At 71.0% G+C, this 111,627-nt stretch carries 106 protein-coding genes and 4 pseudogenes (1 of these 110 only partly in view); 59 read left to right on the top strand and 51 right to left on the bottom strand.

Annotated features, from left to right (window positions below; all coding sequences use genetic code 11):
- On the top strand, positions 1–2,888 hold the 3' portion of the coding sequence (gene gcvP, locus ACZ56E_RS39175) for an aminomethyl-transferring glycine dehydrogenase (protein ID WP_471221773.1). Its footprint begins 1 nt before the window's first position; the window shows 2,888 of its 2,889 coding nt (coding positions 2–2,889); only part of the start codon is in view: it crosses the left edge, with 2 bases visible at positions 1–2; its stop codon occupies positions 2,886–2,888.
- A gap of 145 nt (positions 2,889–3,033) precedes the next feature.
- Here gcvP and ACZ56E_RS39170 read toward each other — a convergent pair whose 3' ends face one another.
- Both ACZ56E_RS39170 and ACZ56E_RS39165 read right to left on the bottom strand, forming a co-directional pair.
- Positions 3,034–3,240 carry a DUF5999 family protein gene (locus ACZ56E_RS39170; RefSeq protein ID WP_362995214.1) on the bottom strand — a complete coding sequence of 69 codons (207 nt, stop codon included), beginning with the start codon at positions 3,238–3,240 and terminating at the stop codon, positions 3,034–3,036.
- Positions 3,241–3,546: 306 nt separating this feature from the next.
- Positions 3,547–4,131: a hypothetical protein gene (locus ACZ56E_RS39165; protein ID WP_471221772.1), complete on the bottom strand. Its 585-nt coding sequence runs from the start codon at positions 4,129–4,131 to the stop codon at positions 3,547–3,549.
- A gap of 483 nt (positions 4,132–4,614) precedes the next feature.
- Here ACZ56E_RS39165 and ACZ56E_RS39160 point away from each other — a divergent pair, with 483 nt between their 5' ends.
- Positions 4,615–6,135: a glutamate-cysteine ligase family protein gene (locus ACZ56E_RS39160; protein ID WP_471221771.1), complete on the top strand. Its 1,521-nt coding sequence runs from the start codon at positions 4,615–4,617 to the stop codon at positions 6,133–6,135.
- 32 nt (positions 6,136–6,167) lie between these two features.
- On the opposite strand, the gene ACZ56E_RS39155 is transcribed toward ACZ56E_RS39160, so the two are convergent.
- Positions 6,168–7,943 carry a substrate-binding and VWA domain-containing protein gene (locus ACZ56E_RS39155; RefSeq protein WP_471221770.1) on the bottom strand — a complete coding sequence of 592 codons (1,776 nt, stop codon included), beginning with the start codon at positions 7,941–7,943 and terminating at the stop codon, positions 6,168–6,170.
- Positions 7,944–8,111: 168 nt separating this feature from the next.
- On the opposite strand from ACZ56E_RS39155, the gene ACZ56E_RS39150 reads away from it, so the two are divergent.
- Positions 8,112–8,915, top strand: coding sequence for a CPBP family intramembrane glutamic endopeptidase (locus tag ACZ56E_RS39150; RefSeq protein WP_471221769.1), 804 nt, complete (start codon positions 8,112–8,114; stop codon positions 8,913–8,915).
- Positions 8,916–8,945: 30 nt separating this feature from the next.
- On the opposite strand, the gene ACZ56E_RS39145 is transcribed toward ACZ56E_RS39150, so the two are convergent.
- Entirely contained in the window at positions 8,946–9,812 is an 867-nt protein-coding gene (locus ACZ56E_RS39145; RefSeq protein ID WP_471221768.1) for a PhzF family phenazine biosynthesis protein, read from the bottom strand.
- Between the two features lie 198 nt (positions 9,813–10,010).
- On the opposite strand from ACZ56E_RS39145, the gene ACZ56E_RS39140 reads away from it, so the two are divergent.
- Together ACZ56E_RS39140 and ACZ56E_RS39135 are read left to right on the top strand one after the other, a co-directional pair.
- On the top strand, positions 10,011–10,712 hold the full coding sequence (locus tag ACZ56E_RS39140; RefSeq protein ID WP_471221785.1) for a HEAT repeat domain-containing protein: 702 nt from the start codon (positions 10,011–10,013) through the stop codon (positions 10,710–10,712).
- A 26-nt stretch (positions 10,713–10,738) separates the two neighbouring features.
- Positions 10,739–11,830, top strand: coding sequence for a MerR family transcriptional regulator (locus ACZ56E_RS39135; RefSeq protein ID WP_471221767.1), 1,092 nt, complete (start codon positions 10,739–10,741; stop codon positions 11,828–11,830).
- A gap of 2 nt (positions 11,831–11,832) precedes the next feature.
- Here the strand turns inward: ACZ56E_RS39135 and ACZ56E_RS39130 are convergent, their stop codons facing one another.
- Positions 11,833–12,321, bottom strand: a complete 489-nt coding sequence (locus tag ACZ56E_RS39130) for a MarR family winged helix-turn-helix transcriptional regulator (protein ID WP_471221766.1) — start codon at positions 12,319–12,321, stop codon at positions 11,833–11,835.
- 64 nt (positions 12,322–12,385) lie between these two features.
- Between ACZ56E_RS39130 and ACZ56E_RS39125 the strand changes: the two genes are divergently transcribed.
- Positions 12,386–12,766 carry a tautomerase family protein gene (locus ACZ56E_RS39125; RefSeq protein WP_471221765.1) on the top strand — a complete coding sequence of 127 codons (381 nt, stop codon included), beginning with the start codon at positions 12,386–12,388 and terminating at the stop codon, positions 12,764–12,766.
- 631 nt (positions 12,767–13,397) lie between these two features.
- Here the strand turns inward: ACZ56E_RS39125 and ACZ56E_RS39120 are convergent.
- Together ACZ56E_RS39120 and ACZ56E_RS39115 are read right to left on the bottom strand one after the other, a co-directional pair.
- Positions 13,398–14,270: an RNA polymerase sigma-70 factor gene (locus tag ACZ56E_RS39120; RefSeq protein WP_471221764.1), complete on the bottom strand. Its 873-nt coding sequence runs from the start codon at positions 14,268–14,270 to the stop codon at positions 13,398–13,400.
- Positions 14,267–14,845: a carboxymuconolactone decarboxylase family protein gene (locus ACZ56E_RS39115; RefSeq protein WP_471221763.1), complete on the bottom strand. Its 579-nt coding sequence runs from the start codon at positions 14,843–14,845 to the stop codon at positions 14,267–14,269. The genes ACZ56E_RS39120 and ACZ56E_RS39115 overlap by 4 nt, the downstream gene beginning before the upstream one ends.
- Positions 14,846–15,189: 344 nt before the next feature.
- Between ACZ56E_RS39115 and ACZ56E_RS39110 the strand changes: the two genes are divergently transcribed.
- Positions 15,190–15,864, top strand: coding sequence for a PadR family transcriptional regulator (locus tag ACZ56E_RS39110; protein WP_468606004.1), 675 nt, complete (start codon positions 15,190–15,192; stop codon positions 15,862–15,864).
- Positions 15,865–15,964: 100 nt separating this feature from the next.
- Here ACZ56E_RS39110 and ACZ56E_RS39105 read toward each other — a convergent pair whose 3' ends face one another.
- The gene (locus tag ACZ56E_RS39105) at positions 15,965–16,393 is read right to left on the bottom strand and encodes a type II toxin-antitoxin system Rv0910 family toxin (RefSeq protein ID WP_471221762.1); all 429 of its coding nucleotides are present in this window, start codon (positions 16,391–16,393) and stop codon (positions 15,965–15,967) included.
- A 292-nt stretch (positions 16,394–16,685) separates the two neighbouring features.
- Between ACZ56E_RS39105 and ACZ56E_RS39100 the strand changes: the two genes are divergently transcribed.
- Complete coding sequence (locus ACZ56E_RS39100; protein ID WP_471221761.1) at positions 16,686–17,516, top strand: putative protein N(5)-glutamine methyltransferase; 831 nt, start codon at positions 16,686–16,688, stop codon at positions 17,514–17,516.
- 48 nt (positions 17,517–17,564) lie between these two features.
- Here the strand turns inward: ACZ56E_RS39100 and ACZ56E_RS39095 are convergent, their stop codons facing one another.
- A complete protein-coding gene (locus ACZ56E_RS39095) occupies positions 17,565–17,753 on the bottom strand; it encodes a hypothetical protein (RefSeq protein WP_468605998.1) in 189 nt (62 codons plus the stop codon).
- A 196-nt stretch (positions 17,754–17,949) separates the two neighbouring features.
- On the opposite strand from ACZ56E_RS39095, the gene ACZ56E_RS39090 reads away from it, so the two are divergent.
- From ACZ56E_RS39090 to ACZ56E_RS39080, 3 genes are all read left to right on the top strand, one after another.
- On the top strand, positions 17,950–18,540 hold the full coding sequence (locus ACZ56E_RS39090; protein ID WP_471221760.1) for a peptidase: 591 nt from the start codon (positions 17,950–17,952) through the stop codon (positions 18,538–18,540).
- 77 nt (positions 18,541–18,617) lie between these two features.
- Positions 18,618–19,655: an EamA family transporter gene (locus ACZ56E_RS39085; protein WP_471221759.1), complete on the top strand. Its 1,038-nt coding sequence runs from the start codon at positions 18,618–18,620 to the stop codon at positions 19,653–19,655.
- Between the two features lie 159 nt (positions 19,656–19,814).
- Positions 19,815–20,879, top strand: a complete 1,065-nt coding sequence (locus ACZ56E_RS39080) for a DMT family transporter (protein ID WP_471221758.1) — start codon at positions 19,815–19,817, stop codon at positions 20,877–20,879.
- Positions 20,880–21,079: 200 nt separating this feature from the next.
- Here ACZ56E_RS39080 and ACZ56E_RS39075 read toward each other — a convergent pair whose 3' ends face one another.
- A complete protein-coding gene (locus ACZ56E_RS39075) occupies positions 21,080–21,805 on the bottom strand; it encodes a pyridoxamine 5'-phosphate oxidase family protein (protein ID WP_471221757.1) in 726 nt (241 codons plus the stop codon).
- A gap of 86 nt (positions 21,806–21,891) precedes the next feature.
- Between ACZ56E_RS39075 and ACZ56E_RS39070 the strand changes: the two genes are divergently transcribed.
- Complete coding sequence (locus ACZ56E_RS39070) at positions 21,892–23,223, top strand: aminotransferase class I/II-fold pyridoxal phosphate-dependent enzyme (RefSeq protein WP_471221756.1); 1,332 nt, start codon at positions 21,892–21,894, stop codon at positions 23,221–23,223.
- Here ACZ56E_RS39070 and ACZ56E_RS39065 read toward each other — a convergent pair.
- A complete protein-coding gene (locus ACZ56E_RS39065; RefSeq protein ID WP_471221755.1) occupies positions 23,214–24,341 on the bottom strand; it encodes a DMT family transporter in 1,128 nt (375 codons plus the stop codon). The two genes, ACZ56E_RS39070 and ACZ56E_RS39065, sit on opposite strands and share 10 nt — an antisense overlap.
- Positions 24,342–24,379: 38 nt before the next feature.
- Here ACZ56E_RS39065 and ACZ56E_RS39060 point away from each other — a divergent pair, with 38 nt between their 5' ends.
- Positions 24,380–25,282, top strand: coding sequence for a LysR family transcriptional regulator (locus ACZ56E_RS39060; protein ID WP_471221754.1), 903 nt, complete (start codon positions 24,380–24,382; stop codon positions 25,280–25,282).
- 23 nt (positions 25,283–25,305) lie between these two features.
- On the opposite strand, the gene ACZ56E_RS39055 is transcribed toward ACZ56E_RS39060, so the two are convergent.
- A complete protein-coding gene (locus ACZ56E_RS39055) occupies positions 25,306–25,791 on the bottom strand; it encodes a pyridoxamine 5'-phosphate oxidase family protein (RefSeq protein WP_471221753.1) in 486 nt (161 codons plus the stop codon).
- Between the two features lie 206 nt (positions 25,792–25,997).
- On the opposite strand from ACZ56E_RS39055, the gene ACZ56E_RS39050 reads away from it, so the two are divergent.
- A complete protein-coding gene (locus tag ACZ56E_RS39050; RefSeq protein ID WP_471221752.1) occupies positions 25,998–26,642 on the top strand; it encodes a cysteine hydrolase family protein in 645 nt (214 codons plus the stop codon).
- Here the strand turns inward: ACZ56E_RS39050 and ACZ56E_RS39045 are convergent.
- Complete coding sequence (locus tag ACZ56E_RS39045; protein WP_471221751.1) at positions 26,639–27,127, bottom strand: Rieske (2Fe-2S) protein; 489 nt, start codon at positions 27,125–27,127, stop codon at positions 26,639–26,641. The two genes, ACZ56E_RS39050 and ACZ56E_RS39045, sit on opposite strands and share 4 nt — an antisense overlap.
- Positions 27,128–27,159: 32 nt before the next feature.
- Positions 27,160–29,295, bottom strand: coding sequence for a S9 family peptidase (locus tag ACZ56E_RS39040; protein ID WP_471221750.1), 2,136 nt, complete (start codon positions 29,293–29,295; stop codon positions 27,160–27,162).
- A 64-nt stretch (positions 29,296–29,359) separates the two neighbouring features.
- On the opposite strand from ACZ56E_RS39040, the gene ACZ56E_RS39035 reads away from it, so the two are divergent.
- The 6 genes from ACZ56E_RS39035 to ung all read left to right on the top strand — a co-directional run bounded on the left by ACZ56E_RS39035 (position 29,360) and on the right by ung (position 34,855).
- Positions 29,360–30,154 (top strand): HipA family kinase, encoded by a 795-nt coding sequence (locus tag ACZ56E_RS39035; RefSeq protein ID WP_471221749.1) that lies wholly within the window; start codon positions 29,360–29,362, stop codon positions 30,152–30,154.
- Positions 30,151–30,573 (top strand): DUF3037 domain-containing protein, encoded by a 423-nt coding sequence (locus tag ACZ56E_RS39030; protein ID WP_468605973.1) that lies wholly within the window; start codon positions 30,151–30,153, stop codon positions 30,571–30,573. Before ACZ56E_RS39035 ends, ACZ56E_RS39030 begins: the two co-directional genes overlap by 4 nt.
- Before the next feature lie 179 nt (positions 30,574–30,752).
- A complete protein-coding gene (gene fabG, locus ACZ56E_RS39025) occupies positions 30,753–31,514 on the top strand; it encodes a 3-oxoacyl-ACP reductase FabG (protein ID WP_398312033.1) in 762 nt (253 codons plus the stop codon).
- A gap of 24 nt (positions 31,515–31,538) precedes the next feature.
- Complete coding sequence (locus ACZ56E_RS39020; protein WP_359648644.1) at positions 31,539–32,294, top strand: SDR family oxidoreductase; 756 nt, start codon at positions 31,539–31,541, stop codon at positions 32,292–32,294.
- Positions 32,295–32,440: 146 nt separating this feature from the next.
- Complete coding sequence (locus tag ACZ56E_RS39015) at positions 32,441–34,060, top strand: ABC transporter substrate-binding protein (RefSeq protein WP_471221748.1); 1,620 nt, start codon at positions 32,441–32,443, stop codon at positions 34,058–34,060.
- A 111-nt stretch (positions 34,061–34,171) separates the two neighbouring features.
- Positions 34,172–34,855, top strand: a complete 684-nt coding sequence (gene ung, locus ACZ56E_RS39010) for a uracil-DNA glycosylase (RefSeq protein ID WP_471221747.1) — start codon at positions 34,172–34,174, stop codon at positions 34,853–34,855.
- Between the two features lie 2 nt (positions 34,856–34,857).
- Here the strand turns inward: ung and ACZ56E_RS39005 are convergent, their stop codons facing one another.
- Positions 34,858–35,292 carry a DUF3224 domain-containing protein gene (locus ACZ56E_RS39005; RefSeq protein WP_471221746.1) on the bottom strand — a complete coding sequence of 145 codons (435 nt, stop codon included), beginning with the start codon at positions 35,290–35,292 and terminating at the stop codon, positions 34,858–34,860.
- Between the two features lie 104 nt (positions 35,293–35,396).
- Between ACZ56E_RS39005 and ACZ56E_RS39000 the strand changes: the two genes are divergently transcribed.
- Positions 35,397–36,359, top strand: coding sequence for a helix-turn-helix transcriptional regulator (locus tag ACZ56E_RS39000; RefSeq protein ID WP_471221745.1), 963 nt, complete (start codon positions 35,397–35,399; stop codon positions 36,357–36,359).
- 71 nt (positions 36,360–36,430) lie between these two features.
- Positions 36,431–36,946 carry a hypothetical protein gene (locus ACZ56E_RS38995; RefSeq protein WP_468605963.1) on the top strand — a complete coding sequence of 172 codons (516 nt, stop codon included), beginning with the start codon at positions 36,431–36,433 and terminating at the stop codon, positions 36,944–36,946.
- A gap of 20 nt (positions 36,947–36,966) precedes the next feature.
- Here the strand turns inward: ACZ56E_RS38995 and ACZ56E_RS38990 are convergent, their stop codons facing one another.
- Positions 36,967–37,476 (bottom strand): hypothetical protein, encoded by a 510-nt coding sequence (locus ACZ56E_RS38990; protein WP_471221744.1) that lies wholly within the window; start codon positions 37,474–37,476, stop codon positions 36,967–36,969.
- 112 nt (positions 37,477–37,588) lie between these two features.
- Positions 37,589–38,182 carry a TetR/AcrR family transcriptional regulator gene (locus tag ACZ56E_RS38985; RefSeq protein ID WP_471221743.1) on the bottom strand — a complete coding sequence of 198 codons (594 nt, stop codon included), beginning with the start codon at positions 38,180–38,182 and terminating at the stop codon, positions 37,589–37,591.
- A gap of 77 nt (positions 38,183–38,259) precedes the next feature.
- Here ACZ56E_RS38985 and ACZ56E_RS38980 point away from each other — a divergent pair, with 77 nt between their 5' ends.
- Both ACZ56E_RS38980 and ACZ56E_RS38975 read left to right on the top strand, forming a co-directional pair.
- Positions 38,260–39,507 carry an FAD-dependent monooxygenase gene (locus tag ACZ56E_RS38980; RefSeq protein WP_471221741.1) on the top strand — a complete coding sequence of 416 codons (1,248 nt, stop codon included), beginning with the start codon at positions 38,260–38,262 and terminating at the stop codon, positions 39,505–39,507.
- A 42-nt stretch (positions 39,508–39,549) separates the two neighbouring features.
- Complete coding sequence (locus ACZ56E_RS38975; RefSeq protein ID WP_471221740.1) at positions 39,550–40,455, top strand: Gfo/Idh/MocA family protein; 906 nt, start codon at positions 39,550–39,552, stop codon at positions 40,453–40,455.
- Here the strand turns inward: ACZ56E_RS38975 and lnt are convergent.
- From lnt to ACZ56E_RS38945, 6 genes are all read right to left on the bottom strand, one after another.
- Positions 40,379–42,100: an apolipoprotein N-acyltransferase gene (lnt, locus tag ACZ56E_RS38970; protein ID WP_471221739.1), complete on the bottom strand. Its 1,722-nt coding sequence runs from the start codon at positions 42,098–42,100 to the stop codon at positions 40,379–40,381. The genes ACZ56E_RS38975 and lnt overlap by 77 nt on opposite strands.
- A gap of 123 nt (positions 42,101–42,223) precedes the next feature.
- Entirely contained in the window at positions 42,224–42,754 is a 531-nt protein-coding gene (locus ACZ56E_RS38965; RefSeq protein ID WP_471221738.1) for a nuclear transport factor 2 family protein, read from the bottom strand.
- 121 nt (positions 42,755–42,875) lie between these two features.
- Positions 42,876–43,055, bottom strand: a complete 180-nt coding sequence (locus ACZ56E_RS38960) for a hypothetical protein (protein ID WP_468605950.1) — start codon at positions 43,053–43,055, stop codon at positions 42,876–42,878.
- Positions 43,056–43,271: 216 nt separating this feature from the next.
- Complete coding sequence (locus tag ACZ56E_RS38955; RefSeq protein ID WP_468090524.1) at positions 43,272–43,502, bottom strand: chaplin; 231 nt, start codon at positions 43,500–43,502, stop codon at positions 43,272–43,274.
- A 181-nt stretch (positions 43,503–43,683) separates the two neighbouring features.
- Positions 43,684–44,862 (bottom strand): elongation factor Tu, encoded by a 1,179-nt coding sequence (tuf, locus tag ACZ56E_RS38950; RefSeq protein WP_471221737.1) that lies wholly within the window; start codon positions 44,860–44,862, stop codon positions 43,684–43,686.
- A 343-nt stretch (positions 44,863–45,205) separates the two neighbouring features.
- Positions 45,206–45,916, bottom strand: coding sequence for a DNA alkylation repair protein (locus ACZ56E_RS38945; RefSeq protein WP_471221736.1), 711 nt, complete (start codon positions 45,914–45,916; stop codon positions 45,206–45,208).
- Between the two features lie 49 nt (positions 45,917–45,965).
- Between ACZ56E_RS38945 and ACZ56E_RS38940 the strand changes: the two genes are divergently transcribed.
- Entirely contained in the window at positions 45,966–46,670 is a 705-nt protein-coding gene (locus ACZ56E_RS38940; protein ID WP_468605944.1) for a TVP38/TMEM64 family protein, read from the top strand.
- Between the two features lie 35 nt (positions 46,671–46,705).
- On the opposite strand, the gene ACZ56E_RS38935 is transcribed toward ACZ56E_RS38940, so the two are convergent.
- Complete coding sequence (locus tag ACZ56E_RS38935; protein WP_471221735.1) at positions 46,706–47,875, bottom strand: thiolase family protein; 1,170 nt, start codon at positions 47,873–47,875, stop codon at positions 46,706–46,708.
- Positions 47,876–48,001: 126 nt separating this feature from the next.
- Between ACZ56E_RS38935 and ACZ56E_RS38930 the strand changes: the two genes are divergently transcribed.
- The gene (locus tag ACZ56E_RS38930; protein WP_471221734.1) at positions 48,002–48,514 is read left to right on the top strand and encodes a winged helix-turn-helix transcriptional regulator; all 513 of its coding nucleotides are present in this window, start codon (positions 48,002–48,004) and stop codon (positions 48,512–48,514) included.
- Positions 48,515–48,640: 126 nt separating this feature from the next.
- Positions 48,641–49,513 carry an undecaprenyl-diphosphate phosphatase gene (locus ACZ56E_RS38925; protein ID WP_471221733.1) on the top strand — a complete coding sequence of 291 codons (873 nt, stop codon included), beginning with the start codon at positions 48,641–48,643 and terminating at the stop codon, positions 49,511–49,513.
- A gap of 332 nt (positions 49,514–49,845) precedes the next feature.
- On the opposite strand, the gene ACZ56E_RS38920 is transcribed toward ACZ56E_RS38925, so the two are convergent.
- Positions 49,846–50,118 carry a GNAT family N-acetyltransferase gene (locus ACZ56E_RS38920; RefSeq protein ID WP_471221732.1) on the bottom strand — a complete coding sequence of 91 codons (273 nt, stop codon included), beginning with the start codon at positions 50,116–50,118 and terminating at the stop codon, positions 49,846–49,848.
- 627 nt (positions 50,119–50,745) lie between these two features.
- Here ACZ56E_RS38920 and ACZ56E_RS38915 point away from each other — a divergent pair.
- Entirely contained in the window at positions 50,746–51,579 is an 834-nt protein-coding gene (locus tag ACZ56E_RS38915) for a hypothetical protein (protein ID WP_471221731.1), read from the top strand.
- Between the two features lie 294 nt (positions 51,580–51,873).
- Here ACZ56E_RS38915 and ACZ56E_RS38910 read toward each other — a convergent pair whose 3' ends face one another.
- The gene (locus tag ACZ56E_RS38910; protein ID WP_471221730.1) at positions 51,874–52,095 is read right to left on the bottom strand and encodes a hypothetical protein; all 222 of its coding nucleotides are present in this window, start codon (positions 52,093–52,095) and stop codon (positions 51,874–51,876) included.
- Positions 52,096–52,167: 72 nt separating this feature from the next.
- Here ACZ56E_RS38910 and ACZ56E_RS38905 point away from each other — a divergent pair.
- From ACZ56E_RS38905 to ACZ56E_RS38875, 7 genes and pseudogenes are all read left to right on the top strand, one after another.
- Positions 52,168–52,503, top strand: a pseudogene (locus ACZ56E_RS38905) (fasciclin domain-containing protein); the annotation flags it as partial.
- A gap of 225 nt (positions 52,504–52,728) precedes the next feature.
- On the top strand, positions 52,729–53,190 hold the full coding sequence (locus ACZ56E_RS38900; protein ID WP_471221729.1) for a hypothetical protein: 462 nt from the start codon (positions 52,729–52,731) through the stop codon (positions 53,188–53,190).
- 5 nt (positions 53,191–53,195) lie between these two features.
- Complete coding sequence (locus ACZ56E_RS38895; RefSeq protein WP_471221728.1) at positions 53,196–55,091, top strand: NHL repeat-containing protein; 1,896 nt, start codon at positions 53,196–53,198, stop codon at positions 55,089–55,091.
- 485 nt (positions 55,092–55,576) lie between these two features.
- Positions 55,577–55,756, top strand: coding sequence for a DUF6221 family protein (locus tag ACZ56E_RS38890; protein ID WP_471221727.1), 180 nt, complete (start codon positions 55,577–55,579; stop codon positions 55,754–55,756).
- Between the two features lie 391 nt (positions 55,757–56,147).
- Positions 56,148–57,032 (top strand): glycosyltransferase family 2 protein, encoded by an 885-nt coding sequence (locus ACZ56E_RS38885; RefSeq protein WP_471221726.1) that lies wholly within the window; start codon positions 56,148–56,150, stop codon positions 57,030–57,032.
- Between the two features lie 153 nt (positions 57,033–57,185).
- Complete coding sequence (locus ACZ56E_RS38880; RefSeq protein WP_468605902.1) at positions 57,186–57,758, top strand: hypothetical protein; 573 nt, start codon at positions 57,186–57,188, stop codon at positions 57,756–57,758.
- A 139-nt stretch (positions 57,759–57,897) separates the two neighbouring features.
- Complete coding sequence (locus ACZ56E_RS38875; RefSeq protein ID WP_471221784.1) at positions 57,898–58,743, top strand: spermidine synthase; 846 nt, start codon at positions 57,898–57,900, stop codon at positions 58,741–58,743.
- On the opposite strand, the gene ACZ56E_RS38870 is transcribed toward ACZ56E_RS38875, so the two are convergent.
- The 4 genes from ACZ56E_RS38870 to ACZ56E_RS38855 all read right to left on the bottom strand — a co-directional run bounded on the left by ACZ56E_RS38870 (position 58,705) and on the right by ACZ56E_RS38855 (position 63,396).
- The gene (locus tag ACZ56E_RS38870) at positions 58,705–60,021 is read right to left on the bottom strand and encodes an MFS transporter (RefSeq protein WP_471221725.1); all 1,317 of its coding nucleotides are present in this window, start codon (positions 60,019–60,021) and stop codon (positions 58,705–58,707) included. The genes ACZ56E_RS38875 and ACZ56E_RS38870 overlap by 39 nt on opposite strands.
- A gap of 91 nt (positions 60,022–60,112) precedes the next feature.
- On the bottom strand, positions 60,113–61,213 hold the full coding sequence (locus tag ACZ56E_RS38865) for a DUF8017 domain-containing protein (protein ID WP_471221724.1): 1,101 nt from the start codon (positions 61,211–61,213) through the stop codon (positions 60,113–60,115).
- Positions 61,214–61,323: 110 nt separating this feature from the next.
- On the bottom strand, positions 61,324–62,343 hold the full coding sequence (locus tag ACZ56E_RS38860) for a DUF8017 domain-containing protein (protein WP_471221723.1): 1,020 nt from the start codon (positions 62,341–62,343) through the stop codon (positions 61,324–61,326).
- 57 nt (positions 62,344–62,400) lie between these two features.
- Positions 62,401–63,396, bottom strand: a complete 996-nt coding sequence (locus ACZ56E_RS38855; RefSeq protein ID WP_471221722.1) for a DUF8017 domain-containing protein — start codon at positions 63,394–63,396, stop codon at positions 62,401–62,403.
- 82 nt (positions 63,397–63,478) lie between these two features.
- Here ACZ56E_RS38855 and ACZ56E_RS38850 point away from each other — a divergent pair, with 82 nt between their 5' ends.
- The 4 genes from ACZ56E_RS38850 to ACZ56E_RS38835 all read left to right on the top strand — a co-directional run bounded on the left by ACZ56E_RS38850 (position 63,479) and on the right by ACZ56E_RS38835 (position 69,235).
- On the top strand, positions 63,479–63,931 hold the full coding sequence (locus tag ACZ56E_RS38850; protein ID WP_468338195.1) for a DUF4442 domain-containing protein: 453 nt from the start codon (positions 63,479–63,481) through the stop codon (positions 63,929–63,931).
- A 291-nt stretch (positions 63,932–64,222) separates the two neighbouring features.
- Positions 64,223–66,718 (top strand): beta-glucosidase, encoded by a 2,496-nt coding sequence (locus ACZ56E_RS38845; protein WP_471221721.1) that lies wholly within the window; start codon positions 64,223–64,225, stop codon positions 66,716–66,718.
- Positions 66,719–66,750: 32 nt separating this feature from the next.
- Positions 66,751–68,406 (top strand): carboxylesterase/lipase family protein, encoded by a 1,656-nt coding sequence (locus ACZ56E_RS38840; RefSeq protein WP_471221720.1) that lies wholly within the window; start codon positions 66,751–66,753, stop codon positions 68,404–68,406.
- A gap of 97 nt (positions 68,407–68,503) precedes the next feature.
- Positions 68,504–69,235, top strand: a complete 732-nt coding sequence (locus tag ACZ56E_RS38835) for a DedA family protein (RefSeq protein WP_471221719.1) — start codon at positions 68,504–68,506, stop codon at positions 69,233–69,235.
- A gap of 1 nt (position 69,236) precedes the next feature.
- Here ACZ56E_RS38835 and ACZ56E_RS38830 read toward each other — a convergent pair whose 3' ends face one another.
- Positions 69,237–69,770, bottom strand: a complete 534-nt coding sequence (locus ACZ56E_RS38830) for a gamma carbonic anhydrase family protein (protein ID WP_471221718.1) — start codon at positions 69,768–69,770, stop codon at positions 69,237–69,239.
- A gap of 134 nt (positions 69,771–69,904) precedes the next feature.
- Between ACZ56E_RS38830 and ACZ56E_RS38825 the strand changes: the two genes are divergently transcribed.
- From ACZ56E_RS38825 to ACZ56E_RS38815, 3 genes are all read left to right on the top strand, one after another.
- A complete protein-coding gene (locus ACZ56E_RS38825) occupies positions 69,905–70,642 on the top strand; it encodes an acyltransferase (RefSeq protein ID WP_471221717.1) in 738 nt (245 codons plus the stop codon).
- 146 nt (positions 70,643–70,788) lie between these two features.
- On the top strand, positions 70,789–71,373 hold the full coding sequence (locus tag ACZ56E_RS38820) for a helix-turn-helix domain-containing protein (protein ID WP_471221716.1): 585 nt from the start codon (positions 70,789–70,791) through the stop codon (positions 71,371–71,373).
- 44 nt (positions 71,374–71,417) lie between these two features.
- Entirely contained in the window at positions 71,418–71,984 is a 567-nt protein-coding gene (locus ACZ56E_RS38815) for a YbaK/EbsC family protein (RefSeq protein WP_471221715.1), read from the top strand.
- A gap of 6 nt (positions 71,985–71,990) precedes the next feature.
- Here the strand turns inward: ACZ56E_RS38815 and ACZ56E_RS38810 are convergent, their stop codons facing one another.
- The gene (locus ACZ56E_RS38810; protein ID WP_471221714.1) at positions 71,991–73,163 is read right to left on the bottom strand and encodes an acyl-CoA dehydrogenase family protein; all 1,173 of its coding nucleotides are present in this window, start codon (positions 73,161–73,163) and stop codon (positions 71,991–71,993) included.
- Entirely contained in the window at positions 73,160–74,356 is a 1,197-nt protein-coding gene (locus tag ACZ56E_RS38805) for a CaiB/BaiF CoA transferase family protein (RefSeq protein ID WP_471221713.1), read from the bottom strand. The genes ACZ56E_RS38810 and ACZ56E_RS38805 overlap by 4 nt, the downstream gene beginning before the upstream one ends.
- A gap of 469 nt (positions 74,357–74,825) precedes the next feature.
- Between ACZ56E_RS38805 and ACZ56E_RS38800 the strand changes: the two genes are divergently transcribed.
- Positions 74,826–75,605: a GNAT family N-acetyltransferase gene (locus ACZ56E_RS38800; RefSeq protein WP_471221712.1), complete on the top strand. Its 780-nt coding sequence runs from the start codon at positions 74,826–74,828 to the stop codon at positions 75,603–75,605.
- Complete coding sequence (locus tag ACZ56E_RS38795) at positions 75,602–76,537, top strand: lysophospholipid acyltransferase family protein (protein ID WP_471221711.1); 936 nt, start codon at positions 75,602–75,604, stop codon at positions 76,535–76,537. Before ACZ56E_RS38800 ends, ACZ56E_RS38795 begins: the two co-directional genes overlap by 4 nt.
- Here ACZ56E_RS38795 and ACZ56E_RS38790 read toward each other — a convergent pair.
- Entirely contained in the window at positions 76,479–77,504 is a 1,026-nt protein-coding gene (locus ACZ56E_RS38790; RefSeq protein WP_471221710.1) for a LacI family DNA-binding transcriptional regulator, read from the bottom strand. The genes ACZ56E_RS38795 and ACZ56E_RS38790 overlap by 59 nt on opposite strands.
- Positions 77,505–77,810: 306 nt before the next feature.
- On the opposite strand from ACZ56E_RS38790, the gene ACZ56E_RS38785 reads away from it, so the two are divergent.
- The 7 genes and pseudogenes from ACZ56E_RS38785 (at position 77,811) to pulA (ending at position 88,085) form a co-directional block, all read left to right on the top strand.
- Positions 77,811–79,082 (top strand): extracellular solute-binding protein, encoded by a 1,272-nt coding sequence (locus tag ACZ56E_RS38785; RefSeq protein ID WP_471221709.1) that lies wholly within the window; start codon positions 77,811–77,813, stop codon positions 79,080–79,082.
- 41 nt (positions 79,083–79,123) lie between these two features.
- Entirely contained in the window at positions 79,124–80,134 is a 1,011-nt protein-coding gene (locus ACZ56E_RS38780) for a carbohydrate ABC transporter permease (protein ID WP_471221708.1), read from the top strand.
- A complete protein-coding gene (locus ACZ56E_RS38775) occupies positions 80,131–81,006 on the top strand; it encodes a sugar ABC transporter permease (RefSeq protein ID WP_471221707.1) in 876 nt (291 codons plus the stop codon). The genes ACZ56E_RS38780 and ACZ56E_RS38775 overlap by 4 nt, the downstream gene beginning before the upstream one ends.
- Positions 81,007–81,062: 56 nt before the next feature.
- Positions 81,063–82,712, top strand: a complete 1,650-nt coding sequence (locus ACZ56E_RS38770) for a glycoside hydrolase family 13 protein (protein WP_471221706.1) — start codon at positions 81,063–81,065, stop codon at positions 82,710–82,712.
- Complete coding sequence (locus ACZ56E_RS38765; protein WP_471221705.1) at positions 82,700–83,764, top strand: LacI family DNA-binding transcriptional regulator; 1,065 nt, start codon at positions 82,700–82,702, stop codon at positions 83,762–83,764. Before ACZ56E_RS38770 ends, ACZ56E_RS38765 begins: the two co-directional genes overlap by 13 nt.
- 97 nt (positions 83,765–83,861) lie before the next feature.
- Positions 83,862–85,259 (top strand): annotated as a pseudogene (locus ACZ56E_RS38760) (alpha-amylase); the annotation flags it as partial.
- Positions 85,260–85,355: 96 nt separating this feature from the next.
- Complete coding sequence (pulA, locus tag ACZ56E_RS38755; RefSeq protein ID WP_471221704.1) at positions 85,356–88,085, top strand: pullulanase-type alpha-1,6-glucosidase; 2,730 nt, start codon at positions 85,356–85,358, stop codon at positions 88,083–88,085.
- On the opposite strand, the gene ACZ56E_RS38750 is transcribed toward pulA, so the two are convergent.
- Complete coding sequence (locus ACZ56E_RS38750; RefSeq protein ID WP_471221783.1) at positions 88,072–89,085, bottom strand: chitinase; 1,014 nt, start codon at positions 89,083–89,085, stop codon at positions 88,072–88,074. The genes pulA and ACZ56E_RS38750 overlap by 14 nt on opposite strands.
- 189 nt (positions 89,086–89,274) lie before the next feature.
- Positions 89,275–89,730 (bottom strand): Lrp/AsnC family transcriptional regulator, encoded by a 456-nt coding sequence (locus ACZ56E_RS38745; RefSeq protein WP_468605855.1) that lies wholly within the window; start codon positions 89,728–89,730, stop codon positions 89,275–89,277.
- Between the two features lie 140 nt (positions 89,731–89,870).
- Between ACZ56E_RS38745 and ACZ56E_RS38740 the strand changes: the two genes are divergently transcribed.
- Together ACZ56E_RS38740 and aspA are read left to right on the top strand one after the other, a co-directional pair.
- Complete coding sequence (locus tag ACZ56E_RS38740) at positions 89,871–90,893, top strand: asparaginase (protein WP_471221703.1); 1,023 nt, start codon at positions 89,871–89,873, stop codon at positions 90,891–90,893.
- A gap of 46 nt (positions 90,894–90,939) precedes the next feature.
- The gene (gene aspA, locus ACZ56E_RS38735; protein WP_471221702.1) at positions 90,940–92,343 is read left to right on the top strand and encodes an aspartate ammonia-lyase; all 1,404 of its coding nucleotides are present in this window, start codon (positions 90,940–90,942) and stop codon (positions 92,341–92,343) included.
- 46 nt (positions 92,344–92,389) lie between these two features.
- Here the strand turns inward: aspA and ACZ56E_RS38730 are convergent, their stop codons facing one another.
- The 5 genes from ACZ56E_RS38730 to ACZ56E_RS38710 form a co-directional block, all read right to left on the bottom strand.
- Entirely contained in the window at positions 92,390–93,073 is a 684-nt protein-coding gene (locus tag ACZ56E_RS38730; RefSeq protein ID WP_471221701.1) for an HAD family hydrolase, read from the bottom strand.
- 26 nt (positions 93,074–93,099) lie between these two features.
- Positions 93,100–93,582 (bottom strand): Lrp/AsnC family transcriptional regulator, encoded by a 483-nt coding sequence (locus ACZ56E_RS38725; RefSeq protein ID WP_468605847.1) that lies wholly within the window; start codon positions 93,580–93,582, stop codon positions 93,100–93,102.
- 93 nt (positions 93,583–93,675) lie between these two features.
- Positions 93,676–94,971, bottom strand: coding sequence for a ricin-type beta-trefoil lectin domain protein (locus ACZ56E_RS38720; protein ID WP_471221700.1), 1,296 nt, complete (start codon positions 94,969–94,971; stop codon positions 93,676–93,678).
- A gap of 133 nt (positions 94,972–95,104) precedes the next feature.
- Entirely contained in the window at positions 95,105–96,625 is a 1,521-nt protein-coding gene (locus tag ACZ56E_RS38715) for an MFS transporter (RefSeq protein WP_471221699.1), read from the bottom strand.
- A gap of 139 nt (positions 96,626–96,764) precedes the next feature.
- On the bottom strand, positions 96,765–97,940 hold the full coding sequence (locus ACZ56E_RS38710) for an alpha-hydroxy-acid oxidizing protein (RefSeq protein WP_471221698.1): 1,176 nt from the start codon (positions 97,938–97,940) through the stop codon (positions 96,765–96,767).
- Positions 97,941–98,194: 254 nt separating this feature from the next.
- On the opposite strand from ACZ56E_RS38710, the gene ACZ56E_RS38705 reads away from it, so the two are divergent.
- Positions 98,195–98,611: an ATP-binding protein gene (locus tag ACZ56E_RS38705; protein ID WP_468605839.1), complete on the top strand. Its 417-nt coding sequence runs from the start codon at positions 98,195–98,197 to the stop codon at positions 98,609–98,611.
- Positions 98,612–98,666: 55 nt separating this feature from the next.
- Here the strand turns inward: ACZ56E_RS38705 and ACZ56E_RS38700 are convergent, their stop codons facing one another.
- Positions 98,667–99,044, bottom strand: coding sequence for a hypothetical protein (locus tag ACZ56E_RS38700; RefSeq protein WP_471221697.1), 378 nt, complete (start codon positions 99,042–99,044; stop codon positions 98,667–98,669).
- Positions 99,041–99,655, bottom strand: coding sequence for a TetR/AcrR family transcriptional regulator (locus ACZ56E_RS38695; protein ID WP_471221696.1), 615 nt, complete (start codon positions 99,653–99,655; stop codon positions 99,041–99,043). The genes ACZ56E_RS38700 and ACZ56E_RS38695 overlap by 4 nt, the downstream gene beginning before the upstream one ends.
- Before the next feature lie 150 nt (positions 99,656–99,805).
- Between ACZ56E_RS38695 and ACZ56E_RS38690 the strand changes: the two genes are divergently transcribed.
- Both ACZ56E_RS38690 and ACZ56E_RS38685 read left to right on the top strand, forming a co-directional pair.
- The gene (locus ACZ56E_RS38690; RefSeq protein WP_471221695.1) at positions 99,806–100,768 is read left to right on the top strand and encodes a zinc-dependent alcohol dehydrogenase family protein; all 963 of its coding nucleotides are present in this window, start codon (positions 99,806–99,808) and stop codon (positions 100,766–100,768) included.
- A 107-nt stretch (positions 100,769–100,875) separates the two neighbouring features.
- Positions 100,876–101,829 (top strand): annotated as a pseudogene (locus ACZ56E_RS38685) (GNAT family N-acetyltransferase).
- Between the two features lie 65 nt (positions 101,830–101,894).
- Here the strand turns inward: ACZ56E_RS38685 and ACZ56E_RS38680 are convergent.
- The 5 genes and pseudogenes from ACZ56E_RS38680 to ACZ56E_RS38660 form a co-directional block, all read right to left on the bottom strand.
- Entirely contained in the window at positions 101,895–102,368 is a 474-nt protein-coding gene (locus ACZ56E_RS38680; RefSeq protein WP_471221694.1) for a hypothetical protein, read from the bottom strand.
- On the bottom strand, positions 102,365–102,622 hold the full coding sequence (locus ACZ56E_RS38675; protein WP_471221782.1) for a hypothetical protein: 258 nt from the start codon (positions 102,620–102,622) through the stop codon (positions 102,365–102,367). The genes ACZ56E_RS38680 and ACZ56E_RS38675 overlap by 4 nt, the downstream gene beginning before the upstream one ends.
- On the bottom strand, positions 102,553–102,963 hold the full coding sequence (locus ACZ56E_RS38670) for an FG-GAP repeat protein (RefSeq protein WP_471221693.1): 411 nt from the start codon (positions 102,961–102,963) through the stop codon (positions 102,553–102,555). Before ACZ56E_RS38670 ends, ACZ56E_RS38675 begins: the two co-directional genes overlap by 70 nt.
- 44 nt (positions 102,964–103,007) lie before the next feature.
- A pseudogene (locus ACZ56E_RS38665) lies at positions 103,008–103,700 on the bottom strand (dioxygenase family protein); the annotation flags it as partial.
- Positions 103,701–103,754: 54 nt separating this feature from the next.
- Positions 103,755–104,729: an AraC family transcriptional regulator gene (locus ACZ56E_RS38660; RefSeq protein ID WP_471221692.1), complete on the bottom strand. Its 975-nt coding sequence runs from the start codon at positions 104,727–104,729 to the stop codon at positions 103,755–103,757.
- 190 nt (positions 104,730–104,919) lie between these two features.
- On the opposite strand from ACZ56E_RS38660, the gene ACZ56E_RS38655 reads away from it, so the two are divergent.
- The 3 genes from ACZ56E_RS38655 to ACZ56E_RS38645 are packed head-to-tail and all read left to right on the top strand — an operon-like array spanning position 104,920 to position 107,441.
- A complete protein-coding gene (locus ACZ56E_RS38655; RefSeq protein WP_471221691.1) occupies positions 104,920–105,540 on the top strand; it encodes an acyl-CoA-like ligand-binding transcription factor in 621 nt (206 codons plus the stop codon).
- A gap of 14 nt (positions 105,541–105,554) precedes the next feature.
- Positions 105,555–106,346 (top strand): SDR family NAD(P)-dependent oxidoreductase, encoded by a 792-nt coding sequence (locus ACZ56E_RS38650; protein WP_471221690.1) that lies wholly within the window; start codon positions 105,555–105,557, stop codon positions 106,344–106,346.
- A 54-nt stretch (positions 106,347–106,400) separates the two neighbouring features.
- Positions 106,401–107,441 carry an NAD(P)-dependent alcohol dehydrogenase gene (locus ACZ56E_RS38645; protein ID WP_471221781.1) on the top strand — a complete coding sequence of 347 codons (1,041 nt, stop codon included), beginning with the start codon at positions 106,401–106,403 and terminating at the stop codon, positions 107,439–107,441.
- Between the two features lie 45 nt (positions 107,442–107,486).
- On the opposite strand, the gene glgB is transcribed toward ACZ56E_RS38645, so the two are convergent.
- From glgB to ACZ56E_RS38630, 3 genes are all read right to left on the bottom strand, one after another.
- The gene (glgB, locus tag ACZ56E_RS38640; protein ID WP_471221780.1) at positions 107,487–109,676 is read right to left on the bottom strand and encodes a 1,4-alpha-glucan branching enzyme; all 2,190 of its coding nucleotides are present in this window, start codon (positions 109,674–109,676) and stop codon (positions 107,487–107,489) included.
- A 189-nt stretch (positions 109,677–109,865) separates the two neighbouring features.
- Positions 109,866–111,209 (bottom strand): maltokinase N-terminal cap-like domain-containing protein, encoded by a 1,344-nt coding sequence (locus ACZ56E_RS38635; protein WP_471221689.1) that lies wholly within the window; start codon positions 111,207–111,209, stop codon positions 109,866–109,868.
- 13 nt (positions 111,210–111,222) lie between these two features.
- Positions 111,223–111,627 (bottom strand): alpha-glucosidase C-terminal domain-containing protein (locus ACZ56E_RS38630; protein ID WP_471221688.1); only part of this gene is annotated, 405 nt, incomplete at its 5' end.

Genomic DNA, 111,627 nt, shown 5'->3' with positions numbered 1-111,627 from the left:
TGACTGCCACCCATCGCACCCCGCTCTCGGAGCTTGAGCAGGGCATCCCCTTCGAGCAGCGGCACATAGGGCCCGATGCGGAAGCGCGGGCGAAGATGCTCGCCCAGGTCGGGTACGGCTCGCTCGACGAGCTGACGGCCGCCGCGGTGCCGGATGTGATCAAGAACGCCGAAGCGCTGGACCTGCCCGGCGCGCGCTCCGAGGCCGAGGTGCTGGCCGAGCTGCGCTCCCTCGCCGACCGGAACCAGGTCCTCGACTCCATGATCGGGCTCGGGTACTACGGCACCTTCACCCCGCCGGTCATCCTGCGGAACGTGATGGAGAACCCGGCCTGGTACACGGCCTACACGCCGTACCAGCCGGAGATCTCGCAGGGCCGCCTCGAGGCGCTGCTCAACTTCCAGACCATGGTCGCCGAGCTGACCGGCCTGCCCACCTCCGGGGCCTCGCTGCTCGACGAGGGCACCGCCGCCGCCGAGGCCATGGCCCTCTCGCGTCGTATGGGCAAGGTCAAGGACGGCGTGTTCGTCGTCGACGCCGACGCCCTGCCGCAGACCATCGCCGTCATCCAGACCCGCGCCGAGCCCACCGGTGTCGAGGTCGTCGTCGCCGACCTGAGCGAGGGCCTGCCCGCCGAGGTCGCCGAGCGCGGCGTCGTCGGCGTACTCGTCCAGTACCCGGGCGCCTCGGGTGCCGTCCGTGACATCAAGCCGCTCATCGACCAGGCGCACGAGCTCGGTGCCGTCGTCACCGTCGCCGCCGACCTGCTCGCCCTGACGCTGCTCACCTCGCCCGGCGAGCTGGGCGCCGACATCGCCGTCGGCACGACGCAGCGCTTCGGTGTGCCGATGGGCTTCGGCGGGCCGCACGCCGGTTACATGGCGGTCCGCGAGAAGTTCGCGCGCAGCCTGCCCGGGCGGCTCGTCGGCGTCTCCGTCGACGCCGACGGCAACAAGGCCTACCGGCTCGCGCTGCAGACCCGTGAGCAGCACATCCGCCGCGAGAAGGCCACCAGCAACATCTGTACCGCTCAGGTGCTGCTCGCCGTCATGGCCGGAATGTACGCCGTCTACCACGGGCCCGACGGCCTGAAGGCGATCGCGCGGCGCACCCACCGCTACGCGACGCTGCTCGCCGCCGGTCTCGCCGAGGGCGGTTACGACGTCGTCCACGGCGCCTACTTCGACACGCTCACGGTGCGCGCACCCGGCAAGGCCGAGCAGCTGGTGGCCACCGCCCGCGAGGGTGGCGTCAACATCCACCTCGTCGACGCCGACCACGTCTCCCTGTCCTGCGACGAGACGACCACGCGCCGGCAGCTCAGCGCGGTCTGGGGCGCCTTCGGCGTCGACGCCGACGTCGAGGCGCTCGACGCCGCCGTCGCGGACACGCTGCCCGAGGGCCTGCTGCGCGGCGACGACTACCTGACGCACCCGGTCTTCCACCAGTACCGCTCCGAGACGTCGATGCTGCGCTACCTGCGCAGGCTCGCCGACCGGGACTACGCGCTCGACCGCGGCATGATCCCGCTGGGCTCCTGCACCATGAAGCTCAACGCGACCACCGAGATGGAGCCCGTCACCTGGCCCGAGTTCGGCCAGCTGCACCCCTTCGCGCCCGCCCAGCAGGCCCAGGGTTACCTCACGCTCATCCGTGAGCTGGAGGAGCGGCTCGCCGAGGTGACCGGGTACGACAAGGTCTCCCTGCAGCCCAACGCCGGATCGCAGGGCGAGCTCGCCGGGCTGCTCGCGGTCCGCGGCTACCACCGGGCCAACGGCGACGAGCAGCGCACCGTCTGCCTCATCCCGTCCTCCGCCCACGGCACGAACGCCGCGAGCGCCGTCATGGCCGGCATGAAGGTCGTCGTCGTGAAGACCGCCGACGACGGCGAGGTCGACATAGCGGACCTGCGCGCCAAGATCGAGAAGCACCGCGACGAGCTGGCCGTCCTGATGATCACGTACCCCTCGACGCACGGCGTCTTCGAGGAGCACGTGGCCGACATCTGCGCCGAGGTGCACGAGGCCGGCGGTCAGGTGTACGTCGACGGGGCCAACCTCAACGCCCTGGTGGGTCTCGCCAAGCCGGGCCACTTCGGCGGCGACGTCTCGCACCTGAACCTGCACAAGACCTTCTGCATCCCGCACGGCGGCGGCGGTCCCGGTGTGGGGCCGGTCGGCGTGCGCGAGCACCTCGCGCCGTACCTGCCGAACCACCCGCTGCAGCCCGCGGCCGGTCCCGAGACCGGCGTCGGTCCGATCTCCGCGGCGCCGTGGGGCTCCGCCGGAATCCTGCCGATCTCCTGGTCGTACGTACGTCTCATGGGCGGCGAAGGCCTCAAGCGCGCCACGCAGGTCGCGGTGCTCTCCGCCAACTACATCGCCAAGCGCCTCGAGCCGCACTACCCGGTGCTCTACACCGGGCCGGCCGGCCTGGTCGCGCACGAGTGCATCGTGGATCTGCGGCCGCTCAGCAAGGCGACCGGTGTCAGCGTCGACGACATCGCGAAGCGGCTCATCGACTACGGCTTCCATGCGCCCACCATGTCGTTCCCGGTCGCGGGAACCCTGATGATCGAGCCGACGGAGAGCGAGGACCTGGCGGAGATCGACCGGTTCTGCGAGGCGATGATCGCCATCCGCCGGGAGATCGAGAAGGTCGGCTCGGGCGAGTGGACCGCCGACGACAACCCCCTGCGGAACGCCCCGCACACCGCCGCCGCGCTCGGCGGCGAGTGGGAGCACGGCTACAGCCGTGAGGAGGCCGTCTTCCCGGCCGGTGTCGTCGCGGCGGACAAGTACTGGCCGCCGGTGCGCCGTATCGACCAGGCGTACGGCGACCGGAACCTGGTCTGCTCCTGCCCGCCGCTGGATGCGTACGAGGACTGATGTCCGCGCCCGTGGTGGAGCGGGCATGCGGTGGGGCCGGTTCGGAGACTTCTCTCCGGGCCGGCCCCTCGTCTGTTCGGTGGTGCGGTGGTGCGCTGCTGCGGACGTGCGGTGTGGTGCGGTCGCGCGGATGTGCCGTCGGTGCTCAGGCGGCTGTCATGACCTGGTCGGTGCCCAGCGGTCGGTGCGGGGCGATGATCTGGCCGTCCGGCAGCAGCTCACCGGTGTCCTCGAAGAGCAGGACGCCGTTGCACAGCAGGCTCCAGCCCTGCTCCGGGTGGCTCGCCATGAGGAGCGCGGCTTCCCGGTCGGCGGAGTCGGCTGTCGGGCACGCGGGTTGGTGCTGGCACATGGAAGGGTTCTTTCGCTGCGATGAGATGGCTGTGACGTCGGTCCTGTGGCTCGATGCGGTATTCATAACCGCCCCCCGTTTGTAGTCGGTCCGATCCCAGTGTTGCCCTCCGGGCGTCAATCCGCAGGGATTTTGCCGCAGCGGCTCCTACTGCTTAATGACGTATCACCCGGCCGGACGGTTCAGCCCAACTTCCCCGTCTCTTCGGGTGGTTCGGGGTGGCCTGACCGGGCTAGTCCACCTGGGTGGGCAGCGCTGTGCCCCGCGACCGGGGGCGGCGGGGCACAGGATGCGGAAGAGGCGCTGTCAGGCGGGTGAGCTCAGCAGCGGTGCCGGTGTCAGACGGTGGTTGAGCATCGGCAGCAGCTCGGCGACGCGGTGCGGGCGGTGGGCCGCGATGCCGGGCGGGGCGGGCGCCAGCGGCACCAGCAGGTCGGTGGCGGCGAGGGGACCCTCGGCGCCGTCGTCCGTGCAGTCCCGGTGCAGCCAGAGCGTGAGCATATAGAGCTCGGGCACGGAGAGCAGCCGCGGCTGGCAGGGCATCGGCATGGCCTCGGCGTGCCGCAGGGCCCGTTCGGTGGAGGCGATGTACGGCCCTTCGAAGAAGTGTGAGAACGCCCAGCCGTCCGGAGTGAGCATCGTGTCGGCCGCGGCGACGGCGCGCTCGCCGCAGCGGATGAGGAAGCGCCAGCCGGCGAGTCGGGTGGGCGAGGTGCCCTCGGGTGTGATGTGGTCCAACACATGGACCGGCAGCGGGAGTTCGGGGCTCGCCGGTCCCTGTGCGGTACGCAGGGACGGCGTGCGGGCCTCGCGTACGGCTGTGGGGGAACCGAGTGCCGCGAGGACGCTGCGCAGGGCGGGCGCTGGAGCCGGGGGGACATGCAGCGGCATGGTGGGTCGCCTCTCTCGTTCGACAGGCACAGTGGAGCGGGGGCAGGTGCGTGACGGCGCTGTCAGCTCTGGGTCAGAGGGGCGGGGGCCAGTGCCGCGAGCGCCAACTCTCTGCCTAGATTGCGCAGTTTATACGAGACGTGTTCGAGCAGTGTTTCATCTAGGCGCTCCGCATATTACGGGCAAGGCCTTAATGAGCCGTTCTTGTGAGGCCTTTCTCCCGATTTCGCAGGGGGGTCGGACCTCGCGACCTCGGATTTCTCCGTGAACGCGGTCGGCCGATTTCTGCCGGTGCTTTTGACCAGGCGCATCGGAAGGGAATCTTCACCGTGCCGCATGCCTGGTGAATGTGCCGGACCCCAGCTGTGTCGAGCGTACCGGCCGGTGGCCCCGTCCGGGGCGTTATCGATCACATTGCCTGGGCATCATCCCTCGTACACAGCGGCCGGACCCTTGGCTGCCCGATCGAGGAGGGACGCTTCGATGGGGGAGAAGGTCGTGGCGGGTACGTTCGACCTGGCCGATCGGAACCACTTCCGAGGCAAGCTGCGCGAGTGCCTGGCGGGGCTGGAGCGTTTGTTGGAAGAACAGCGATTCGATCGGCCCAAGAATCTGATGGGCATGGAGATCGAGCTGAATCTCGCCGGGCCCGACGGGCTGCCGAGGATGTTGAATGCGCAGGTTCTCGAGCGCATCGCGAGCCGGGATTTCCAGACGGAACTGGGAATGTTCAATCTGGAAGTGAACATTGCCCCGCACCGGCTCGGCGGACGCGTTCTCGACCGGCTCGCCGAAGAGCTGCGCACCGGCCTCAACTACGCCCACAGGAAAGCGAACGAGCTCGACGCCGGCATTGTCATGATCGGTATTCTGCCGACGCTGAACCGCGCCGACCTGGTCTCCGGGAACCTTTCGGACGTCGACCGCTACGCCCTTCTGAACGATCAGATCGTGGCGGCGCGCGGTGAGCACTTCACCCTCGACATCCAGGGTGTGGAGCGGCTGACCTGCACCTCCACGTCGATCGCGCCCGAAGCGGCGTGCACGTCCGTGCAGTTGCACCTACAGGTCACGCCCGGCCGGTTCGCCGATGTGTGGAACGCGGCGCAGGCGATCGCCGCGGCCCAGGTCGCCGTGGGCGCCAACGCGCCTTTCCTGTTCGGCCGTGAGCTGTGGCGCGAGTCCCGGCCGCCGCTCTTCCTGCAGTCCACCGACACGCGGTCGCCCGAGCTGCAGGTCCAAGGCGTGCGGCCGCGCACCTGGTTCGGGGAGCGGTGGATCACCGAACCGCTGGAGCTCTTCGAGGAGAATCTGCGGTACTTCCCCGCGCTGCTGCCCCTGATGGAGGAGGAGGACCCGCTGGGCGTCCTCGACGCGGGCGGTGTGCCGCGCCTCGGGGAACTCGTCCTGCACAACGGCACGGTGTACCGCTGGAACCGCCCGGTCTACGGCATCGCCGACGGCGTCCCGCACCTGCGCGTGGAGAACCGGGTGCTGCCCGCGGGCCCCACCATCACCGACGTCATCGCCAACGCCGCCTTCTACTACGGGCTCGTGCGGGCGCTTGCCGAGGAGGCGCGGCCCGTGTGGTCCCGGCTGCCCTTCGAGGCCGCGGCCCACAACTTCGACATCGCGTGCCGCCATGGCATCGACGCCACGTTGCAGTGGCCGCGGCGCGGCAGGCTCGGGGGGCTCGTGGAGGTGGAGGCCGTCCGGCTCGTACGCGACGAGTTGCTGCCGCTCGCGGCCGCCGGGCTCGACGCGTGGGGCGTGGAGGCCGCCGACCGGGATCTGTACCTCGGGGTGATCGAGGAGCGGTGCCGGCTGCGGGTCAATGGCGCGTCGTGGCAGGCGGCGACGTATCACGAGGCTCTGGAGAGCGGGCTGGCCAGGGAGGAGGCGCTGGCCGCGACCACCCAGCGGTACTGCCGGCTGATGCATGAGGGGGAGCCGGTGCACACGTGGCCGGTGGGGCTTCGGGAACCGGCGGTACCGCTGAGCTGACCGGGCCGCCGAGCCGGGAGAGTTTCGGCGTCTCAGCGCCGGTTGCTGCCCGCCTCCATGATGGCCTTGAGGATGACCGCGTGGATCTGCGTCGGGTCGTCCACCTGGTGGCCGGAGCCGCCGGTCGCCGCGGCGATCTGCTGGACCTCGTCCTTGTCCGCGTCCGGGCCGACGGCGATGGCGATGATCGGCACCGGCCGCGCGGGATCGGCGAGGTCCTCGAGGCGGGCGACGAGGGAGCCGCGCGAGATGCTGCCCGGGTCCTGGTTGGCGCCGTCCGTCAGGATCACGAGGGCGTTGAACTTGCCGCGCGCGTACGTCGACCGGGCTTCCTTGTAGGCGGCGAGCGTCGTGTCGTACAGACCGGTGGCACCGCCCGGCACGGGCTGCAGACCGGTGAAGGCTGCGGCCAGCCTGTCGCGGTGGGTCATGCTGTCCTTGCGGTCGCCCAGGCGCCGGGTCGGCTGCAGTTCGCGGTAGTCACGGCTGCCGTCGAGGCGGGTCGCGAACTCCCACAGGCCGATCTCGTCCTCGTCGGTGAAGCCCGCCAGGGCCCGCAGGAGCGCCGCCTTGGTGACCTCCATGCGGGACTGGCCGCGGCCGGGGACGAGCTGCCGCATGGACTCCGATGCGTCGACGACCGTGCTGAGGCGGGCGCTCTGCACGGTGATCGTCCACATGCCCAGGGTCTCCTGGAGCTGCTTGTCCGAGGGCGGATCCGTGGCCTCGCCCGCGTAGGGCTGCGGGGTGCGGCCGCCGGCGGCGGCGACCAGCTTGTCCGACGGCCGGCCGGGGTCGGTCCTGAAACCGTGCTCGGTCAGGATCCGGCGGCCGTCGTCGTCACTGAACATCGTCATGAAGCGCAGGGCGGCACGGCTCGTGTCGGTGGACATCCGATCGTCCTCGACCAGCGTGTACGGGTAGTCGAGCCGGGGCGAACCGTCCTCGGGGTAGAACAGTTCGAGGCTGTTCTCCTCGCCCGCCGATGCGTTGTGCGTGTACGCGGCCTGCTCGGAGAGGATCAGCGCCTGATTGCGGCGCGGGTTGCCCTGTTCGGATCCGGAACCGTCGCGGGCCAGGGTGTCCAGCAGTCGGCCGTCGCTGTCGGTCGTGCGGGTCGACAGGGCTTTCGCCAGGGCGGCGGCCCGGGTGTCGCCTTCCTCGCCGCCGTGCTTCTTCGCGGAGGCGCCCAGCTTGGCGAGGGCGAGCAGGCCGGTCGCGCTGCGTGCGGGGTCGGCGGCGCCCAGGCGCAGCTTGTCGCCCTTCATGGCGGCCGCCGTCAACTGCTGCCAGTCGTACGTCTTCTCGGGCCAGCCGAGCGATGCGGCGGCGGACGGAATCATGCCGATGCCGACGGGCGAGGAGGCTATGTTGCCCGCGGGCGCGATCTTGGTCTGTTTGGCGCCGAGACCGACGCGCTGCACCCACACGTCGGAGTCCGGCACCCATACGTCGTACTCCGGAGCGCCCTTGCCCGCGCGGAGTTCGGCCGCGACTTCGTACGAGTCGCGTGCGGTGACCCGTACGTCGATGCAGTGCCCGTCCGAGGTGATCTCCTTCTCGCGGGCGAGGTCGGCCGTCTCACGCAGGGCGGGGGTCACATCGGGTGCGGCCACGACATCGAGGCGTACCGCGTCGTCGCCGCAGGTGCCGCCGAAGGAGAGCAGCCCACCGCTGACCGCAGCCGCCGCGCCGCCCGCGACCACGAGGACGAGCGCCGTGGCGATGGCGACCGCGCGGCCGCGCGCACGCGGCCGGGGGTCGGCCGACGCCGTCCCGCGCTCATCGGGCAAGCTGTGACGTCCCATGGCGGTGGTGCCTCCTCCTTGAACGATGTGACAAGGAAAGAGGGGGCTGTACGCCCACAACCGGCGTTCGTCCCCCTCGGCCTGTCGCGCACGGTCTTCGTAACTTCTTTCGAGACCCTAGCGGGACGAAGAGGGGCATGAGGCGGGATTACTCAACTGGAGGCGGAAGTGCAAGCGGAGCCGGGGCCGATGGCCGGTTCTATTCCGGCGGACGGACCTTCGCGGCGGGTCCTGCGGGACGAGACGCTGCTCGTCCTGGCCGTCTCGCTCGGGGCCAGCGGTGTGTCCGCGCTGATCAGCTTTGTGGGCTCGGTCACCAGACCGGGTGGCCTCAAGGACCAGGCGGCCACGATGAACGCGTCGGCGGCGCCGGGCCGGCCGTGGCTTGATCTCGCGTGGCAACTGTTCGGCATCACGACCGCGTTGGTGCCGGTCGCGCTGGTCGCGCACTTCCTGCTGCGGGAGAGGGCGGCGCTGCGGACGATCGGTTTCGACCGGACGAGGCCGTGGCCGGCCCTGGGGCGCGGCGCCGCGATCGCCGCGGTGATCGGCAGCACGGGGATCGCCTTCTACCTCGCGGCCCGCGGGCTCGGCTTCAACCTCACCGTCGTCCCCGAGGCGTTGCCGGACGTGTGGTGGAAGTACCCCGTCCTCGTCCTGTCCGCGGTGCAGAACGCGGTCCTCGAGGAAGTCATCGTCGTCGGCTACCTGCTGCGCAGGCTCGGCCAGTTGGGGTGGACGCCGATGGCCGCGCTGGTGGGCAGTTCGGTGCTGCGGGGCTCGTACCACCTGTACCAGGGCATCGGCGGCTTCGTCGGGAACCTCGTGATGGGTGTGGTCTTCGTGCTGCTCTACCGCAGGTGGGGCCGGGTCGGGCCGCTGGTCGTGGCCCACTCGCTGCTCGACATCGGCGCGTTCGTCGGTTACGCGCTGCTGGCGGGGAAGGTGGGGTGGCTGCCTACGCCCTCGTAGGCAGCACCTGGTGTTGGCGCAGGGGTGGCCTCAGGCGAAGAGGTCGCCCTCGATGACCGTGACCGCGTGGCCGGTCAGGAGGGTGCGCTCTCCGCGGAGCCGGATGCGGACCAGGCCGGTGCGGGCCGAGGCCTGCAGCCCGGTCAGTTCGGTGCGGCCGAGCCGCTCGGACCAGAAGGGGGCGAGGGCGGTGTGGGCGCTGCCCGTCACCGGGTCCTCGTCGATGCCGACGCGCGGGAAGAAACCGCGGGAGACGAAGTCGTACTCCCCGGAGGGGTCCTCGGCACGGGCGGTGGCGATGATGCCGCGTTCGGAGTGGCGGACGAGGGCCTTGTGGTCGGGGGTGAGGGACCTGACCGTCTTCTCGTCGGCGAGCTCGACCAGCAGGTCGCCGATGTTCCGGCCCGTGTCGTACACGGCGAGCGGCTCGGCGCCCAGGGCCTCGGTGATGCCGTCGGGGAGCTCGGTCGCGGTGAGCGGGGCGGTCGGGAAGTCGAGGGTGAGCGAGCCGTCCTCGTGCGCGGTCGAGGTGAGGACGCCGCTGCGGGTGGCGAAGCGGACGGTGCCGGAGGCGGCACCTGTGGTGTGCAGGACGTGGGCCGTGGCCAAAGTGGCATGGCCGCAGAGGTCGACTTCGGTGGCGGGTGTGAACCAGCGGAGCGCCCAGTCGGCGTCGCCGCCCGCGGGCAGCGGGTGGGCGAAGGCGGTCTCGGCGTGGTTGACCTCCCTGGCCACGTGCTGGAGCCAGGTGTCGTCGGGGAAGGTGCCGGGGGAGCCATCGAGGAGCAGGACACCGGCCGGGTTGCCGGCGAAGGGTCGGTCGGTGAAGGCGTCGACGATGCGGATGCGGTGGGGGGTGCGGGAGTGGGAGCGGGTCGCGGTGTCTGGAGTAGGCATGGGCATCACGGTAGAGGGCTGCGGAGCGTCGTCGGTAAGGCCAATTGGGGGTGGGTGGCCTGGCTTTGGGGGCTGATTGGCATGTGGGTGGGATGGGGTGGTCGATCTGGCGGTGAGTTGATCGGTCTGGTGGGTTCGCTTTGACCTTGTCACGGTGACAAGGTCTTCACTGCTGCCCAGGAGGTGGTCCCCATGACCATGTCGGAAGAGGGCACGAAGCCCAAAGAGGGCACGAAGCCCAAAGAGGCTAGGGACACGGCGCGAGCTGTCCGGGGCCTGGAGAACGGCAGCCCGTCGGTGCGGCTGCAGGCGGCGCTGGCGGTCGGCACGGCTCCGGACCCCCGGTTCGTCGAGCGGCTCGTCGAGCGGTGCGCGATCGAGCCCGAGTTCTACGTACGGGAAATGCTCACGTGGGCGCTCACCCGCCATCCAGCGGAGCTGACGGTTCCCCGGCTCGTCGCCGAACTCCGTACGGAGGGCGCGCAGGCACGAAGTCAGGCGCTGCACACGCTGTCCAAGATCGCGGACCGGCGGGCCTGGCCGGCGATCGCCCCGGCGCTGCTGGCCGACGTCGACGACGAGGTGGCGCGGAGCGCCTGGCGGGCGGCGGTCGTGCTCGTACCCGAGGGAGAAGAAGAGGAGTTGGCCGGCGTGCTGGCGACGCAGCTCGGGCGCGGCGGGCGCGAGACGCAGTTGAGCCTCAGTCGGGCGCTGATTGCTCTTGGCGAGGTGATCGTGCCGACTCTGCGCGCCACGGCGACGGATGCCGACCCTCGCGTACGGGAGCACGCGATCGCCACGGAGCGGTTGCTGCGCGACCCGGAGGCCGGATTCGAGTTCGCGATCGAGGAGGCCAAACGCGTCATGGCGCTCGGCACAGGTGGTCAGGAGGAGTCTTAGGCCGTGTTGAGAGGAGTTTTCAGACCGTGTTGATCGGTGATGTGGCACGACGGTCCGGGGTGAGCGCCCGCATGCTCAGGCACTACGACTCGCTCGGTCTGGTGCGGCCGACGGGCCGCACCGGCGGCGGCTATCGGGAGTACTCCGAGGACGACATCCGCCGGATCTTCCACATCGAGAGCCTGCGGTCGCTGGGGCTGTCGCTGCGTGAGGTCGGGCGTGCGCTCGACGACCCCGGCTTCGCGCCCGCGGAGCTCGTCGACGACCTCGTACGCCAGACGAGGGAACGCATCGCGAGTGAGATGGAGCTGCTCACGCGGCTCCGGCGGATCGGTGCCGCGGAGCCCGCGGGCTGGGAGGACGTACTCCAGATCGTCGCTCTGCTCCAGGGGCTGGGGTCGAAGAGCGCGGGGGCGCGGCAGCGCGCGGCCCTGTCCTCGGTCGAGGAGGCGCCGGTGCCGGTGGAAGCGCTGGTCGAGGCGGTGCTGAACGAGGCGGAACCGAATGTCGCGGGGGCCCTGCGGTGGGCTTTGGCGCAGTCGGGTGGGGGTGCGGGAGAGGGGGACGGCGAGGGAGGGGGCGATGGTGCGGGTGGCGGCGCGTTGGCGCTGCTGGCGGAGGGGCTCGACTCGCCGGACGCCGCGGTGCGCAAGCGCGCTGTCCAGGCCATCGCCGCGCTGGGGGACGGCGAGGCGGCGGTCGCACTGCTGCGGGACGCCCTCGCCCATCGCGACCTGGTGGTCCGCGGGTACGCGGCGCTGGCGCTCGGGGCGCGCGGAGAGGCCGACGCGATTCCGACGCTCATCGACCTGATTGTCGGCGAAACACAGGTTGGTGGGGAGGCGAGTGACGTCGGTGGGGTGAGTGACGTCGACGCGGCCGACGCGCTGAGCGTTCTGGCCGGAGATCCCGCACTGGCGGACCGGATCGCCACCGGGCTCGTCGACCGCGTGATCCACGGCGCCACGGAACCCGCCGCACGTCGGCGGCTGACGCAGGCGCTCGCGGACATCCCGGGCGCCACGACGTCGCGTGCTCTCGGAGACCTGTCACACGACGAGGACCGTGCCGTCGCGCTCACCGCCACGTACCTCCTGACGCTGCGGGCGGCACGGTGAGGCTAACGCAGCTGCGCGTCCCGATGCTGGTCGCCCGCCTGCTCCAAGGCGGCCTCGTAGGCGTGCAGGGCGTTGATGACTGTGGCGCGTTCCGCGGGGTCGAGACCGCGCATGACGCGTTCCCAGGCAGAGGCGCTGCCAGAGAGCCATTCGCCGATCGGTGCGGCGTAGGCGGGGGCGATGGCGATGATGCGGCGGCGGCGGTCGGTGGGATCGGCAGTGCGTTGCAGGACGCCTGGCCTGGACAGCTCGCTGACCATGAGGCTGACGGTCGTCGGGGCCACCTCCAGCCGAGCGGCCAGCTCGTTGACGCTGGTGGGGCCGTCGTACTCCAGGTGGGCCAGCAGTGCGAGATGGCGCGGTGCCAGGTCGAGGCCCTGGAGTGCCGGAGGTATGGGCAGGCGCTTGGCACGGCCCACGAGCCGTGGCATGAGCAACAGCAGGGTGCGGACGGCCTCGTTGACGGCTGGACCGTCCGATTCCGTGGACATCAGCGACCTCTTCCAGATACCTTTAAAACCAAAGGCTTTGTACTCAAAGGGAACGGGGTCGACTATGCCGCATCTGACCGTCCACCTTCCAGAGAACAGGCTGACCGGGAACGAGCCCATGCTCGTCGCCGCACTGACCGACGCTGTCGTCGACGTCTATGGCGAATGGGCCCGCGACCTCGTGAGCGTCCGTCTGGCCGGAATTCCCGCAGGCCGCTTCGCGCAGGGTGGCAAGGCCGTGGACACGAATGCCTCGGTGATGTTGGGCGTCCGCGCCGGCGTATTCGACCGCCCCGACGCCGCTCAGATCACCGCCCGCCTCGGCGCCGGGCTCACCGACGCGATCACCCGCGTCGTCGGCGAAGACCTCCGCGCCGGCACCATGGTCGAACTCGTGGCGTCACCGCCAGAACGTACCTTCGTCGGCGGCACCCTCGCCGTGTGACGCCCCATCTGGGCCGCCTCACGTCTTTCGGCCCTCACGTCTTTCGGCTCGATCCGATCGTCCGCACGAACAGACCTGCGGCAACGCGGAGAGAAGGACCCCGGTGGGATGCAGATCGCCCAGGCGGTCGCCGATCTCCTGGCCCGCGCCAGCCAAGGCCCCGATGGCGAGAGCGCCGACCGGGCGGCGCGGCCGTCCCGTCGTGAGCGAAGGGTCGCTGCCCGCCCCCGTGCTGCCGCCGAGAGCCCCAGACAGCGACCGCCTGCTCCCGCGGCGACACCAGTCTCCTCTGACGGCCCGCCGGCCTCGGCACCGCGGAGCCGAGCCAGATCATTCAAGACGGGACACGTGCTTCCGGCTCACGTGATCTGAGCCGACTCGGCTGGCGTCTCGGATGATCTGGTCCGTCAGGACTCGTGCGTCCGGTCTGACCTGGCCCGGCGGGGTCTCACGCATCTCAGGCGGCAGGGCCTTTCGAGGGTCAGGGAACATCTATGTCGGATCGTGGGCCCATCCCGCCTCCGCCCTGGATCCTCGGTCCTGGCCGCCGTCGGGTTCGGCCCGGTTTGTGGCGGTGAGTGTTCCGGGCGGTTTCGCCCGGAACACTCACCACGCCAGAGCGGTAGTTGGCTTACCTGGTGAGTTCAACCGGTTCGTCCAGTCTCGTCAGCTTCCGCGGGTTTCTCACCAAGTAGACCCGGGTGATCTGCCCGTTCTCCACCACGAGACTCACCGCCGTGGCCAGCTCGCCGTCGATCTCGATCCGGCCCGCAGGTGCCCCGTTGAGCCACACGGCCGTCGTCGCGAGCGGGGTCGCTTCCGCCCGGTTCGTGCGCGCGAGCACCTTCGCCACGAGCTCGACCCCGTGGACCGGAGCAAGAGCGGCGGCCGCAAGCCCGCCACCATCGGCGATCAGGACCACGTCCGGCGCCATGACCTCCACAAGCTCCTGCAACTGCCCGGTACGCAACGCGAGCAGGAACCGCTCCACCACGGCCTGTTGCTCCGACCGGCTCACCCGCACCCGCGGCTGGCGGGCCGCCACATGCTCGCGCGCTCGCCGCGCGATCTGCCGCACCGCGGCCGCGGACTTCCCGATGGCCTCGGCGATCTCGCCGTACGGCAGCTCGAAGACCTCGCGGAGCACGAACACCGCCCGCTCGGTGGGCCCGAGCGTTTCCAGGACGGTCAGCATCGCGATCGAGACGCTCTCCGCGAGCTCTACGTCCTCGGCGACATCTGGGGTGGTCAGCAGCGGGTCCGGCAGCCACTCGCCGACATAGTCCTCGCGGCTGCGCGCCAACGTCCGCAGCCGGTTGAGCGCCTGCCGCGTGACGGTCCTGACGAGGTACGCCCGCGCGTCGCTCACCCGCGACGGGTCGACGCCGGCCCACCGCAGCCAGGACTCCTGCAGCACGTCCTCCGCGTCGGCCGCGGAACCGAGCATCTCGTAGGCGACCGTGAACAGCAGGCTGCGATGGGTGACGAACGGGTCCTCGGTCATGATGCCGACGCTACGCCGGACGTCTGAGGACGCCCGGCCAGCGGGATCTCGCAGGCATCGGAGTAGCCCTGCGAGGTGATCCCATGCGCCGTGTTGCACCTGGCAGCCAGGTTGGCGAAGCCGATGAACACGGTGAGTTCGACCAGCGCCGCCGGGCCGAGCCTGCCGAGCAGACTCCCCGACAGCTCATCGGTGACGGTCGTCGGCGTGTTCGTCATGGCCTCGGCGTACTCCATCACCTCCCGCTCCAACGGCGTGAACACCTCCGACTCCCGCCAGCGCGGCACCTGGCTCGCCTTGGCCAGGTCCAGGTTCTGGTTCAGCGCCGCGAAGTAGTTGATGTCGAGGCACCAGCTGCAGCCCACCTGTGCCGCGACGGCCATGTGCGCGAACGTCTTGAGGCTCGCGTCGGCCGCGTCCCAGGTGGCCACCTTGGCTGCGAACTCCTGGTTGTCCTCGGCGAGCTTGGGGTTGTTCCACAGCACCTCGTTGGGCTCGGGCACGGAACCGAGTTGCTTGATCAGGTTTTCGCGGAGCCCGGCGGGGAGCTCGGCCTTCGGGATGCGTAGCGCCATGGTGTTCTCCTTGGACGTTTGCCTGTTTGGCATGAAGACACCGCTGTGCCCGCGAATGTGACAGCCACCATCGCCACTGCGCATGGATCGCCGGCGCGTCCGGGGCAGTGGCCGCCTCGCCCCTGGACGCGGCAAACCCGACGGCGGAGCCGGACCAGATCAACGGAGACGGGCCAGCGAATCAGTGCAGCTTGCTTGAGATCACATCAACCTTCACTGCGACAGGTCACCAGCCGCAGGTTCACATAGGGGTTGCCGAGCGATCGCTTCCGATATATCGTTGAGGCATCGCGACAGGTTCGCGATTGATCAACAAGCAATCGATGCAGCAAGGAGTGATCACCATGCGTTCCCATGGTTTTGAACACGAGCACGGCCGCGGTCATGGACACGGCCGCCACGGCGGGCCCGAGGGTCGTCAGGGCTTCGGTCGCGGTGGATTCGGCGGGTTCGGGGGGCCCGGGGAGTTCGAAGGGCGGCGCGGCGCGTTCGGTCCGTTCGGTCCCGGATTCGGCGGGCCCGGTGGGCCCGGCGGCCCCTGGGGCGGTGGCCGGGGCGGCCGTGGTGGCCCGCGGGGCAGGGCGCGGCGTGGCGACGTACGCGCGTCGATCCTGGCCCTCCTGAAGGACCGCCCCATGCACGGCTACGAGATGATCCAGGAGATCGCCGAGCGCAGCGGCGGGGCGTGGAAGCCCAGCCCCGGTTCGGTCTACCCGACCCTGCAGCTGCTGGAGGACGAGGGTCTGATCAGCAGTGCGAGCGAGGGCGGTAAGAAGCTCTTCTCGCTCACCGACGACGGCCGCGAGGCCGCCGCGGAGGGTCCCGAGGCGCCTTGGGAAGAGGCCGGGCGCGGGGTCGACTGGGAGACGCTGAACGAGGTCCGGCAGGCCGGGTTCGGTCTGATGGAGGCGTTCGGCCAGGTCTGGAAGACCGGCAGCAAGGAGCAGCGCGACAAGGCGCTCACGGTCATCAACGACGCCCGCAAGAAGATGTATCTGATCCTCGCCGATGAGGACTGAGGTGGTCGGGGCCGATGGCTCCTCCCATCACAGATGAGGCGCCCCGCGCGGATGGTGTGGGGCGCCTCGTTCATTCCACGGGCGCGGGTGCGCGTTGGCCTCAGGTCACGAGGCCGGCCAGCTTGCGCAGGGACTCGTTGAGCGCGGCAGTCGCCGAGTCCTTCAGCTTTCCCGCCATCAGGGACACGGCGGCACCGGTGAACTCCCCTTCGATGCGGACCACCGTCGCGGGTCCGTCCGGCGAGAGGGAGTAGCGGGTGCGTACGTTGACGCCCATCGGGCCCTTGCCCGCGATGGCCAGGACGCGGGCGGTCTCCAGCTCTTCGACGGTCCAGTCGACCTCGGCGGGGAAGCCCATCAGCTTCATGTTCTCCACGAAGGTGCTGCCCACCTCCAGGGTGGTGGGACCGCCCTGCGGGAAGCTCGTGTGCGTGGTGTTCCATTCGCCGTACGAGGAGAAGTCGGTGAGCCGGGCCCAGACCTTTTCGGCGGGCGCCTCCATCCTTGTTTCCGCGCTGACTTCGGCCATGCGGCCACCTCTTCCCGTGGGGCGCTGCGACGGCCGCAGCTGCGGTGTCGCGGAACGTAGCCGGAGGGTCTGGAACATTCAATACTGATGAACTGTCAGACTGCCGGGTGTGGCCCGTCGGGGGAGTGGGGTACTGTTCCCCTGCCCTGTGACAGACGCAGGCAGCGCGCTTTGGAGGTGAGACCCATTACCGCAGTGACAGGTCGGGTGCTCCCCCTTCGCGACCGCGCGGTTCACCCGGCATAGGTGACCCGAGGGAGCCCCATCGGGATCCCGAAAGGTTTTCAGCAGTATGTCGATTTCAGCTTTCTCCGCATCGCACCGTTCCTCCGTGGACTGCTCCTCCGCACACCGTTCCTCCGTTGTCGATGCCCTGCGCGCCGCGGGGTGCGTCTTCGCCGAGGACGAGGCGGAGTTGATTCTCTCCACTGCGCGCACCCCGGCCGAGGTGACCGACATGGTCGAGCGTCGTGCGGGCGGTCTGCCTCTCGAACACGTGGTGGGCTGGGCCGAGTTCCGCGGTCTGCGCGTCGCCGTGGACCCGGGGGTCTTCGTGCCGCGCCGCCGTACCGAGTTCCTCGTCGGACAGGCCGCCGCGCTCGCCGGGCGCGAAGCCGTCGTCGTCGATCTGTGCTGCGGCTCGGGGGCGCTCGGCGCCGCGCTCGCCGCGGGCCTCGACCGGGTGGAACTGCACGCCGCCGACATCGACCCGGCCGCGGTCCGCTGCGCCCGCCGCAATGTCGCGGCAGCCGGAGGCGAGGTCTACGAAGGCGACCTCTACGACCCGCTGCCCGGCGCGCTCCGCGGCCGCGTCGGCATCCTGCTCGCCAACGTCCCTTACGTGCCCACCGAAGAGGTCGGTCTGCTGCCCGCCGAGGCCCGCGTCCACGAGGCGCGGGTGGCGCTCGACGGCGGCGCGGACGGGCTCGACGTGCTGCGCCGGGTGACCGAGGCGGCGCCCGCTTGGCTGGCGCCCGGCGGGCACCTGCTCTTCGAGACGAGCGAGGGTCAGGTGGCCGCCGCTGTCGACGCCGTCGAGCGGGCCGGTCTCGTGGCTCGCGTGGTCAGCGACGAGACGATGTACGCCACGGTCGTCATCGGGACCCGCGCGGCGGGGCGCTGAGGCCGGCGGACGCGTGTCCGGGTGCAGCGGTACGGAGACGTCACCGGCTCAGCCCACCAGTCGTATCTCCGCCGCGTCGAAAAGATCCGAGGCCCTCGGGTACGGGCTCTCGTCGTGGCAGTGCCAGGCCTCCCAGAACAGGTCGGCGGGCAGCGCATCGTCGGGTGCGTACACCCGATAGACGTACTGCCTGCCGTCGACAGCAGGCAGGGCGACCATCCAGCTCCTGCTCTCCATGATTGTTGGACGTGTGAAGCCTCGCCATGGTTGCGCGCTCCGCACGGAGCAAAGCGGCGCGCGCGCCGCCGCGCGGGTCGGGCCGATCTCATCCGTAAGGAGGACAACCGTCGCATGCGTGCCCACCCTGTGTCGGACGCCAAGATGCTTCCCGCCGCCGATGCATATGCCCCTGGGGGTTGATGTGGTGGGAGATGTGCAAAGCCGTACCCCGCCGGGCGCCGAGCCCGGCCCGACCCGAGCAGAACTCGACTCCGGACTCAGCGCGGAACTGGCGTCGGTGGTGGCCGGCGCGCGCCGACGCGCCGTCCGTGACGGGGATCGGCAGATAGACACCGCGCACCTGCTGCACTCCCTCCTGGAGACCGACCCCGAGGTGCGCTCCGTCTTCGAGAGCGGCGCGCAGGCCGTGCGGGTGCTCGGCTATCTCGTGCAGCGCAGCATCGGCTACGGCCTCCAGTGGCAGGGCACCGTCGAGGACTCCGGTGCCGTGCCCGTGGTGACGCAGGGGAAGGAGACCGGCTGGTCGCCGGCCGCCACCAGCGCGATGGACACGGCGCTGGAACGTGCCGCGCTGCGCGGGGAGGAACGGGCCCTCGGCGTCGACCTGCTCGCGGGGCTCGTCGCCGACCCGGACTGCCGGGCCGTCGAGGTCCTCGGACGAGCGCACGTCGACGTCCCGGTACTGCTGCGGCGTATCGAGGCGGGATGCAGGCAGTACGCGTCCGGCGGCCAGGGGTATGGCGCGGGCCATGGGTACTCCGGAGGCCGGGCCTCTGATCGCTGACGGCACAAGCGGCATGGCGTCCGCCGATTGAGACAGGGGTCTAAAGGGATGACGCTCCTGACGTCGGCTGCCATGATGTGCCGGTGCGAGCGTCTGACGGTATTCAAGAGGAAGGCCATGGCTCCCGAGGAAGCCATGCAAAGAGTGGCGGCAGGGGCCTCGGGCTGAGTCTCGCCCTGATCTCCGCGGTCGCCTTCGGTGGCTCCGGCGTCGCGGCGAAACCGCTGATCGAAGCGGGGCTCGACCCGCTGCACGTGGTGTGGCTGCGGGTGGCGGGCGCCGCCCTCGTGATGCTGCCCGTCGCCTGGCGCCACCGCGGACTGGTGCGGAGCAGGCCCGCGCTGCTCGCCGGGTTCGGTCTCCTCGCCGTCGCGGGCGTCCAGGCCTGCTACTTCGCCGCGCTCTCCCGCATTCCCGTGGGGGTCGCGCTGCTGATCGAGTACCTCGCGCCGGCGCTCGTGCTCGGCTGGGTGCGCTTCGTGCAGCGGCGCCCGGTGACGCGGGCCGCCGCGCTCGGTGTGGTGCTCGCCGTCGGCGGGCTCGCCTGCGTCGTCGAGGTGTGGGCGGGGCTGAGCTTCGACGCCGTCGGCCTCCTGCTCGCGCTCGGCGCCGCCTGCTGCCAGGTCGGCTACTTCGTCCTGTCCGACCAGGGCAGCGACGCGGGCGACGACGCCCCGGACCCGCTCGGCGTCATCGCGTACGGCCTGCTCGTCGGCACCGCGGTGCTGACCGTCGTCGCGCGGCCGTGGGGCATGGACTGGTCGGTGCTCGCGGGCGACGCGGACCTGGACGGCTCGGCCGTGCCGGCCTGGGCGCTGCTCGCCTGGATCGTGCTCATCGCGACGGTCGTCGCCTACGTCACCGGCGTCCTGTCCGTGCGCAGGCTCTCGCCCCAGGTGGCGGGCGTCGTGGCCTGCCTCGAAGCGGTCATCGCGACCGCCCTGGCCTGGGTCGTCCTGGGTGAGCACCTCTCGGCGCCGCAGGTCGTCGGTGGCGCGATCGTGCTCGTGGGCGCGTTCATCGCCCAGTCCTCCGCACCGGCCGAGACCGCCGTCGTACCAGGGGAGATCCCGGCATCCGAAACGGAGTTGTCGCACAGCGGGAGCCGGTCCTAAGGTGCTGATCATGTATTCACGCGCACTCGTTCTTCCGCCCCCCGCCGCTTAACGCGGGGCACTGACGGAACACGCCCGAGCCAGTGGCCGGGCGGAACGGTGCTGCCCGCAGACGGAGTCAGTCATCCCTCTCTGCTGCGGAGAACTCACGTGTCGAACATGTCGAGCACGTCCAGCGCGCCCGTACTCTCGGACGCCGCTGTCCCCACTGTCCCCTCCACCGTCCGGCGCCTGTCCGTCGGACGAGGCCTCTTCTATCTGATCATCGCCGGAACGGCGTGGGGCACCGCGGGTGCCGCCGCCGCGCTGGTCTTCGATGCCAGTGACATGGGCCCGGTCAGCCTTTCCTTCTGGCGGTGCGTGGGCGGCTTCGTGCTGCTGTTCGCCGCGCGTCTGCTGCGGCCGCGCCGCGCCAGGGTGTGCGAGACGGCCGCCGAGCCACTGAGCCGTCGGGCGCCCCGGGCGCCCCGGGCGCACCGAGTGCGTCGTCTGCGCAGGATCGTCGTGACGGGCGTGGCCCTCGCGGTGTTCCAGACCGCCTACTTCGCCTCCGTCGAGGCGACCGGCCTAGCGGTCGGCACCGTCGTCACCATGGGGTCGGGGCCCGTCCTCATCGCGCTCGGCGCACGGCTGACCCTGAACGAGCGGCTCGGACGCGGCGGTGTCGTGGCCGTCGTGGGTGCCCTCGGGGGCCTCGCCGTGCTGGTCCTCGGCGGTGACGGCGGCGGTGGCGCGACCGTGCGGCCCTCGGGGGTCGTCTGGGGGCTCGTCTCCGCGGCCGCGTACGCCGCCATGACGCTCCTCACGCGCTGGTGGGGCAGGGACGGCGGCGCCGACTCGGCCGACACCACGGTGTGGGCGTTCGCCGTCGTCTCGATCTGTCTGCTGCCGCTCGCCGCGGTCGAGGGCCTTGTGCCGCACACCGCCGACCCCGTGCGCGTGGGCCTGTGCCTTCTGTACATCGCCGCCGTGCCGACAGCCGTCGCCTACGCGCTGTACTTCGCGGGGGCGGCCGTCGTACGATCCGCCACCGTCTCCGTGATCATGCTGCTCGAACCGGTGGGCGCCGCGATCATCGCCGTCGCACTCCTCGGCGAGGCGCTGACGGTGGCGACCGTGCTGGGCACGGCGCTGATGCTGGCCGCGGTGACGGGCCTAGCGGTCACGGAGGCGCGGGGCGTGGTGGCGGGGCGGCGCGAAGTGGCGCCGGTGGCGCCGGTGTAGGGGGGTGGGGTGGGCGCCTTGCGGTGAGACCTGGTTCCGTGAGGCGCCCACCCCGGCCCCTCGTGCCGAGTTCGCCCCTCGTGCCTAGCCCGTCCGTCCGGCCTGATCCGGTCTCGCACCGGATCAGGCCACGCGGCGACGGCGGCGTAGAAGCCGGTCGGGCCGCCGTGCTCCGGCGGCGGCCCAGGGGTGGAGCAGCATCACAGCTTCGCCAGGTAATCCGGGACCTCGATGCCCGGTGCGAGGTCGTCGGCGGGGATCAGGGCGTCGTGGCCCTTGCGGAGCGGGACCACGCCGCTCCAGTACGGGAGGTCCATGTCCTCCGGCTCGTCGTTCGGGCCGCCGGTGCGCGCCTTCGCCGACACCTCGTTCAGGTCGAGGCGGAGCACGGCGGTCGCCGCGAGCTCCTTGGCGTTGGCGGGGCGGGAGTCGGCCGCCCGGCCCGGCACGACGTGGTCGACGAGCGCGTCCAGCGCGAGCCGCTTCTCCTCCGGGTCCGTGACCTGGTGGGCCGTGCCGTGGACCACGACGGAGCGGTAGTTGATCGAGTGGTGGAAGGCCGAGCGGGCCAGCACCAGGCCGTCGACGTGGGTGACCGTCAGACACACCGGCAGGCCCGGGTCCTGCTCGTCCTGTCGGTCCTGCTCCGTGGCGGACGCGCTCGCCATGCGCAGCGGCCGGGACCCGGTCGAGCCGTGCACGTACAGGCGGTCGCCCACCCTTCCGTAGAGCGTCGGGAGCACGACGGGGGCGCCGTCGCGGACGAATCCGAGATGGCAGACGTAGGCCTCGTCGAGTATCGCGTGCACCGACTCGTGGTCGTACGAAGCGCGCTCCCGTGAGCGGGTGGGGATCGTGCGGTCGGTCGGTGTGTAGGCGGCGCCGCCCGGCGAAGGGGTGTCGGTGGTGCTCGGCTTCGTCTGCATGGTTCTCCCTGCTCTGTTGCGCTGTGCGGTGCTGATGCTGTGTTCGCGACTTGCCATAGCTATTGCACTAGTGCATAATCTGCTTTGTGCTAGGAGAGTATCGGATCGAAGGTCGGCGCGCAGCTGAGATCGCGGCCAGCGTGGAGCGCGCCGTGGGTGACGGCGGCCTCGAACCGGGGCAACTGCTGCCACCCATGCGGGAGTTGGCGACCCGCCTCGGGGTGAATCCCAATACCGTCGCGGCCGCCTATCGCACGCTGCGCGAACGGGGCGTCATCGAGACGGCGGGGCGGCGCGGGAGTCGTGTCCGTTCGAAGCCCGCCACCACCGCACGCGAACTGCTGCGCGTGGACGCGCCGCCAGGGGTGCGCAACGTCTCCATGGGCAACCCCGACCCGAGGCTGCTGCCCGACCTGTCCGAGGCGTTCACGGCGGCCGCCGCACAGAGCGACGAGCAACCCGTCCTCTACGGAGAGGGTGCGGTGGACCCGGAACTCGAACGGCACGCGCGCGTGGCCTTCGACGCCGACGGCGTGCCCCATGGCCCGCTCGCCGTCACCTCCGGATCGCTCGACGCCATCGAGCGCGTGCTCGCCGCCCACCTCAAGCCCGGCGACGGGGTCGCCGTGGAGGACCCGGGCTGGGGGAGCTCGCTGGATCTCGTCTCCGCCCTCGGGCTGCGCGCGGTCCCGGTGGGCGTGGACGACGAGGGTCCGCTGCCCGCCGACATGGAACGGGCGCTGGCGTCCGGCGCGCGGGCGGCCATCGTGACGGACCGTGCGCAGAATCCCACGGGTGCCGCTGTCACCGCCCCACGCGCGCGTGCCCTGCGGGACGTGTTCGCCGCGCACCAGGACGTGCTGCTCATCGAGGACGACCACGGCCACGGCATCGTCGACCTGCCGCTGCACCCGCTGGCCGGGGCGACCCGCAGCTGGGCCCTCACTCGCTCCACCGCGAAGGCGTACGGGCCCGATCTGCGGCTCGCCGTGCTCACCGGCGACCCCGTGACCGTGGACCGGGTGCAGGGGCGCCAGCGGCTCGGTCCCGGCTGGGTGAGCCGGCTGCTGCAGCGCGCCGTGGCCCAGCTCTGGGCCGAGGGCGCGGTCGACCCGCGTACGGTGGCGGCGTCCTACGATCGGCGTCGGGAGGCGCTCATCGCGGCGCTCGCCGAGCGGGGCGTGGCCGCGTACGGGCGCAGCGGCATGAACGCGTGGGTGCCGGTGCCCGACGAGACCGGGGCGGTCGCGCGGCTGCTGCACGCGGGGTGGGCCGTGGCTCCGGGGGCGCGGTTCCGGCTGAACACGCCGCCGGCGGTGCGGATCACCGTGGCGGCGCTCGACGACGAGGACATCGTGGCGGTGGCGGACGCCGTCGCCGCCGCCACCGGGCCCGCTCCCGCGCGGCGTTACGACTGACGGGGCGGACGCACTTCGGCGGCCGCCTTCGTGCCCGGCCGGGACCGCGTGCCTGGCCTGGGCCGCGGGCGCGGCCTGGATCGCGGGCGCGGCCGGGACTGGGTGAGCGCGGCGCCCGCCAGGACGATCACCGCGCCGACCGGCGTCGACCAGCTCAGGGACTCGCCGAGCACGGCGACACCGGCGGCGGTCGCGATGACCGGGATGAAGTACGTGACCATCTGGGCGGTCGTCGGGCCGACCTCGGCGACCAGCGCGTACTGCAGCAGGAACGCGACGCCGGTGCCGAGGGCGCCGAGTGCCACGACGGCGAGCAGCGGTACGACGGGGAAGTGGGTCGGCAGCGAGGTGAACAGGGGCGTCACGATGGCCAGTTCGCCCGTCGCGACGAGCAGCTGGGCGCCGGAGAGGGAGAGGTTCGAGTGCCCGGACCCGGCCAGCGTGCGACGTACGTAGATCCAGCCGATCGGGTAACTGAGCGAGGCGAGCAGCGCCATCACGGTGCCGCCGAGGTCGAGTCCGCTGAAGCCCTGCCACGCGCCGAGCACGGTGAGCACACCGAAGAAGCCGATGCCGAGGCCCGCGACCCGGCGCCGGGTCGGCCTGTCCTCGGAGAGCGCGACCAGCGAGAGGGCCATGCCCCACAGCGGTGACGTCGCGTTGCAGGTGCCCGCGAGGGTCGACGGGATCGTCAGCTCCGCGTACGCGAAGAGGGAGAACGGCAGGGCGTTGAGCAGGAAGGCCGCCACCGTCAGGTGCAGCCAGGTCCGCGCCCCGCGCGGCAGTCGCTCCCGCTTCACCACGAGCACGGCGGCGACCACGGCCGTGCCGAATGCCAGCCTCCCCAGGGTCACTTGGAACGGGGCGTACCCGTCCGTGCCCACCTTGATCAGGAGAAAGCTGAAGCCCCAGATGAGCGAGAGGACGCCGAAGCGGATGCGCCAGTCGAGGGTGGCGCGCGCCGGTGTGACGGGAGTGACTGCTGGGGCGGAGGGGACGGCGACTGTTGGGGTGGAGGCGATAGTGACTGCCGGGGTGGAGGCGGCGGTGGCTGACCGGGGCGGCGGGGGCGCGGTGCTCATGCGTCTCACGATGGACTCGACAATCTCGTAGCACAAGCGAGATTTCGTGCGCTGTATCGCGTAGCATCGCTTACATGTTGAACCTGGAGCGGCTGCGTACGCTCGATGCCCTCGCCCGGCACGGCTCCGTCAGCGGAGCGGCCGCGGGTCTGCACGTCACGACGTCGGCGGTCTCGCAGCAGATGACGAAGCTGGAGCGCGAGGTGGGCCAGCAGCTCCTCGCCAAGAACGGCAGGGGTGTGCGCCTGACCGACGCGGGGCGGCTGCTCGCCGAGCACGCCGCGCGGATCCTCTCGCAGGTCGAGCTCGCCCAGGCCGACCTGGAGGAACAGCGCGGCAAGGCCGTCGGTGAGCTGCGGATCTCCGCGTTCCCCACGGCCATGCGCGGCCTGCTGCCCGCCACCCTGTCCGCGCTCCGCACCGACCACCCCGGCCTGCGGGTGGCCTGCCAGGAGATGGAGCCGACGCCGGCTGTCGCGGCCGTGGTGCGCGGCGACATCGACATGGCGGTCGTCCTCGACTGGTACAACAAACCGTTGCCCGTCCCGGACGGCCTGGTCAAGGTGCCCCTTCTCGACGACCCGGCCGACATCGCGATGCCCGCGGCGCATCCCCTGGCGGACCGCACCGAAGTGGACCTGGAGGAGTTCGCGGACGACGAGTGGATCACCTGGGCGGAGGGCGAGTTCTGCCATGAATGGCTGATGTTCACGCTGCGCGGCAAGGGCGTCGAGCCGCGCATCGCGCACCGCGCCGAGGAGCACCACACGCAGCTTGCGCTGGTCGCCGCTGGTCTGGGGGTGTGCGTGGCCCCGCAGTTGGGCCGCGACCCGATGCCGACGGGGGTGCGCGCGGTCCCGGTGCGGCAGCGGGTGCGGCGGCATGTGTACGTGGTGTGGCGGGCGGACGCGGACCGCCGCCCGTCGATCAGAGCGGCGGCGGAGGCGCTGAGGGCGGCGGGGGCCGGGCTTCGGTAGGGGGACTGGGTAGCTTCCTTGGGTTAGTGGGTTCCTGACCGGCCGGCTGGGGCCAGCTTGCGGAAGTCCCACGAAGCCACGGCATCCGGTGTCAGACGTGCCCAGGCGTGGCGGCCGTCGTGCGGCATCTCGGACATGCCGAAGATCTTCTGCGCGAACAGCCGCTCCGGAGCGACGAGTTCAGGGCGCGGATCACCCTTGCGCGGGCACTCGCCGACGAAGTCCACCGTGCCCGACAGCTCCACACCGCGCAGCTCGCCGTACTCCTCCCCGGCGTCGACCACCACGGCGATCCGCGGATCCTTGCGCAGGTCGGCCCAGCGCTTGCTGCGGGTGATCGAGTACAGCCACAGCGATGTGCCGTCCCAGGCGAACCAGAGCGGGCTGGCGTGCGGGGCACCGTCCTGGGACACGGTCGCCACCCGGCACGTGCGCTCCGTGGCGAGGAACGCGTCGAGTTCGTCCGGCGTCATCATGATCCTGCGGCCCCGGCGCTGCGTGGCGGCCATGTGTCCTCCAGCTCAAGGTGTTCGAAGGCGGTCGACGGCCTTCGGAGAGGTACGGCGAGTGCCTGACAGTTGCCTGATTGTGCGTCAGGAAAGAATGGGGGCTCTTCCTTCGTGACGCAATGGCCGTTAGCCTCGCGCGGATTCCGGGCCCAGGAGGCAGGCACCCGGCCGGCCGGCGCCCCGGACGTCCGCGACAAGGGGAAGCCATGCCGTCGTACGAACAGCTGAGGGAACTCCTCGACCCCGCCACCACGGCCCTGCTGACCGTCGAGTGCCAGCAGGGCGTCGTCGGTACGGAGAGCGCCCTGCCCGAACTGGCCGCGGAGGCACGGAAGTCGGGCGCCCTCGCCAACGTCGCCCGGCTGGTGTCCGCGGCGCACCAGAGCGGGGTGCAGGTCCTGCACGCGGTCGCCGAACGGCGGCCCGACGGGCGCGGGGCCAGCCACAACGCCCGGCTGTTCCGGGCCGCCGAACGGCTGCCCGTACAACAGCTCTCGGGCACCGCCGCCGTACGGATCGCGCCGCCGATCGAAGTGGCCGACGAGGACTTCGTCGTACGACGCCTGCACGGCCTGTCACCCATCGCGGGCACCGACGTGGACCCTCTCCTGCGCAACCTCGGCTGCCGCACCCTGCTGGTCACCGGCGTCTCGGCCAATGTGGCGATACCGAACGCCGTGTTCGACGCCGTGAACCTCGGCTACACCGCCGTCGTACCCGCCGACGCCATCGCCGGAGTCCCCTCCGACTACACACCCGCCCTGGTCCGCCACACCCTCGCGCTCGTCGCCACCGTCACCACCACGCAGGACGTGCTCGGCGCCTGGAAGCGGCCCGGCCGCGCCGGCTAGACCAGCTTGATCGAGCCGCCCGCCACGGTGATCTCGGCCGCCGGCAGGGGCTTGGGCGCGGGACCGCCCCGTACGCTGCCGTCCGCGATGTCGAACTTGCTGCCGTGGCAAGGGCAGTTGACGGTGCCGCCCTCGACGCTCGTCACCGGGCACTGCTTGTGGGTGCAGCGGTTGGAGAACGCCTTGAACTCGCCCTTGGTCGGCTGGGTGACCACGATCTGCTCGTCCTTGAAGATCTTGCCGCCGCCCACGGGGATGTCCGACGTCTTGGCCAGCACGGCTCCGCCCGCGCCCGCGCCCGCGTCCGCGTCCGTGTCCGCACCACCGTCGTCACCGCCCTCGGAGGAGCTCTTGTCGTCACCGGACCCGCAGGCGGTGAGGGCGGCGGCGAGGCCCGCGGCGCCGATGGTGGCCATGACCGTGCGGCGGCAGGGAGCGGAGACGGTCTCTTCGGAAGCCGTCGTGCCCGGAAGTGAAGTCGTCATGTCCGGTGATACGGAGCCATGGCCCCCCGTGTTCAAGCGCTCAAGGATTTCCCCAGGAAATCGAGTTCGAGCCGCAGCAGGTTCGCCGTCACCTCGTCCTGGGAGACCAGGTGGCCCGCGCCGGGCAGCGGCAGCACGGTGTGCGGGCGGCCTGCGGCCAGCAGCGCCGCGGAGAAGCGCAGCATGTGCACGGGGAGGACGTTGTCGTCCGCGAGCCCGTGCACCAGCATCAGCGGCCGCTCCAGACGATGCGCGTGCGCGACAAGCGAACAGCGTTCGTACTGGTCGGGCTGGACGTCTGGATGGCCGAGATAGCGCTCCTTCCAGTGCGTGTCGTACAGCCGCAGGTCCGTCGGCGCGGCACCCGCCACCGCCGCGTGGAAGACATCGGGCCGGTGCAGCACGGCGCCCGCCGCGAGATAGCCGCCGAAGGACCAGCCGCGGATGCCCACACGCTCCAGGTCGAGGTCGGGGAACCGCTCGGCGGCGGCGTGCAGCGCGTCCACCTGGTCGTCCAGCACCGGCGTCAGCTGGTCGCCGTGCACGGCCTTCTCCCACGCGTCGCCGCGGCCGGGTGTGCCACGCCCGTCCGTGATCAGCACCGCGTACCCCTGCTCGGCGAACCACTGCGCCACGATCGTCCACCACGCGCGCGCGTGGACCACGAGTTGGATTCCTGGACCCGCGTAAGGGCAGAGCAGGACGGGCAGCTTCGCGGCACCCGGCTCGTGCCAGGAGGGCAGGTACAGCGCGCTCCGCAGCTCCCGCTTTCCGAGGGTGAGATGGCGGGGCCGGGGGACCACCACCGGCTCCTCGGCGAACACCGCGATCCGCCCGACCGGAACGCCCCCGCGCAGCACGGTCACCGTCTGCCCATCGGGAGTCCTGCTGTCGAGGACCACGGTGTCGCCGCCGACGGCCGCGGTGTGCACTCCGGGCCCCTCGCTGATCTGTCGCAGGGTGCCGGTACGGCGCTCGGGGTCGGGCTCGTCGTCCTGGTGGTCGAACGACCAGACGTGCACCTCCGTGGGCTCGAACGAGGCGGTGAACCACACCCGGTCGCCCACGCCGCCCAGTACCTCGCGCACCTGGAGGCCGCGCGGCGTCCTGGTGTTGCCGACCCGCAGGCCTCGCGTGCCGCCGCGCACGTTCCAGTGCGCCACGACCCGCCCGCTCGCCAGACGCAGCGGTACGCCCGGCATCAACTCCAGCCAGGCGGGGTCGGGTCGGTGCCCGACCATCTTCGCACCGCCGGTCGCGGGGTCCACCTCCAGCACGTACAGGGAACGCTGGTCGCGGGTCTGCAGGGTGATCAGCGGACCCTCGGCGTCCCAGCACACCGTGGGGACGTACTCGAAGGCGCCGTCCGTCCACTCTCCGTAGGGGTGGTACTCCGAGACGCGTTCCGGGGTGCGCACCGCGACGCGTGTCCCGTCCATGCGCAGGATGTGCAGCGACGTCTCGGCGTTGGCGGTCCCTGCCGCCGGATAGCGGACCGCGCGAGGCGGCAGGTCGGGCCGTGCCGGATCGGACAGCCACCAGCGTCGCACCCGTGAGGCGTCCACGCGCGCGACGATCAGCGCGTCACTCTCCGGAGACCACCAGAAACCGCGCTGCCTGCCCATCGACTCGGCGGCGACGTGATCGGCGAGACCGTACGTGACGTCGTCGCCCTCGGGCTCCGCGAGCGCCCGGTCACCCGTGCCGTCGACGCCGACGACGCGCAGGGCGCCTCCGGAGACGTACGCGATGACACTCCCGTCGGGCGACGGGCGCGGGTCGACCACCGGGCCCGCCGTGCGGATCCGGCGCGGTGCGCCACCGTCCGTCTCCACCACCCAGAGGGCGCCGCCCAACGCGACAGCGGCCACGCGCGCGTGGTGGTCGGTCGCGAAAGCCACCACTCCTTGTGATGCTTCCCGCGCCCGCTCCCTGCGGATCCGTTCCGCCTCCGGCACCGGTCCCGCCTCGCCCAACGCCGACGGATCGACCAGCAAGCGCTCGGCCCCGTCCTCGTACACCCACAGCCTGCCCACCGGATCGTCGCCGGCGGTGGACCGCACGAACAGCACCCGCTCACCGTCCGGCGAGACCGTGAAGCCGCGTGGCACGCCCAGCGAGAAGCGGCGCGTGCGCGCGAACTGCCGAGGAAGATCAAGGGAGTCCATGCCGGGCACTGTAGACAGCGGGCCACGTGATCGAACAGCGTCGGACCGGCAGTAACCTGGGGCAATGCTCAGCGAAGTCACCGCGGTCCGCTATGTCACGCCCCTACGGGAGGGTGGCTCGCTGCCCGGGGTCGTCGAGGCCGACGACCACGGCACCTACGGAACGTACGTCATCAAGTTCACCGGCGCGGGACAGGGGCGCAAAACGCTCGTCGCCGAGGTGATCTGCGGTGAACTCGCCCGCAGGCTCGGGCTGCGGATGCCGCGGCTCGTCGGCATCCGGCTCGACCCGGTCCTCGGCCTCGGCGAACCCGACGAGCGGGTGCAGGAGCTGCTCAAGGCCAGCGGTGGACTCAACCTCGGCATGGAGTTCCTGTCGCGCGCCCTCGGCTTCGACCCGCTCGCCCACGACGTGGACCCGGCGGAGGCGGGCCGCGTCGTCTGGTTCGACGCCCTGATCAACAACGTGGACCGCTCCTGGCGCAATCCGAACCTGCTCCTGTGGCACGGCGACCTGTGGCTCATCGACCACGGGGCCAGCATGATCTGGCACCACAACTGGCGCACCGCGCAGACCGCCGCCGCCAAGCCGTACGACGCCTCGGACCATGTCCTCGCCCCCTACGGACCCGACGTCGCGGCGGCCGCCGCCGAGCTCGCCCCCCTCGTCACCGAGGAACTGCTCACCGACGTCGTGGCCGAGGTACCCGAGGAGTGGCTGGCGGACGAGCCGGGCTTCGACAGCGCCGACGACGTCCGGCGGGCCTATGTGGCCGCTCTGCTGCCGCGTGCCGCGACCATCCACGAGCGGATCACCCTGCCGGTGACCGAGCCGAAGCAGAAGGGCGCCACCAAGTGACCGAGCAGAACGCGCCCGCACGGGACGGGCGGACCGCGCCCGCACGGGACGTCTTCGAGTACGCGCTGGTGCGCGTCGTGCCGCGTGTGGAGCGCGGCGAGCAGTTCAACGCGGGCGTCCTGGTCTACTGCCGCGCCAAGTCCTTCGTCGCCGCCCGCACCCATCTGGACGAGGCCAAGCTGCTCGCCCTGGACCCGGCGGCGGACGTGGCCGGCATCCGGGCCTCGCTCGGCGCCGTCGAGCGGATCTGCCGGGGCGGCGCGGCCGCGGGGCAGGCCGAGAGCGACGACGCGGGACGGCGTTTCCGCTGGCTGATCGCGCCCCGCTCCACGGTGGTCCAGCCGGGCCCCGTGCACACCGGCCTGACGGCGGATCCCGAGGCCGAGGTGAACCGTCTCCTCGACCTGTTGGTGAGGTAAAGCGGCATGGCTCTCCTGGTTGCCGTTGACACCCGGTGCCAGGGCTTCTAGCGTCTCGTCCAGCTGAAGGTACTAAGCGGTCGCTCACCATCGGGGCGTACCGTGGAGCCGCATCCCGTAGAGCCACACCTGTAGAGCCACATCCGTAGAGCCGCATCCCAAGGGCGAGGAGAACCAGCATGTCCACCACTGAGCAGCGCGTCGCTGTCGTGACCGGTGCAGCGCGAGGCATCGGCGCGGCGACCGCCGTACGTCTTGCCGCCGAGGGCCGCGCCGTGGCCGTCATCGACCTCGACGAGGCCGCCTGCAAGGACACCGTCGCGCAGATCACCGCGGCCGGTGGCAGGGCGATCGCCGTCGGCTGCGACGTGTCCGACGAGGCGCAGGTCGAGGCCGCAGTCGCCCGCATCGCCGAGGAGCTCGGCGGGCCGACGATCCTCGTCAACAACGCCGGTGTGCTCCGCGACAACCTCCTCTTCAAGATGAGCGCGAGCGACTGGGACACGGTCATGAACGTGCACCTGCGCGGCGCCTTCCTGATGTCGAAGGCCTGCCAGAAGCACATGGTGGACGCGGGCTTCGGCCGTATCGTCAACCTCTCCTCGTCCTCCGCGCTCGGCAACCGCGGACAGGTCAACTACGCCGCCGCCAAGGCCGGTCTGCAGGGCTTCACCAAGACCCTCGCCAAGGAGCTCGGCAAGTTCGGCGTCACCGCCAACTCCGTCGCCCCCGGCTTCATCGTCACCGAGATGACGAAGGCCACCGCGGACCGCGTCGGCATGGGCTTCGAGGAGTTCCAGGCCGCGGCCGCCACCCAGATCCCGGTCCAGCGCGTCGGCCGCCCCGAGGACATCGCCAACGCCATCGCCTTCTTCACGGGTGACGCCGCGGGCTTCGTCTCCGGACAGGTCATGTACGTCGCCGGCGGCCCGCTCAACTGACCCGGAAGCTGGAAGGCAGGGATCATGGCTGTGCAGGACAGCGGGAAGGCCGCGCTCATCACGGGCGCGAGCCGCGGCATCGGATACGGCATCGCCGAGGCGCTGGTCGCCCGCGGCGACCGGGTCTGCATCACCGGGCGCAACGAGGACGCCCTCAAGGAAGCCGTCGAGAAGCTCGGCTCCGACCGGGTCATCGGCGTCGCGGGCAAGGCCCACGACGAGGCGCACCAGGCGGTCGCCGTCGAGCGCACGATGGAGGCGTTCGGCCGCGTCGACTTCCTGATCAACAACGCGGGCACCAACCCGGTCTTCGGGCCGATGGCCGACCTCGATCTGAACGTGGCGCGCAAGGTGTTCGAGACCAACGTCATCTCGGCGCTCGGCTTCGCCCAGCGCACGTGGAAGGCCTGGCAGAGCGAGAACGGGGGCGCGATCGTGAACATCGCCTCCGTCGCCGGGGTCTCCGCCTCGCCGTTCATCGGCGCGTACGGGATGAGCAAGGCCGCCATGGTCAACCTCACCCTGCAGCTGGCGCACGAGTTCGCGCCGATGGTGCGCGTGAACTCCATCGCGCCCGCGGTCGTCAAGACCAAGTTCGCCCAGGCGCTGTACGAGGGCCGCGAGGCGGAGGCGGCCGCCTCCTACCCGCTCGGCCGGCTCGGCGTGCCGGAGGACATCGGGGGCGCGGCCGCGTTCCTCACGTCCGCCCAGTCCGACTGGATCACGGGCCAGACACTCGTGGTCGATGGCGGCATCTTCCTCAATGCGGGCGTCGGCTGACGAAGGCCGCACACCCGTCGAGTGCGCCGTCTACACCGCTTTCAGTGACATACGCGCGCATCAAGTGCCCTGTCGGCGCCGAGACTTGGCCCGGCGGGGCACTGCGATATTGTCTCCCGATTCCATGGCATGGCCGATCGAGGAGCGTGCGCGTGTTCAGTGAAGTCCCCCCTGCCAAGCGGACCCGGGGTCTGCGCCCGGCGGCGGCGATCGCGTCCATATCCCTGCTCGCCGGCTGTGGGGTGTTCTCGTCCGAGGGGTCGGACGAAGAGGAGCAGATCACCGTCGGCACGATGAGCGCGCCGACCACCTTGGATCCGGCGAAGGCCTGGGACAGCTCGTGGGAGCTCTACAGGAACGTCTTTCAGACGCTGCTCAGCTTCCCCTCGGGGGCCACCGAGCCCGAGCCGGACGCCGCGGAGTCCTGTGGGTTCAGCGACGCCTCCAACACGGTCTTCACCTGTGAGCTGCGGGAGGGCCTGCGGTTCTCCGACGGCGACGAGCTGGACGCGGCGGCCGTGAAGTACTCCTTCGACCGCATGCTGACCCTCGACGCCAAGAAGGTGGTGAAGGGCGGTCCCGCCGGTCTCCTCGGCTCGCTCGCCAAGATCGAGACGAAGGGCGACCGGACCATCGTCTTCCGCCTCAAGAAGGCGGACGCCACCTTCCCGTTCGTGCTCGCGACACCGGCCATGTCGATCGTCGACCCCGCCGAGTACCCGGCGGACAAGCTCCGGGAGGGCAACGAGGTCACCGGCTCCGGGCCGTACACCCTGGAGGCGTACACACCGAACGACAAGGCCGAGCTGGTCAAGAACGACCACTACAAGGGCGCCGCCGACGTCAAGAACGACGCCGTGACCATCCGCTACTTCAAGAAGTCGTCGGCCATGGTCGACGCCCTCAAGAACAAGCAGATCGACGTCACCTTCCGAGGTCTGGCCTCCGAGGACATCGTCGCCATGCAGGGCAGGGGCAGACGCGAACAGGACATCGAGCTCGTCGAGGGCTCGGGCACCGAGATCCGCTACCTGGTCTTCAACACCAAGGACCCGTGGGCGCGGAAGCTCCCGGTCCGGCAGGCCTTCGCGCAGCTCGTCGACCGCGGGGCCATCGCCCACAAGATCTACAAGGACACCGTCGAACCGCTGTACTCCATGGTCCCCAGGGGCCTCACGGGCCACGCCACCGGGTTCTTCGACGACTACGGAAACCCCAGCGCGGCCAAGGCCAGGAAGATCCTCACCGACGCCGGCATCCACCAGCCGGTGCCGCTCACCCTCTGGTACACCACCGACCGGTACGGCTCGGCGACCGAGCCGGAGTTCGCCGAGCTCAAGCGGCAGCTGGAGGCCTCGGGCCTGTTCAAGATCACACTGAAGAGCCGTCCCTGGACCGAGTTCCAGGAGGGGTACAGCAAGGGCGAGTACCCGGTCTTCGGGCGCGGCTGGTTCCCCGACTTCCCCGACGCGGACAACTTCATCGCGCCGTTCGTCGGCTCCAAGAACGTGCTCAACACGCCCTACCCGTCGAAGGAGATCACCGACGAGGTGCTGCCGCGCCAGCGCAGGGAGGCCGACCGCGGCGCGGTGATCGACGAGTTCGAGCGGGCCCAGGAGATCCTCGTCGACGACGTCAGGCTGCTGCCGCTGTGGCAGGGCAAGCAGTACATCATGGCGAGCGAGGAGATCGCGGGCGGCGAGCGCGCACTGGACCCCTCGGCGATCATGATGATGTGGGAGCTGCAGCGCAAGACCAGCTGGTAGCGGGGGCGGGGCGCGGGGGTACGGGGGCGTCGGTCGACCGGGGCGGTCGATTGTCAGTGCTCGCCGGTAGGTTCTGTGGTGAGAAGTGACCGCACACCGGAGGTTGTTGACGTGACCGACATCGCCATGCTGCCCGCGTCCTGGCGCGGAGTCCTCGGCGAGGAGCTCCAGAAGCCCTACTTCAAAGAGCTCACCGAGTTCGTCGAGCAGGAGCGGGCGAAGGGCCCCGTCTACCCTCCGCGCGAGGAGGTCTTCGCCGCCCTGGACGCGACGCCGTTCGACCAGGTCAAGGTCCTGGTGCTGGGCCAGGACCCGTATCACGGCGAGGGGCAGGGGCACGGCCTGTGCTTCTCCGTGCGCCCCGGTGTGAAGACCCCGCCCTCCCTGCGGAACATCTACAAGGAGATGAAGGAGGAGCTCGGCCACCCCGTGCCCGACAACGGCTATCTGATGCCCTGGGCCCAGCAGGGCGTCCTCCTGCTGAACGCGGTCCTGACGGTCCGCGCCGGTGAGGCCAATTCCCACAAGGGCAAGGGCTGGGAGAAGTTCACGGACGCGGTGATCCGGGCGGTGGCCGAGCGCCCCGACCCCGCCGTCTTCGTCCTGTGGGGGAACTACGCGCAGAAGAAGCTCCCGCTCATCGACGAGGAGCGGCACGCCGTGGTGAAGGGTGCGCACCCCTCGCCGCTCTCCGCGAAGAGGTTCTTCGGCTCGCACCCCTTCACGCAGATCAACGAAGCGGTCGCCGCGCAGGGCCACGAGCCGATCGACTGGCGGATCCCGGACATGGGGTGACGTCAGCCCGCTAGGGCAGGGACGTCATAGGCGAGGGAGTACGGGGTGGTGGACTGCCCGCTCCGTGCGGTGAACGAGCCGGTTCCGGTGAGCCCGGCGAGGTCCCCGGTGCCCGAGCCGGGCAGCACGGTGATGGAACACTCGATGGTTCCGTCGGCACCGAAGGAACCGCGCTGCTCGATCACGAAGGAGCCCGTGCGGCCGTCGAGCGTCCCGTCCACGAACTCGTAACCGACGAAGGCACCGACCGTCTCGCTCGTGTACGCGATGGTGTACTCGCAGGAGGTGCCCGTCGCCTCGACGGCGCCGGTGTAGTCGTTGGCGACGGTGGCGTGCGCGATGCGTGCGCCACCGTCCGCGCCGGCGACGGGACGCTCGTCCCAGCCGGCGAAGGTGAAGGTGCCGGTGGCCGTGCCGGTGGTGTGCTGCGTGGTCATGGTTCTCCTCGACGGTAGGGCCCCACCTGCATGGGGGCGCCGTGCGAAGGACACTGCCAGCCGTACCTGACACCTTCTGTCAGGTACTGAGGCAGAATGATCGCGTGCGCGCCGACCGGCTCCTGGCCCTTCTCCTGCTGCTCCAGAACCGTGGACGCATGACCGCGCCGGAGCTCGCGGAAGAGCTGGAGGTCTCGGTCAGGACCGTCTACCGGGACGCGGAGGCACTCGCCGCCTCCGGAGTGCCCGTCTACGCGGAGCGAGGCCCCGCAGGCGGCTTCCGGCTCCTCGACGGCTACCGCACCCGGCTGACGGGGCTCACCGACGACGAGGCCGATTCGCTGGCCCTCGCCGGGATGCCGGGGGCCGCCGCCGAGCTCGGCCTGGGCGCCGAACTGGCCACAGCGCAGCTGAAATTGGCGGCAGCACTGCCCTCCGGCCTTGGGGAGCGGTCGCGGCGCATCCAGGAGCGCTTCCACCTCGACGCGGCCGCCTGGTTCCGTACGGCGGAGCCGGCCCCGCTGCTCGCCGTGGTCGCCGACGCGGTGTGGCGGCAGCGGGTGCTGCGGGCCCATTACCGGCGCTGGGGAGGCGAAGTCCGGCGTGTGCTCCACCCTTTGGGACTGGTCCTCAAGGCGGGCAACTGGTACCTGGCCGCGGCGGCCGACGGCGATGTGCGGACGTACAGGGTGTCGCGGTTCCTGGCGGCGACGGTGACGGGGGAGCCCTGCGAGCGCCCGGACGACTTCGACCTCGCGGCGTACTGGGAGGCGTCGTCGCGCGGCCTCGAAGCGCGGGTGCTGCGGGGCACGGCGCGGCTGAGGGTCTCCCCGGCGGGGCGACGGCTGCTGCCCGCCATGTTCGGGAGCGCGGGGGAGCGGGCCGTGGAGGGCGCGGGCGAGGCGGACGCCGACGGCTGGGCCGAGGTCGACCTCGACGTGGAGGAACTGCCGGTGGCGGTCGGTGACATCCTCCGGCTCGGCCTGGACGCGGAGGTGCTCGGCCCGCCCGAGCTCCGCGCCGAGGTGGCGAGGAGCGTCACCGGGCTGGCCCAGCGGTACGCGTGAGCACCCCGCGTCCGAACGTGCCTGACCGCGATTGTCAGTGGTGGCCGCTAGCGTCGTGAGGGATGGGGGCGATGGCAGGCACGACCACGGAGGATCCGTTGACGGAGCAGCAGGAGCACACGGCGGAAGACGCGATGATGACGCGGATCGGGCAGGCGGTCATGCTGCATCACGGCGGCGACCGCGAGGAGGCACAGGACCGCTTCCTCGGCCTCTGGGGGGAGATCGGCGAGACCGGCGACGCGCTGCACCGCTGCACCCTCGCGCACTACATGGCGGACACGCAGGCCGACCCTTCGGACGAACTGGCGTGGGACCTCCGGGCGTTGTCGGCGGCGCACGAGCTCACCGACGAGCGGCTGAGCGAACACCACCAGTCGCTGGCGGTGCGCGGTTTCTACCCCTCCCTGCACCTGAACCTCGCCGCGGACTACGTGAAGCTGGGCCGCCCGGAAGCGGCCCGCAGCCATCTGCGCAGGGCGCGCGGTGCGGTGGGCGCGCTGGAGGACGACGGCTACGGCAGAGGCATCAAGGAGGCCATCGCCCGACTGGAGGGGGAGGTGGGGGAGGGGAGCGAGGAGGAGTAAGGGGGTGCAGGGGCGCGGACTCAACGGCCATACGTACCGCGGCAGATGATGGCTTGAGGGCTGTGCGGATCCCAGTTGCCGTACGCCTCGCCGAGTGCGCAGACGTCCGTGCCCGGCGCGACGGGAGCCGTGGTCGGGGCGGGGCGGCGGGCTCCCGCGTCGGGCCGAGCGGGGGCAGGCTTGCGTACTGGCGCTGCGGGCGTGGACGGGGGCGCCGGTGCCGGGCGGTCGTGGCTGTGCGGCGGTCCGGGAGGCTCGGTCCCGGCTTCGGCCTGCCAGGAGGAGGCCTGCCGGGGAGAGGGGCGCCGGGGCGGGCCCATGCGCTCCAGCGCCTCCCGGGCCGGGGCCTGCACGAGGTGGGGCCGGTTCTTCCCGTCGGTGCGGGGCGCGGGCGGCGGGCCGGTGACCGCGGAGGGGGCGGCCCCCTCGGGCTGCTCGACGCTCATGCAGCCGGAGACGGCGGCCGAGACGGCGACGGAGACAAGGAGCGCGGCGGCGGTGGCGGCGGTGGTGGTCGTCGGTCGAGGCACCCGCACAACCATGGTGCGCCCGGCGCACGTTGGGAGTGAAATCCGTGAGGTTGCCCCGCACGGGTGAAGGAGTGACGGGGGTGACCCGCCGCTCCACGTCACCCGTCACCCGTCACCCGTCCAGCATCCCCCGCAACAGTTCCCCCACGCTGCTCCGCAGCTCCTCCTGGGTCGGTGTCGCGGCATGGTGTGAACCCGCCACGCACGAGAACATCAGGCCGTCGCACCACGCCACCAGGGAGAGGGTGTGGCGTTCGGGGTCGGTGGAGCCCGCGGCGTGGAGCAGGGACTTCAGGGGCTCTCTGAACTGGGCACCCGTGGCGTCGTAGTAGGCGCGCAGCTCCGGCCTGCGGGTGGCTTCGAGGGCCAATTCATAGCGGGATACGAGGAGTTGGCGCTGGTCGCCGGTCAGGTACCGGTGCAGGGCCAGGGCCAGGCCCGCGGCCAGGTGTTCGCGGCCGGCCGCCGGGTCCGGGAGCCCGGTGGGGGTCAGCACCTCCGCCTCGCGTTCGGCCTGCCGCCGTACCGCCGCCTCCAGGAGGGCGAGCCGGGTGCGCGCGTGGTTGGACGTGGAGCCCTGGGGCAGCCCCGCCGCCTCGTCGACGGCCCGGTGGGTGAGGCCGCGCATGCCGCGTTCGGCGAGCAGGGCGAGGGCGGTGTCGGCGATGAGTTCGGTGCGGGAGGCCCCCGCGCTGCGTACGGACATGACGGAAACACTACCTCGCTCACTACAGGTGTAGTACGGTCATCCCCTCGTTCACTACAGTTGTAGTTGGAGGCGCCATGAAGCAGCAGCCCAGCGCGGTCGTCATCGGTGGCGGCATCGGCGGACTCGGCGCGGCCATCGGTCTGCACGAGTCCGGGTGGAGCGTCACCGTCCTCGAACGCGCCGCTTCCCTGGAGCCCGTCGGCTCCGGCATCGGCCTCGCCCCCAACGGCCAGCGCGCCCTGGACGTCCTGGGCCTCGGCGACCGGGTCCGCGCCCTCGCCGCCTGGCAGGGCGACGGCGGTATGCGCGCCCGGAGCGGCCGCTGGCTGGTGCGCACGAGCGCGGCCGAGGCGGAGGCGGCGTACGGCGGCAGCCTGGTCATGCTGCACCGCGCCACCCTCGTCGACCTCCTGGTGTCGGCACTGCCAGCGAAAGCGCTGCGCACCGGCACGCGCGCCCGCCTTACGGACCCCGGCGCCGCCGACCGCCGCGCCCTCGTCACCACCGACGAGGGGGAGGCCATCGAGGCGGATCTCGTCGTAGGAGCCGACGGCATCGACTCCGCCGTGCGCACGGCCCTCTTCCCCGCCCACCCCCGGCCCGTGTACGCGGGCTTCACCGCTTGGCGGTTCGTCATACCCGCGCCCGACGAGCCCTTCACGCCGCACGAGACCTGGGGTCGCGGCGGCGTATGGGGCACCCATCCGCTGCGGGACGGCCGGGTGTACGCGTACGCCACCGCCCGGCTGCCCGAAGGGGGCAGGGCGCCCGACAGCGAGAAGGCCGAGCTGGAGCGCCGCTTCGCCGACTGGCACGACCCGATCCCCGGCCTGATCGCCGCCGCCAGGAACGAGGACATCCTGCGCAACGACGTACGACACCTGACGACGCCGCTCCCCGCGTACCACCGCGGCCGCGTCGCCCTCGTCGGCGACGCCGCGCACGCGATGACGCCGAGCCTCGGTCAGGGCGGCAACCAGGCCATCGAGGACGCCGTCGTCCTCACGCACCACATGGCGCCGGGCGGCGACCTCGCCGCCGGCCTCGCCGGCTACAGCGCGGCCCGGGTCCCCCGCACCACGGAGATCGTCCGGCGTGCCGCACGGGCCGCCCGTGTCACGCACCTCCACAGCGCCCCACTCATTGCCATGCGCAATACCGCCATCTCGGCGGCGACGCGGCTCGGCCCGAACTTCATTCTGCGCGGCTTCTCCTCCATCGCCGACTGGTGTCCCCCGCAGGCCCCGTATGCTGCGGGAACGGCGACCGCGGCCCCCGGGCGGAGCACGGAGGCGACGGTTCGCGAGCCAGCACAGCGGTAGACCAGGCCAGTGTCAGTGGTGGTGGTCGGTAGGGAGACAGTGGTGAAGATCGGCTGCATCGGACTCGGCGACATCGCGCAAAAGGCGTATCTGCCGGTCCTCACCACCCAGCCCGGGGTCGAACTGCACCTGCAGACGCGTACGCCCGCGACCCTCGCCCGGGTCGCCGACGTCCACCACATCCCGGAATCCCGCCGCCACACCGATCTGGACGCCCTGCTCGCCCAGGATCTCGACGCCGCCTTCGTGCACGCGCCGACCGCCGTACACCCGGAGATCGTCACGCGCCTCGTCGAAGCGGGCGTGCCGACCTACGTCGACAAGCCCATCGCGTACGAACTCGCCGACTCCGAACGCCTCGTGCGCCTCGCCGAGGAGCGCGGGGTGAGCCTCGCCGTCGGCTTCAACCGCCGTTACGCGCCCGGTTACGCGCAGTGCGTCGAGCACCCGCGCGAGGTGATCCTGCTGCAGAAGAACCGGGTGGGCCTGCCCGAGGACCCGCGCACGCTCGTGCTCGACGACTTCATCCACGTCGTGGACACCCTGCGCTTCCTGGCGCCGGGGCCGGTCGACGACGTCACGGTGCGTTCCCGCGTCGAGGACGGGCTCATGCACCACGTGGTGGTGCAGCTGGCCGGCGACGGGTTCGTCGCGATCGGCATGATGAACCGGCTCAGCGGCTCCTCCGAGGAGATCCTCGAGGTCTCCGGGCAGGACACCAAGCGGCAGGTGATCAACCTCGCCGAGATCGTCGACCACAAGGGCCAGCCCAGTGTGCGGCGGCGCGGCGACTGGGTGCCGGTGGCCCGCCAGCGCGGCATCGAACAGGTGGTGCTCGCCTTCCTCGACGCCGTGCGCGCCGGCAAGGTGCTCAGCGCCCGGGACGCACTGGCGACTCATGAACTGTGCGAGCGCGTGGTCCGTGCCGCTCTGGAGCAGGCCTCCTGACAGCGCGCAGCCCCGCGGCCGCGGCCAGCGCCGCGAGCACGACGAGCGCGGCGTGCACGGGCCAGTCGCCCCACTTCACGTAGGCCGTTTCGCCCTTGCCCAGCGGTACGTCGTACACCGCCGCGGCGCTCGCCGACGTGCCGAGCGGGCTGCCGACGCGTGAGCCGTCCGGGGCGTGGACCGCGGAGACCCCGGTGAGTGTGGCGTGCACCATCGGGCGGCCGGTCTCGGCGGCCCGCACCGCCGCGAGCGACGCGTGCTGGCTGGGCGCCCAACTCGACTGGAACGACGACGTGGCGGACTGGGCCAGCAATAGCTGCGCGCCGTCACGGGTGAGCCGACGGCTCATGTCGGGGAACGCCGACTCGAAGCAGACGAGAGGACCGACGCGCAGGTCGCGTCCGCCGGTGCCGGCACCGGCGCTACCTCCCGTGTTCATCACCACCTGCCGGTCGCCGCGCCTGCGGTCCTCCCCCGCGGCCTTGCCGACGGACGTCGCCCAGCCGAGCAGCGACCGCGCCGGGATGTACTCGCCGAAGGGCACGAGCCGCATCTTGTCGTAGCGGTCGCCGGTCGGCCCGTCCGGGCCCACCAGGACGGAACTCTTGAATATGCCGGGGCGGTCGGAGCGGCGCGCGTCGACGTTCACCATGATGTCCGCGCCGACCTCGCGGGAGAGCGCGGTGATCCGGCGCGCGACGTCCGGCCGGTCGGCCAGGTCGTAGCCGACGCTGCTCTCGCCCCAGACGACGAGGTCCAGATCCCGGCCCACCAGCGTCCGGGTCAGCGCCTCCTCGCGGGCCAGGCGCTTGTCGGCGCTGGCGATACCGTCTTCTATGATGCCCGGCTGCACGACCGCGACGCGGACGTGCCCGGCGGGCTCGGGCCGGGGCGCCCAGGCCCAGACGGCGGAAGTGGCGGTGGCGACGGCGAGAAGTCCGGCGAAGGCGGGGACGACGGGCGTGGCCGGGGTGGCGGACATCGACGCAGGTGAAGCCGACGAAACGGGAGCTGAGGTGTAGGAAGCGTACGAAGCCGACCTGCGCGTCATCGCGGCGACGGCCAAGAGCGCCACCCCCGTGTTCAGAGCCACGACGAACGCACTGATCAGCCACACTCCGCCCACCGAGGCGAGCCGTAGCGCGGGCGTCACCTGCCACTGGCTGGAGCCGAGCAGACCCCACGGTCCGCCCAAGCCCTCCCAGGACCGGACCAGTTCGACCATCAGCCAGCCTGAGGGCAGCACGACGAGTGCGGCCGCGGCACGTCCGGACGTCGGTATTCCGCCGAGGTACCGGCGCACCAGCCAGCCCCAGGGGGCCCACAGCAGGCCGAGCAGCGCGGCGATGACCACCGTGAAGACGTGCAGGCTCGGCAGCAGCCAGTGGTGCACGGCGACCATGAAGCCGAGGCCGCCGAGCCAGCCGTCGAGCGCGGCCCGGCGGGCGGTCGGGGCCGACCTGGCCAGCAGCATCCAGGGCACGAGCGCGACGTACGCGAACCACCACAGCGACGGTGCGGGGAACGCCAGCGCGGGCAGCGCCCCGGCCGTGACGGCGAGGCCGCCGCGCCACCAGCGCGACGCGAGCGTCCGCACGACACGCGGCCTGAGCCGCTCCCACCGGCCGTCGCCGAACTGGTCCATGCAGTGCCTCCCTCGCCCCCGACGCCGGTCGTACTCACGTACCCATCAGTGTGCGCGTCAAAGACGATCTAGGACAGTGGGCCGGAGGGCGGGAGGAAAATCCGGACGGATCTTGAGCGAAGGTCACATGTCGGAGGCCGCCGTCCGCCGCTCCGACTGCTCCGACTGCTCCCGTGAGTCGCTCACCTGGCGCCATTTCTCCGTGACGACCACTTGGCGCAACCGCCATCCACTGGGCGTACGCAGGAACGCGAAGCCGTAACGGCCGCCGCAGACGAAGTCCGGGGCGGTCGACGGCTCGGAGCGCGATGCCGAGTCGGCGCGCTCCGCGAACCGCATGGGATTCACATAGTCGGCCTGTACGTGGACGGTGTCGCCGATGTCCTGGTCCAGCGTGCCGAACTCCAGCTTGCGGTTGGTGATCAGATGCTGGCGCATGGGGAACATCCGCATCGTCTCCGCCAGCCATGCGGCGATCTCGTCGGCTCCTCCTTCGATGCCGCCCGCGGAGCGGTAGTCGGCGCGCCCGCCCGGGGCGAACAGCTGTCGGTAGGCGTCCCAGTCGCCGTCGTCGACGGCCACCGCGTACTCGGTGATGAGGGCATCGACGGCCAACCGGTCGATCACGGCGGCGAGTTCCACGCGCTGCGTCATCGGCTCAGTGTTGGGCACAGGAGGTGTCGCGCCAAGGGGGCGTGCTGCTCGATGTGGGCGGAGTGCTGGTCCGGGCCTGCCTGCCCGCGGCGGCGGCGACCGCGCGGGCGGCCGGCTTCGCCTACGCGGCCTTCACCATCTCCTCGCGGACCGCGGCGGCCCACTCCGTCACCAACTGCTCGTACTCCCGGCGCTGTTCGGCGGAGAGCCGACCGCCGGCGCGCCGCCACAGGCCGCGTATCCGCTCGTTCAGCTCGGCAGAAGACCGCGCGGAACCATGGGTTGGAGGGGTTAAGGGCATGGCGCCAGCCTAAGGGATGACTACGCCATTCGGAACTGTCAGCTACCACACACCTCCACCGCGTGATCACCTCCACGCGTGATCGCCGCCGCACGCGTACGTGCAGACGGCGAGGGAGGCGCTCGACGCGAGCGAGCGCAGCACCGACAGGGAGAGTCGGTGCCGCGCTCGGTCGGACCGCGGTGTCGCGAGGGAACCTTGGTCAGGTGCGTCGGGTCAGTCGTTGACGCACTTGTTGCCGAAGGTCGGGTTGAGCAGGCCGATGATGTCGACGGTGTTGCCGCACGCGTTCACCGGGATGTGCACGGGCACCTGGATGGCGTTGCCGGAGATGACGCCGGGGGAGCTGGTGGCAGCGCCCTGGGCGCCGGCGTCGGCGGTCGCCATACCGGCGGCGCCCATCACGAGGGCGCCGGTGCCCAGCACCACACTCATCGTCTTCTTCATGGTGGTTCTCCTTGATGATTCGTTCAGCTTGCGGGCGCCTGGCCGTGTCGCGCGGCCGGAGCAGCACTCTGTGTGGCACCCGCGAGATCAACGCCGCATCCCACTCATGGACACGCCCGGGCACGCTGATTCAGCCGATGAGCCGCACTGAGCAGCTCTGAACCGCACAGGGCGGCTCCGCTCACGCGACTTCGGTGACCGTCCCCGCGCCGACCGTGCGGCCGCCCTCGCGGATCGCGAAGCCGAGGCCGGTCTCCAGCGGTACGTCGCGGCCCAGCTCGACCGTCATCGTGACCGTGTCGCCGGGGCGGGCCACGGCGGCCTCGCCGAGGTCGACGTCGCCGACCACGTCCGCGGTGCGGATGTAGAACTGCGGCCGGTACCCCGTGGCGATCGGCGTCGTACGGCCGCCTTCGCGCGCCGACAGGACGTACACCTGTGCGGTGAAACGGCGCCGGGGCGTGACGCTGCCGGGCGCCGCGACCACATGGCCGCGTCGTACGGCGTCACGTGGCAGACCGCGCAGCAGCAGCGCCACGTTGTCACCCGCCTGCGCCTCCTCCATCGGCTTGCCGAAGGTCTCCAGGCCGGTGACGACGGTCTCCGTGTCCGCGCCGAGGACCTCCACGCGGTCGCCGAGGCGGACGGTGCCGCGCTCCACGGCGCCGGTGACGACGGTGCCGCGCCCGGTGATGGTCAGCACGTTCTCGACGGAGAGCAGGAACGGCGCGTCGAGATAGCGCTCGGGCATCGGAACGTACGTGTCCACGGCGTCCAGCAGCGCCTCGATCGAGGACGTCCACCGCGGGTCGCCCTCCAGCGCCCTGAGCCCCGAGACCCGTACGACGGGGACCGAGTCCCCTCCGTATCCGTGCGCGGAGAGCAGGTCGCGGACCTCGAGCTCCACGAGGTCGGTGAGCTCCTCGTCCCCGGCGTCGGCTTTGTTGAGGGCGACGACGATGTGGTCGACGCCGACCTGCCGGGCGAGCAGCACGTGCTCGGCGGTCTGCGGCATGATCCCGTCGAGCGCCGACACGACGAGGATCGCCCCGTCCAGCTGCGCCGCGCCGGTGACCATGTTCTTGATGTAGTCCGCGTGGCCCGGCATGTCCACGTGCGCGTAGTGCCTGGTGTCGGTCTCGTACTCGACGTGCGCGATGTTGATGGTGATGCCGCGCTGCGCCTCCTCCGGCGCGCGGTCGATGCGGTCGAAGGAGACGTACTGCGTACTGCTGCCGTCACCGCGCTCGCTCAGGACCTTGGTGATGGCGGCGGTCAGCGTGGTCTTGCCGTGGTCGACGTGGCCCATGGTGCCGATGTTCAGGTGCGGCTTCGTGCGGACGTAGGCGGTCTTGGACATGGTGGTTCCTTCTCCGGAACTCGAAGCTGTTGTCCCGGTCCTGCGGCGTGCGTGGGTGCGGGCGCGCGGACGGGACGGGGACCCCGGGGGCCGGACCGACCCTCCCCCTGTGGGGTCCGCCGGGGTGTCCGGGGAGGGTCAGCTTCGGGTGCCGTCGAAGGCGTAAGGAGCTTCGCATGCGGCGGGTGCGAGGACGGCAGCCTTCGCAGCGCCCGCGACTGCGGGCGTTGCTGCGAGGAAGGCGTACCGGAACATGTGACTGATCCTCACCGAAGGAGACGCGCACGTCGAATGGTTTTCGCAGGCACGTGAACGGCACGCCGGGGAAGACGAGTTGCCTCAGTCAGAGGTTTTTCAGCGCCTCCCGCACCGACAGCGGCGCCAGCCTCCACCGCTCCCGCTCCACGAAGGCGCGTACGGCCTCCGGGTCGGTCTTGGCGTACTCCCGGAGGCACCAGCCGATGGCCTTGCGGAGGAAGAAGTCGGGATGCCCGGACTGGCGTACGCAGTAGGCGAAGAGGCGTTCCGTGTCGGTGGCCGACTTGTACCGGAGCTGGTGGAGGAGGGCGGTGCGGGCCACCCACAGGTCCTCGTCCTCGATCCACTCGTCCATGGCCGTCCGCAGCTCCGGGTCGGCCGAGACCAGCCCGCCGACGATGTGCGCGGCGAGCAGGTCGACCGTGTCCCACCAGGAGCGCGTCGTGATGAGATGCCGGGCGACGGGCAGGAAGCCGGAGGAGCAGCGCTTCACGTGGCGGCGAAGGTAGTCGACGGCGAAGTAGGCGTACTCGCGCTCGGGCAGCTCCCAGCAGCGCAGCGCGATCGCCGTGCAATCCGTCTCATCCGGGCGCGGGGTGCCGGCGAGGACGGCGCGGGACAGGTCGCGGCGCACCGGTGAGGCAAGGCCGAGGAAGGGAGCGATGTCCTTCATGTACGCCCTCATCTGCGCGGCCCGCTCCGGATCGGCCGCTGCCCGGTAGGTCGTGACGAGCCGTTCGAGGACCGTGTCGGCCAGCTCGCTCCGCGGAGCCGTTCCCGGGACTGTGACGCTCATGAGACGCACCATACGGCGATCAGACACATGCGCCGGTTACTCTTCCGGGATGTCCGAGACCATCACCGCCCGCCCGCAGGGCCTCGCCGTGCGCTGCGCCAGAGTGCTGCTCTCGCCGTGGTCGCGGCTGTCCCTGCTGGTGGCGCTGCTGGCCGCGGCGGCCACGTGCGTGCTCGTCTTCGAGCCGCAGCGGCTCCTCTCCGACGGCTGGCCCGCGCAACTGGGCGGCGCCACGGCGGTGGCCCTGTTCGCCGTGGCGTACGGGGCGTGCACCGCCGCGTTCGTGCCGCGGCCGCTGCTCAATCTGGCGGCGGGCGCGCTCTTCGGCTCACAGGCGGGGCTCGGCGCGGCGATCGCCGGCACGGTCTTCGGCGCCGGGATCGCCTTCGGGCTCGGCCGGATGCTGGGCCAGGACGCGCTGCGGCCACTGCTGCGCGGCCGCTGGCTGCAGGCGGCCGACGGCCAGCTCAGCCGGCACGGGTTCCGGTCGATGCTGGCCGTGCGGCTGTTCCCCGGCGTGCCGTTCGCCGCGGCCAACTACTGCGCCGCGGTGTCCCGCATGGGCTGGCTGCCGTTCCTGGTCGCCACGGGCCTGGGGTCGATCCCCAACACGGCGGCGTACGTCATCGCGGGCGCCCGCGCGTCGACGCCGACGTCGCCCGTCTTCCTGATCGCGATGGGGTTCATCGCGGTGACGGGTCTGGGCGGCGCGGCGGTGGCGTGGTTCAAGCGCCACCACTTCCGCGACCGCTGAGAGCCGCGGAGCAAAAGGCCAGGTGGCGGGGCTTCTTACAGCGCTTCCAGGACGGTCGCGTTGGCGAGTCCGCCCGCCTCGCACATCGTCTGCAGGGCGTAGCGCGCGCCGCGTGCGCGCATCGCGTGGACGAGCGTGGTCATCAGCCGGGTGCCGCTGGCCCCGAGCGGGTGGCCGAGGGCGATGGCGCCGCCGTGCACGTTGACCTTCCCGGGGTCGGCGCCGGTCTCCTGCAGCCAGGCGAGGACGACGCTCGCGAAGGCCTCGTTGACTTCGAAGAGGTCGATGTCGTCGAGGGTCAGCGAGGCCTTGCGCAGCACCTTCTCGGTGGCGGGCAGGATGCCGGTGAGCATGAGGAGCGGGTCGGAACCGGTGACGGCGAAGCTGTGCAGCCTGGCGAGCGGGCGCAGGCCGAGCCGGGCGGCGTTCTCGCTGGTGGTGATGAGGACGGCGGACGCGCCGTCGTTGACGGGGCTGGCGTTGCCCGCCGTGACGGACCAGTCGATCTGCGGGAAGCGCTCGCCGAAGTGCGGGTCGTAGTAGGCGGGCTTGAGGCCGGCGAGGACTTCGGGGGTGGTGGTGGGGCGTACGGACTCGTCGCGCGTGAGGCCCGCGATCGGCGCGGTCTCGGCGTCGAACAGACCGTTGTCCCAGGCGCGCGCGGCCCGCTGGTGCGAGGTCGTCGCGAACTCGTCCATCCGCTCGCGCGTGATGGACCACTTGGCGGCGATGAGTTCGGCGCTGATGCCCTGCGGGACCAGGCCTTCCGGATAGCGCTCGGCGATGCCGGGCCCGAACGGGTCGGCCCCCTCGGGCACGTTCGACCACATGGGCACGCGGCTCATCGACTCCACACCGCAGGCGACGGCCATGTCGTACGCGCCCGATATGACGCCCTGAGCCGCGAAGTGCACGGCCTGCTGGGAGGAGCCGCACTGCCGGTCGACGGTGGTCGCGGGCACGGACTCGGGGAAGCCGGCCGACAGGACGGCGTAGCGGGTCGTGTTCATGGCCTGCTCGGCGACCTGGTCGACGGTGCCGCCGATCACGTCGTCGACGAGGGCCGGGTCGATTCCGGTGCGCTCGACGAGGGTGCGCAGGGTGTGGGCGAGGAGTTCGACGGGGTGGACGCCGGCGAGGGCGCCCCGGGGCTTGCCCTTGCCGACGGGGGTGCGTACGGCTTCGACGATGACGGCGTCACGCATGGTCCGGACCTCTTTCGACTGCCGGTGAACCACCGGCGGATACCAGTGAGTAGGAAATCCAAACTCACCATAGACCGGTGAGTTGGAAAAGCAAACCCTCTACTTGCCGCCCCCTAGACTGCCCGCATGAAGGATCCGCGCCCCTGCTCCATCGCCGACGCTCTCGCCCTGGTCGGCGAGAAGTACTCCCTGCTGGTGCTCCGCGAGGTGTGCCTCGGCAACGAGCGCTTCGACCAGCTGGTACGCAACATCGGCGCGCCCCGCGACGTCCTCGCGACGCGCCTGCGCCGCCTCGTCGAAGCGGGCGTCCTGGAGAAGGTGACCTACAGCGAACGCCCGCAGCGCTTCCTCTATCGGCCGACGGCCGCCGGTCTCGAACTGGAGCCCGTCCTGATGACCCTGATGGCCTGGGGCGACCGTCACCTGCGCGGGGGCCGCGGGCGCCCGATGGTCCTCGAACACTCCTGCGGCCACGAACTCGTCCCGGTGGTGACGTGCTCGGCCTGCGGCGAGCCGGTCCGCCACGACGACCTCACCGCGCATCCGCAGGCCCCGGGGTGGACGACGACGGGCCCGACGGCGAGCCCGACGGCGAGCCCGCAGGCACCGTCCCCGGTCGGCCCTCCCACCGTCCCGTAACCCAGGACCGCTACGCTGCCCCCCAACGAGGGACGTGATCACCCCTCCCCTTTCAGCTACGCCCCGCTATGACCGCTTCGACCGCATCCGCGGCCTGATGATCAGTACTTGGACGGCGCAGTTTTCATGTCTTGGCTTGAATCCTTCATCCTCGGGCTCGTCCAGGGACTGACCGAGTTCCTCCCGATCTCCTCCAGCGCGCATCTGCGGCTGACGGCGGCGTTCGCCGGCTGGCACGACCCGGGCGCCGCGTTCACGGCGATCACGCAGATCGGCACCGAGACCGCCGTGCTGATCTATTTCCGCAAGGACATCGCGCGCATCGTGTCGGCGTGGTTCGGCTCGCTCTTCGGCAAGGTGCCGCGCTCGGACCACGACGCGCAGATGGGCTGGCTGGTCATCGTCGGCTCGATCCCGATCGGTGTCCTCGGCGTGACGTTCAAGGACCAGATCGAGGGCCCGTTCCGCGATCTGCGGCTGATCGCCACCACGCTGATCGTGATGGGCATCGTCCTCGGCATCGCCGACCGTCTGGCGGCCCGCGACGAGACGGGCGGCAAGCACCGGGCCGTACGCGAGCGCAAGAGCCTCAAGGAACTCGGCGTCAGGGACGGTCTCATCTTCGGCGTCTGCCAGGCGATGGCCCTGATCCCCGGTGTCTCACGCTCGGGCGCCACCATCAGTGGCGGCCTCCTCATGGGCTACACCCGCGAGGCGGCGGCCCGCTACTCCTTCCTCCTCGCCATCCCCGCAGTCCTCGCCTCCGGCGCCTTCGAACTGAAGGACGCGGGGGAGGGCCATGTCTCCTGGGGCCCGACGATCTTCGCCACGATCATCGCCTTCGTGGTCGGTTACGCGGTCATCGCGTGGTTCATGAAATTCATCACCACGAAGAGCTTCATGCCGTTCGTCTACTACCGGATCGTGCTGGGCATCGTGCTGGTCGTGCTGGTCAGCATGGGCGTGCTGAGCCCGCACGCGGGGGAATCGGCGGGGTGAAACCGGGCCGCACAGGGAGCGCTAACTGGCATTTCCTAGCGCCTGATTGCAGCACCACGCCATGATCATCTCCCACTCATCTCCCACTGGGGAGCCGGGATGAGCCCCTCTAGGACGTGTGCGTCCGCAAAGTAGGGGATGATGCGAAAGGGCCCGCACAGCTGTGCGGGCCCTTTCGCGCAGAGGGTGGAGCGGGTCAGCTGGGGCTCATGTCCGGTCTAGGCCGCGCCCCTCTCCACGAGGAAGTGCAGCCGCTCGTCCACGGTGTCCCAGGCATCGTCGGTGAGGTCGCCCGGCTGTAGGGCCTGTTCCGGAAGTGGACCTGTAGCTGACTACCGACCCGCGCGGGCGCCCGAGGGCGCCGCCCGGTGCGCCTCGTAGATGCCCACATGGTGACGACGGTGCTGGGCGGAGACGGCGAGGATCGTGACCTCACCTTTCTTGCGGGCCGGGTTGACGCTCCACGCCACGTAGCCCGCGATGGCGTCTTCCGCTGCGGCGACGGAGACGTGCGTGTGCCGTTCGGGGGCGTGTAGTTTGGCGACCTGTTTGCGGAAATCGTCGCGCCAGTTGCCGTGCTGAACAGCGAAGACGGTCTCGCCCATCAAGGGGCGGAAGTGAATGCACGGATGAGCACGGAAGTGTGCCCCTCAGGCTGAGGGCTTGATACCCGGGCGGAACACGGACGTCGTTCGGCCTGCTCCCTGCCACAGAATTGGCGGTGAGACGGGCACCTCAGCGAGGTGTACACCGGGCGTCAAAACACTCCATGGCCCGCCTCGTAGCGCCTGGCGTGTACTCCCTCGATCACAGCCACTCATTGATCATCTTCACGAGTCTCGGCAGGCCGGGTGACCTCACGCTTCCCGTCCGGCGGGACGAGATGCATCCTGTGCGATGCGAGCTTCGCGGTCCGCCAACGTGGCGGGAATCAGGGGCCGTCGAGCCGCACTTTGCACCTACCGACCCTGCAGAACAGCCGCCGAAAATGAGCACCCGTCCACTGCACCCAGCGACATCGACTGCTACCGACTGGCATCGAAAGGCGAAACAGGCGCCGTCAGGACGGCTAGCACAACCCCAGACAGCGCGACGTCTCCGCCGAGGGCGACGAGCAGAAGCGGACGCTGGCGCGTGCGCCGGGAACATGCCTCCGGTGACCGGTGCGCGCGCTTGTCGACATCTCGATCAAGCCGCACCCTGGCCACGTCAGTCGACGACCAGGGGGGCCTATGGCGATCTTCGGTAACGACAATGCGGAACTGCTACGGCGGATGATGGACCAGCTTGGACGCATCGGCACCGACCTCGCCGTACTCAAACAGCAGGTCAGTGACCAGCAACTCGCCATCGATCAGATCCGGCAGGACACCACCGCCGCCCTCAATACCGGCCTCACCGAGAACCGGGCCGTCATCCGCGACGGGCTGGACCGCGCCCGTGACACGATCGGCGACCCGCTCACCCGCATTAGCACTGAACTCGTCGCCATCCGCGGAGGCATCAGCGGCCTCGACAGCCAGCTGAAGGCGCGCACGGAACAAGCGCCGCCAGCCGCTGCCGCGGCTGCACCGCCACCACCGCCGCCGTTGCCGGAGCCCGTGCACCGGGCCGACGACGAACGCGTAGTCCACTTCACCGAGCCCACCGACTACGACAGCCACCAGCCGAGCGACGCCATCCTGACAGCCGCAGCCGGCGTAGCCCACGCCACCCTCGAAGCCCACCGAGACACCTGGGCATTCCTCGTCCAAGTCGCCGGAAACGCCGAGCACTTCCACATCCCCGGCGCCGTCAAAGACGACGACGGATTCGTAGAAGTCCGCCTCTCCGGACCGAGCCTCGTCGCCGCCATCACCAGCCTCGCCCACACCACCCGCGACACCCACAGCCCCGTCACCCGCGCCATCGCCGACCACATCCAAAGCAAGATCACCAGGGCAGTGCAAGAAATCATCGACAGGCCCCGCAACAACGGCGACGGAACACCCGTCCGCATCACCATCGACGACCAAGCCCAGGCCGACAACCGGGATGATGGAGAGCAGCCGGGAACCGGCAGATAGACAGCGCGACGCCCCCCGGCCAGAACGGGCGGGGGCGACGGGGGGAAGGGGCTAGCTGGCGTCAGCCAACGGCTCACCGCCGGCTGCAGAGGCAGCCGCTTAGCGAGAGGAATCCCCTGACTCGCATGCTGGTAAGCCCTCCAAACCCGCCAAGCCGGCAACATGGAAGACGTCTGGACGATCATCGCAGCAGCATCCGGAGTACTCGGGAACATCACAGCCATCGCCGTATCTATGGCCAGCACCCGGTGACCGGACCTGATCTGGCCCGCTCGTGAGTGCCAGGATGGGCCCTCATTCGTCTCCCGGCAGGTGGTAGTAGACGGTCCCCGACCACCAAGGGCCGTGCTCGGTCGCCTCTGACGAGATCACCACGTCTTGAATCTCAACAGGACCCAACGCGTCGATGGAGTCGGCCAGCCGTCGCAAGAGGGCCGGAACGCTATCGCAGCCCGAGCCAACGGGATTGGCCTGCGAGAAATGGCGCACAGTCCAATGCTCCGGGGTATCAATCATGGGCTGATCATAGAACCTGCCGTCGTCAGCAGTTCTTTCGAGAATCCGCCTCATCCAGAGGAAGAACTGATCATGACCACTCGGAGCATGAGCCGCACTGCCGCGGTCTCAGCCGCGGCGATAGCACTGCCCGTGTCCCTTGGGCTCCTCGCGCCGGCCGCCCACGCGGACGACCACGAGACCTTCGGAAGCGCCTGTTCGTCGGTGCCCGAAGAAGGGGCAGGCGGCCTCGACGGCATGGCCCAGGACCCGGTGGCCACGGCTGCGTCCAAGACTCCGGAACTCTCCACGCTGGTGACCGCTGTCAAGAAGGCAGGTCTGGTCGACACGCTCAACAACGCCAAGGACATCACCGTCTTCGCCCCGTCCAATGACGCCTTCAAGAAGAGCAGCAAGTTCACCACCGACGGTTTGGACGAGTCCTGAACGCCGTGTGATCACCACATCGGCACGCTCGCCGACGCGCCGCGAAGATGGCCTGATACGACAATTCCGCGGGGTCCATGCGCGGAAAAGCCCACGCACATTTGTGCCCCATTCAATCAACAGTTCGATGTCCTGAATTGGCCCCTCTTCGCGGCCCATGGCAGATCAGTCGTATGGACCGATCAGCGGAGGGGTAGGCAGCCGCCCATGACCTTCAAGAACATCTTTGACAGCGGCGGAAGCGAAGCCAAATCCGCCGAGGAAGCCGCCCGAAAGGCCAGGGAGAACATTCCTGGCGCCTGGCCCGAAAGGGAAGGGGTCGACCCGGAGCTTTACGACGGAATTCCCGAGGTCCCGCGCGACCCGAAGCTCGTGCGCGAGACCTCGCCCGAAGCGCTCGACATCATGGGCAATTTCATCGCCCCGCTCTTTAAGAACACCCAGACGGCAGCCACCAAACAGCAGGCAGCCAGCGAAAGCACCGAATCGACTACCACCATGGCCTCTGCGACCAAGGACGAGGCATTCAAGAAGGCGGGAGTGGTGATCAAGGAAGAGGACCAGCCGAAGATCAGCGAAAAAGACCGCCCGCAGATCAGCGACAAACAGCTGGACCAGTCGAGGAAAGACAACCGCGCCTCGGCCAACGACATCCCGAGGGAAGGCTGAGGAGTATGGGCGGCCCCGCCAAGAACAACGTAAGCACCACCTACCTCGGTGAGCGGTCCATTCGCCACCCGCTGACCGGGCGAAATCTGAAGGAACTGGAAATCGCCGAGAAGGCCCCCGCCATCCTGGAGCGGGACAAGGCCAAGCTGAAGAGGAAGGCCGAGCGGAAGGCGCCGGACGGGACCGACCGGGAGATCTTCCCCACCGGGTTCTCCCTGAACAAGGGGCGATTCGGCGATTTCCCCGCCACGGAGGCCACCGCACACCAGCTCGGCTGGCAGGCCTATATGACGGTGGGCGTTCCCCTCATCGATGAGCGGGGCGACATCACGCAGCCTCCTCCCGACGTGATCTCCAAGCAGACGTTCGTCAACCGGACCGACCCCGTCGAGACCAGTTGGTCGCACACGGTCGAATTCTCGGTCTCGAACACGATCAGCTGGTCTCTTCAGGGGCAGGTACAGCTCACCTTCGGGGCGAAGACCACCGCTTCTTTACAGCAGCAGCTACAGAAGAGCATGGCTCTGAACCAGTCCCAGAAGACCACCCTGAAGAACAGCAAGGACAATCAGGGCGTCGATACGGAATCCCAGTCCCAGTCGACGAGCACGACGACGGCCACGAGCACCGCCACCGGAACCGGCGAACTGTCCGCACAATTGATGCTCGGGATCACCGCCTCCGTCAGTGGTTCGGTGACCACCGGCTTCAAGACCTCGTCCACGCTGAGCGGCAAAATCAGCAGCCGGGTGGACGTCCTCGCCACGCAGCGGCGCCAGGTGCGGAGGTTCGACTACGAATTCCCCATCTCCTTCGGCGGATGGGTCGCCCTCTACTACCCCGAGCCGGTGGAGGTGAAGGAGACCCGGCCGAAAGGTCCGCAGGCCGCCGAACCGAAATACTCCAAGGTGATCGCCTGGAAACTCGGCGAGACCGGCGGATCGGATTCCTTCGACCTGACCGATGAAGGAAAGCCCTTCTCCCAGAAGGGAGAGGCCGAGGTCGTCTCCACGCTCGCTGGGGTGCACGAGATCTTCGAGCTGGAAAAGCTCGAATTCGACCTGGAGCGCCACCCTCTCCACAAGAAGGGCGAAGTGCGGGAGATCCCCAAGAAGGCTCCCGTCGAGCTGGCCACCGGCATGGGGACGGCCGACGGCATCGCCCTGGACCTCCCGAACCAGAAGGCGTACGTCACCGAGCGGTACAACGGCGGCAAGCTGCACAAGGTGGATCTCGCGGGCGGCACACCGGAGTTGGTCGCGGGCGGTCTGGGCCAGGTCAACGACGTGGCACTCGACCTGTCGGGCAACAAGGCCTATGTCACCGACTACAGCGGCAAGCGCCTGATCACGGTGAACCTCGCCGACCCCTCCGCCCCACCCGTCAAGGTCGCCGAAGGCATGTACGCGTACGGCGTCGCGCTGGACCTGCCGAACAACAAGGCCTACGTCACCGACGTCGAGAGCGGCAAGCTGATCGAGTACGGCCTGCACAGCCAGCCGGCGGAGCAGCAGCGCACCTGGACCGTGCCGAGGGCCGCCGGAGTGGCGCTGCACGCGGGCAAGGCGTACGTCGGCCAGTACGAGCTGGGCGGGCTTTACGAGATCGACCTGGCGGCGAAGGACGCCACCCCGCGCTCCGTGGCCTCCAGCCTCGGGAGCAGTGTCCGCGTGGCCCCGGACGGCACGGCCAACGCGTACGTCTCCAACCCGGGTGGCGACAAGCTGCGCGAGGTCGTCATCGCCGACGGCGAGGCCAAGGGCCGCCAGCGCGTGGCCGCCGAGGGCATCGGCTCGGTCTGCGGCATCGCCCTCGACAGGGACAACGCCCTGATCTACGCCACCACTCGGGAGGGCAAGCTCTGGCGCCTCCCCGACGTGCTGCCCGACGCCTCGGCGTAGGCCCGAAGCTCATCACGTCGCACGACCCGAGCGGTTGCTCCACGGAAGGGGAGGCGGGCCTAGCCCCGCCTCCCCTTCCGGCGCCTTCGCGACAGACTTGCCCCGCTTCGGCGCACCGACGACGCCATCCCCGTACGCCGAGTTGGCCGACGCGCCGTCGGACCCCGCCCCCTTACCGGCCGCCCCCGGCCGCCGCTCCCTGGCAGGGCGCCGGGCTCCCTCGCGCCCCACCCGTAAAGCGCCGTGAACGGCCGAACCCGCCCTGTTCGAAAGGGTCCAGGCCGACTGTCGGCTGCCACCCGGCGTACCGAAGATGGCGACGCCGAACGACATCAGCGCCACCGGAGGGGACCCGCATGAGCGCGACGTTGACTCTGGCAAGTTCGAGAAGTGCGTGGGTCCCGGCGTGAGCTATCTCGGAGAGAAGGGTGAACTCTACGGAGCCTGGCCGAGCGGTAAAACCTGCTGATCCGCGGCGCTTGCCCGTGACGGGCAAACGGCAGGTGCTCGCCATGGCGCAGGCGCGCATCGAGGAGGCTGCGTCTTCCGACTACCTGGTGAATGGCCCGGCGAGGGCGGCACTCGTGGTGATGGGGCCGGTACTGAAGAGTCTCGCGGCCGTGTACGCCGACCGGCCCGGCTATCGCGAGGAGTGGCGGGCGTAGCCGGACGCGGCGGAGACCTCGTCTCGATTCAGGGGGCTCTGCTCGGACACTCGGCCCGCTGCCGCGCCTCTCAGTGGGCATAGGGAGGTGTACTGACCCATCGACCCGAGAGGACTGCGATGAACCTTCAGTTTCTGGCTGTCCCCGGCGGAGGTCCTGACTGGCCGGTCTGGGGGCAGGTCCTCTTCGTGGCGGTCTGGTTGGTCCTTGCTGTCCTTATCGTCGGCGGTCTGGTCCGGCGCCGGCGTCGGCAGCGCTGAGGGGAGCGTCGATCGGTTCGTACGAACCCCTCGTGCTGAGGGTCGAGTTGAGCTCGCGATGAATCACGAGTTCGCGGGCGCCGAACGGTTAGGCTCGTTTTCTCCGTCGTCGTCGAGAGAGAGTCCTTGCTGTGGAGCTGCCGCGCCTTGGGGTCGTGATCGTGACCATGGGGAATCGGCCGCGTGAGGTCGACGAGTTGCTGCTGTCCGTGGCCAAGCAGGATGTGGCGCCCGCTCGCATCGTGATCGTGGGCAACGGTTCGCCGCTGCCGGACTTCCCGGGGCTGCCCGGTGAGGTGACTGTCGTTGAGAACGAGGAGAATCTGGGCTGTCCCGGCGGCCGTAACACCGGCATCGCCAGGCTCCGGGAGTTCGGTGACATCGACGTCGTGATTGAGCTGGATGACGACGGCCTGCTCGTGCAGGACGACGTCTTCCGTCGGATCCGGGATCTTTTCGCCGCCGACTCCCGTCTGGGCATCGTCGGTTTTCGGATTGTCGACGAGCACGGCGGGACCGCTCGTCGGCACATTCCGCGGCTGCGCGCGAAGGATCCGATGCGGCGTGGCCTGGTGACCGCGTTCCTCGGCGGTGCCCACGCCCTCGCGATGCCGATGCTGGACCGGGTCGGTGACTGGCCGGCGGAGTTCTTCTTCACCCATGAGGAGACCGACCTCGCCTGGCGGGCCCTCGATGACGGATGGAAGATCCTCTACGAACCGGAGCTGCTGCTCCAGCACCCCAGGACTTCCCCCGCCCGGCACGCGGTCTACTACCGGATGACCGCCCGCAACCGGGTGTGGCTCGCCAAGCGGCATCTGCCTGTTCTCCTCGGGCCGGTGTACCTCGCGGTGTGGCTCCTGCTCACACTTGGCCGGGCCCGCTCGGCGAGCGGCCTTAAGGCGTGGGCCGGCGGGTTCGCCGAAGGCGTGCGTACGCCGTGCGGGCGGCGTCGGCCGATGCGGTGGCGGACCGTGGTCCGGATGACGCGGCTCGGTCGGCCGCCTGTGATCTGAGGTTGTGCGCGGCGGGGGTGGCCGGGGCGTCTGGAAGCGGAAGGGGGAAGGCGGAAGGGGGAAGGCGGAAGGGGGAATCTTTGGCATCCGCTTCGCACGGCGGTCCATACTTCGAGATGGTGAAGCTCCGCACCGCCACGAGAAGAGGCATCCATGTGGACGACGGAACAGTTCGGCACCGCCCACGAGGGTTATGTCGGCGCCGTGCTCGACGACGGCACTGAGCCCGAAACCGCATACCTGGACCCCGGCAGCAGCGCCAACTTTCACGAAACGCGCGAGTGGTGGGCGTACAACGGGAGCCTCAACCGTCCGCTGGCCGCGCGCGGGCGTGCCGCGTGCTCCTGTGGGTGGCGAGGAGAAGACGAGTACGCCATCGACTGGGACGCCGTCGATGTTTTCACCGAGACGTTCCCCGCAACCGGGCCGTTCGACGGCTGGTGCCAGCACATCGACGACGTCGAGGCCCGCACCGTCCCGCTGCCCACCGGGCTGGTCGCGCTCCTGGACCAGCTCGACTCGCAGCTCACGAATCTCGCGGAAGACGCACCGCTCGCGGCGCTCAAGAGCGTGGCCGTACTGGAGTGCATGGTCAAGAGGGTCGCCGGCAGCGCCGCCATGAACGCGGAGGCTGACGCGCACACGGGCGAGGAGCTCGGGCGGGCGCTCGGAGTGTCGCGTTCGGACGCCGAGTCACGCCTCCTGCGGTATCTGCTCACGCGGTAGTGGTTCACGGTGTGCTGGTGTGCTGGTGTGTCGTGTGACGCTTCTCAGGGTCCGGCACACCCACGCAGCCAGGCACAATGGGTGGGTGGACGCGGATGAGTTCGAGGGTGGGGCCGGGGAGGGGATCTCCGGTGAGGGTGTGGATGAGGCGGTGCCGGTGATTCGGGAGGTTGATCACGGGACCGCCAAGCTCATGCCCGACATCGACCGCCCGCGGGCCTGGCTGCTCACGGTCGACGGGGCGCCGCAGTCGTACGTCGACCTGGACGAGCCCACGCACCTGGAGTTCGAGTACGCGCGCCGGCTCGCCCATGTCCTCGACACCGCGGCCGAGCCGGGCATCCCCCTCGACGTCACCCACCTCGGCGGCGGCGCCCTCACCCTGCCCCGCTATCTCGCCGCCACCCGCCCCGGCTCCCGGCAGCACGTGGTCGAGGCCGACCAGGGGCTGTTGCGGCTCGTCGAGGAGCGGCTGCCGTTGGGGGCGACGACAGGGGTTCACGTGCACGGCGCGGACGCCAGGGAGTGGCTCGACACAGCGCCGGACGGCAGCGCCGACATCCTCGTCGCCGACGTCTTCGGCGGCTCACGCGTCCCCGCCCACCTCACCACGGTCGCGTACGCTCGGACCGCCGCCAGGGTGCTCCGCCCGGACGGGCACTACACCGCGAACCTCGCCGACGGGGCGCCCTTCGCGTTCCTCCGCTCCCAACTGGCCACCTTCGCCGAGGTGTTCGCGGAGCTCGCGCTGATCGCGGAGCCGTCCGTGCTGCGCGGGCGCCGCTTCGGGAACGCGGTGCTGATCGCCGCGCACCGGCCCATCGACAGCGCCGCGCTGGCCCGCCGTACCGCGTCCGACGTCTTTCCCGCCAGAGTCGAGCACGGCGACGCGCTGCGCCGCTTCATCGGGGACGCGCGGCCGGTGCGCGACGAGGACGCGGTCCCGTCACCCGAGCCGCCCGACGGCGCCTTCTCCATCGGCTGACGGATCGGCGGCCCCGCGCGACACGGGCTTCGCGGAGGCGACCACTTCCGTCGTACGCCGTGAAAGGTTCCGTACGTCGGGGACGAAAAGGACGGCCGCTGTCACCACGACCACCAGCGCCGCACAGCCCCACAGCGAAGCGGACCGGCCGAAAACGGACTCCGCGGGGCCGGCGAGCGCCGTGGCCAGCGGCACCATCGCGATCGAGCCGAACCAGTCGTAGGCGGCGACGCGCGACAGCTTCTCCTCCGGGATCTCCTGGTGCATCGCGGTCATCCAGGAGACGCCGAACACCTCGATCGCCACACCGCTGACGAACATCACCGCGGCCAGACCCGCCACCGGCAGCGGCACCGCGAGGGCCGCCGAAGGGGCGGCCAGCGGGAAGACGCAGAGGGTGCCCGCGAACAGCAGCCGCCGGGGCTTCCACCGCGTCATCAGGAACGCCCCGCCGACCGTGCCCGCCCCGAACGCGCCGAGCGCCAGACCCCACGGCCCCGCGCCGCCCAGCTCGTCCCGCGCCACCAGCGGCCCGAACACCGACTCGGCGGCCCCGACCACCGCCACCACCACCGAGAACTGCGCCACGATCGCCCACAGCCAGGGCCGGCCCGTGAACTCCCGCCAGCCGTCCCGCAGATCGGCGACGAGCCCCTCGCCGGGTGCGCGTTCCGGGATGTGGCTGACGTCGAGGAACGACCGCAGCGCCCCCGCGACCGCGAACGCTGCGGCGTCCACGGCCAGCACCCAGCCCGGGCCGATCGCCGCGACCATCAGGCCGCCGAGCGCGGCCCCGCCGAGCCCCGCGCCCTGCATCGCCATGCGGTACATCGCGAAGGCCTTGCCGGCCTGCTCGCCGCTGACCGACGACATCAGCATGCCTTCGGCCGCGGGTCCGAAGAAGGCCTGGCCGACGCCGCCGAGCCCGGTGAGCAGCATCATCTGCCACAGCTGTGGTTCGCCCGCGAGGACGAGGACGGCGAAGGCCGCCTGGGACACGCAGTTGAGGGTGTTGGCCGCGACCATGACGTGGTGCCGCGGCAGCCGGTCGGCGACCGCCCCGCCGATGAGCAGGAACAGGACGAGCGGGAGGGTCCGCGCGGCGGCCACGAGCCCGACGTCCCCGCCGTCGCCGCCCGCGTCGAGAACCGCGAACGCCGCCGCGATCAACGCCCCGTGGCTTCCGAGGTTCGTCACGATCGCGGCGGCGGTCAGCAGTGTGTAGTTGCGGCCCGCCCAGGAGGGGCGGGAGCGTCTGGCGGGGGCGGGATTCGTCACCCCGGGACTGTCCCCGGCGAGTCGCCGACTTGGCAAACCGTTTTGTCGGTTCGTCGAGGTTTCTGGTTCCCGGCCTCCCAGGCCCCGTGGCTCAGGACTCTTCGGGCGTCGCCTCGCTCCACCGGACGGTGCTGAGGATCTTCTTCACCGTGGCGTCGGGCACCTCGTCCTTGACGCCCTTGGCGCCGTAAAGAGTCCAGGCCACGTACTCGCCGGACTCGTTCTTGAAGCCGAACGTGGTGGCCTTGCCCTCCGAGTCGCACTTGGCCGAGGTGGCGGCCCCGGACGTCGTGGACGTGGCGACGCTGCCCTTGATGCCGGACTTGGTGGTGAAGTCCTCGATCTCACCGATCTTGATCTTCTTCTTGTCGGCCTTGGTCTGCTCGGTGTAGCCGCCGAAGACCCACCAGGCCGAGTCGTTGCGCGCGATGTCCTCGGTGTCCTTCGCGCCGTTCTGGCCCTTCGTGCCGACCGCGGCGAGCGAGGTGTCGTCGGGCTCGCCGTCCTTGTCGTCGTCGGACGTGCACCACTTGTCCTTGAGGACCGCGGGCGCGGACATGCCGATGATCGTCTTCGTGCCCTCGTCCTTGCGGTCGTCGAAGCCGATGAAGGTGTCCGGCGTCTTGATCTCCCAGTCGGGCGGCACGTCGAACGCGGTGCCCCACTTGGGGTTCACGACGACCTGCCAGCCGTCGATCATCGGCTTGTTGTCGTCGCCCTCGCCGCGCGCGTTCCCGTCGTCGCTGGCCGTCGGGCTCGGCTTCTTCGACACGGACTTCGACGGCTTCGCCGGACCCGCCTCGTCGCTCTTCTCGTCGTCACCGCCGAAGACGAGGAAACCGGTGACACCGGCCGCCACCACCACGGCGAGCGCGGCGACGATGGCGGTGACCTTCGTCTTGTTGCCGCCGCCACCGCCCTGCCCGCCGGCGCCCTGGACGCCGCCCAGCTGCTGCGGCGGTACGGGCGGCGGTGTCGGGGCCGCCCAGTGTGACTGCTCGGGCTGCGAGTATCCGCCCGAGTGCGGTTGCTGGCCGCCGCCCAGCGGCTGCTGGTAGCCGCCCGCAGGCTGCTGCTGGTATCCCGGCTGCTGATACGGATTCGGCTGCTGGTACCCCGGCTGCTGATACGGGTTCTGATTCTGGTCCTGCGGGTTCTGCTCGCCCCCGGGCGGCTGCTTTTCTGGCCACATGGCCAGTAACCATAGAGGTGCCGGGGGCGCGGTGCCATGCGCGCCCCCTGCGGTGCGGGTGCAGGGTCGCCGGGGGAGGGGAGAAGCTGTGGAGAAAGCGGAGGAAAGCCTCAGGATTCCGTCGGTTCCCCGTGGGTGCGCACCGTGCTGAGGATCTTCATGACGGTGTCCTCCGGTATCTCGTCCTTCACGCCCGTGGCTCCGTAGAGGCTCCACGCGACGTAGTCGCCGGCGGAGTTCTTGAAGCCGAAGGTGATCGCCTTGCCGTCCGTGGCGCACTTGCCCTTCTGGGGCGTGTCGGTCGACTTGGCGCGGGCGATGCTGCCCTTGATGCCGGACTTCGTGGTGTACGGCTGGGCCTTCTCGTCGGAGGTGAAGCTCTTCTTGTCCGGCTGGGTGTAGCCGGCGTACACCCACCAGCCCACCTGGTTGACCGCGACCTGGTCGGTGTTCTTCGCGCCCCTGGCGCCCTTGGTGCCGACGGCGGCGAGCTCGTGGTCCTCGCTCCTGCCGTCCTTGTCGTCGTCGGTGACACACCACTTGGACCGGAGGTACGCGGGCGCCGACATGGTCATCAGCGGCTTGCCGGTCTTCACGTCCTCGAAGGCGATCGCCGAGCCGGGGTTCTGCACCTCCCACTCGGGCGGCACGTCGAAGGCGGTGCCCCACCGGGGGTTCACCACGACGTGCCAGCCCTTGATGGTCGGCTTCAGGCCGCTGTCCGTACCGCGCTCGCTGTCGCCGTCCTCGCCGTCGTCCACGGCGGGGGCCGGCTTCTGGGACGCGGTCTGTGCGGGGGCGTCGGCCTCGGTGTCCTTGTCGTCCCCGCCGTCGAGCACCAGGAATCCGGTCACACCGGCGGCCACGACGACGGCGGCCGCCATCACGATCGCGACGATCTTGACCTTGTCGCGCCCGCCCGCGGGCTGCGTGAGCTGCGCGGGTTGCGGGAGCTGCGCGGGTTGCGGGAGCTGTGTGGGCTGCGCGGGCTGCTGGTAGGGGTTCGGCGCCTGGTATCCCGGCTGCTGATACGGGTTGGGCTGCTGGTATCCCGGCTGTTGGTACGGGTTCTGCCCCTGGTCATGTCCTTGGTTCTGCTCGCCCCCGGGCGGCTGCTGTCCTGGCCACATGGCCGGACACGATACGGGGCGCCGCCGAGCAAGATCACATCCGCCCCTGACCTGCGTTCAGTCCTGGACGGGTTCGTACAGGCGCACCGTCGCGAGGACCTTCTTCACGGTCGCGTCCGGCAGCTCGTCCTCGACGCCCTTCGCGCCGTGGAAGGACCAGGACGCGAACCTCCCCTCAGGAGTCTTGAAGGCGAACACCGTGGCCTTGCCGTCCGAGTCGCATTTGTCCTGCTTCTCGACTCCGGACGAACTCGCGCTCACCAGGCTGCCCTTGAGGCCGGACTTGGTGGTGTACGGCTCGGTGGGCCCCGTCGTGACCTTCTTCCTGTCCGGCTGCGTGTACACGCCGTAGACCCAGTTGGTCGCGTCGTGCCGTGCGGCCTGCTCGGCGCTCTTCACTCCGTGCCCGCCACGCGTGCCCGCGGCCCCCAGCGGCGCGTAGTCCTTCGTGCCGTCCTTGTCGTCGTCGCTCGCGCACCACTTCTCCTTGAAGTAGGCGGGGGCCGCGTACGCGGCGAGGAACGGTGCCGAGTCGTCCTCGGCGTCCTTGTCCTCCACGACTCCGCCGGCCCAGTCACGTGAGTCCAGGGACCACTCGGCGGGCACGTCGAAGGCGATGCCGAGCTTGGGGTTGACGACGACCTTCCAGCCGGGGACGGCCGGCTCGGGCATGCCGTCCCCGGTGCGGGGGTTCGAGTCGTCGGAGGCGGCCGGGTCCGGCGAGGCGCTGGACTTCACCGGGTCGGGCTTCGCGGAGTCGTCCTTGTCGCCGCCGAGGAGCAGGGCGCCGGCCACGCCCGCGGCGACCACGACGGCGCCGGCCGCGACGAGGGCGATCACCTTGGTCCGGTTGCCGCCGCCGTTTCCGCCGCTGTTACCGCTGCCGGGCATGGTCGGAGCGTTCCACGGAGCCTGCTGCGGAGCCTGCTGCCCGTACGGGTTGGGCTGCTGGTACCCCGGCTGCCGGTACGGGTTCTGCCCCTGGTGTCCCTGGTTCTGCCCTTGGTTCTGCTGGTTCTGCTCGCCCCCGGGCGGCTGCTGTCCTGGCCACATGGGCGTCAACGATAGGTGACGGTGATCTACGCGGAGGCAGGTCCTGGTCAAGGATCGCTACTCGTGGGTAACATCGCGTGCCATGAGCGCAGAACAGATGTCGATCGGCGAGATGCTCGCCGCCACGGTTCCGATGGCCCGGACCCTGAACCTCGAATTCCGGGAGACCGCGCCGGACAAGGCCGTGGTGGCCCTGCCCGACCAGAGCGAGTACCACAACCACGTCGGCGGCCCGCACGCCGGCGCCATGTTCACGCTGGGCGAGTCCGCGAGCGGGGCCATCGTCCTCGCCGCGTTCGGCGCGGAGCTCTCGCGCGCCGTGCCGCTCGCCGTCAGCGCCGAGATCGCGTACAAGAAGCTGGCCATGGGTCCGGTGACCGCCACGGCGACCCTCGGCCGCCCGGCCGCCGACGTGATCGCCGAGCTCGACGCGGGCGAGCGCCCCGAGTTCCCGGTCGCCATCGAGATCCGGCGCGAGGACGGCGCCGTCACCGGCGAGATGACGGTGGTGTGGACCCTGCGCCCCAACAGCTGAAGCCCCCCACCTCTGCCCCCCCGGCCCCCTGCCCCCGGCCCCCTGGCTCTCGGTCCGTACCGCTGACGCGGACCGCCAGGGGGCCCGCGCTTTTCTGTTCAACTTATTGACACGAGTCATCGTCGGTCATAGTTTTCCCGCCGCCACACGTGGTGCCTAACGGTGTGTCAAGTCCCCTCTGTCGCATAGTGCGTTCAAAGGGCGAACGACGACCCGCCGCTGGCACGTGTACACGCTTCGCTTCGCACAGTCGTGTTCGCGCACAACAGGCACAGAAGGAAGTGACGGCTCATGTCCGACTCCGTGTCCCGGCGGTCAGTCCTGGGGGTGGTCGGCGGTGCGATCGCCGTGGCGGCCGCGGCCACCACCGGTGTGGCGGCGCCCCCACGCGCGGCGCACGCGGCAGCCCGCGCCGGACAGGGCCCCGGCGCGGGACCCCGCGTCGAGTCCCTCATCGGCAGACTCACCCTCGACGAGAAGATCTCCCTGCTGCACGGCGCGACCGACCCCAAGGCGCTCGGTCAGGCGGGCTACGTGCCCGGCGTGCCGCGCCTCGGGATCCCGCCGCTGCGGCTCGCCGACGGCCCCGCAGGCGTCCGCGTCGCGGCCCGCGCCACCGCGCTGCCCGCCCCCGTCATGCTCGCCTCCGCCTTCGACCCGGCACTCGCCCGCCGCTACGGCCAGGTCATCGGCCGTGAGGGACGCGCACTCGGGCAGGACGTGCTGCTCTCGCCGATGGTCAACCTCATCCGCACCCCGTACGCGGGCCGCAACTTCGAGACCTTCGGCGAGGACCCGCTGCTCGCCGCAGACATGGTGTCCGAGGAGATCAGGGGCATCCAGGGCGAGGGCCTCATCGCCACCGTCAAGCACTTCGCCCTGAACAACCAGGAGAAGGACCGCGAGTCCGTCGACGTACGCGCCGACGAGCGGACCATGCACGAGACGGAGCTGCGCGGGTTCGAGGCGGCGGTCGACGCGGGCACCGGCGCACTCATGGGCGCGTACAACAAGGTCAACGGCACCTTCGCCTGCGAGAACAAGACGCTGCTCAGCGACATCCTGCGCGGACGGTGGGAGTTCGAGGGGTGGGTGATGACCGACTGGTTCGCGCAGCACAGCACCGTCGCAGCCCTCGCCGCCGGGCTCGACATGGAAATGCCCGACGACACCTACTTCGGGTCCGCCCTGAAGAAGGCCGTGCGGAACGGCAGCGTGCCCGAGTGGCAGGTCGACCGCTCGGTCCGCCGGATCCTCCGCGTCATGGAGCGGTTCGGGCTGCTCGACGCGCGCGTACCGCCACGGCCGCGACGCGACCCCGAGGCGGGCAAGGCGGTCGCCCTCGATGTCGCCAAGGCCGGCGCCACACTGCTGTGGAACGTACGCGGGGCGCTGCCTCTGCAAGGCCGCGCCGCCCGCGACATCGCCGTCATCGGACCCACCGGCCGCCACCCGTTCGTCAGCGGCGGCGGCAGCGCGCACGTCATCCCCGACCGGGCGGCGAGCCCCCTCGACGCCGTCACCGCCAGGGCCGGGCGCGGCGCCGACGTCACGTACGCGCTGGGGGAGGACCTCTACGGCAAGGCGATCCCGCGGCGCGCGCTCAGTCCCGGCATCGACGCGGAGGGGCAGCGGGTCGCCGCGGGGAAGAAGTGGACATACGACGGAAAGCTGACACTCGACGAGTCCGAAGAGTGGACGCTCGTCATCCACTACTCGGGCGAGCGGCCCAAGGTGGAGCTGGACGGCAAGGAGCTCTACCCGAAGCTGCCCGGCGTCGCCGAGTTCTTCTCCGGCGGCCTCGTCTCCACCGCGCCCGACGGGCTGAACGTGCGGCGCGCGACGCTGAAGCTCACCCGCGGCGGGCACCGGCTGCGGATCAGCGCGCAGGGCGGCGACCAAGGGCAGACCTTCCGGCTGCGGCGCGTCACGCGCGCCACCCGCGCGGCCGACGTCGCCGAAGCGGTGCGGGCGGCGCGCGGCGCGCACAGCGTCGTCCTCTTCGCGTACGAGGACGCCACCGAGGGCCAGGACCGCACGACCATCGCGCTGCCCGGCCACCAGGAGGCGCTGATCAGGGCCGTGACCGCCGCCAACCCGCGTACCACCGTGGTCCTGAACACCTCGTCGGCCACCTCCATGCCGTGGCTGCGGCGGACCGCCGCCGTGCTGCAGATGTACTACCCCGGCCAGGAGGGCGCGGCCGCCACCGCCGCCGTCCTGTTCGGCGACTGCGACCCCGGCGGCCGGCTCACCCAGTCCTTCCCGGTGGACGACGACCGCCATCCGATGGCAGGGGACCCGCGCCGCTATCCGGGGACCGGCGGCGTCGAGGAGTACTCGGAAGGCGTCCACGTCGGGTACCGCTGGTACGACGCCGAAGGGGTGCGGCCGCTCTTCCCCTTCGGGCACGGGCTCTCCTACACCACCTTCGCCTACGGGGACCTGGCGGTCCGCGGGGCGGGGCGGGGCGTGGACGTGAGCTTCACCGTGCGCAACACCGGCAGGCGCGCCGGAGTCACCGTCGCGCAGGTGTACGTCGGCCCGTCCCCCGACCTGGACCTGAGTCAGGCCGAGCGGGTGCTCGGCGGCTACCGGCGGGTCGAGCTGCGCCCGGGGGAGCGGCGGCGTATCACGGTCCGCGTCGACCGGCGGACTCTCTCGGCCTGGGACGCCGAGCGCCACGACTGGGTGCTCGGCACCGGCCGACGGACCGTCCAAGTGGGAACATCGGCACGTGACTTGACCCTCTCCACGACCACCGTCATCAAGGGAGCCGGTTCATGAGGAAAAGGTTCACGCTGAAGATGAAGAGGTGTATGACGGCAAGAGGAAGCAGGCGGGGTGCTCGCGGTCGGATACGCCGCGCCGCGTCGCTCGTCGCCGCCCTGGCGGCCGGCGCCGCGGTCTCTCTGGTGCCGCTCCCGGCGGCCCAGGCCACGACCGGCCCGGCCGCCGCGCAGGACAGCACGCTGGTACGCACCACCGCCGGCTGGGTGCGGGGTGAAACCACCGCGGAGGGGCGGCAGTTCCTCGGCATCCCCTACGCCCGGCAGCCCGTCGGGGCCCTCCGCTGGAAGGAGCCCCGTCCCGCGAAGGCCTGGGACGGGGTGCGCCGCGCGACCGCGTTCGGCAACCGGTGCGTCCAGACAGCCAGTTGGGACCCCGGCTACGAGAACCCCAGCCACACCGAGGACTGCCTCGACGTCAACGTCTACGCGCCGAAGGGGCAGACGGCGAAGCAGCGGCCCGTGATGGTGTGGCTGCACGGCGGCGGGCTGACCGCGGGCGCCGGCGAGGACATCGTGCCCGACACCTTCGCCCGCAGGACCGGCACGGTCGTCGTGACCGTCAACTACCGCCTCGGCGCGATGGGGTTCCTGGCCGCCGAGGGTCTCGACGGCGAGGCGTCCGACGGTGTGTCCGGCAATTACGGGCTGCTCGACCAGCAGGCCGCACTGCGCTGGGTGCGGGCCAACATCGGGCGGTTCGGCGGCGACCCGCGCCGCGTCACCATCGCGGGCGAGTCCGCGGGCGGCCGCTCCGTCTGCACCCTGCTCGCCTCGCCCACCGCGCGCGGCCTGTTCCGCGCGGGCATCGTGCAGAGCGGCGCGTACGGCGACTGCGCCGGCCGCGAGCGCGAGCGGGCGGTTGCCGACGGTGCGGCGTTCGCGAAGAAGGCGGGCTGCCCCGACCCACGAACTGCTCTCGCCTGTCTGCGCGGCAAGTCGGCGAAGGACATCCTCGCTGCGCAGGCCGGCTTCGACTGGGGGCCGGTCGTCGGCGGCGCGTTCCTGCCGGTCCAGCCCGAGGAGGCGTACGAGAAGGGGACCGCGGCGCGCGTTCCGGTGCTGAACGGCGCGAACAGCGACGAAGGCACCCTCTTCGCCTTCGCGCAGTTCGACGGCCAGGGCAGGCCGCTCACCGCCGAGCAGTACCCCGGCGCGCTCACCGACGCGTACGGTCCCGAACTGGGCGGCCGGGTACTGAAGACGTATCCGCTCGACGCATACGCCTCGCCCACGCACGCGTACGCCGCGGGCGTCGGCGACCGGATGTTCGCCTGCACGGCGCTGCGCATGAACACGGCACTCGCGCACCGCGGGCCCGTCTACGCCTACGAGTTCGCGGACCGCACCTCGCCGCCCTTCGCGTCGCTCCGCGAGCTGGACACGGACTTCGACTTCGGCGCGACCCACGTCAACGAGGTCCAGTACCTCTTCAAGCACTTCGGACTGACCTCGCCGCTCGACGCGGGACAGCGGGCGCTCGCGGACCAGATGATCCAGTACTGGGGCTCCTTCATCCGCGGCGGAGTGCCGCGCGCCGACGGTGGGCCCGCCGCTCCCGACCAGCGCACCCGGCCGGGGCAGGTGCTCTCGCTGCGCACCGCGGCGGCGGGCGGCACCACGATCAGTACGACGGTGCGCGACGAACACCGGTGCGACCTCTGGGACACCGTTCCCGCCGGGTGATCCCGGGCCGGTGATCGCGTCCGGGTAGGCTGCCCGGCGTGCGTGGCCGAGAGGCGCGCACGCCGGGCACACACTTGAACCACGGAAGGAACCGGCGTTGCACGTCCAGGAGTGGCTGGAGCACGTCCCAGCCGTCAGTATCTACGCGCTGGTGGGCCTCGTCATCGGACTGGAGAGCCTGGGCATCCCGCTGCCCGGTGAGATCGTCCTGGTCTCCGCGGCGCTCCTCTCCTCCCAGCACGGCGACATCAACCCGGTGATCCTCGGGGCGTGCGCCACCGCGGGCGCCATCATCGGCGACTCCATCGGGTACGCCATCGGGCGCAAGGGCGGCCGGCCGCTCCTCGCGTGGCTGGAACGGAAGTTCCCCAAGCACTTCGGCGCCGCGAACGTGGCGACCGCCGAGCGGTCCTTCCAGAAGTGGGGCATGTGGGCGGTCTTCTTCGGCCGCTTCATCGCCCTGCTGCGGATCTTCGCCGGGCCGCTCGCGGGCGTCCTGCGCATGCCGTACTGGAAGTTCCTGATCGCCAACGTCCTCGGCGGCATCGTCTGGGCGGGCGGCACCACCGCCGTCATCTACTACATCGGTGTGGTCGCCGAGGACTGGCTCAAGCGGTTCTCGTACGTGGGACTCGGCATCGCCGTGCTGATCGGTGTCGGCTCGATGCTGTTCGTCAAGCACCGGGCGAAGAAGGCGGCGGCAGAGGCGGAAGCGGAGGCGGCGGCCGCGGAGCCGGCCGCGCCCGTCACTGCGACCGCCACCGCCACCGCCACCGCCACCGCCACCGCCACCGCCGCCGAGCCGCAGCCGGTGCCGGTCGCGGACTGACTCACTCCGCGGCGTGCGCGTCCCGGTGGGCCCTGGCCAGCTCGACGTACATCGTGCCGTTGAGCGAGATGCCCTCGCGCTCCTCGTCGGTGAGCGGCCTGCGCACCTTGGCGGGCACGCCCGCGACGAGTGAGCCCGGGGGCACCCGCATGCCCTGCGGCACCAGGGCCTGCGCGGCGACCAGGGAGCCCGCGCCGATCACCGCGCCGTTGAGGACGGTGGCGCCCATGCCGATCAGGCAGTCGTCCTCGACGGTGCAGCCGTGCAGCACGGCGTTGTGGCCGACCGAGACGCGCTCGCCGATCGTGATGGGGAAGCCCGGGTCGACATGGAGACTGCAGTTGTCCTGGATGTTGCTGTCGGTCCCCACGACGATCGGCCCGCAGTCGGCCCGCAGCACCGCGCCGTACCAGGTGCTCGCCCCGGCATGCAGCGTCACCTCGCCGAGCACGACGGACGTCGGCGCGGTGAAGGCGTCCTGGTCGATCTTCGGGTCCTTGCCGCCGATGCCGGTGATGAGTGCCTCGTGGCCCATCGGATGTCTCCCTCTTCCGTACGTCGTCACGCCTGACGGCACCGTACGGGACCCGGCGGCCCGCGCTGCCGCGTGGGGTGAAGATCACAGGCCATGGGCCTGCGGGCCCCCGTGGCACTGAGTAACGTGAGCCCGTGCCGAAGAACAGGAACACGTTCTCATCCCTTGCCGCCGCGCCGCGCCGTTTCGCGCAGCGCGCCGTCCACGCGGGCTGGGACTGGGTGCAGCGCACCGGCGCGGTCACGGCCGCGCACCCCGGGCGGCTGCGCTTCGGCGCGCTCGGCGAGGGCACGAAGCTCGCCTTCCCGCAGGGCACGGTCTTCGGGGAGCCGTGGATCAGGATCGGCGACCACTGCATCGTGGGCCAGCACGTCACCCTCACCGCGGGGATGATGCCGGACCTCGACCTCGGACCCGACCCGATCCTCCGCATCGGCAACGGCGTCGTGCTCGGCCGCGGCAGCCACGTCATCGCGGACACGACGGTGACGATCGGCGACGACTGCTACTTCGGCCCCTATGTGTACGTGACGTCCACCAACCACTCCTACGACGACCCGCACACCCCCATAGGCAAGCAGTGGCCCCGCATGGACCCGGTCGACATCGGTCCCGGCTGCTGGATCGGCACGGGAGCGGTGATCCTGCCGGGGGCCCGGATCGGCCGCAATGTGGTGGTGGCCGCGGGCGCGGTCGTCCGGGGCGAGGTCCCGGACCACGCCGTGGTGGCGGGGGCGCCCGCGCGGGTCGTGCGGACCTGGGACGCGGAGCAGGGGTGGCAGCCGCCGCTGCGCACGCCCGCGCCGGTGCCGATCCCCGACGGGGTCACGCCGGAACAGCTGATCGCGCTCGGCGAGTTGGGCGAGGCCTGAGAGCCCGCGCCATCACCCCGGCTCCGCGGAGAGCCGGTCGCGTGCGGGCCTCGCAGTACAGTGTGGTGGACCATCCGGGCTCATCGGATGCACCGCACCGCGGAACCCAGAACCCAGACCCCAGAACCCTGAACACGGACGGGAATGTGTCGGATCTCGATCAGCTGACCCAGTCGCTCGCGCGCAACCTCAAGCGGTGGCGCAGCGAGAGGGGCTTCACCCTCGACGCCCTCGCGGCCCGCGCGGGCGTCAGCCGCGGCATGATCATCCAGATCGAGCAGGCCAGGACCAACCCCAGCGTCGGCATCACGGTGAAGCTCGCGGACGCGCTGGGCGTCAGCATCACCACGCTCCTCGACTACGAACAGGGTCCGCACGTCCGCCTCGTGCCGCCGGAGCAGGCGGTGCGCATGTGGTCCACGGACGCCGGCAGCAGCACCACGCTCCTCGTCGGCGCCGAGGCGCGCGGGCCCTTCGAACTGTGGTCCTGGCACCTGATGCCGGGGGAGGGCAACGACTCCGACGCGCACCCGCCGGGCACCATCGAGCTGCTGCATGTCTCACGGGGTGAGCTGACCCTCGTCGTCGACGGCGCCGAGCACGCCATGCCGGCGGGGACGGCCGCCACCTTCGAGGCCAACGTGCCGCACGGCTACCACAACCGGGGTGCCGAGCCCCTGGAGATGACGATGTCGGTGTCGGTGCCGCCGGCCCACGCGGGCTCCTACTGAGGGCCGTCGGCCCACCGCTGCCGCGGGGCTGTTAGCGTGCCGCCATGCGTGCTCCTCTCGGTGAATTCGACGTCGTCAGCCCCGCTCCCGAAGCCCTCGACCTGCTCGTACCGCCCGTCGCGGACGCCGTGCGCGACTGGCACGGCCCCGTCCCCGCCGACGAGCTGATCCACGTCGACACCGACCCGCGGTGGGCCGACACCGCCACGTTCCTGGAGCACTACGGCCCCGACCTCCTCGCCCAGTCGGCCAACTGCGTCGTCGTGGCGGGCAAGCGCGGCGGCGAGACCACGCTCGCGGCATGCGTCGTCCTGTCCGGGACGCGCGTCGACGTGAACGGCGTCGTGCGCCGCCAACTCGGCGCGCGCAAGGCGTCGTTCGCGCCGATGGAGACGGCCACGGGCGAGACCGGCATGGAGTACGGCGGCATCACACCGATCGGGCTGCCCGCCGCGTGGCCGCTGCTGGTCGACGCCGCCGTCGCCGATCTGCCGTACGTCCTGGTGGGCAGCGGCAGTCGGCGCGGCAAACTCATCGTGCCGGGCAAGGTGTTCGCCGGACTGCCGAACGCGGTCGTACTCGAAGGGCTCGGCGTCGCCGTCGACGGCTGAGGGACATCACATCTCCAGGCCGCCACGCGCCACCAGTTGACGGGCTATCACATTGCGCTGGATCTCGTTGGTGCCCTCACCGACGATCATCAATGGCGCGTCGCGGAAGTAGCGTTCGACGTCGAACTCCGTCGAGTAGCCGTGGCCGCCGTGGATGCGGACCGCGTCCAGGGTGATCCGCACGGCCGTCTCCGAGGCGAACAGCTTGGCCATGCCCGCCTCCATGTCCACGCGCCGCCCGGCGTCGGCCTCGCGGGCCGCGTGCAGGGTGAGCTGACGGGCTGCCGTGAGCGAAGTGGCCATGTCGGCGAGGTAGTTGCCGATGGACTGGTGCCGCCAGATCGGCACGCCGAACGACTCGCGCTCCTGGGCGTAGCGCAGCGCGTCCTCGAACGCGGCGCGGGCCACTCCCAGCGCACGGGCCGCCACCTGCAGCCGCCCCGTCTCCAGTCCCTTCATCATCTGCCCGAACCCCTCGCCCTCGACGCCGCCTAGCAGCGCGTCCGCGGGGGCGCGGTAGCCGTGGAAGGACAGCTCGCAGCTCTCCACGCCCTTGTAACCGAGCTTCGGCAGGTCGCGGGAGACGGTCAGGCCTGGGCCGTGCTCGACGAGCAGCACGGAGATGCCCCGGTGCCGGGGCTCGGCGTCCGGGTCGGTCTTGCAGAGCAGCGCGATCAGCCGGGAGCGCCGGGAGTTGGTGATCCACGTCTTCGCGCCGTCGACGACGTACCCTCCGCCGTCGTCGTCGCGCCGCGCGACCGTGCGCAGCGCCTGGAGGTCCGATCCGCCGCCCGGCTCGGTCAGCGCCATCGTGGCGCGCACCTCGCCGGTCGCCATGCGCGGCAGCCAGTGCCGCCGCTGCTCCGGGGTGCCGAAGAGCAGCAGCAGTCTGGCGACGACCGTGTGGCCGCCCATCGCACCCGCCAGGCTCATCCAGCCGCGCGCCAGCTCCTCGGTGACCAGGACGTAGCAGGGGGTGGAGACGGGGGTCCCGCCGTACTCCTCGGGGACCGCGAGACCGAAGACACCGAGCTCCTTCATGCCGTCGATGAGAGCGGCCGGATAGGTGTCGGTGTGCTCCAACTCCCGTACGACCGGCCTGACCTCGCGGTCCACGAACTCGCGGACCGTCGTGACGACCAACTGCTCGGCGGGGGAGAGGGCGTCCAGGGAGCTCACCGGCAGACTCCCGCCGCGCGCAGCCGGGCGATGTCGTCCGGGCCGCGGCCCAGCTCGGCGAGGATCGCGTCGGTGTGCTCGCCCGCCGCCGGCACCGGATCCATGCGCGGCGTGACCCCGGAGAGGTCGGCCGGTGGGAGCAGGGCCTGTACGGGCTCGGAGGTGCCCGGCACCCTGATGTCCTGCCAGCGGCCGCGCTCGGTGAGCACCGGGTGGGCCAGGAACTCCTGGACCGAGTTGACCCCGGCGTTGGCGATGCCCGTGCGGTCGAGCAGCTTCATGGCCTCGTCGCTGCCGAGTTCGGAGAAGCGTACGGAGATGATCGCGTCGAGCGCCTCGCGGTGCGCCACACGGTCGGACCCGGTGGCGAAGCGCGGATCGCCGCCCAGCTCGGGCCGCCCGAGGAACTCGGCGCACAGCGCGGCCCATTCACGTTCGTTCTGCACCGAGAGCAGCACGTCCTTGCCGTCGGCCGCGGTGAACGGGCCGTACGGCGCGACCGTCGCGTGGCGGGCGCCGACGCGGGGTGGCTGGATACCGCCGTAGCGCGTGTAGTAGGCGGGTTGCCCCATCCACTCGGCGAGCGCGTCGAAGAGCGACACCTCGACGGTCGGCGCGCGCCCCGTCGTCGCCCGTGTGAACAGCGCCGACAGGATGCCGCTGTACGCGTACATCCCGCCCGCGATGTCGGCGACCGAGATGCCGACGCGGGCGGCCTCGTCCGGGGTGCCGGTCAGCTGGAGCAGTCCGGTCTGGCACTGCACGAGCAGGTCGTACGCCTTGCGGTCCGCCCAGGGGCCGTCCGTGCCGTAACCGCTGACGGTGCACGGAATCAGGGTCGGGTGGCGGTCCTGCAGCGCTTGCGCGCCCAGGCCCATGCGGGCGGCGGCGCCGGGGGCGAGGTTCTGCACGAACACGTCAGCGCTCGCGAGCAGCTCCTCCAGGATCTCCCGGCCGTGCTCGGACTTGAGGTCGAGCGTGAGCGACTCCTTGGACCGGTTCAGCCAGACGAAGTAGCTGGCCTGTCCGTGCACGGTGGTGTCGTAACGGCGGGCGAAGTCGCCGCCGCCGGGGCGCTCGACCTTGATGACCCGCGCCCCGAGATCGGCGAGCTGACGGGTGGCGAAGGGCGCGGCGACGGCCTGCTCCAGGCTGACGACGGTGATGCCCGCGAGGGGGAGGGGAGGTGGCATGCCGCGTTTGTACGGGCAAAGGTGAGGCGGGTCAATGCCACGCCGGGGAGGGGCGGGCGGGGTGGCCAGGACCTGGCGGGTCCGCTCGGTGGTTGTCGTAGCCCCAGTTCAGGGGGTGGGGGTGCGTCTGTCGGTCTTCGCCGGGTGGGCAGGCGGGGACGGCCTGCCCGATCCCGACGCGTGCCGGACGGCGGGCCGATGCACGGCTGAAGCGCGCAGTTCAGCCGGTGACGTCACCGTGCTGCTTGGACGGGGCGGGTTCTGTGCGCCGCTCGCCGCCCGACTCTCCCTGTTCCCTGCCGCCTTCTGACCCCTGCCGGCGCCTGCTCCCCACTGGCTCCCCGTTCCCCACTGGCCCTCCGCTCCCTATTGGCCTCCCGCTCCCCACTCGCTCCCCATTCCTCTCTGTCTCCGTCGTCTCCGTCGTCCCCCTCGTCTCGACCCCATCGAACCGAGAAACGGAACTGTCATGCCCTCGACACCGCTCACGCCGTCCACGGCCCCCGCCCCGACCGCCCCTGCGGTCGCCCCCGCGTACGTCACCTCCGTCGCGGACACCACCGAACAGATCAGGGCCGCCCAGCGGCTGCGCCACCGCGTCTTCGCGGAGGAGCTGGGCGCGGCCCTCGACACGCCCCTGCCCGGCCACGACATCGACGCCTTCGACGACCTCGCCGACCATCTGATCGTCACGGACACCTCGACCGGCGAGGTCGTCGGGACGTACCGGTTGCTGCCGCCGGGGCGGGCCGAACGGTCTTACTCCGACGGAGAGTTCGACCTGCGCGCGCTGAGCGGTCTGCGGTCGACCACCGTCGAGGCGGGCCGCTCCTGCGTCCACCCCGACCACCGCTCCGGTGCCGTGATCAATCTGATGTGGTCGGCTCTGGCCCGCTATGTCCTGCTCTCCGGTCACCGGTACCTCGCGGGCTGCGCCTCCGTGCCGCTGGCGGACGGTGGCCGGGCGGCGTCCAGTGCCTGGCTGCTGGGCACGGCCAAGCACGCGGTGCCGCCGGAGCTGCGGGTGCACCCCCGGCGCCCCTGGGTTCCCGAGGGCCCCCTGGCCGAGCGCCCGGTCCTCGCCGACCTGCCGCCTCTGCTGCGCGGCTACCTCCGGCTCGGCGCGTGGGTGTGCGGCGCCCCCGCGTACGACCCGGAGTTCGACGTCGCGGACTTCTTCGTCCTCCTCGACACGGAGCGGCTCAGCGCGCGCCACCGCCGCTACTTCCTCGGCGAGGACGCGCGGTGACCCCGTGGGCGGTCGACCGGGGCTGCCCGGCGAGCTGCGCCGCCGACCCGGACCCGCGCGTGTCCTTGGGTGAACTCACCCGCCGGTACGCAGCGTTGACGTACACCCTGACCCGGTCGGTGGCCCGTGGCGACCGGCTGGCCGAACCCGCGACCCTGCGGGCCGAGGCGCGCGCGGTGCTCGGCGCGCTCGGGGTGAGCCTGGAGGTGGCGGGTGGCGAACGGCTGAGCTCGCGATCACGCTTGTCCTCGCGCGCAGGCGCTATGGGCACCCTGGTCGTCGCCAACCACGTCTCCTGGCTCGACGTCGTCGCCCTGCTCGCCGTCGAGCCGGTGAACGTGCTCGCCAAGCGCGAGGTGGGCCAGTGGCCGGTGATCGGCGCGCTGGCCCGGCGGGTGGGCACGCGGTTCATCGACCGGGATGGCGGATCGCGTGAACTCCCGCATGTCGTAGCAGAGATGGCGGCAGCGCTGCGGGCGGGGACTTCGGTGCTCGTCTTTCCGCAGGCGACCACCTGGTGCTCGGCGCAGGGTGGTCGTTTCCGCCGGGCCGCCTTCCAGGCGGCGGTCGACGCGGGGGCTCCGGTGCGTCCTGTGACGGTCGAGTACCGCCAGAGCGGTGTGCCGACCACCGCTGCGGCCTTCCTCGGCGCCGAGGACTTCACCGCGTCGTTGCGCCGCGTCGCGAGCGCCCGCCGCTTGAGTGTGCGCGTCACGGCGCATGCCCCGCTGTGGGGCACCGACCGGCGGGATCTGGCTGCGGCGGCCCAACAAGCGGTCCTTCACGGGGCGTTGAGCGTTGCCCCCCAGAGTCGAGTCGGGGATGGTGCGCGCCCTCCAAAGAACGGAAACGCTTGCACAGTGGGGCGGCCGCTCATCGCGCCGCGAGCCGCCCCGAACCCGTGGAGCCCCGCACCACCAGCTCCGGCATGAAGACGAACTCCCCGTGCGGCGCGGGCGTTCCGCCGATCTCCTCCAGGAGGGCGCGGACCGCCGCCTGGCCCATCGCCTGCACGGGCTGGCGGATCGTGGTCAGCGGCGGATCGGTGAACGCGATGAGCGGGGAGTCGTCGAAGCCGACCACCGAGATGTCCCGGGGCACGCTCAGACCCAGGTCGCGGGCGGCCCGGACGGCGCCGAGCGCCATCATGTCGCTGGCGCAGACGACGGCCGTGCAGCCGCGGTTGATGAGAGTGGTGGCCGCGGCCTGCCCGCCCTCCAGGGTGTAGAGGGAGTGCTGGATCAGCTCGGCCGACTCGTCGGGGTCGACGCCGAGGCGTTCGAGCAGGCCCAGCTGGAACCCCTCGATCTTGCGCACCACGGGGACGAACCGCTTGGGGCCGACCGCCAGGCCGATCCGCGTGTGGCCGAGCGACGTCAGATGCGTGACGGCCAGCCGGACGGCGGCGCGGTCGTCCGTGGAGACGAAGGGGGCCTTCACGTCCGGCGAGAAGCCGTTGACGAGTACATAGGGGACGTCCTGGGCGCGCAACGCCTCGTAACGCCCCATGTCGGCGGTGGTGTCGGCGTGCAGTCCCGAGACGAAGATGATGCCGCTGACACCGCGGTCCACCAGCATCTCGGTGAGCTCGTCCTCCGTGGAGCCGCCCGGCGTCTGCGTCGCGAGCACCGGCGTGTAGCCCTGCCGGGTCAGGGCCTGCGCGATGACCTGGGCGAACGCGGGGAAGATCGGGTTGTCCAGCTCGGGAGTGATGAGGCCGACGAGGCCCGCGCTGCGCCGGCGCAGCCGCACCGGACGCTCGTAACCGAGGACGTCGAGGGCGGCGAGGACCGCCTCGCGGGTGCCCACGGCCACTCCGGGCTTGCCGTTCAGGACGCGGCTCACGGTGGCTTCACTGACCCCCGCGTGGGCTGCGATGTCGACAAGCCGTGCGGTCATGGCACTGGACTGTACCTGTCGTCGACGGGATTGCACACCGCCTGCGAAAGCTTGCGGAAAGAGCTGTCCTGCAAGAACCTTGCAGGCGTATTCAGCGCGCCCGGCCAGGCTGTCAAGCGCAGCACCGGCAACGGTAAGGACACACGGGCGTAACGATCACCGGCACTTGCAGAAATTTGCCGCAAGCTCTTTCGGCCGCATTCCAACGCTGTTACGTTCCTGGCAACCCGGCGCCGCGTCGAGAGCGGCCAGCAGGAGGCACCTCTTCGTCTCCCCGTGATTCCGGGATCAGTTGAAGGAGTTCACATGCGGCGTGGCATAGCGGCCACCGGGCTGATCGCTGCCCTGGCCATGACAGCGGCGGCCTGCGGGGGCGACGACGAGGGCAGCGGCGGGAGCAAGGACGGGAAGCTCTCCGGCACCGTGACCTTCTGGGACACCTCGAACGACGCCGAGAAGGGCGCGTACGAGAAGATCGCCAAGGGGTTCGAGAAGCTGCACCCCGACGTCGAGGTCGACTATGTGAACGTGCCGTTCGGCGAGGCCAACGCCAAGTTCAAGAACGCCGCGGGCGGCAACTCCGGCGCCCCGGACGTCATGCGCACCGAGGTCGCCTGGACCCAGGACTTCGCCTCGCTCGGCTACCTCGCCCCGCTCGACGACACGGTCGCGCTCGACAAGGCCCACGACTACCTCCCGCAGGCCGCCGCGAGCACCAAGTTCAAGGGCAAGACCTACGCCGCGCCGCAGACCATCGACACCCTCGCGCTCTTCTACAACAAGAAGATGCTGAAGGCCGCCGGCGTCGACGTGCCCAAGTCCTTCGACGACGTCAAGTCCGCCGCGAAGAAGATCAAGTCCAAGTCCGGCAAGACCGGCCTCTACCTCCGCGGCGACGACCCGTACTACTACCTCCCGTACCTCTACGGAGAGGGCGGCGACCTCCTTGACACCAAGAACAAGAAGGTCACCGTCGACGGCCCCGAGGGCGCCAAGGCCTTCTCGGTGATGAAGGACCTCGTCGACTCCAAGGCGGCGGTCACCGACGCGAGCGACGGCTACAACAACCAGCTCAACGCGTTCAAGGACGGCGACGTCGCGATGGCGCTCGACGGCCCCTGGTCCATCGAAGGCGCCCTGCAGGGCAAGGAGTTCAAGGGCGACAAGGGCAACCTCGGTGTCGCCCCGGCCCCGGCCGGCAGCGCGCGCCAGGGCGCCCCGCAGGGCGGCTGGAACCTCGCCGCGTACGCCGGTTCCGAGAACCTCGACGCGTCGTACGAGTTCATCAAGTACATGAGCTCCGCCAAGGTGCAGCAGCAGACCACCGAGGAGCTCAGCCTGCTCCCGACCCGCACCTCCGTCTACGACGTGAAGTCCGTCAAGGACAACCAGATGGTGCAGTTCTTCAAGCCCGCCGTGGAGAAGTCCGTGCAGCGGCCGTGGATCCCGGAGGCCAACGCGCTCTTCGAGCCGATCCGGCTGCAGCTGGGCAAGGTGCTCAGCGGCAAGACCTCGCCCGAGAACGGCGCCAAGGGCATCGGTGACGCCTACCGCAAGCTCCTCAAGGACTACAAGTAACTCCTCAAGGACGACAAGTAAGAGGGAGGGCTGACCGACCCATGGCTGTCGAGACGGGCCGGTCGGTGGCGAAGGCCGCGGATGCGCAGGGCATCCGCGGCCGCGGCCACCGCCCCGCCAAGAATTCAGGGCGGCTGCGCAGGGCGTTCGCCACCTACTGGTACGCGTGGGCCATGGTCGCCCCCGTGGTGATCGTGATCGGCGTGATCGTCGGCTATCCGCTGGTGCGGGGCATGTACCTGTCGACGACCAACGCCAACGAGGCGAACGTCGAGCGGCACATCGGTGTCAACGACATCCCCGCCACGTACGAGTCCGTCGGGCTCGACAACTACCAGGCGATCCTGTCCGACGGCGTCTTCTGGGACCGCCTCACCTGGACCGTCGTATGGACCGTGTCCTGTGTCGCGCTGTCCTTCGTGCTCGGTCTCGCGCTCGCCCAGATGCTCAACCGCAGGCTGGTGGGACGCTCCCTCTACCGGATGGCGCTGATCCTGCCGTGGGCGGTGCCGGCCTTCGTCTCCGTCTTCACCTGGCGGCTCCTCTTCAACGAGAAGAAGGGCCTGCTGAACAAGCTCCTCGCGGGCGGCGGCATCGACGCGGTCCCGTGGCTCAACGACCCGACCTGGGCCAAGCTCTCGGTGATCACCGTCAACGTCTGGCTCGGCGTGCCGTTCATGCTGGTGGCCATGCTCGGCGGCCTGCAGTCCATCCCTGGCGAGCTGTACGAGGCGGCCGAGATGGACGGCGCGGGCCCCTGGCAGCGCTTCCGGCACATCACCCTGCCGGGGCTGCGCTCGGTGGCCAGCACGGTCATCCTCATCAGCGGCATCTGGACCTTCAACATGTTCCCGGTGATCTTCCTGCTGACCAGAGGCGGGCCAGGAGACTCCACCGAGATCCTGGTGACGTACGCCTATCGGCTCTCGTTCGTCGTCAGCCCCCGCGACTTCGCGGGCTCCGCGGCCTGGGGCGTGCTCATCCTCGCCCTTCTGTCGATCATCGCGGTGGCCTACCGCCGCGCGCTCCGCAAGCAGGGAGAGGTGTGGTGACCACCGTGCCGACCGAACCGAAGGCCAAGCAGCGCAAGCCCAGGGGACGCGACGAGCGCGGCCCGCTGGCGTCGGTCGCCCTGCACGCGACCCTGCTGCTGGCCAGCGCCATCGCGGTCATGCCGCCGCTGTGGCTCCTGGTCACGTCGTTCAAGCCGGAGAGCGAGGCCTTCTCCACCGACCTGGTGAAGGACTTCACCCTCGGCAACTACGACCACGTCCTCAACGACACCGAGTTCCCGAACTGGATCCTCAACTCCCTCGTCGTGGTGGGCCTGACCACGGTGATCGGCGTCTTCATCGCGGCCACGACCGGCTACGCGGTGAGCCGCTTCAAGTTCCCCGGCATGCGGCCGCTGATGTGGCTGCTCCTGATCACGCAGATGTACCCGGTCGCGGTGCTCATCGTGCCGCTGTACAACCTCCTCGCCAGCCTCGGTCTGCTCAACCAGCCCGTCGGGCTCGTCGTCACCTATCTGACGATCGCCGTGCCGTTCTGCGCCTGGATGATGAAGGGGTACTTCGACACCATCCCGGTCGAGATCGACGAGGCCGGGCGGGTCGACGGGCTCAATCCGTTCGGCACGTTCTGGCGGCTCATCGTGCCGCTGGCCAAGCCGGGCCTCGCCGTCACCGGGTTCTACAGCTTCATCACCGGCTGGGCCGAGGTCGCCTACGCCTCCGCCTTCATGACCGGCGAGGAGAACCTCACGCTCGCCGGCGGCCTGCAGACCTTCGTCAACCAGTACACCAGCGACTGGGGTTCGCTGACGGCGGCCGCCGTGATCGTCGCGGTGCCCGCCGCGATCATCTTCGGCTTCGCCCAGCGCCACCTGGTCTCCGGCCTGACGGCGGGCGCGACGAAGTCCTGAGACACCCCGTCCGGGACCTCCCGCCGCCCCCACCACACTCGATCCCCAGGGAAGACATGACCCAGCACCTCGCTGCCCCTGCCGCCCCCGCCACCGAGACGCGCACGGACTGGTGGCGCGGCGCGGTGATCTACCAGGTGTATCCGCGCAGCTTCGCCGACAGCAACGGCGACGGCATGGGCGACCTGGAGGGCATCCGCAGCCGGCTGCCGTACCTCAGGGACCTCGGCGTCGACGCCGTCTGGCTCAGCCCCTTCTACGCGTCGCCGCAGGCCGACGCCGGCTACGACGTCGCCGACTACCGCGCCATCGACCCCGTCTTCGGCAACCTCCTGGACGCCGACGCGGTCATCCGCGACGCCCACGAACTCGGCCTGCGCATCATCGTGGACCTGGTGCCCAACCACTCGTCCGACCGGCACGACTGGTTCCGGCGCGCGCTGAGCGAGGGCCCCGGCTCCCCGCTCCGGGAGCGCTACCACTTCCGCCCCGGCAAGGGCGCAGACGGCGAACTCCCGCCCAACGACTGGGAGTCAATCTTCGGCGGCCCCGCCTGGACGCGGGTGCCCGACGGCGAGTGGTACCTGCACCTCTTCGCCCCCGAACAGCCCGACTTCAACTGGGAACACCCCGCTGTCCAGGACGAGTTCCGCTCCATCCTGCGCTTCTGGCTCGACATGGGCGTCGACGGCTTCCGCGTCGACGTCGCCCACGGCCTGGTCAAGGCGGCGGGCCTGCCCGACATCGGCAGCCACGACCAGCTCAAGCTGCTCGGCAACGACGCCATGCCGTTCTTCGACCAGGACGGCGTGCACGAGATCTACCGCAGCTGGCGCAGGGTCCTCGAGGAGTACGCGGGCGAACGCATCCTCGTCGCCGAGGCCTGGACCCCGACCGTCGAGCGCTCCGCCCACTACGTGCGCCCCGACGAGATGCACCAGGCCTTCAACTTCCAGTACCTGGGCACCTCGTGGGACGCCGCGGAGCTGCGCGAGGTCATCGACGCGTCGCTGGCCGCGATGCGTCCCGTGGGCGCGCCCGCCACCTGGGTGCTCTCCAACCACGACGTGACCCGGCACGCGACGCGCCTCGCCAACCCGCCGGGTCTCGGCACGCAGCTGCGGACCGCGGGCGACCGTGAGCTCGGTCTGCGCCGCGCCCGCGCCGCGACCCTGCTGATGCTGGCCCTGCCCGGCTCCGCCTACCTCTACCAGGGCGAGGAGCTCGGCCTGCCCGACGTCACCGACCTGCCGGACGAGGTGCGCCAGGACCCGTCGTTCATCCGTGCCAGCGGGCAGGACGGCTTCCGGGACGGCTGCCGGGTGCCCATTCCGTGGACCACCGACGGCTCCTCGTACGGCTTCGGTCCCGGCGGCAGCTGGCTGCCGCAGCCCGCCGGGTGGGGCGAGCTGAGCGTGCAGGCGCAGACCGGCGACCCCGGCTCGACCCTGGAGCTGTACCGCAGCGCGCTCGCCGTGCGCCGGGCGGAGCCGGGGCTCGGCGCGGGCGGGACGATCCAGTGGCTGGACGCCCCCGAAGGCGTGCTCGCGTTCGCCCGCGAGGGCTTCGTGTGCACCGTGAACACCACCGCCGAGGCCGTGCGGATGCCCGCGCCCGGCCGGGTCCTGCTCGCCAGCGCCGAGGCGGAGGTCACGGACGGAGCCGTGCGGCTGCCCGCCGACACCACCGTCTGGTGGGCGGTGTGACGCTTTCCTCCGCGCCGCGGGACGCCCACCGGGGCGCCCCGCGGCTCCTGGACATCGCGGCGCAGGCCGGCGTCAGCGAGGCCACCGCGAGCCGCGTCCTGAACGGCAAGGCGGGGGTCGCGACCGGCACCAGGCGCCGGGTGCTGGCCGCCCTCGACGTCCTCGGCTACGAACGGCCCACCCGGCTGAAACGGCGCAGCGCCGGCCTCGTCGGCCTGGTCATCCCCGAGCTCACCAACCCGATCTTCCCCGCCTTCGCGCAGGTCATCGAGCAGGTGCTCGCCGGACACGGCTACACCCCGATGCTCTGCACCCAGATGCCGGGCGGCGCCACCGAGGACGAGCTGGTCGAGCAGCTGGAGGACCGCGGGGTCAGCGGCATCATCTTCCTGTCGGGCCTGCACGCCGACCTGACGGCCGACACCGCGCGCTACCGCGAACTGGCCCGCCGCAACGTGCCGTTCGTCCTCGTCAACGGCTACAACAAGGACATCCCCGGCTGCTTCGTCTCACCCGACGACCGCTCGGCGGTGCGCATGGCCGTACGCCACCTCGTCGACCTCGGGCACGAGCGGATCGGCCTTGCCATCGGCCCGACGCGGTACGTTCCCTCGCGCCGCAAGGCGGAGGGGTTCGCGGCGGCGCTGCACAGCATGCTCGGCCTGGCACAGAGGGAGGCCGAACGGCTCGTACAGCGCACCCTGTTCACCGTCGAGGGCGGGCAGGCCGCGGCCGGCGCCCTCCTCGACCTGGGGTGCACGGCGGTGGTCTGCGGCAGCGACCTGATGGCGCTCGGCGCCATCAGGACGGTGCGTGAGCGCGGTCTCGCGGTGCCCGACGACGTCTCCGTGGTCGGATTCGACGACTCCCAGCTCATCGCCTTCACCGACCCGCCGCTGACCACGGTGCGGCAGCCGGTGCAGGCCATGGCGAGCGCCGCGGTGGGTGCCCTTCTTGAGGAGATCGACGGAAACCCCGTGCAGCGCACGGAGTTCGTGTTCCAGCCGGAGCTGGTCGTACGGGGTTCCACCGGAGTGTGCCCAGAGGGTTGACCCGGCCCTGGGGGCGCCATACGGTCCAACCCGCAACAACTTGTGCTGACTTGCAGCAAGCACTTGCTGAAGGCCCCCCAACGCGCAGGAGGTACCCATGCCCGGCCGGACCCTCAAGAGCCGCAGACCCGTCGCCACCGCGCTCGCCCTGGCGGCGGGCCTCGCGGGCAGCGTCGTCGCGGGAGCCCCCGCGGCCCAGGCGGCCCCGCCCGGCGGCAAGGACGTCACCGCCGTCCTCTTCGAGTGGGACTTCTCCTCGGTCGCCAAGGCGTGCACGGACCGGCTCGGCCCGGACGGCTACGGGTACGTGCAGGTCTCGCCGCCGCAGGAGCGCCTCCAGGGTGAGGCGTGGTGGGCCGCCTACCAGCCGGTCAGCTACAAGATCGGCTCCCGGCTCGGTGACCGCGCCGACTTCAAGCACATGGTCGACACCTGCCACTCCGCCGGGGTGAAGGTCGTCGCCGACGCGGTGATCAACCACATGACCAACGCCTCCGGCACCGGCTCGGCGGGCTCCCGCTTCACCAAGTACGACTATCCCGGCACGTACTCGGCCTACGACATGGACGACTGCAAGGCCGACATCAGCAACTACCAGGACCGCTGGAACGTCCAGCACTGCGAACTGGGCGGCCTGGCCGACCTGGACACCGGCGAGGAGTACGTGCGCGGCCGCATCGCCGCCTACCTGAACGACCTGCTCTCCCTCGGCGTGGACGGCTTCCGCGTCGACGCGGCCAAGCACATCCCCGTGGACGACCTGAAGAACATCAAGTCCCGGCTGACCAACCCCGGCGCCTACTTCAAGCAGGAGACGCTGCACGGCGCGGGCGAGGCCGTCGACCCGGGCGAGTACACCGCCGCCGGCGACGCCCAGGAGTTCCGCTACGCCAGGGACCTGAAGCGGGTCTTCACCAACGAGAAGCTCGCCTACCTCAAGAACTACGGCGAGGGCTGGGGATACCTGCCGAGCGGCAAGTCGGCGGTCCTCGTCGCCAACCACGACACCGAACGCCACGGCCAGACCCTCAGCTACAAGGACGGCGCCGACTACACCCTCGCGCACGTCTTCATGCTGGCCTGGCCCTACGGCTCACCGGACGTCCACTCCGGCTACGAGTTCAGCAGCAACGACGCGGGCTCGCCCAACGGTGGTCAGGTGAAGGCCTGTTACAGCGACGGCTGGAAGTGTCAGCACGCCTGGCCGGAGATCCGCAGGATGGTGAAGTTCCGCAACACCGCGCGCGGCGCCGCCGTCACCGACTGGTGGGACAACGGCAACAACGCCATCGCCTTCGGCCGCGGCGACAAGGCGTACGTGGTCATCAACCACGAGGGCGCCACCGTCGACCGCACCTTCCAGACCTCCCTGGCGGCCGGCACGTACTGCGACGTGCAGAGCGGCAGGAAGGTCACCGTCAACGGCTCGGGCCGGTTCACCGCGGCCGTGGCGCCGAACACCGCCCTCGCGCTGCACACCGGCTCCAAGAGCTGCTGAGCAGCCCCCCCCATGACCGGCCGCCCGGCCCATCCTTGTCCCCGCTGCCGGGCGGCCGCACCTGCTTCCCACCCCTCAAGGAGAGACTTTTCCGTGACCGGCTCCCCGCGCCGTACCGCCGTCACCGTGGCGGTCGCCCTGCTCGCCGCCACCGTGCCCCTGACCGCGACGGCCACGGCCGTGCCGCTCGCCCCTTCGGTGCGGGGCGCTGCGGCTGCGTCGGCCGACGGTCTCGACCTGTCGAAGTCGCGGGCCCAGTGGATCGACCGGTCCACCCTCGCCTGGGACACCGGCACGGGCGCCGTGCATGAACTTCTGTCCGCACCCCACGGCGGCCTCGTGGTCAAGGACGGCGACATCGTCGGTGACACCGGCAGTGACGCCCGCCGACTGCGCCTCACCCCGGTCGCGGGCGGCCTCACCGACGCCCAGAGGGCCAAGTATCCGCACCTCAAGGGCTACGCCGCCTTCACCGTCGACCCCCGTGACCGCGACCGGATCCGCGCGGCCCTCACCGGCCAGCTCGTCGCCACAGGACGGACGGCCGACGGCACCCTGCGTGCCGCCACCGGCGTCCAGACCCAGGGTGTCCTCGACGACCTCTACGGCGCGGCCGCCACCAGGGCCACCCTCGGCCCCCGGTTCACGCACGGCCGCGTCACCCTCGCCGTCTGGGCTCCGACCGCGCAGCAGGTCTCCCTCGACATCGGCGGCCGCACCGTCCGCATGCACCGCGACGGCGCTTCCGGCGTCTGGTCGGCGACCGGGCCGAGGAGCTGGTCGGGCAAGGCGTACAGGTACGTCGTCAAGGTGTGGGCGCCGAGCGTCCGGAAGGTCGTCACCAACAAGGTCACCGACCCCTACTCGACCGCCCTCACCGCCGACTCCGAGCGGAGCATCGCCGTCGACCTCGGCGACCCGAAGCTCGCCCCCAAGGGCTGGACCACGCTGCGCAAGCCGAAGGCGACCCCGCTGCGCGACGCGCAGATCCAGGAGCTGCACATCCGGGACTTCTCCATCGAGGACCGCACCTCGGACCACCCCGGCAAGTACCTCGCGTTCACCGACGAGAAGTCCGACGGCATGCGGCACCTGCGCCGCCTCGCCCGCTCCGGCACGTCGTACGTACACCTGCTGCCCGCCTTCGACATCGGCACCGTCCCCGAGCGCGCCGCCGACCAGGCCACGCCCGACTGCGACCTGCCCGCCCACGCCCCCGACTCCGACGAGCAGCAGGCGTGCGTCACCAAGAGCGCCGCCGAGGACGCGTACAACTGGGGTTATGACCCGCTGCACTACACCGTCCCCGAAGGGTCCTACGCGAGCGACCCCGACGGCACGCGCCGCACGGTCGAGTTCCGCAGGATGGTGCAGGGCCTGAACGGCTCCGGCCTGCGCACGGTCATGGACGTCGTCTACAACCACACCGTCGCGAGCGGCCAGGCCGACAAGTCCGTCCTCGACAAGATCGTGCCCGGCTACTACCAGCGCCTGGAGGCGGACGGCTCCGTCGCCACCTCCACCTGCTGCGCCAACACGGCGCCCGAGAACGCCATGATGGGCAAGCTGGTCGTCGACTCGATGGTCACCTGGGCCAGGGAGTACAAGGTCGACGGCTTCCGCTTCGACCTGATGGGGCACCACCCCAAGGCCAACATCCTCGCGGTCCGCAAGGCCCTCGACGCGCTGACCGTGGCGAAGGACGGCGTCGACGGGAAGAGCATCATCCTCTACGGCGAGGGCTGGAACTTCGGCGAGGTCGCGAACGACGCCCGCTTCGTCCAGGCCACCCAGAAGAACATGGCGGGCACCGGCGTCGCGACGTTCTCCGACCGCTCGCGCGACGCGCTGCGCGGCGGCGGCCCCTTCGACGACGACCCGGGCGTGCAGGGCTTCGCCAGCGGCCTGTACACCGACCCCAACGCGTCGAAGGCGAACGGCACTCCGGCCGAGCAGAAGGCCCGCCTCCTGCACTACCAGGACCTCATCAAGGTCGGCCTGTCCGGCAACCTCGCCGACTTCACCTTCACGGACTCCGCCGGACGCAGGGTCAAGGGCGCCGACGTCGACTACAACGGTTCCCCGGCCGGTTACGCGGCGGCCCCCGGCGACGCCCTCTCCTACGCCGACGCGCACGACAACGAAACGCTGTACGACGCGCTCGCCTTCAAGCTCCCCGAGGACACGTCACCGGCCGCCCGCGCCCGTATGCAGGTCCTCGCGATGGCCACCGCCTCGCTCTCCCAGGGCCCGGCGCTCTCCCAAGCCGGCACGGATTTGCTGCGCTCCAAGTCCCTGGACCGGAACTCCTACGACAGCGGCGACTGGTTCAACGCGATCCACTGGAACTGCCGCGCGGGCAACGGCTTCGGCCGCGGTCTCTCCCCGGCCGCCGACAACAAGGCCAAGTGGCCCTACGCCAAGCCCCTGCTGTCCGCCGCGGCGACGCTGACGCCGGGCTGCGCGGAGATCGACGGCACGGCGGCCGCGTACCGCGACCTCCTGAAGATCCGCACCACGGAACCCGTCTTCTCCCTCGCCACACCCGGACAGGTCCAGTCGGCCCTCTCCTTCCCGCTCTCCGGCACCGCGGCCGAGACGCCCGGCGTCATCACCATGAGGCTCGGCGACCTCGTGATCGTGTTCAACGCGAGCCCGGAGGCGCAGCGGCAGCGCGTGACGGAGACCGAGGGCGCCCGCTACGCCCTGCACCCGATACAGGCCTCCGGCGCCGACCGGACCGTCAAGTCGTCGGCGCACGAGCGGAGTTCGGGCACCTTCAGCGTCCCGGCGCGGTCGGTGGCGGTCTTCAAGCGCGGGTGAGCCGCCTGAAGTTGTCCCCGAAGGTCCAGCCCTTGGACCCGTCCCAGTTGATCGACCAGGTCATCAGGCCCTTCAGGGCGCCGTTGTAGTGGTTCCAGGCCTGCGCGACGAGGCTCGGGGACATGTACCCGCCACCGGCGCCCGGCTGGGCGGGGAGGCCCGGGACCTGCTTGTCGTAGGGGACCTTGATGGTGGTGCCCTGGATGGTCAGGCCCTTGTTCAGGCAGTCGGTCTGGGCGGTGAAGCCCTGGACGGTGCCCGCGGAGTAGGAGTCGCCGGAGCAGCCGTACATGCTGCCGTTGTAGTACTGCATGTTGAGCCACCAGAGGCGGCCGTTGTCCGCGTACTTCTTGATGATGGGCAGGTACGCGCCCCAGATTGAGCCGTAGACGACGCTGCCCCCGGTGACGTACGCCGTCTCCGGGGCCATCGTCAGGCCGAAGCCGGCGGGCATCCGGGCGAGCACGCCGTCGATGATGCGGACGAGGTTGGCCTGCGAGGGCGACAGCTGGTTGATGTTGCCGCTGCCCACGAGGCCGGTCTCGATGTCGATGTCGATGCCGTCGAAGTTGTACTTCTTCAGGATCGGCACGATCGTCTCGACGAACCGGTCGGCGACGGTGCTCGAGCTCAGGTCGATGCCGGCCGTGGCGCCCCCGATGGACATCAGGATCGTGGCGCCGTCCGCCTTCGCCTGGCACATCTCCGCCGGTGTCGCGACCTTCACCGTCGCGTCCATGCCGTCCTCCCACAGGACGGTGCCGTCGGAGCGGATCACGGGGAAGGCCGCGTTGATGACGTTGTAGCCGTGCTGGCGGATGCGGGGGTCGGTGATGGGGGTCCAGCCGAACGGCGGGTGCACGCCGTTGGCCGCGCCGTCCCAGTTCTCCCAGTACCCCTGGAGCACCTTGCCCGCGGGCCTCGACTTCAGCGCGCAGCTCTCGGCGCGGGTGTCGGCCCGAGGTCCGGCCGGGTCCGGGGCCGCGGCGGCGGCCGGCAGCTGTGCGACACAGACCAGTGCCAGGGCGGACCCCAGCAGGCGTAACGTCCGACCGATCACGCTGTGCTCCCTGGGTGCGGTGGGGGACTGGGAGACGTGCCTCGTGCGGTGCGTCAACCTAGGCTGGACCAGACCAGTCGTCAATAGGTCTGTACCAAGGCGGCGAGGGGGGCGGGGGTCGGATGCGGCTCAGGTGTTCACCGGCAGGCCCTGCGGCTCCTTGATCCGCTTCATGATGATCTGCGAGTTGACCTCGGTGACCCCCGCGAGCGCCGTCAGCCGCTCGATCCAGAGACGTTCGTACGCGGCCAGATCGGCGACGGCGATGCGCAGCAGACAGCCGGGGCTCCCGAACAGGCGGTACGCCTCGATGACGTCCGGGATGTCCTGGAGCGCCGCCTCGAACGCCTCGACCGTCTCGCGGTCGCGCCGCACCTCGATGGAGACGAGCACCTCGAAACCCCGTCCCACCGCCTCCGGGTCCACCACGGCGCGGTATCCCTGGATCACGCCGTCCAGCTCCAGCTGGCGGACCCGCCGCATGCACGGCGACGCGCTGAGCCCGACCCGCGCGGCCAGCTCCTGATTGGTCAGCCGGCCGTCGCTCTGCAGCTCGCGCAAAATATTGCGGTCGATCTCATCCATGGCGCAATTATCCACCACGAATATTGCGGGAGCCTCGGATATCGGCAAACACATTGCGCGGTGTTCGATCTATCCTTGCGCCGAGGCTGCCCACCACCCGGGGGCTGAAGGACCTCAGCATCCCTGGGAGGTACGCGGACGTGGAAGCACAGGCGCGGCGGATCGTCGTCATCAGCACCGGCGGGACCATCGCGAGCCGCTGGCAGGGGACCGGCTTCGCCGCCGACGCCCCCGGCCGCGAAGTACTCGCCACCGCCGCGATACCCCACGGCATACGCTCTGAGGTCATCGACCTGTTCAACGTGAACAGCCCGCGTCTGACCTCCGCCCAGCAGCTCACCCTGCTGCGCACCGTGCGCGAGGTGTTCGCCGACCCCGGCGTCGACGGCATCGTCGTCACCCACGGCACGGACACTCTGGAAGAGTCCGCCTTCCTGCTCGACCTCCACCACGACGACCCGCGCCCCGTCGTCTTCACCGGGGCGCAGAAGCCGCTCGGCGCCGAGGACGGCGACGGACCCGGCAACCTCTACGACGCGCTGCTCACCGCCGCGACCGTCCGTGACCTCGGCGTCCTTGTCGTCTTCGACGGCAAGGTGCACGCCGCGCGCGGCACCGTGAAGACGCAGACCCTCGCCGCCGACGCCTTCGCCGACCCGTCCGCGCCGCCCGTCGGCAAGGTGGGCTTCGGCAAGGTCTCGATCCTGCACCGCCCGGCGCGCCCCGAGCCGCTGCCGACCCCCGCGGACCTGCCGACCGGGTCCCTGCCGCGCATCGACATGGTCATGCACCACGTCGACGCCGACCCGCTCTTCCTCGAGACGGCGGTCGAGGCGGGCGCGGAGGGCATCGTGCTCGTCGCCACCGGCGCGGGCAACGCGACGCCCGAGTTCGTCACCGCCGTCACGACCGCCATCGAGCGGGGCGTCGTGGTCGCCCTCACCACCCGCGTCCCCGCCGGCCCCGTCACCGAGATCTACACCCACGGCGGGGCGGTCGACCTCGCGGCGGCCGGAGCGGTGCTCACCGGCACGCTGCGTGCCGGTCAGGCCCGTACCGCGCTCCTCGCCGCGCTGCTCTCGGCCTCCGGCCCGGCCGAGCGGACGGCTCGGCTGCGCCGCATCGTCGGTGAGCCGGCGGCCGTCGCCGACCAGGCCGCCTGAGGCGTCCCGCCTCGACATCACTCCCGGAAGAGAACAAGTACACACCATGAGTACCGCCCCCGCCCTCCGCCGCGAGCACGACCTGCTCGGTGACCGGGACGTGCCCGCCGACGCCTACTGGGGCATCCACTCCCTGCGCGCCACGGAGAACTTCCCCATCACGGGCATCCCGATCTCCGTGTACCCGCAGCTGATCGACGCGCTCGCCGCCGTCAAGGAGGCCGCCGCCCGCGCCAACGAGGAGCTGGGGCTGCTCCCGAAGGCCAAGGCCGACGCCATCGCCGCCGCCTGCCGGGAGATCCGCGCGGGCCACCTGCACGACCAGTTCGTCGTCGACGTCATCCAGGGCGGCGCGGGCACCTCCACCAACATGAACGCCAACGAGGTCATCGCCAACCGCGCGCTCGAACTCCTCGGGCACCCCAAGGGCGCGTACGAACACCTGCACCCCAACGAGGACGTCAACCTCAGCCAGTCCACCAACGACGTCTACCCGACCGCCGTGAAGGTCGCGACGGTCAGCGCGGTCCACGGGCTGCTGCGCGCGATGTCGGTGGTGCAGGACGCGTTCGCGGCGAAGGCCCTGGAGTTTCGCGACGTCCTGAAGATGGGGCGCACACAGCTCCAGGACGCCGTGCCGATGACGCTCGGCCAGGAGTTCTCCGCGTACGCCGTGATGATCGACGAGGACCGCATGCGCCTCGCCGAAGCGGTCGAGCTGATCCACGAGATCAACCTCGGCGCCACCGCGATCGGCACCGGCCTCAACGCCCCCGCCGGTTACGCCGAGACGGCCCGCCGCCACCTCGCCGAGATCACCGGCATGCCGCTGGTGACCGCCGCCAACCTGGTCGAGGCGACGCAGGACTGCGGCGCCTTCGTGCACCTGTCCGGCGTCCTGAAGCGGATCGCGGTCAAGCTCTCCAAGAGCTGCAACGACCTGCGGCTGCTCTCGTCGGGCCCGCGCGCGGGGTTCAACGAGATCAACCTGCCGCCCGTGCAGGCCGGTTCGAGCATCATGCCGGGCAAGGTCAACCCGGTCATCCCCGAGGTCGTCAACCAGGTCGCCTTCGAGGTGATCGGCAACGACGTCACCATCACCATGGCCGCGGAGGCCGGCCAGCTCCAGCTCAACGCCTTCGAGCCGGTCATCCTGCACTCGCTCGCCAAGAGCATCACCTCGCTCCGCCAGGCCTGCCTCACGCTCGCCGAGCGGTGCGTGGAGGGCATCACCGCCAACACCGAGGTGCTGCGCGCCTCGGTGGAGACGTCCATCGGTCTGGTGACCGCGCTCAATCCGCACATCGGCTACACCGCCGCCACGGAGATCGCGCGTGAGGCGCTCGCCACCGGGCGGGGTGTTGCCGAACTGGTCCTGGAGAAGGGTTTGTTGCCGCCGGAGCGGCTGGCTGAGCTGCTCACCCCTGAGCGGGTGGCCGGGGCCGCCTGAGCGGTTCGGGGCTAGTTGTCTGCTGCGGGCGGCCCTCAGGGGACCCCTATCGGGGCGCCAGGACCTCGAGCGCAGCCTGGGCCGTGAACTCGCGGTGGCCGCCGCGGAACACCAGGTCCGCCGAAGTGAACGCCTCGTCGGAGGCGTGGGCGGCGACGTACGGTATCGCCACGCAGCGCATCCCGGCCGCCCGCGCGGCCAGTGCGCCCGGTGCCGCGTCCTCGAAGACCACGCAGTCCGCGGGGTCCGCGCCCAGCAGCTCGGCCGCCGCGAGGAACACGTCCGGGGCGGGCTTGCCGCGCGGGACCTCTTCGGCGGAGACGACCGTGGTCAGCCGGGCGTCGAGACCCGTGCCGGCCAGGATCGCCTCGATGGCCGCGCGGGACGACCCGGACGCCACCGCCATCGGCACGCCCGCCTCGTGCAGGGCCTCGACGAGCTTCCGCATCTCCGGGTAGACGGGCGTGTTGGCGCGGGCCAGCTCCAGATAGCGGCGGTCGAGGTCGGCGAGGAGCTCGGCCGCCGAGGCCTCGATGCCGTACTCCGTCCGCCACAGGGCGAGCGTCTCCACGGAGCTGATGCCGACGTACTGCTCGTTGTCGGCCCAGGTGTACTCCCGGCCCGTGAAGTCGGCGAGCAGGGCCCGCGAGGCTTCGTAGTAGTTGGGCTCGCTGTCCACGAGAGTGCCGTCGAGGTCGAAGACGACCGAGGTCCTGCCGAAGGTGCTCATGGCCTCCAGCATGCCAAACGGCCAGGTCACCCCTGTCCGGCGGTCGACCTGCCGACCGATTCGACCAGCGGGAGCAGGCGGTGCGGCACCCGCTCCCGCAGCGCCATCTCCGTACGTGTGCGCACCACGCCCGGCAGGTTGATCAGCTGCTGGATGACGTCCTCCAGGTGCCCGTTGTCCCGGGCCGCGACGCGGGTCAGCAGGTCGCCGCCGCCCGTGATCGAGTGCGCCTCGATGATCTCGGGCACGGCGGCGAGCGCGTCCCCCACCTCGTCCAGATGCCCCTGCGTGACCTCGATGTGGACGAAGGCGAGCACGGGGTGGCCGAGCGCCGCGGGGGAGAGGAACGGGCCCGTGCCGGTGATCACGCCGTCCCGCTCCATGCGGTCCAGCCTGGCCTGCAGGGTGCCGCGGGCGATCCCGAGGACGCGCGCGTACTCGCGCAGGCTGGTGCGGGGCTGTTCGAGGAGCAGCCGCAGGATGCGGGTGTCGAGTTCGTCGACGGCCATGGTGCGAGGTTCTCCCAGGTGGGCGGGGCTGATCGCTGGTGACTGTAGCCGCTGTGCCCCGCCGAAGACCGAGTACTCCCCGCTGACCAAGGGTTACTTCGGTGTGACCCAGACCTGGCGCTTGTACGTGTTCGCCGCGTGCAGCTGGACCTTGGTGCTGTCGGCGGTGGAGCCGCCCCGCACGTCGAGGACCTTGCCGGACGCGATGTGCACGATCTGTCCCTTCGCATTGACCGACCAGCGCTGCGACGCGCCGCCGTGGCAGTCGGAGAGGCTGATCTTGTTGCCGTTGGCGCTCTGGTTGCGGTAGTTGTCCAGGCACTTGCCCAGCGCCCGGAACGTGCCGTCCTTCTGCACGATCCATGACTGCGCGACGCCGCTGTTGCAGGTGTAGAGCTGGATCTGCGTGCCGTTGGCCGCCTTGCCGCCCTTGACGTCGAGGCACTTGCGGCCGATGCCGGTCACCTTGCCCTGCGGGGGCAGCGCCGCGCCGCCGCCGCGGGCCAGGTGGCGCAGGCCCTGCATGTCGTACTGCTGGACGTAGGTGCCCGCGCGCTTGTCCTGGTACGCGTTGGTGGGCGTGCACATCACCGGGAACTGGCCGGAGTCGGTGCCCTTGACGCAGTCGCCGCGGGCCGCGCTGCGGTTGGCGTGCGCGAGGCCCATCGTGTGCCCGAGCTCGTGGCTGATGTGGTTGCGCAGGTAGGTCGCGCCCATGGAGGGTGCGGGCCTGCCGTCCGCGGTGAAGAACTCGTCGTCGATGTACGCGTGCCCGCTGGTCACCGTGTCGGCGAGGGAGGAGGCGTAGAAGCCGCAGCTCAGGTTCTTGCTGCCGGAGCCGTCCCGGACCACCTTCCAGCCCGATGAGCCGCCGTCGGCCGGGGGGACGCAGGGGCGGCGCAGGAGGCCGACGACGATCTCGCCCCGGGGCCGGACGTAGTCCCAGCCGACCGGCCTCATGTCGACGGAGACGGGCAGCGCGGTGACCCGCCGGAGGTCCGCGGCGGACTTCTTCACGTAGGGGCCGAGCCAGTCCGCGGCCCGCTTGTCGTAGAACTTGATGGTGTAGCCGGTGACGAGGTATTTGGACGCGCCGCCCGACTTCCAGCCCGTGCCGTGCGGGGGCCCGGCGGCCGCCTGCCGCGAGGAGGACGCGGGGGGCGGCGGCTTCAGGGACATGACGCCGTTCTCGAAGGAGGTCCCGTCCGTGCGGGAGACGCCGAAGTCGTCCGTCTCGGCGGCCGGCCGCGCCGCCGCGGACCTCCCGTCGCCACCCGTGCCGAACGCGGCGGGCGACAGCTGGACCCCCGCCACGACGGCCGCCGCGGCACCCGCGACGGCCATCGCCATGCGGCGCTTGCGCGCGCCACGCTTCCGTATGGAACTCAAGTCCCCGTCGTCCTCTCACTGAACACCTGGAGCCGAACAGATGATAGGGGGAACTGAGGTGCGGACGTGGCCAGTTGGGCGTCAGGGCGCACGGGGGTGTCAGTGAGCATGGGGTATCAGTGCGCGTGGGGCGTCAGTGCGCGTCCTCCGTCGGGCGCAGGCCCTTGGGGATCTTCGCCCAGGTGAGCGCGGCGGCGGCCAGCGGCAGCGCGGCCGCCATCAGGAATGTCGGTGCCATCCCGGAGGTGAACGCGTCGGCGGCCCGGGTGAGCAGGGTGGCGCCGGCCGGGCCCGTGAGCTCGTGGGCGACCCGCGCCGCCTCGCCGATCGAGTCGCTCACGGCCGCCGTGGTCTGCGCCGGCAGGCCAAGGTCGGGCAGGTTCACGCGGTACAGCGCGGTGGCGACGCTGCCGAGGACGGCCACGCCCATCGCGGCGCCGAGTTCGTAACAGGTCTCCTCGACCGCCGCGGCACCGCTGACGTCCTTGGCCGGGGTGGCGGCCATCAGCGTGACCGACGCGGCGGTCGTCCCGATGCCGACGCCACAGCCGAGCACCGCGAGCGCGACGGCGATTTCGCCGTAACCGAGCGGCTCGGACAGCTGGAGCAGCCACGGCAGGGCGAGCCCGGCCGCCATCACCACCAGGCCGCCGCCCATCACGTGCCGGATCGGCAGCCGGTGCATCAGCACCGGAGTGACCAGCGAGGTGAGGACCAGACCCAGCGGGGCGGGCAGCAGCCGGACGCCCGCCTCCAGGGGTGTGTAGCCCTGCCCGTACTGGAACCACTGCGTGATCAGGAACAGCGCCGAACCCAGCGCGATCATGCCGAGGAAGATCGAGGCCGCGGCGATGGCGAAGGGGCGGGACGCGAAGAGGCGTACCTGCAGCAGCGGGTGCGTCAGGCGCAGCTGGCGACGGACGAAGACGGTGAGCGTCACGGCGGCGACGACGAGGAGGGCCCAGGCCACCGGGTCGGCGGGGCCGCCCTTGCCGAGCTGCTTGATGCCGCCCGCCAGGGCGAGCATGCCGACGACGGACTGGCCGACGCCCCACCAGTCCCAGCGGCCCTCTCGGGGCTGGTGGGACTCGGGCAGGATCCACAGGCCGAGCGCGATGATGACCAGCGCGACGGGGATGTTGATCAGGAACGCGGACTGCCAGCCGTCGTGCTCGACGAGCAGGCCGCCGACGACCGGCCCGAGCGCCATGCCGCCGCCGAAGACGGCCGACCACACCGCGTAGGCGAGGGCGCGCTCGCGGGCGTCGGTGAAGACCTTCCGCAGGATCGACAGGGTGGCCGGCATGATCGCCGCGCCGCCCGCGCCGAGCAGTGCCCGGGCGGCGATGACCTGCCAGGCGGCGGTCGCGAAGACGGCGAGCAGCGAGGCGAGGGCGAAGACGCCGAAGCCGATCAGGAGCAGCCGTTTGCGGCCCCACCGGTCGCCGAGCGCGCCCGCGGTCACGAGGAGTCCGGAGAGCACGAGGGCGTAGATGTCGATGATCCACAGCTGCTGCACGGAGCTCGGCCGCAGATCGGTGACCAGGGACGGGAAGGCGACGTTCAGGATCGTGGTGTCCATGGCGATCAGCAGGAGGCTGCCGGAGAGGATCGCGAGGACGGCCCAGCGCCGTGAGTCACGTTGCGGGGTCATGGGGAGTAACACCTCAGTTCCGAATGAGACACCAATGTCTCACAAGGAACGTACAAGTGTCCACTGAGGCACCGCGCTCACCCGCTTACCGCACGGCCCTTGGCATCACTCCACCCTTGGGATCACTCCACCCTTGGGGTCACTCCACGCGCTGGAGCGCCTCCGGGGTGAGGTCGGCGAGGGTGGGGTAGCCGTCGACCGCCATGAGGAGGTCGGCCTCGGCGAGCAGTGAGCGCAGCACGTGTGTGACGCCGTCCGTCCCGCCGATCCCGAGGCCATACACGTACGGACGGCCCACGCCGACGGCGGTGGCGCCGAGTGCGACGGCCTTGACGATGTCCGCGCCGCTGCGCACCCCCGAGTCGAAGAGGACGGGCAGTCCGTCGGCGGCCTCGACGACCGCGGGCAGCACGTCGAGCGCGGGAAGTCCGCCGTTGGCCTGGCGGCCGCCGTGGTTGGAGCAGTAGATGCCGTCCACCCCGCCGTCCTTGGCGCGGCGCACGTCCTCCGGGTGGCACAAACCTTTCACGATCAGCGGCAGAGACGTCAGGGAGCGCAGCCACGGCAGGTCGTCCCAGGTCAGCGGGTTGCCGAAGAGCTGCACCCACTTCAGTACCGCCGACTGCATGTCCTGCTCCGGGTCGGCGGGCAGCTGGGCGCGGAAGACCGGGTCGCTGGTGTAGTTGGCGAGGCAGTGGCCGCGCAGCTGGGGGAAGTTGGAGGTGCTCAGGTCGCGCGGGCGCCACCCGGAGATCCAGGTGTCCATGGTCACGACGATGCCCTTGAAGCCGGACTTCTCCGCCCGGCGTACCAGGCTCTCGGCGAGTGCGCGGTCCGTCGGCGTGTACAGCTGGAAGAAGCCGGGCGTCTCGCCGAGTTCACCCGCGACCGCCTCCATCGGATCCTCGGAGAGCGTGGAGGCGATCATCGGAACGCCGGTCCGCGCGGCCGCCCGCGCCGCCGCGAGATCCCCGTGCCCGTCCTGCGCACAGATCCCGAGAACCCCGACGGGCGCCATGAACAGGGGCGACGGCAGTGTCATGCCGAACAGGTCGACGGACAGGTCGCGTTGGGCGGCTCCGACGAACATCCGCGGTATCAGACCCCAGCGCTCGAAGGCGGTGACGTTGGCGTTCTGCGTACGTTCGTCGCCCGCGCCACCGGCGACGTACGACACGATCGAAGGAGCCATGGCGGCATGCGCCCGCTCCTCCAACTCGGCATACGTCATCGGGTACTTGGGCACGACACCGCGCAGCCCGTCGAAGTAGATCTCGTCCTGGTAGCCCTTGTAGGGGCGGGGCATCGGGTTCATGGGCGGCCTTCCCGGCGTGGCGGAGCGGACACCGCGCCTTCGACGCCGGTGCCGACGGATGACCGCTCAGTCTGGTTTGAAGCTGATGTCAGGGTCAATGTGTGGCAAGGGAAGCGAGCGCGGGCGGATTGAGGATCAGCGGGTGAGGGCATCACCGTGGGGCAGGGCCGGTCGCGCGCCACGGGTCGCGGCCCCGGTGGCGACGTTGATCGCGGGTGGACGCCGGTTTGTCTCGGGGAGGGGAGTGAGCTGCCATGCGTGCGCACCAGCGCGCCCATCGGTCCAAGGAACGAGTGGAGTACGCACTGCCGCAGGAACCCGCGTCGGCGGGCCGGGCGCGGCATTTGACCTCCGGGTTCCTCTCGGGATCCCGCCGCCGCAAGACCGAGGTGGCCGCCGAGCGCGTGGACGACGCCACGCTGATCGTCTCGGAGCTCGTGTCCAACGCACTGCGCCACGCGGACGGTGGCTGCCGCCTGAGCGTGGAGGTGTCCGGCGACCGAGTGACGGTAGAGGTCACCGACACCAGTCCCGAACGCCCACGGGTCCAGCGGCAGAGCACGGACAGAGAGAGCGGCCGAGGCCTGGCGATGGTCCGCCAGTTGGCCCACCGCTTGGAGGTGGTGGGCACACATAGGGGCGGCAAGACGGTACGAGCGGTACTGGCCTGAGCTCTGCACTGCCGTCGCCGACCCGCGGTGCCGGTCCGAGGGCCCGAGGGGGGCTTCAGCGGTCGACCACCCAGGGTGCGTCCGCAGGCCAGGACCCCGCGCCGACGATGTGCTCGATGAGCCTCAACGCCTCTCCGACGAGGACGGTGTCCTCGTCCGGGTATGCGTCGAGCTGCCCGTTGGAGAGGACGAACCCGCTGCTCGATTCCTCGGCTCCCGGGGACACGGCGTGCTCACCGGGGTCGCCCGCTGCTTCGAGCAGCATCACCATCGCGCGCTCGGCGTTCGTGACGAAGGCCAGAGACCGTCCGGACGAACTCGTCAGCCACGTCTCCAGCCGCCCGCTGCCGATCCTCTCGCGGAGGGCTCCCGCCACCACCTCGGGCGACACGCGAACGGGGTCGTCGTCATCGATCACCCAGGACTCGATCACGAGCGCGACGATCTCACGGACGCGGGGGCTTCCGGCTCTGGGGCGGTGCGGAATGCGTCGAGCATGTAGGCGGCGAAGCGGCGGGAGGCCTTGAGGCGGGCGGTCGGCGGGGTGTCCTGGAGGCCCCGGTGGGCCGTCAGTGTGAGGATCAGGTCGTCGACGACGAAGTCGGGGCGCAGTTGGCCGGCCGCCTGGGCGCGGCGCGCCAGTTCGCCGACCGCGCGCAGCGTCTGCTCCCGGTCGGCGGTGAAGTCCATGGCCTCGGGGAAGGCCGTCATGAAGGCGTCGGCGAACCCCCTGCTGTGCGCGTGGAGTTCGCAGATCCGCTCGACCAGGCTCCGGAAGCCGTGCCACGCGTCCGGGTCCGCGAGGGCATCGCGGACGGCGGCATGGCACTCCCGCCGCTGCTCGGCGAAGGTCTCCACGATCAGTGCCTGCTTGGTCGGGAAATGCCGGTACAGCGTGGCGGGGCCGACGCCGGCCTGCCGGGCCACCTCGCGCATGGGCGCGCTCAGCCCCTCCTCGCCGAACACCGCGCGGGCGGCGTCCAGGATGCGCAGCCGGTTGTCGCGGGCGTCGGAGCGTACGGACTGAGGCAAATGGTGGGTCATCGCTTCTCACTTTAGCCAAGCGGACGGGGGCGTCCGTTACGTTCCGATGGCAGTGCAACCGAGGCTTGCCGCCGGGCCTGCCGGGCCTGCCGGGCCTGCAAAGCCTGCCGGTGCTGCCACCCACACCCCCACCAACCGCGAGGAGTATTGATGAAAGCCGTCGTAATCAGAACGTTCGGCGACCCCGACGGCATGGAGGTCGTCGACATCCCCGCGCCCGTTCCCGCACCCGGGCAGGTGCTGATCGCCACGGAGGCGGTCGGGGTGGGCGGTGTGGACGCCGTGATCCGCCGGGGAACGCTTGCCGCCCACGGGTTCCGGGAGGGCCATCTCCTCGGCAGTGAGGTCGCGGGAACGGTCACCGCGGTGGGAGACGGCGTGGACGTCTCGTGGATCGGGCTGCGGGTGTGGGCGTTCACCGGCCTGTCCGGCGGGTACGCCGAGCAGGCCGTCGCCGCGGTCGAGGACGTCCTCGTGCTGCCGGACGGCCTCACCGGCGCCGACGCGGTGACGCTCGGCGGCTCCGGCGTGGTCGCCCACTTCGCCCTGGACCGGGCCCGTTTCACGCCCGGAGAGTCGGTGCTCGTACGCGGTGCGGCGGGCAGCATCGGGATCACGGCGGTCCAGCTCGCGGCCGGGCGTGGCGCGAGCGCGGTGGCGGTCACCACCTCATCGGCGGAACGCGGCGCCCGCCTACGGGACCTGGGCGCGACCCACGTCCTCGACCGCTCCGGCGAGGGAGGCCCGGACACGCAGACAGGCTTCGACGTGACGATCGACATCATCGGCGGCCCGCAACTACCCCGGTTCATCGACAAGTTGAACCCCAACGGGCGCTACGTGGCAGTTGGCGTCGTCGACGGTCAGCCGCCGACGGACTTCGGCATGCGGCTGCTGGACGGCTTCCGCAAGTCGCTGACGTTCACCACGTTCAGCTCCGACACCGTGCCCGCCCCCGACCGCCAGGCCGTACGGTCCTCCCAGTTCACCGACGCCGCACGCGGTGACCTGCGCACGGTCGTGCACGAGGTCCTCCCACTGAACCAGGCGGCACGGGCCCACCACGCGATGGACGCGGGAGAGGTGTTCGGCAGGATCGTGCTGGCGCCCTGACCCGATTGGGGACGACCATGTCGGCAATGGGCCTGCGCCGGGCGCCCGCCCCCCCGCGCGCAATAAATCCGTTGTGGTCCGGCCCCCCACCCCCGGACAGTGGACCCATGACGACGTCCCTCACGCCGCCCCCGGGGCTGACCGTGCGCCCGGCGACCCTTGGTGACGCGGTGGCCGTGTGTGCGCTGCTCAATGAAGTCGATCTGTTGGAGATCGGGCGGGCCGACACCGAACTGGGTGAGGTATAGGCCGACTTGAAGCACCCCGAGGTGGACCTGGAGCGGGACTCCTGGCTGCTGTTCGACGGTGACCTGCTCGTCGGGTACGCGCTGCTGTGGGACGAATCCGGTGGCGAGCGGATCGACGTCGATCACTATGTCCTGCCCGGCCGCCCCGAAGGCTCCCTGCATCTCTTCGACCTGATGGAGGACCGCGCCGCGGAGCGGGCGGCGGCCAACGGTGCGGCGCGGGCCGTCGTGCACCTCCACCTCAACACCGCGCCCACCACGGACCCGGCGGCGCTGCGTGCGCGGGGCTGGCGGACCGTGCGGCGTTACAACGTGATGGTGCGGCACATCGGCCCACAGAACGACCCGTTGCCCGTGCCGCCGTCCGGTTTGGTGCTGCGTCCTTGCCTGGACGAAGAGGACCGCAGGCGCGCCCACGACCTGCTCCAGAAGTGCTTCACGGAGCACTTCGACCACCAACCACGCACATACGGACAGTGGTTGGACGACATCGGCGCCGAGCGGGTCGACTGGTCGCTGATCTGGGTCGCCCACGTCGAGGGGCACGGGGATGCCGCCGTGCTGCGCACGCACAACGACCGTGCGTCGATGGGGTGGATAGGCAACCTCGGCGTCCTGGCCGAGGCCCGCGGGCGCGGCATCGGCAGCCACCTCCTGCGCCACGCCTTCGGGCACTACGCGTCGCTGGGCCGTGACCGGATCGGCCTCGGTGTGGACACCGACAACAGCAGCGGCGCGCTCGCCCTGTACGAACGGCACGGCATGGCCCTCGACTACGCCGTCGACACCTGGGAGCTGATCCGCCCGGTCTGAGGCCTCCGACGGGGGGAGGCCTCGGACCGGGGCATGTGCCTGGCGCGGCCCGGCGAGGAGCGGGTCTAGCGCAGTCCGCTGCCGAGGAGCGCCGCCGTGTTCGGGGCCGCGACATCCTTGGGGCCGAAGGCCACGGACTTCCTGGCCGTCAGGCCGCCGGACGTGCCGCGCAGCGACCACACCGCGCCGGCCTGGGCGTTCTCCGCGACGGAGGACGCCGCGAGGTCGCCGTGCCCGTCACCCGTGACGTCGAGCAGCGACACGGCCGTCCCGAAGAAGTCGCCCTTCTCGGCGACTCCGGGCACGTCCGCCGTGTCCTGATGGAAGGCCTGGGCTCCCGTGCCCGTCACGCCGTCGGCGCTGCCGCGCACGAGGACGACCGCGCCGGCGTCGGCGATGTCCCGGACGTTCTCACCGACCACCCCGAGCGCGACATCGACCATGGCCCTGCTCTCGTAGTCGCTGTCGCCGACGACCAGGTCGTCGTAGTGGTCGCCGTTGATGTCGCCGACGGCCTGGGGGACCACCGGGCCCTTCACGGACCGCGGTCCGTCCACGCAGGTCTCGGGCCGCTCACCGCACGACGGGCCGGGGCGCTCTTCGTCCTCGTAGCTCCACCACTGCGACTTGTGCCGTCACCGTCGAAGCCCCCGGCCTGCGGCCTGAACCCGTACGTGGCGAACTTCGTGCCGCCGGTGAGGCCCGAGGCGGAACCCCACAGGATCACCGAGCCCGCCTCGGAGCTCCGGCCGGCGCTTTCGACGACGAGATCGGTGAAGCCGTCGTGGTCCAGATCGCCCGCGGTGAACGAGTCGCCGAAGGCCTGCTCGGCGGTGGCCGCGCCCGGCACGCCGCCGGTGGAGCGGCTGATGATCTTCTTACGGGCGGGGTCGAGGCCGTCCTTGGAGCCGTACGTACCACCACGTACCCGGCCTTCGCCTGGCCGGAGACCGTGCCGCCCGGCGCGCCCACGACCAGGTCGGCGAAGCCGTCGCCGTTGAAGTCGTCCGTCGGCTGTCCGGCGACGCCCGCGCGGCCGGCGTCCGGCGCGGCCGCGTGGGCGGGGCTGCCCTGCCCCAGGGTCCAGGCCGAGAGACCGCCGCCCACCAGCAGGGACGCGGCGATCAAGGGCATGGGGACACGGACTCTGCGGCTGGTGAGCGACAACGGCGCCGCTACTGCGGCACGTTGAGGACGAAGTCGAAATCCGCCTCCTTCGCGTTGCCGACGGTACGGACGTTCATGAGCAGCCGGGGGTCGAATATCGTGTCCGTGTTGTTGCGCGGCTCCCCGGGGAAGTACAGCTGCGTCGTGAGGATCGGACGCCCGGGGGCCTGCACCTTGACGTGCAGGTGGCGGGTGCGCCCCGGGTAGAGGCCCGGCACGATCGTGGAGAGCTTGAACGCGCCGTTGGCGTCGGTGAACTGGTGCCCACGGAAGCGGAACCCCACGTTGTCGTACGCTCCGTAGGTATCGGCCTGCCAGAAGTCCAGCAGCGCCCGGGGGATCGGTTTGCAGGCCAGCCCGAAGACGTAGCCGGTGACGGTGAGGCGCACGCCCGGGGTGCCGGGCTGGACGAGCGAGGTGCGCTGCGGCGAATTGCGCTTGAAGTACGGCCCCTCCATCTGCGGGATGGTCGGGTCGTCACCGTCGTCGCAGGTGGGGGTCACCTCGACGGCCTCGCCGCGCTCGCCGGCGGTCCGTGCCAGCGCGGGCGCTCCCCAGAGGGTCAAGGGCACGCTCATGCCCACCGCGGCGGCGGCCCGCAGGACGGTCTTGCGGCTCGGGCCCTTGCTGCCGTTCACACCGGTGTCGGATGCGCCGGCTTCGGGGGCGCCGTCACCGGTGGGGGTGCCGATCTCGTTGTCCATCGCTCGCTCCTCCTGAGCCGTAAGGGATGGGTGCGTTCCGGATCGGCTATGAAGCTATGCGGGGGAGGAGGACCCGACGATGGACTGGAGCCGGTGGTCGTGGTGAATATCGCCACCGCCGCGCCGGAAGTCCCCGGGGCTCGCACCGGTCTCGCGGCGGAAGAAGCGGCAGAAGTACGCCGGGTCGCCGAACCCGACCCGCCCCGCCACCTGACGGACCGACAACTCCGTGCGCAGCAGCAGGCGTTTGGCCTCGTGCACCCGGGTCTGCCGGATCAGCTCGCCGGGCGTGCGGCCGGTGGAGGCCTTCACCGCCTCGCTGAGATAGCTCACCGAGACGCCCAGCCGCGCCGCGCTCGACCGCACCGACTGCAGGGCGCCCTCGGGACCGGCGAGGAGCGTCACGAAATCCGTGGCCACCGAGACCGGCCGGGAGTGCGGCGCGCCCTCGTGCGGCGGCTCGGGCGCCGCCGGCGACGTCCGGCGAGCGGGCAGCCGCGCCGCCCGCACCACCAGGATGTGCAGCAGGGCCCGCAGCACGCCCTGGAACCCCGCGGCCCCCGACCGGTACTCGCCGTCCAGCTCCGCGACAAGACGGGCGGTCCACTCCGCCGCCTCCTCGGTCAGGTCGAGGCAGGAGCGCCGGGCGAGCCCCCGCAGTACGTGCCGGTCGGCGGGATGGTCGAGGAGGAAGTCGTCGGTGAACAGGATGACTCGGCCCTCCAGGCCCACCACGTCGTCCCAGTGGTGGACCTGTCCGGGGGCGATGAAGCACAGGTTCGGCGGCCGCAGCGCGAAGCGGTTCAGATCGACCACATGCCCGCCGGTGCCGCCTGTCACGTGGACGATCTCGTGGAAGGTGTGCCGGTGCGGGAAGGGCGCGCGGGACATGGGCCCGATGGTGTCGAACGTCCCGATGGCGAAGGGCAGGGTGTTGGGCATCGGCACCTGCAGCCGATGCGTCGGCATGCCCTCCTCGCCCGGCTCTCCGTTGTTCCCCTGCCCCGGTAAGACGGTGGTGCCGCGCATGCGCACGCTCCTCATCGGCGTCTGACCCTCCGGGCCACTGGTCCGGACCAGTGGCCTCCCCACGATGGCACGCGTGCCCGCGCTCGGGCAGAGGGCGTGAAGGCACCCGCGGAACCCGCCGCGACCGACGCAAACTGTCCCACAGGGCCAAGTGTCCCGATGGGACAGTTTGAGGAGTACAGTCGGAAGCATGAGCAGCACACAGGGCCGCAGGACCCGCAAGGTCCAGGAGAGCCGGGCCGCCATGGCGAACGCCGCCGTGGACCTGGTCCTCGCCCACGGCCTCGACCAGGTCACCGTCGAGACGATCAGCGACCGCGCCGACGTCTCCCGCCGCACCTTCTCCCGCTACTTCGCCGGGAAGGAGGACGCCGTGGTCGACGCCCTGCGCGCCGACTACGCGCGGATCAACGCGGCACTCGCCGCCCGCCCCCAGGAAGAGAGCCCGCTCACGGCCTACTACCGGGCCCTCCGCGGCTGGCTCGACGACGAACCGACCGCCTGGCACCGCCTGCCCCGCTCGGGCGACCTGCTCCGGCTGCTCCACGACGAGCCGGCGCTGCTCTCCGCCTATCTGCGGGTGCGGGACGAGGCCGAGACCGAGTCGGTGGCGATCGTCGCGCACCGGCTCGGCCTGGACGCCGAGCGTGATCTGCGCCCGGCGCTCGCCGTCTCGCTCGCGGTCGGGGCGTTCGGCACCGCCGTACGGTTCTGGATCGCGCCCGGCGCGAGCACCCCTCTGCCGCAGCTCATCGACGCGTCGTTCGCGGCCCTGGCCGACGAACCCGCACCCCGAACCACCACCACGTGAAACCAGGCACCACCATGAGCACCAGCACCACCACCAGCACAGCCGGCGTCACCACCGCGACGGCGGAGTTCGCCGGGAAGACCGCCCTCGTCACCGGCGCCGCCTCCGGCATCGGCCTCGAGGTCGCCCGCCGCCTCGCCGCCGCAGGAGCGGCCGTCGCCGTCGCGGACCACAACGAACAGGGCGCGCGGGACGTCGCCCGCTCACTCACCGAGGCCGGCGGCCGGGCCGCGGCCGTACGCGTCGACGTCACCGACCCGGAATCGGTGCGCCACGCCGTCGAGTTCACGGTCGAGACCTTCGGCGGTCTGCAGCTGGCCGTCAACAACGCCGGGATCGCCGGAGCCTCCGCCCCCACCGGCGAGTACACGGTCGAGGACTGGCGGCGCGTGATCGACACCAACCTGAACGGTGTCTTCTACTCCCTCCGGTACGAGCTGCCGCAGCTCGTCGCCGCGGGCGGCGGCGCCGTCGTCAACATGTCCTCGATCCTCGGCACGAACGGCTTCGCGGGCTCCCCCGCGTACTCCGCCGCCAAGCACGCGGTCGTCGGACTGACCAAGAGCGCCGCCGTGGAGTACGCGGCACGGGGCGTGCGCGTGAACGCCGTCGCCCCCGGCTTCATCGACACCCCGCTGCTCAAGGGCGACGAGGACCAGCGCAGGCAGCTGATCGCGCTGCACCCGCAGGGCCGCCTCGGCACCGCCGACGAGGTCGCGGACCTCACGCTGTTCCTGCTCTCGGACCGCGCCTCGTTCATCAACGGCAGCTACCACCTCGTCGACGGCGGCTACGCGGCCCGCTGACCCGGCCGCACAAGCACGAGAGAGAAAGTAGAGGTACCCGGAATGTCAGCAGAGATGAAGGCCGTCCAGTACCGCAGCGTCGGCGCCGCCCCCGAGGTCGTCACCGTCCCGCGGCCCGCACCGGGCCCCGGCCAGGTGCTGTTGAAGGTCACCGCCGCCGGCGTCTGCCACTCCGACATCGCCGTGATGAGCCGTCCCGCGGAGGCCCTCGGCTTCCCACTGCCGCTCACCCTCGGCCACGAGGGCGCCGGGACCGTCGCCGCGCTGGGCGAGGGCGTCACCGGGCTCGCGCTCGGCGACTCCGTGGCCGTGTACGGGCCGTGGGGCTGCGGCACCTGCCTGATGTGCGCGCAGGGCAAGGAGAACTACTGCACGCGCGCCGCGGAGCTGGGCATCCGCCCGCCCGGACTCGGGGCGCCCGGTGCCATCGCCGAGTACATGATCGTGGACGACCCGCGCCACCTGGTCCCGCTGGACGGTCTCGACCCGGTGACCGCCGTGCCGCTCACCGACGCGGGCCTGACGCCGTACCACGCCATCAAGACCTCACTGCCCAAGCTGACGCCCGGCAGCACGGCCGTGGTCATCGGCACCGGCGGGCTCGGGCACGTGGCGATCCAGCTGCTGCGCGCGCTGACCCCGGCGCGGGTGATCGCCCTCGACGTCACCGAGGAGAAGCTGCGGCTGGCCCGCGAGGTCGGCGCCCACGAGGCCGTCCTGTCGGACGGGGCGGCGGCGGGCAGGGTGCGCGAGCTGACCGGCGGCCTGGGCGCCCAGGCGGTGTTCGACTTCGTCGGCGCGCCGCCCACCGCCGCGACGGCGACCGCGTGCGCCGCGGTGGAGGCGGACGTCTCGATCGTCGGCATCGGTGGCGGAGCCGCGTCGGTCGGCTTCGGCACGACCCCCTTCGACGTGGCCGTCCGCTCCCCGTACTGGGGCAGCAGGGCCGAGCTGATCGAGGTCCTGGACCTGGCCAGGGCCGGCGTGATCGACGTCCATGTGGAGACGTACGCGCTCGACGAGGCCCCCAAGGCGTACGAGGACCTGCACGAGGGCCGCGTCAACGGCCGGGCGGTCATCCTGCCGAACGGCTAGCCCTCGCGGGGCCGCGCGCCGAGGCGGCCGGGAGGGCGCCCGGCCTCACTCGGGCTGCAGCCACAGCGTCGCCAGTGGAGGCAGCGTCACGCGCAGGCGGGCCGGGAAGGCTCCGGTGGGCTCGTGTTCCGGGCGCAGCGGGTCCGCGTTGCGCACGTCGCCGCCGCCGAACCCGGCCGCGTCCGTGTTGAGCGTCTCCCGCCACGCGCCCGCCGTCTCGGGCACCCCGAGCACGTAGTCGTCGCGGATCACCGGCGAGAAGTTGCTCACCGCCAGGAGCGGCGTCCCGTCGGCGGCGAAGCGCAGGAACGCCACCACGTTGTCGTGGGCCGCGTCGGCGTCGACCCAGGCGAACCCGGCGGGCACGGTGTCCTGCTCCCACAGCGCGGGCGTCGCCCGGTACCGGTGGTTGAGGTCGCGCACCAGCCGCAGCACACCACCATGGTCCGGTTCCGCCGCGTACGACGGGTCCAGGAGCCCCCAGTCCATGCCGTGCTCCGGCGACCACTCGGCGCCCTGCGCGAACTCCTGCCCCATGAAGAGGAGTTGCTTGCCGGGATGGGCCCACATGTAGGCCAGGTAGGCGCGGTGGTTGGCGCGCTGCTGCCACCAGTCGCCCGGCATCTTGGAGACCAGCGCCCGCTTGCCGTGGACGACTTCGTCGTGCGACACGGGCAGGAGGTAGTTCTCGCTGTACGCGTAGACCATCGCGAAGGTCAGTTCGTTGTGGTGGTACTGCCGGTGCACGGGCTCGTGCTGGATGTACTCGAGGGAGTCGTGCATCCAGCCCATGTTCCACTTCAGGCCGAAGCCGAGCCCGCCGAAGCCGTCCTGGCCGATGTGGTCGGTGGGCCGTGTGACGCCGTTCCACGCGGTCGACTCCTCGGCGATGGTGACAACGCCGGGGCAGCGGCGGTAGACCGTCGCGTTCATCTCCTGCAGGAACGACACCGCGTCCAGGTTCTCCCGGCCGCCGTGTTCGTTCGGCGCCCACTGGCCGTCCTCGCGGGAGTAGTCGAGGTAGAGCATGGAGGCCACCGCGTCGACGCGCAGCCCGTCGATGTGGAACTCCTCGCACCAGTAGACCGCGTTGGCGACGAGGAAGTTGCGCACCTCCCGGCGGCCGTAGTCGAAGGTGAGCGTGCCCCAGTCCGGGTGCTCGGCGCGCCGGGAGTCCCCCGGCTCGTACAGCGGCCGGCCGTCGAACTCGGCGAGCGCCCAGTCGTCCTTGGGGAAGTGCGCGGGGACCCAGTCCACGATCACGCCGATGCCCGCCTGGTGCAGCGTGTCGACCAGGTGCCGGAAGTCGTCCGGTGTGCCCATGCGGGAGGTCGGCGCGTACAGGCCGGTGACCTGGTACCCCCACGACCCGCCGAACGGATGCTCGGCCACCGGCATGAACTCCACATGCGTGAAGCCCGCGTCAGCCACATACGCCGTGAGCTTTTCGGCCAGCTGACGGTACGTCAATCCGGGGCGCCACGACGGGAGATGGACCTCATACACCGAGAAGGGCGCCTCGTGCACCGGACGGTCCGCCCGGTGCGCCATCCACTCCTCGTCCGCCCACACGTGGGTCGACCGGGTGACCATGGAGGCGGTCGCCGGCGGCGTCTCCGCCAGGCGCGCCATCGGGTCCGCGCGCAGGGTGTGCGTGCCGTCGGGCCGCGTGATGTCGAACTTGTACCGGTCCCCCTCACCGATGCCGGGAAGGAACAGTTCCCACACTCCGGTCGACCCCAGTGAACGCATCGGATAGGCCGTGCCGTCCCAGTGGCAGAAGTCCCCGCACACGCGCACGCCCCTGGCGTTGGGCGCCCACACCGTGAACCGGGTGCCGACGACGCCCTGGTGGGTCATCGGATGCGCGCCCAGCGCCCGCCACAGCTCCTCGTGCCGCCCCTCGCCGATCAGGTGCAGATCGAGTTCACCGAGCGCGGGCAGGAAGCGGTAGGGGTCCTGGACCTCGGTGTCCCGGCCGTCGTACGTCACCCGCAGTTCGTACGCGGGGATCGCCGCGAGCGGCAGCACACCCGAGAACAGGCCGTCCCCCACATCGTTCAGGCGCGCGGTCCGGCCGTCGACGACGACCGCCACCGCCTGGGCGTACGGGCGCAGCACCGTGAACGCCACGCCGTCGGGCACCGGATGCGCGCCGAGCACCGCGTGCGGGTCGTGGTGGGTGCCCGTAAGGAGGCGGCCCCGGCTCTCCTCGTCGAGCGGCGCCTCGGACACGTGCCAGTCCGGGGTGCGGCCGTCGTCGGCGACGGTCCCGGGGTCGAGCAGCGGGGCGCGGAGGGTGACGGCGGGGGAGGGGGTGGTGGAGGTATCGGTGATGGCCACGGAGTCAGATCTCCTCTGAGCAGGTGCGGAGCGTGGGTGGCGGAACGGGCGGACGCCGACGCGGTCTCGCCGGTGAGGGGGTCAACGGCCCTCCGCCAGGCGGGCGATCGCCGCCATCGGCACGGGCAGCCAGTCCGGCCGGTGCCTGGCCTCGTACAGCGCCTCGTACACCGCCCGGTCCGTCTCGTAGGCCCGCAGGAGTTCGGCCTGCCCTCGCGGGTCCCACGCCGCCTCGGCCGCGTATCCGGCGCAGTAGGCGTCCCGGCAGCGCTGGGCCCACCGGGGCTGCCAGGGCCGCCTGGCGTGGGCCGCGTAATCGAAGGAGCGGAGCATGCCGGCGATGTCGCGGACAGGGGCCTGCACGCGTCTGCGTTCGGCGATCGGGCGGGCCGGCTCACCCTCGAAGTCGATGACGAACCACCGCTGCCCGGCCTGTAGCACCTGTCCGAGGTGCAGGTCTCCGTGGATGCGCTGCGGCGGCCGGCCCAGGCCGCGCGCCGCGACGGCGTCGTACGCGCCCCGCAGCCGTGACACGTACGGGACGAGCGCCGGCACCTGCCGGGCGGTGGTGTCCAGGCGGGCCGTCATCGCGGCGGCGAGCCGACGGCCCCCGTGCGGGTCCTCGGGGCCGGGCGCGAAGATCTGGGCCAGCGCCAGATGCACCTCGGCGGTGGCACGCCCCAGTTCGTACGACTCGTCGATGAAGCCCCGTCCTGCGGCGAGGGATTGGAGGGCCAGGGTCCAGCCGTCCGTCGCCTCGCGCAGGAACGGCTGGAGCACCCCGAGGGTCGTCCTGCGCGGCTCGTCGGTCCAGAACCAGGCCACGGGCGCGGGCACGCGCGCGCACCCCTCGCGGGCCAGCGCCCAGGGAACTTCCAGGTCGGGATTGACGCCGTACTGCACACGGCGGAACAGCTTCAGGATGAAGGAATCGCCGTACACCAAAGAGGTATTGGACTGCTCGCCGTCCAGGATGCGGGGCGTCAGCCCGGAGGGCACCACGGTCTGCGCGTCACGTTCGAAGCGCAGCGGTCCCGCGGCTCCCGGGGTGCGGAGGCGTTCCAGGAGCAGTGCGGCGGACCGGGGGTCGTGGAGAGCGTCGTACACCGTGAGCCCCGCGAGGGGGCCCTCACTGGGGCGGCCGACGAAGGCGTGGTGGAGGCGGGACGGCAGGTCCTCGCGCACGCCGAGGAGCAGTTGGTAGCAGTCGTCGCGCGACCCGGCGTGCCCGGAACTGATCAGCAGGTGCAGGCAGCCGGGGTGCAGCTCGGTCATCGACACCACAGAAAGGTCCGAGACGGGCAGCCCCTTGCCCGCGAACCACCGCTGCCGTGGCAGCCACTCCTGGAGCACTCCGGCCAACGACGTGAGCAGCAGCGGAGGGCTGAGACTGCTGCCACGCGACTGCGTTGCGGTCTTGAGCATGCGACACGTCCCTTCAAAGGCGCACGGCGAGGTCCGCCGGGCGGCGCGGGTGGAGGTCGTTGCACAGCCGGAACCAGTAGAAGCCGTGGCCCGCCAGTGTCAGCAGGTAGGGCAGCTCACCGATGGCCGGGAAGCGCACCCCGCCGATCAGCTCCACGGGATGGCGTCCGTCGAAGGCCTGCAGATCGAGCTCGGTGGGCTGCGCGAAGCGCGAGAAGTTGTGCACGCACAGCACGAGGTCGTCCTGGTACTCGCGCAGATAGGCGAGGACCGCCGGATTGGACGAGGAGAGCTCGGTGTACGAGCCGATGCCCAGGGCGAGATTCTGCTTGCGGATCTCGATCATGCGCCGGGTCCAGTGGAGCAGCGAGGAGGGGCTGCTCATGGAGGCTTCGACGTTGGTGACCTGGTAGCCGTA

Source organism: Streptomyces sp. NPDC039480, from assembly GCF_055597165.1.
Note: the sequence above shows the minus strand (reverse complement) of the source record. Positions and strands in the feature narration are given on the sequence as shown.

Bases quoted from the DNA above. Each gene is read 5' to 3' on its own strand.
- ACZ56E_RS39170 (WP_362995214.1), bottom strand. From the start codon at position 3,240: ATGTGCCAGCACCAACCCGCGTGCCCGACAGCCGACTCCGCCGACCGG.
- ACZ56E_RS39165 (WP_471221772.1), bottom strand. From the start codon at position 4,131: ATGCCGCTGCATGTCCCCCCGGCTCCAGCGCCCGCCCTGCGCAGCGTC.
- ACZ56E_RS39160 (WP_471221771.1), top strand. From the start codon at position 4,615: ATGGGGGAGAAGGTCGTGGCGGGTACGTTCGACCTGGCCGATCGGAAC.
- ACZ56E_RS39155 (WP_471221770.1), bottom strand. From the start codon at position 7,943: ATGGGACGTCACAGCTTGCCCGATGAGCGCGGGACGGCGTCGGCCGAC.
- ACZ56E_RS39145 (WP_471221768.1), bottom strand. From the start codon at position 9,812: ATGCCTACTCCAGACACCGCGACCCGCTCCCACTCCCGCACCCCCCAC.
- ACZ56E_RS39140 (WP_471221785.1), top strand. From the start codon at position 10,011: ATGTCGGAAGAGGGCACGAAGCCCAAAGAGGGCACGAAGCCCAAAGAG.
- ACZ56E_RS39130 (WP_471221766.1), bottom strand. From the start codon at position 12,321: ATGTCCACGGAATCGGACGGTCCAGCCGTCAACGAGGCCGTCCGCACC.
- ACZ56E_RS39125 (WP_471221765.1), top strand. From the start codon at position 12,386: ATGCCGCATCTGACCGTCCACCTTCCAGAGAACAGGCTGACCGGGAAC.
- ACZ56E_RS39120 (WP_471221764.1), bottom strand. From the start codon at position 14,270: ATGACCGAGGACCCGTTCGTCACCCATCGCAGCCTGCTGTTCACGGTC.
- ACZ56E_RS39115 (WP_471221763.1), bottom strand. From the start codon at position 14,845: ATGGCGCTACGCATCCCGAAGGCCGAGCTCCCCGCCGGGCTCCGCGAA.
- ACZ56E_RS39110 (WP_468606004.1), top strand. From the start codon at position 15,190: ATGCGTTCCCATGGTTTTGAACACGAGCACGGCCGCGGTCATGGACAC.
- ACZ56E_RS39105 (WP_471221762.1), bottom strand. From the start codon at position 16,393: ATGGCCGAAGTCAGCGCGGAAACAAGGATGGAGGCGCCCGCCGAAAAG.
- ACZ56E_RS39100 (WP_471221761.1), top strand. From the start codon at position 16,686: ATGTCGATTTCAGCTTTCTCCGCATCGCACCGTTCCTCCGTGGACTGC.
- ACZ56E_RS39095 (WP_468605998.1), bottom strand. From the start codon at position 17,753: ATGGAGAGCAGGAGCTGGATGGTCGCCCTGCCTGCTGTCGACGGCAGG.
- ACZ56E_RS39080 (WP_471221758.1), top strand. From the start codon at position 19,815: ATGTCGAGCACGTCCAGCGCGCCCGTACTCTCGGACGCCGCTGTCCCC.
- ACZ56E_RS39075 (WP_471221757.1), bottom strand. From the start codon at position 21,805: ATGCAGACGAAGCCGAGCACCACCGACACCCCTTCGCCGGGCGGCGCC.
- ACZ56E_RS39060 (WP_471221754.1), top strand. From the start codon at position 24,380: ATGTTGAACCTGGAGCGGCTGCGTACGCTCGATGCCCTCGCCCGGCAC.
- ACZ56E_RS39055 (WP_471221753.1), bottom strand. From the start codon at position 25,791: ATGGCCGCCACGCAGCGCCGGGGCCGCAGGATCATGATGACGCCGGAC.
- ACZ56E_RS39050 (WP_471221752.1), top strand. From the start codon at position 25,998: ATGCCGTCGTACGAACAGCTGAGGGAACTCCTCGACCCCGCCACCACG.
- ACZ56E_RS39045 (WP_471221751.1), bottom strand. From the start codon at position 27,127: ATGACGACTTCACTTCCGGGCACGACGGCTTCCGAAGAGACCGTCTCC.
- ACZ56E_RS39040 (WP_471221750.1), bottom strand. From the start codon at position 29,295: ATGGACTCCCTTGATCTTCCTCGGCAGTTCGCGCGCACGCGCCGCTTC.
- ACZ56E_RS39035 (WP_471221749.1), top strand. From the start codon at position 29,360: ATGCTCAGCGAAGTCACCGCGGTCCGCTATGTCACGCCCCTACGGGAG.
- fabG (WP_398312033.1), top strand. From the start codon at position 30,753: ATGTCCACCACTGAGCAGCGCGTCGCTGTCGTGACCGGTGCAGCGCGA.
- ACZ56E_RS39020 (WP_359648644.1), top strand. From the start codon at position 31,539: ATGGCTGTGCAGGACAGCGGGAAGGCCGCGCTCATCACGGGCGCGAGC.
- ACZ56E_RS39005 (WP_471221746.1), bottom strand. From the start codon at position 35,292: ATGACCACGCAGCACACCACCGGCACGGCCACCGGCACCTTCACCTTC.
- ACZ56E_RS38995 (WP_468605963.1), top strand. From the start codon at position 36,431: ATGGCAGGCACGACCACGGAGGATCCGTTGACGGAGCAGCAGGAGCAC.
- ACZ56E_RS38985 (WP_471221743.1), bottom strand. From the start codon at position 38,182: ATGTCCGTACGCAGCGCGGGGGCCTCCCGCACCGAACTCATCGCCGAC.
- ACZ56E_RS38980 (WP_471221741.1), top strand. From the start codon at position 38,260: ATGAAGCAGCAGCCCAGCGCGGTCGTCATCGGTGGCGGCATCGGCGGA.
- lnt (WP_471221739.1), bottom strand. From the start codon at position 42,100: ATGGACCAGTTCGGCGACGGCCGGTGGGAGCGGCTCAGGCCGCGTGTC.
- ACZ56E_RS38965 (WP_471221738.1), bottom strand. From the start codon at position 42,754: ATGACGCAGCGCGTGGAACTCGCCGCCGTGATCGACCGGTTGGCCGTC.
- ACZ56E_RS38960 (WP_468605950.1), bottom strand. From the start codon at position 43,055: ATGCCCTTAACCCCTCCAACCCATGGTTCCGCGCGGTCTTCTGCCGAG.
- ACZ56E_RS38955 (WP_468090524.1), bottom strand. From the start codon at position 43,502: ATGAAGAAGACGATGAGTGTGGTGCTGGGCACCGGCGCCCTCGTGATG.
- tuf (WP_471221737.1), bottom strand. From the start codon at position 44,862: ATGTCCAAGACCGCCTACGTCCGCACGAAGCCGCACCTGAACATCGGC.
- ACZ56E_RS38945 (WP_471221736.1), bottom strand. From the start codon at position 45,916: ATGAGCGTCACAGTCCCGGGAACGGCTCCGCGGAGCGAGCTGGCCGAC.
- ACZ56E_RS38940 (WP_468605944.1), top strand. From the start codon at position 45,966: ATGTCCGAGACCATCACCGCCCGCCCGCAGGGCCTCGCCGTGCGCTGC.
- ACZ56E_RS38935 (WP_471221735.1), bottom strand. From the start codon at position 47,875: ATGCGTGACGCCGTCATCGTCGAAGCCGTACGCACCCCCGTCGGCAAG.
- ACZ56E_RS38930 (WP_471221734.1), top strand. From the start codon at position 48,002: ATGAAGGATCCGCGCCCCTGCTCCATCGCCGACGCTCTCGCCCTGGTC.
- ACZ56E_RS38925 (WP_471221733.1), top strand. From the start codon at position 48,641: ATGTCTTGGCTTGAATCCTTCATCCTCGGGCTCGTCCAGGGACTGACC.
- ACZ56E_RS38920 (WP_471221732.1), bottom strand. From the start codon at position 50,118: ATGGGCGAGACCGTCTTCGCTGTTCAGCACGGCAACTGGCGCGACGAT.
- ACZ56E_RS38915 (WP_471221731.1), top strand. From the start codon at position 50,746: ATGGCGATCTTCGGTAACGACAATGCGGAACTGCTACGGCGGATGATG.
- ACZ56E_RS38910 (WP_471221730.1), bottom strand. From the start codon at position 52,095: ATGATTGATACCCCGGAGCATTGGACTGTGCGCCATTTCTCGCAGGCC.
- ACZ56E_RS38900 (WP_471221729.1), top strand. From the start codon at position 52,729: ATGACCTTCAAGAACATCTTTGACAGCGGCGGAAGCGAAGCCAAATCC.
- ACZ56E_RS38895 (WP_471221728.1), top strand. From the start codon at position 53,196: ATGGGCGGCCCCGCCAAGAACAACGTAAGCACCACCTACCTCGGTGAG.
- ACZ56E_RS38880 (WP_468605902.1), top strand. From the start codon at position 57,186: ATGTGGACGACGGAACAGTTCGGCACCGCCCACGAGGGTTATGTCGGC.
- ACZ56E_RS38865 (WP_471221724.1), bottom strand. From the start codon at position 61,213: ATGTGGCCAGAAAAGCAGCCGCCCGGGGGCGAGCAGAACCCGCAGGAC.
- ACZ56E_RS38860 (WP_471221723.1), bottom strand. From the start codon at position 62,343: ATGTGGCCAGGACAGCAGCCGCCCGGGGGCGAGCAGAACCAAGGACAT.
- ACZ56E_RS38855 (WP_471221722.1), bottom strand. From the start codon at position 63,396: ATGTGGCCAGGACAGCAGCCGCCCGGGGGCGAGCAGAACCAGCAGAAC.
- ACZ56E_RS38850 (WP_468338195.1), top strand. From the start codon at position 63,479: ATGAGCGCAGAACAGATGTCGATCGGCGAGATGCTCGCCGCCACGGTT.
- ACZ56E_RS38845 (WP_471221721.1), top strand. From the start codon at position 64,223: ATGTCCGACTCCGTGTCCCGGCGGTCAGTCCTGGGGGTGGTCGGCGGT.
- ACZ56E_RS38840 (WP_471221720.1), top strand. From the start codon at position 66,751: ATGACGGCAAGAGGAAGCAGGCGGGGTGCTCGCGGTCGGATACGCCGC.
- ACZ56E_RS38830 (WP_471221718.1), bottom strand. From the start codon at position 69,770: ATGGGCCACGAGGCACTCATCACCGGCATCGGCGGCAAGGACCCGAAG.
- ACZ56E_RS38815 (WP_471221715.1), top strand. From the start codon at position 71,418: ATGCGTGCTCCTCTCGGTGAATTCGACGTCGTCAGCCCCGCTCCCGAA.
- ACZ56E_RS38805 (WP_471221713.1), bottom strand. From the start codon at position 74,356: ATGCCACCTCCCCTCCCCCTCGCGGGCATCACCGTCGTCAGCCTGGAG.
- ACZ56E_RS38800 (WP_471221712.1), top strand. From the start codon at position 74,826: ATGCCCTCGACACCGCTCACGCCGTCCACGGCCCCCGCCCCGACCGCC.
- ACZ56E_RS38790 (WP_471221710.1), bottom strand. From the start codon at position 77,504: ATGACCGCACGGCTTGTCGACATCGCAGCCCACGCGGGGGTCAGTGAA.
- ACZ56E_RS38785 (WP_471221709.1), top strand. From the start codon at position 77,811: ATGCGGCGTGGCATAGCGGCCACCGGGCTGATCGCTGCCCTGGCCATG.
- ACZ56E_RS38780 (WP_471221708.1), top strand. From the start codon at position 79,124: ATGGCTGTCGAGACGGGCCGGTCGGTGGCGAAGGCCGCGGATGCGCAG.
- ACZ56E_RS38770 (WP_471221706.1), top strand. From the start codon at position 81,063: ATGACCCAGCACCTCGCTGCCCCTGCCGCCCCCGCCACCGAGACGCGC.
- ACZ56E_RS38745 (WP_468605855.1), bottom strand. From the start codon at position 89,730: ATGGATGAGATCGACCGCAATATTTTGCGCGAGCTGCAGAGCGACGGC.
- aspA (WP_471221702.1), top strand. From the start codon at position 90,940: ATGAGTACCGCCCCCGCCCTCCGCCGCGAGCACGACCTGCTCGGTGAC.
- ACZ56E_RS38730 (WP_471221701.1), bottom strand. From the start codon at position 93,073: ATGAGCACCTTCGGCAGGACCTCGGTCGTCTTCGACCTCGACGGCACT.
- ACZ56E_RS38725 (WP_468605847.1), bottom strand. From the start codon at position 93,582: ATGGCCGTCGACGAACTCGACACCCGCATCCTGCGGCTGCTCCTCGAA.
- ACZ56E_RS38715 (WP_471221699.1), bottom strand. From the start codon at position 96,625: ATGACCCCGCAACGTGACTCACGGCGCTGGGCCGTCCTCGCGATCCTC.
- ACZ56E_RS38710 (WP_471221698.1), bottom strand. From the start codon at position 97,940: ATGAACCCGATGCCCCGCCCCTACAAGGGCTACCAGGACGAGATCTAC.
- ACZ56E_RS38705 (WP_468605839.1), top strand. From the start codon at position 98,195: ATGCGTGCGCACCAGCGCGCCCATCGGTCCAAGGAACGAGTGGAGTAC.
- ACZ56E_RS38695 (WP_471221696.1), bottom strand. From the start codon at position 99,655: ATGACCCACCATTTGCCTCAGTCCGTACGCTCCGACGCCCGCGACAAC.
- ACZ56E_RS38690 (WP_471221695.1), top strand. From the start codon at position 99,806: ATGAAAGCCGTCGTAATCAGAACGTTCGGCGACCCCGACGGCATGGAG.
- ACZ56E_RS38670 (WP_471221693.1), bottom strand. From the start codon at position 102,963: ATGCCCTTGATCGCCGCGTCCCTGCTGGTGGGCGGCGGTCTCTCGGCC.
- ACZ56E_RS38660 (WP_471221692.1), bottom strand. From the start codon at position 104,729: ATGCGCGGCACCACCGTCTTACCGGGGCAGGGGAACAACGGAGAGCCG.
- ACZ56E_RS38655 (WP_471221691.1), top strand. From the start codon at position 104,920: ATGAGCAGCACACAGGGCCGCAGGACCCGCAAGGTCCAGGAGAGCCGG.
- ACZ56E_RS38650 (WP_471221690.1), top strand. From the start codon at position 105,555: ATGAGCACCAGCACCACCACCAGCACAGCCGGCGTCACCACCGCGACG.
- ACZ56E_RS38645 (WP_471221781.1), top strand. From the start codon at position 106,401: ATGAAGGCCGTCCAGTACCGCAGCGTCGGCGCCGCCCCCGAGGTCGTC.
- ACZ56E_RS38635 (WP_471221689.1), bottom strand. From the start codon at position 111,209: ATGCTCAAGACCGCAACGCAGTCGCGTGGCAGCAGTCTCAGCCCTCCG.